This is a genomic window from Streptomyces sp. NPDC091281 (assembly GCF_044757425.1).
Taxonomy (GTDB): Bacteria; Actinomycetota; Actinomycetes; order Streptomycetales; family Streptomycetaceae; genus Streptomyces.
Genome location: NZ_JBIVUY010000004.1, coordinates 399,859 through 510,241 on the forward strand (window position 1 = coordinate 399,859; position 110,383 = coordinate 510,241).

The 110,383-nt window shown below is 73.1% G+C and carries 102 protein-coding genes and 1 pseudogene (1 of these 103 cut by a window edge); 44 read left to right on the forward strand and 59 right to left on the reverse strand.

What is annotated here, in order from left to right; all coding sequences use genetic code 11:
* On the reverse strand, positions 1 to 86 hold the beginning of the coding sequence (locus tag ACIQPQ_RS13330) for a hypothetical protein (protein WP_401303182.1). Its footprint begins 1,630 nt before the window's first position; the window shows 86 of its 1,716 coding nt (coding positions 1-86); the start codon lies at positions 84 to 86; its stop codon lies beyond the left edge, outside the window.
* Between the two features lie 201 nt (positions 87 to 287).
* A complete protein-coding gene (locus ACIQPQ_RS13335; RefSeq protein ID WP_401303184.1) occupies positions 288 to 1,673 on the reverse strand; it encodes a transcriptional regulator in 1,386 nt (461 codons plus the stop codon).
* A gap of 531 nt (positions 1,674 to 2,204) precedes the next feature.
* Between ACIQPQ_RS13335 and ACIQPQ_RS13340 the strand changes: the two genes are divergently transcribed.
* The 3 genes from ACIQPQ_RS13340 (at position 2,205) to ACIQPQ_RS13350 (ending at position 5,473) form a co-directional block, all read left to right on the forward strand.
* Entirely contained in the window at positions 2,205 to 2,867 is a 663-nt protein-coding gene (locus ACIQPQ_RS13340; RefSeq protein ID WP_401303186.1) for a bifunctional DNA primase/polymerase, read from the forward strand.
* Between the two features lie 135 nt (positions 2,868 to 3,002).
* Positions 3,003 to 3,794, forward strand: a complete 792-nt coding sequence (locus tag ACIQPQ_RS13345; protein ID WP_401303188.1) for an ABC transporter ATP-binding protein — start codon at positions 3,003 to 3,005, stop codon at positions 3,792 to 3,794.
* A complete protein-coding gene (locus tag ACIQPQ_RS13350; RefSeq protein WP_401303190.1) occupies positions 3,791 to 5,473 on the forward strand; it encodes a transporter in 1,683 nt (560 codons plus the stop codon). The genes ACIQPQ_RS13345 and ACIQPQ_RS13350 overlap by 4 nt, the downstream gene beginning before the upstream one ends.
* A gap of 133 nt (positions 5,474 to 5,606) precedes the next feature.
* On the opposite strand, the gene ACIQPQ_RS13355 is transcribed toward ACIQPQ_RS13350, so the two are convergent.
* Positions 5,607 to 6,650: an alpha/beta fold hydrolase gene (locus tag ACIQPQ_RS13355; RefSeq protein ID WP_401303191.1), complete on the reverse strand. Its 1,044-nt coding sequence runs from the start codon at positions 6,648 to 6,650 to the stop codon at positions 5,607 to 5,609.
* A gap of 636 nt (positions 6,651 to 7,286) precedes the next feature.
* Positions 7,287 to 7,979 (reverse strand): metal-dependent transcriptional regulator, encoded by a 693-nt coding sequence (locus tag ACIQPQ_RS13360; protein WP_401303193.1) that lies wholly within the window; start codon positions 7,977 to 7,979, stop codon positions 7,287 to 7,289.
* Positions 7,980 to 8,268: 289 nt separating this feature from the next.
* Between ACIQPQ_RS13360 and ACIQPQ_RS13365 the strand changes: the two genes are divergently transcribed.
* On the forward strand, positions 8,269 to 9,024 hold the full coding sequence (locus ACIQPQ_RS13365) for an SIS domain-containing protein (RefSeq protein WP_401303195.1): 756 nt from the start codon (positions 8,269 to 8,271) through the stop codon (positions 9,022 to 9,024).
* Between the two features lie 348 nt (positions 9,025 to 9,372).
* On the opposite strand, the gene ACIQPQ_RS13370 is transcribed toward ACIQPQ_RS13365, so the two are convergent.
* The 3 genes from ACIQPQ_RS13370 to ACIQPQ_RS13380 form a co-directional block, all read right to left on the reverse strand.
* Positions 9,373 to 10,833 carry a PAS domain-containing protein gene (locus tag ACIQPQ_RS13370; protein WP_383769355.1) on the reverse strand — a complete coding sequence of 487 codons (1,461 nt, stop codon included), beginning with the start codon at positions 10,831 to 10,833 and terminating at the stop codon, positions 9,373 to 9,375.
* A gap of 102 nt (positions 10,834 to 10,935) precedes the next feature.
* Positions 10,936 to 11,361, reverse strand: coding sequence for a GNAT family N-acetyltransferase (locus ACIQPQ_RS13375; protein WP_401303589.1), 426 nt, complete (start codon positions 11,359 to 11,361; stop codon positions 10,936 to 10,938).
* Positions 11,362 to 11,547: 186 nt separating this feature from the next.
* Complete coding sequence (locus ACIQPQ_RS13380) at positions 11,548 to 11,940, reverse strand: RidA family protein (protein WP_401303198.1); 393 nt, start codon at positions 11,938 to 11,940, stop codon at positions 11,548 to 11,550.
* 669 nt (positions 11,941 to 12,609) lie between these two features.
* On the opposite strand from ACIQPQ_RS13380, the gene ACIQPQ_RS13385 reads away from it, so the two are divergent.
* A complete protein-coding gene (locus ACIQPQ_RS13385) occupies positions 12,610 to 13,725 on the forward strand; it encodes an isopenicillin N synthase family dioxygenase (RefSeq protein WP_401303200.1) in 1,116 nt (371 codons plus the stop codon).
* A 51-nt stretch (positions 13,726 to 13,776) separates the two neighbouring features.
* Here ACIQPQ_RS13385 and ACIQPQ_RS13390 read toward each other — a convergent pair whose 3' ends face one another.
* On the reverse strand, positions 13,777 to 14,877 hold the full coding sequence (locus tag ACIQPQ_RS13390) for a citrate synthase 2 (protein ID WP_401303202.1): 1,101 nt from the start codon (positions 14,875 to 14,877) through the stop codon (positions 13,777 to 13,779).
* A 418-nt stretch (positions 14,878 to 15,295) separates the two neighbouring features.
* Between ACIQPQ_RS13390 and pdxH the strand changes: the two genes are divergently transcribed.
* Positions 15,296 to 15,925 carry a pyridoxamine 5'-phosphate oxidase gene (gene pdxH / locus ACIQPQ_RS13395; RefSeq protein ID WP_401303591.1) on the forward strand — a complete coding sequence of 210 codons (630 nt, stop codon included), beginning with the start codon at positions 15,296 to 15,298 and terminating at the stop codon, positions 15,923 to 15,925.
* 73 nt (positions 15,926 to 15,998) lie between these two features.
* On the opposite strand, the gene ACIQPQ_RS13400 is transcribed toward pdxH, so the two are convergent.
* The 8 genes from ACIQPQ_RS13400 to ACIQPQ_RS13435 are packed head-to-tail and all read right to left on the reverse strand — an operon-like array spanning position 15,999 to position 26,184.
* Positions 15,999 to 16,646: a TetR/AcrR family transcriptional regulator gene (locus ACIQPQ_RS13400; RefSeq protein WP_401303204.1), complete on the reverse strand. Its 648-nt coding sequence runs from the start codon at positions 16,644 to 16,646 to the stop codon at positions 15,999 to 16,001.
* Positions 16,634 to 17,410, reverse strand: a complete 777-nt coding sequence (locus ACIQPQ_RS13405; protein ID WP_401303206.1) for an enoyl-CoA hydratase family protein — start codon at positions 17,408 to 17,410, stop codon at positions 16,634 to 16,636. The genes ACIQPQ_RS13400 and ACIQPQ_RS13405 overlap by 13 nt, the downstream gene beginning before the upstream one ends.
* On the reverse strand, positions 17,407 to 18,975 hold the full coding sequence (locus ACIQPQ_RS13410; RefSeq protein ID WP_401303208.1) for a 4-coumarate--CoA ligase family protein: 1,569 nt from the start codon (positions 18,973 to 18,975) through the stop codon (positions 17,407 to 17,409). Before ACIQPQ_RS13410 ends, ACIQPQ_RS13405 begins: the two co-directional genes overlap by 4 nt.
* 37 nt (positions 18,976 to 19,012) lie before the next feature.
* Entirely contained in the window at positions 19,013 to 20,176 is a 1,164-nt protein-coding gene (locus ACIQPQ_RS13415; RefSeq protein WP_401303209.1) for an acyl-CoA dehydrogenase family protein, read from the reverse strand.
* Complete coding sequence (locus ACIQPQ_RS13420) at positions 20,173 to 22,098, reverse strand: biotin carboxylase N-terminal domain-containing protein (protein WP_401303211.1); 1,926 nt, start codon at positions 22,096 to 22,098, stop codon at positions 20,173 to 20,175. The genes ACIQPQ_RS13415 and ACIQPQ_RS13420 overlap by 4 nt, the downstream gene beginning before the upstream one ends.
* Before the next feature lie 11 nt (positions 22,099 to 22,109).
* Positions 22,110 to 23,708, reverse strand: coding sequence for an acyl-CoA carboxylase subunit beta (locus ACIQPQ_RS13425; RefSeq protein WP_401303213.1), 1,599 nt, complete (start codon positions 23,706 to 23,708; stop codon positions 22,110 to 22,112).
* Entirely contained in the window at positions 23,705 to 25,393 is a 1,689-nt protein-coding gene (locus ACIQPQ_RS13430; RefSeq protein ID WP_401303215.1) for an acyclic terpene utilization AtuA family protein, read from the reverse strand. Before ACIQPQ_RS13430 ends, ACIQPQ_RS13425 begins: the two co-directional genes overlap by 4 nt.
* Positions 25,390 to 26,184 carry a TIGR03084 family metal-binding protein gene (locus tag ACIQPQ_RS13435; protein WP_401303217.1) on the reverse strand — a complete coding sequence of 265 codons (795 nt, stop codon included), beginning with the start codon at positions 26,182 to 26,184 and terminating at the stop codon, positions 25,390 to 25,392. Before ACIQPQ_RS13435 ends, ACIQPQ_RS13430 begins: the two co-directional genes overlap by 4 nt.
* A 371-nt stretch (positions 26,185 to 26,555) precedes the next feature.
* Between ACIQPQ_RS13435 and ACIQPQ_RS13440 the strand changes: the two genes are divergently transcribed.
* Entirely contained in the window at positions 26,556 to 26,786 is a 231-nt protein-coding gene (locus ACIQPQ_RS13440; protein ID WP_401303219.1) for a DUF397 domain-containing protein, read from the forward strand.
* Here the strand turns inward: ACIQPQ_RS13440 and ACIQPQ_RS13445 are convergent.
* The 3 genes from ACIQPQ_RS13445 to ACIQPQ_RS13455 form a co-directional block, all read right to left on the reverse strand.
* Entirely contained in the window at positions 26,776 to 27,696 is a 921-nt protein-coding gene (locus ACIQPQ_RS13445) for an EamA family transporter (protein WP_401303593.1), read from the reverse strand. The genes ACIQPQ_RS13440 and ACIQPQ_RS13445 overlap by 11 nt on opposite strands.
* A 393-nt stretch (positions 27,697 to 28,089) precedes the next feature.
* A complete protein-coding gene (locus tag ACIQPQ_RS13450) occupies positions 28,090 to 28,431 on the reverse strand; it encodes a hypothetical protein (protein WP_401303220.1) in 342 nt (113 codons plus the stop codon).
* A 170-nt stretch (positions 28,432 to 28,601) separates the two neighbouring features.
* On the reverse strand, positions 28,602 to 29,078 hold the full coding sequence (locus ACIQPQ_RS13455) for a hypothetical protein (RefSeq protein ID WP_401303222.1): 477 nt from the start codon (positions 29,076 to 29,078) through the stop codon (positions 28,602 to 28,604).
* 288 nt (positions 29,079 to 29,366) lie between these two features.
* Between ACIQPQ_RS13455 and ACIQPQ_RS13460 the strand changes: the two genes are divergently transcribed.
* Together ACIQPQ_RS13460 and ACIQPQ_RS13465 are read left to right on the forward strand one after the other, a co-directional pair.
* Positions 29,367 to 30,122 carry an alpha/beta fold hydrolase gene (locus tag ACIQPQ_RS13460; protein ID WP_401303224.1) on the forward strand — a complete coding sequence of 252 codons (756 nt, stop codon included), beginning with the start codon at positions 29,367 to 29,369 and terminating at the stop codon, positions 30,120 to 30,122.
* A gap of 216 nt (positions 30,123 to 30,338) precedes the next feature.
* Positions 30,339 to 31,361, forward strand: coding sequence for a GNAT family N-acetyltransferase (locus ACIQPQ_RS13465; RefSeq protein WP_401303594.1), 1,023 nt, complete (start codon positions 30,339 to 30,341; stop codon positions 31,359 to 31,361).
* 211 nt (positions 31,362 to 31,572) lie between these two features.
* Here the strand turns inward: ACIQPQ_RS13465 and ACIQPQ_RS13470 are convergent, their stop codons facing one another.
* Both ACIQPQ_RS13470 and ACIQPQ_RS13475 read right to left on the reverse strand, forming a co-directional pair.
* Entirely contained in the window at positions 31,573 to 32,172 is a 600-nt protein-coding gene (locus tag ACIQPQ_RS13470; protein WP_401303226.1) for a hypothetical protein, read from the reverse strand.
* A gap of 172 nt (positions 32,173 to 32,344) precedes the next feature.
* Entirely contained in the window at positions 32,345 to 35,329 is a 2,985-nt protein-coding gene (locus ACIQPQ_RS13475) for an FAD-binding and (Fe-S)-binding domain-containing protein (RefSeq protein WP_401303228.1), read from the reverse strand.
* Positions 35,330 to 35,696: 367 nt separating this feature from the next.
* On the opposite strand from ACIQPQ_RS13475, the gene ACIQPQ_RS13480 reads away from it, so the two are divergent.
* From ACIQPQ_RS13480 to serC, 4 genes are all read left to right on the forward strand, one after another.
* Entirely contained in the window at positions 35,697 to 37,451 is a 1,755-nt protein-coding gene (locus ACIQPQ_RS13480; protein ID WP_401303596.1) for a SulP family inorganic anion transporter, read from the forward strand.
* A complete protein-coding gene (locus tag ACIQPQ_RS13485) occupies positions 37,448 to 37,924 on the forward strand; it encodes an ATP-binding protein (protein WP_401303230.1) in 477 nt (158 codons plus the stop codon). The genes ACIQPQ_RS13480 and ACIQPQ_RS13485 overlap by 4 nt, the downstream gene beginning before the upstream one ends.
* 264 nt (positions 37,925 to 38,188) lie before the next feature.
* Positions 38,189 to 38,551: an ArsR/SmtB family transcription factor gene (locus ACIQPQ_RS13490; RefSeq protein ID WP_401303232.1), complete on the forward strand. Its 363-nt coding sequence runs from the start codon at positions 38,189 to 38,191 to the stop codon at positions 38,549 to 38,551.
* Positions 38,552 to 38,657: 106 nt separating this feature from the next.
* Positions 38,658 to 39,776 carry a phosphoserine transaminase gene (gene serC, locus ACIQPQ_RS13495; RefSeq protein ID WP_383769303.1) on the forward strand — a complete coding sequence of 373 codons (1,119 nt, stop codon included), beginning with the start codon at positions 38,658 to 38,660 and terminating at the stop codon, positions 39,774 to 39,776.
* A 75-nt stretch (positions 39,777 to 39,851) separates the two neighbouring features.
* Here serC and ACIQPQ_RS13500 read toward each other — a convergent pair whose 3' ends face one another.
* Positions 39,852 to 40,733, reverse strand: coding sequence for an ABC transporter permease (locus tag ACIQPQ_RS13500; RefSeq protein ID WP_401303234.1), 882 nt, complete (start codon positions 40,731 to 40,733; stop codon positions 39,852 to 39,854).
* Positions 40,730 to 41,827, reverse strand: coding sequence for an ATP-binding cassette domain-containing protein (locus ACIQPQ_RS13505; RefSeq protein WP_401303236.1), 1,098 nt, complete (start codon positions 41,825 to 41,827; stop codon positions 40,730 to 40,732). The genes ACIQPQ_RS13500 and ACIQPQ_RS13505 overlap by 4 nt, the downstream gene beginning before the upstream one ends.
* A gap of 120 nt (positions 41,828 to 41,947) precedes the next feature.
* Between ACIQPQ_RS13505 and ACIQPQ_RS13510 the strand changes: the two genes are divergently transcribed.
* Positions 41,948 to 42,724: a TetR/AcrR family transcriptional regulator gene (locus tag ACIQPQ_RS13510; RefSeq protein WP_401303238.1), complete on the forward strand. Its 777-nt coding sequence runs from the start codon at positions 41,948 to 41,950 to the stop codon at positions 42,722 to 42,724.
* 90 nt (positions 42,725 to 42,814) lie between these two features.
* Here ACIQPQ_RS13510 and ACIQPQ_RS13515 read toward each other — a convergent pair whose 3' ends face one another.
* The 4 genes from ACIQPQ_RS13515 to ACIQPQ_RS13530 all read right to left on the reverse strand — a co-directional run bounded on the left by ACIQPQ_RS13515 (position 42,815) and on the right by ACIQPQ_RS13530 (position 46,680).
* Positions 42,815 to 44,101: a cation:proton antiporter gene (locus ACIQPQ_RS13515; protein WP_401303240.1), complete on the reverse strand. Its 1,287-nt coding sequence runs from the start codon at positions 44,099 to 44,101 to the stop codon at positions 42,815 to 42,817.
* Positions 44,098 to 45,648, reverse strand: a complete 1,551-nt coding sequence (locus ACIQPQ_RS13520; protein WP_401303242.1) for a tryptophan 7-halogenase — start codon at positions 45,646 to 45,648, stop codon at positions 44,098 to 44,100. Before ACIQPQ_RS13520 ends, ACIQPQ_RS13515 begins: the two co-directional genes overlap by 4 nt.
* Positions 45,649 to 45,764: 116 nt before the next feature.
* Complete coding sequence (locus ACIQPQ_RS13525) at positions 45,765 to 46,055, reverse strand: phosphopantetheine-binding protein (RefSeq protein ID WP_401303244.1); 291 nt, start codon at positions 46,053 to 46,055, stop codon at positions 45,765 to 45,767.
* A 130-nt stretch (positions 46,056 to 46,185) separates the two neighbouring features.
* Entirely contained in the window at positions 46,186 to 46,680 is a 495-nt protein-coding gene (locus ACIQPQ_RS13530; RefSeq protein ID WP_401303246.1) for a GNAT family N-acetyltransferase, read from the reverse strand.
* Positions 46,681 to 46,777: 97 nt separating this feature from the next.
* Here ACIQPQ_RS13530 and ACIQPQ_RS13535 point away from each other — a divergent pair, with 97 nt between their 5' ends.
* A complete protein-coding gene (locus tag ACIQPQ_RS13535; protein ID WP_401303247.1) occupies positions 46,778 to 47,302 on the forward strand; it encodes a GNAT family N-acetyltransferase in 525 nt (174 codons plus the stop codon).
* Positions 47,303 to 47,341: 39 nt separating this feature from the next.
* On the opposite strand, the gene ACIQPQ_RS13540 is transcribed toward ACIQPQ_RS13535, so the two are convergent.
* The 3 genes from ACIQPQ_RS13540 to ACIQPQ_RS13550 form a co-directional block, all read right to left on the reverse strand.
* A complete protein-coding gene (locus tag ACIQPQ_RS13540) occupies positions 47,342 to 47,779 on the reverse strand; it encodes an NADAR family protein (protein WP_401303249.1) in 438 nt (145 codons plus the stop codon).
* Between the two features lie 124 nt (positions 47,780 to 47,903).
* Positions 47,904 to 48,755 carry a GNAT family N-acetyltransferase gene (locus ACIQPQ_RS13545; protein WP_401303251.1) on the reverse strand — a complete coding sequence of 284 codons (852 nt, stop codon included), beginning with the start codon at positions 48,753 to 48,755 and terminating at the stop codon, positions 47,904 to 47,906.
* A gap of 55 nt (positions 48,756 to 48,810) precedes the next feature.
* Positions 48,811 to 50,652, reverse strand: coding sequence for a cytochrome c biogenesis protein CcdA (locus ACIQPQ_RS13550; protein ID WP_401303253.1), 1,842 nt, complete (start codon positions 50,650 to 50,652; stop codon positions 48,811 to 48,813).
* A gap of 266 nt (positions 50,653 to 50,918) precedes the next feature.
* Between ACIQPQ_RS13550 and ACIQPQ_RS13555 the strand changes: the two genes are divergently transcribed.
* On the forward strand, positions 50,919 to 51,788 hold the full coding sequence (locus ACIQPQ_RS13555; protein ID WP_401303254.1) for a DUF4394 domain-containing protein: 870 nt from the start codon (positions 50,919 to 50,921) through the stop codon (positions 51,786 to 51,788).
* Positions 51,789 to 51,798: 10 nt separating this feature from the next.
* Here the strand turns inward: ACIQPQ_RS13555 and ACIQPQ_RS13560 are convergent, their stop codons facing one another.
* Entirely contained in the window at positions 51,799 to 52,239 is a 441-nt protein-coding gene (locus tag ACIQPQ_RS13560) for a hypothetical protein (RefSeq protein ID WP_401303256.1), read from the reverse strand.
* Between the two features lie 214 nt (positions 52,240 to 52,453).
* Here ACIQPQ_RS13560 and ACIQPQ_RS13565 point away from each other — a divergent pair, with 214 nt between their 5' ends.
* Positions 52,454 to 53,101, forward strand: coding sequence for a DUF6417 family protein (locus ACIQPQ_RS13565; RefSeq protein ID WP_401303258.1), 648 nt, complete (start codon positions 52,454 to 52,456; stop codon positions 53,099 to 53,101).
* Positions 53,102 to 53,172: 71 nt separating this feature from the next.
* Here the strand turns inward: ACIQPQ_RS13565 and ACIQPQ_RS13570 are convergent, their stop codons facing one another.
* From ACIQPQ_RS13570 to ACIQPQ_RS13580, 3 genes are read right to left on the reverse strand one after another with little or no spacing between them, the layout of a single operon-like run.
* Complete coding sequence (locus ACIQPQ_RS13570; protein ID WP_401303260.1) at positions 53,173 to 53,352, reverse strand: DUF397 domain-containing protein; 180 nt, start codon at positions 53,350 to 53,352, stop codon at positions 53,173 to 53,175.
* A 39-nt stretch (positions 53,353 to 53,391) separates the two neighbouring features.
* Entirely contained in the window at positions 53,392 to 53,571 is a 180-nt protein-coding gene (locus ACIQPQ_RS13575; protein ID WP_401303262.1) for a DUF397 domain-containing protein, read from the reverse strand.
* Complete coding sequence (locus ACIQPQ_RS13580) at positions 53,571 to 54,437, reverse strand: helix-turn-helix domain-containing protein (protein WP_401303263.1); 867 nt, start codon at positions 54,435 to 54,437, stop codon at positions 53,571 to 53,573. Before ACIQPQ_RS13580 ends, ACIQPQ_RS13575 begins: the two co-directional genes overlap by 1 nt.
* Positions 54,438 to 54,629: 192 nt before the next feature.
* Between ACIQPQ_RS13580 and ACIQPQ_RS13585 the strand changes: the two genes are divergently transcribed.
* Together ACIQPQ_RS13585 and ACIQPQ_RS13590 are read left to right on the forward strand one after the other, a co-directional pair.
* The gene (locus ACIQPQ_RS13585; protein WP_401303265.1) at positions 54,630 to 55,052 is read left to right on the forward strand and encodes an ATP-binding protein; all 423 of its coding nucleotides are present in this window, start codon (positions 54,630 to 54,632) and stop codon (positions 55,050 to 55,052) included.
* Complete coding sequence (locus ACIQPQ_RS13590; protein ID WP_383769256.1) at positions 55,033 to 55,308, forward strand: hypothetical protein; 276 nt, start codon at positions 55,033 to 55,035, stop codon at positions 55,306 to 55,308. The genes ACIQPQ_RS13585 and ACIQPQ_RS13590 overlap by 20 nt, the downstream gene beginning before the upstream one ends.
* Here the strand turns inward: ACIQPQ_RS13590 and ACIQPQ_RS13595 are convergent.
* On the reverse strand, positions 55,298 to 56,146 hold the full coding sequence (locus tag ACIQPQ_RS13595) for a helix-turn-helix domain-containing protein (RefSeq protein WP_401303267.1): 849 nt from the start codon (positions 56,144 to 56,146) through the stop codon (positions 55,298 to 55,300). The two genes, ACIQPQ_RS13590 and ACIQPQ_RS13595, sit on opposite strands and share 11 nt — an antisense overlap.
* 18 nt (positions 56,147 to 56,164) lie before the next feature.
* Positions 56,165 to 56,917: a DUF6879 family protein gene (locus ACIQPQ_RS13600; RefSeq protein WP_401303269.1), complete on the reverse strand. Its 753-nt coding sequence runs from the start codon at positions 56,915 to 56,917 to the stop codon at positions 56,165 to 56,167.
* 182 nt (positions 56,918 to 57,099) lie between these two features.
* Here ACIQPQ_RS13600 and ACIQPQ_RS13605 point away from each other — a divergent pair, with 182 nt between their 5' ends.
* Together ACIQPQ_RS13605 and ACIQPQ_RS13610 are read left to right on the forward strand one after the other, a co-directional pair.
* A complete protein-coding gene (locus ACIQPQ_RS13605) occupies positions 57,100 to 57,324 on the forward strand; it encodes a DUF397 domain-containing protein (RefSeq protein WP_401303270.1) in 225 nt (74 codons plus the stop codon).
* Positions 57,325 to 57,342: 18 nt separating this feature from the next.
* On the forward strand, positions 57,343 to 57,822 hold the full coding sequence (locus ACIQPQ_RS13610; RefSeq protein ID WP_401303272.1) for a hypothetical protein: 480 nt from the start codon (positions 57,343 to 57,345) through the stop codon (positions 57,820 to 57,822).
* Positions 57,823 to 57,890: 68 nt separating this feature from the next.
* On the opposite strand, the gene ACIQPQ_RS13615 is transcribed toward ACIQPQ_RS13610, so the two are convergent.
* The 3 genes and pseudogenes from ACIQPQ_RS13615 to ACIQPQ_RS13625 all read right to left on the reverse strand — a co-directional run bounded on the left by ACIQPQ_RS13615 (position 57,891) and on the right by ACIQPQ_RS13625 (position 60,422).
* Positions 57,891 to 58,442, reverse strand: coding sequence for an EF-hand domain-containing protein (locus ACIQPQ_RS13615; RefSeq protein ID WP_401303274.1), 552 nt, complete (start codon positions 58,440 to 58,442; stop codon positions 57,891 to 57,893).
* Positions 58,443 to 58,624: 182 nt separating this feature from the next.
* Positions 58,625 to 59,164, reverse strand: a pseudogene (locus ACIQPQ_RS13620) (DUF6879 family protein); the annotation flags it as partial.
* 187 nt (positions 59,165 to 59,351) lie between these two features.
* A complete protein-coding gene (locus tag ACIQPQ_RS13625; protein ID WP_401303276.1) occupies positions 59,352 to 60,422 on the reverse strand; it encodes a WD40 repeat domain-containing protein in 1,071 nt (356 codons plus the stop codon).
* A gap of 143 nt (positions 60,423 to 60,565) precedes the next feature.
* Here ACIQPQ_RS13625 and ACIQPQ_RS13630 point away from each other — a divergent pair, with 143 nt between their 5' ends.
* The 3 genes from ACIQPQ_RS13630 (at position 60,566) to ACIQPQ_RS13640 (ending at position 64,193) form a co-directional block, all read left to right on the forward strand.
* Positions 60,566 to 61,240 (forward strand): GDSL-type esterase/lipase family protein, encoded by a 675-nt coding sequence (locus ACIQPQ_RS13630; protein WP_401303277.1) that lies wholly within the window; start codon positions 60,566 to 60,568, stop codon positions 61,238 to 61,240.
* 195 nt (positions 61,241 to 61,435) lie between these two features.
* The gene (locus ACIQPQ_RS13635; RefSeq protein WP_401303279.1) at positions 61,436 to 63,082 is read left to right on the forward strand and encodes a recombinase family protein; all 1,647 of its coding nucleotides are present in this window, start codon (positions 61,436 to 61,438) and stop codon (positions 63,080 to 63,082) included.
* Between the two features lie 118 nt (positions 63,083 to 63,200).
* The gene (locus ACIQPQ_RS13640; protein WP_401303598.1) at positions 63,201 to 64,193 is read left to right on the forward strand and encodes an aldo/keto reductase; all 993 of its coding nucleotides are present in this window, start codon (positions 63,201 to 63,203) and stop codon (positions 64,191 to 64,193) included.
* Between the two features lie 191 nt (positions 64,194 to 64,384).
* Here ACIQPQ_RS13640 and thpR read toward each other — a convergent pair whose 3' ends face one another.
* From thpR to ACIQPQ_RS13655, 3 genes are read right to left on the reverse strand one after another with little or no spacing between them, the layout of a single operon-like run.
* Positions 64,385 to 64,960 (reverse strand): RNA 2',3'-cyclic phosphodiesterase, encoded by a 576-nt coding sequence (gene thpR / locus ACIQPQ_RS13645; RefSeq protein ID WP_401303280.1) that lies wholly within the window; start codon positions 64,958 to 64,960, stop codon positions 64,385 to 64,387.
* A gap of 50 nt (positions 64,961 to 65,010) precedes the next feature.
* A complete protein-coding gene (locus ACIQPQ_RS13650; RefSeq protein WP_401303282.1) occupies positions 65,011 to 66,435 on the reverse strand; it encodes an MFS transporter in 1,425 nt (474 codons plus the stop codon).
* Positions 66,436 to 66,459: 24 nt separating this feature from the next.
* Positions 66,460 to 66,837 (reverse strand): MarR family winged helix-turn-helix transcriptional regulator, encoded by a 378-nt coding sequence (locus ACIQPQ_RS13655; RefSeq protein ID WP_401303600.1) that lies wholly within the window; start codon positions 66,835 to 66,837, stop codon positions 66,460 to 66,462.
* A 307-nt stretch (positions 66,838 to 67,144) separates the two neighbouring features.
* Here ACIQPQ_RS13655 and ACIQPQ_RS13660 point away from each other — a divergent pair, with 307 nt between their 5' ends.
* Positions 67,145 to 67,327, forward strand: a complete 183-nt coding sequence (locus ACIQPQ_RS13660; protein ID WP_383769228.1) for a ribbon-helix-helix protein, CopG family — start codon at positions 67,145 to 67,147, stop codon at positions 67,325 to 67,327.
* 94 nt (positions 67,328 to 67,421) lie between these two features.
* On the opposite strand, the gene ACIQPQ_RS13665 is transcribed toward ACIQPQ_RS13660, so the two are convergent.
* Positions 67,422 to 68,873 (reverse strand): NCS2 family permease, encoded by a 1,452-nt coding sequence (locus tag ACIQPQ_RS13665; protein WP_401303284.1) that lies wholly within the window; start codon positions 68,871 to 68,873, stop codon positions 67,422 to 67,424.
* A 213-nt stretch (positions 68,874 to 69,086) separates the two neighbouring features.
* Here ACIQPQ_RS13665 and ACIQPQ_RS13670 point away from each other — a divergent pair, with 213 nt between their 5' ends.
* The 3 genes from ACIQPQ_RS13670 to ACIQPQ_RS13680 all read left to right on the forward strand — a co-directional run bounded on the left by ACIQPQ_RS13670 (position 69,087) and on the right by ACIQPQ_RS13680 (position 72,392).
* A complete protein-coding gene (locus ACIQPQ_RS13670; RefSeq protein ID WP_383769223.1) occupies positions 69,087 to 69,377 on the forward strand; it encodes a DUF2530 domain-containing protein in 291 nt (96 codons plus the stop codon).
* A gap of 90 nt (positions 69,378 to 69,467) precedes the next feature.
* The gene (locus ACIQPQ_RS13675; RefSeq protein WP_401303286.1) at positions 69,468 to 69,875 is read left to right on the forward strand and encodes a VOC family protein; all 408 of its coding nucleotides are present in this window, start codon (positions 69,468 to 69,470) and stop codon (positions 69,873 to 69,875) included.
* Between the two features lie 126 nt (positions 69,876 to 70,001).
* Complete coding sequence (locus ACIQPQ_RS13680; RefSeq protein ID WP_401303287.1) at positions 70,002 to 72,392, forward strand: HAD-IC family P-type ATPase; 2,391 nt, start codon at positions 70,002 to 70,004, stop codon at positions 72,390 to 72,392.
* Between the two features lie 28 nt (positions 72,393 to 72,420).
* Here the strand turns inward: ACIQPQ_RS13680 and ACIQPQ_RS13685 are convergent, their stop codons facing one another.
* The 5 genes from ACIQPQ_RS13685 to ACIQPQ_RS13705 form a co-directional block, all read right to left on the reverse strand.
* Entirely contained in the window at positions 72,421 to 73,224 is an 804-nt protein-coding gene (locus ACIQPQ_RS13685) for a hypothetical protein (protein WP_401303288.1), read from the reverse strand.
* A 244-nt stretch (positions 73,225 to 73,468) separates the two neighbouring features.
* A complete protein-coding gene (locus ACIQPQ_RS13690; RefSeq protein WP_401303290.1) occupies positions 73,469 to 74,284 on the reverse strand; it encodes a hypothetical protein in 816 nt (271 codons plus the stop codon).
* 56 nt (positions 74,285 to 74,340) lie between these two features.
* On the reverse strand, positions 74,341 to 75,261 hold the full coding sequence (locus tag ACIQPQ_RS13695) for a hypothetical protein (RefSeq protein WP_401303292.1): 921 nt from the start codon (positions 75,259 to 75,261) through the stop codon (positions 74,341 to 74,343).
* 366 nt (positions 75,262 to 75,627) lie between these two features.
* Positions 75,628 to 78,798 (reverse strand): sacsin N-terminal ATP-binding-like domain-containing protein, encoded by a 3,171-nt coding sequence (locus ACIQPQ_RS13700; RefSeq protein ID WP_401303293.1) that lies wholly within the window; start codon positions 78,796 to 78,798, stop codon positions 75,628 to 75,630.
* A gap of 491 nt (positions 78,799 to 79,289) precedes the next feature.
* The gene (locus ACIQPQ_RS13705; protein ID WP_401303295.1) at positions 79,290 to 80,216 is read right to left on the reverse strand and encodes a DUF3027 domain-containing protein; all 927 of its coding nucleotides are present in this window, start codon (positions 80,214 to 80,216) and stop codon (positions 79,290 to 79,292) included.
* Positions 80,217 to 80,627: 411 nt separating this feature from the next.
* Between ACIQPQ_RS13705 and ACIQPQ_RS13710 the strand changes: the two genes are divergently transcribed.
* From ACIQPQ_RS13710 to ACIQPQ_RS13725, 4 genes are all read left to right on the forward strand, one after another.
* Positions 80,628 to 82,088, forward strand: coding sequence for an MFS transporter (locus tag ACIQPQ_RS13710; protein ID WP_401303296.1), 1,461 nt, complete (start codon positions 80,628 to 80,630; stop codon positions 82,086 to 82,088).
* 119 nt (positions 82,089 to 82,207) lie between these two features.
* Entirely contained in the window at positions 82,208 to 82,720 is a 513-nt protein-coding gene (locus ACIQPQ_RS13715; RefSeq protein WP_401303297.1) for a DUF2771 domain-containing protein, read from the forward strand.
* Complete coding sequence (locus tag ACIQPQ_RS13720) at positions 82,690 to 83,484, forward strand: futalosine hydrolase (protein WP_401303299.1); 795 nt, start codon at positions 82,690 to 82,692, stop codon at positions 83,482 to 83,484. Before ACIQPQ_RS13715 ends, ACIQPQ_RS13720 begins: the two co-directional genes overlap by 31 nt.
* The gene (locus tag ACIQPQ_RS13725; RefSeq protein ID WP_401303301.1) at positions 83,474 to 84,337 is read left to right on the forward strand and encodes a 1,4-dihydroxy-6-naphthoate synthase; all 864 of its coding nucleotides are present in this window, start codon (positions 83,474 to 83,476) and stop codon (positions 84,335 to 84,337) included. Before ACIQPQ_RS13720 ends, ACIQPQ_RS13725 begins: the two co-directional genes overlap by 11 nt.
* A 67-nt stretch (positions 84,338 to 84,404) precedes the next feature.
* On the opposite strand, the gene ACIQPQ_RS13730 is transcribed toward ACIQPQ_RS13725, so the two are convergent.
* Positions 84,405 to 84,788 carry a cold-shock protein gene (locus tag ACIQPQ_RS13730; RefSeq protein WP_383769189.1) on the reverse strand — a complete coding sequence of 128 codons (384 nt, stop codon included), beginning with the start codon at positions 84,786 to 84,788 and terminating at the stop codon, positions 84,405 to 84,407.
* A 164-nt stretch (positions 84,789 to 84,952) separates the two neighbouring features.
* On the opposite strand from ACIQPQ_RS13730, the gene ACIQPQ_RS13735 reads away from it, so the two are divergent.
* Complete coding sequence (locus ACIQPQ_RS13735; RefSeq protein ID WP_401303303.1) at positions 84,953 to 85,201, forward strand: hypothetical protein; 249 nt, start codon at positions 84,953 to 84,955, stop codon at positions 85,199 to 85,201.
* Here ACIQPQ_RS13735 and ACIQPQ_RS13740 read toward each other — a convergent pair.
* Together ACIQPQ_RS13740 and ACIQPQ_RS13745 are read right to left on the reverse strand one after the other, a co-directional pair.
* The gene (locus ACIQPQ_RS13740) at positions 85,180 to 85,836 is read right to left on the reverse strand and encodes an HAD family hydrolase (protein ID WP_401303304.1); all 657 of its coding nucleotides are present in this window, start codon (positions 85,834 to 85,836) and stop codon (positions 85,180 to 85,182) included. The two genes, ACIQPQ_RS13735 and ACIQPQ_RS13740, sit on opposite strands and share 22 nt — an antisense overlap.
* A 138-nt stretch (positions 85,837 to 85,974) precedes the next feature.
* Entirely contained in the window at positions 85,975 to 87,081 is a 1,107-nt protein-coding gene (locus ACIQPQ_RS13745) for a hypothetical protein (protein ID WP_401303306.1), read from the reverse strand.
* A 188-nt stretch (positions 87,082 to 87,269) separates the two neighbouring features.
* On the opposite strand from ACIQPQ_RS13745, the gene ACIQPQ_RS13750 reads away from it, so the two are divergent.
* A complete protein-coding gene (locus ACIQPQ_RS13750) occupies positions 87,270 to 89,918 on the forward strand; it encodes a helicase-associated domain-containing protein (protein ID WP_401303308.1) in 2,649 nt (882 codons plus the stop codon).
* 54 nt (positions 89,919 to 89,972) lie between these two features.
* On the opposite strand, the gene ACIQPQ_RS13755 is transcribed toward ACIQPQ_RS13750, so the two are convergent.
* Together ACIQPQ_RS13755 and ACIQPQ_RS13760 are read right to left on the reverse strand one after the other, a co-directional pair.
* The gene (locus ACIQPQ_RS13755; RefSeq protein WP_401303309.1) at positions 89,973 to 90,338 is read right to left on the reverse strand and encodes a hypothetical protein; all 366 of its coding nucleotides are present in this window, start codon (positions 90,336 to 90,338) and stop codon (positions 89,973 to 89,975) included.
* 2 nt (positions 90,339 to 90,340) lie between these two features.
* Positions 90,341 to 91,606 carry a helix-turn-helix transcriptional regulator gene (locus ACIQPQ_RS13760; protein ID WP_401303311.1) on the reverse strand — a complete coding sequence of 422 codons (1,266 nt, stop codon included), beginning with the start codon at positions 91,604 to 91,606 and terminating at the stop codon, positions 90,341 to 90,343.
* Positions 91,607 to 91,840: 234 nt separating this feature from the next.
* On the opposite strand from ACIQPQ_RS13760, the gene ACIQPQ_RS13765 reads away from it, so the two are divergent.
* From ACIQPQ_RS13765 to ACIQPQ_RS13775, 3 genes are all read left to right on the forward strand, one after another.
* Positions 91,841 to 92,014, forward strand: a complete 174-nt coding sequence (locus ACIQPQ_RS13765) for a hypothetical protein (RefSeq protein WP_401303313.1) — start codon at positions 91,841 to 91,843, stop codon at positions 92,012 to 92,014.
* Positions 92,014 to 92,322, forward strand: a complete 309-nt coding sequence (locus ACIQPQ_RS13770; RefSeq protein WP_401303314.1) for a hypothetical protein — start codon at positions 92,014 to 92,016, stop codon at positions 92,320 to 92,322. The genes ACIQPQ_RS13765 and ACIQPQ_RS13770 overlap by 1 nt, the downstream gene beginning before the upstream one ends.
* Before the next feature lie 185 nt (positions 92,323 to 92,507).
* A complete protein-coding gene (locus ACIQPQ_RS13775; protein WP_401303316.1) occupies positions 92,508 to 94,208 on the forward strand; it encodes a DNA repair helicase XPB in 1,701 nt (566 codons plus the stop codon).
* Between the two features lie 22 nt (positions 94,209 to 94,230).
* Here the strand turns inward: ACIQPQ_RS13775 and ACIQPQ_RS13780 are convergent, their stop codons facing one another.
* The 3 genes from ACIQPQ_RS13780 to ACIQPQ_RS13790 form a co-directional block, all read right to left on the reverse strand.
* Complete coding sequence (locus ACIQPQ_RS13780; protein ID WP_383769165.1) at positions 94,231 to 94,428, reverse strand: hypothetical protein; 198 nt, start codon at positions 94,426 to 94,428, stop codon at positions 94,231 to 94,233.
* 171 nt (positions 94,429 to 94,599) lie between these two features.
* Positions 94,600 to 95,616 carry a LacI family DNA-binding transcriptional regulator gene (locus ACIQPQ_RS13785; RefSeq protein WP_401303318.1) on the reverse strand — a complete coding sequence of 339 codons (1,017 nt, stop codon included), beginning with the start codon at positions 95,614 to 95,616 and terminating at the stop codon, positions 94,600 to 94,602.
* 116 nt (positions 95,617 to 95,732) lie between these two features.
* Positions 95,733 to 97,781, reverse strand: a complete 2,049-nt coding sequence (locus tag ACIQPQ_RS13790; RefSeq protein WP_401303319.1) for a TIM-barrel domain-containing protein — start codon at positions 97,779 to 97,781, stop codon at positions 95,733 to 95,735.
* Positions 97,782 to 98,095: 314 nt separating this feature from the next.
* On the opposite strand from ACIQPQ_RS13790, the gene ACIQPQ_RS13795 reads away from it, so the two are divergent.
* The 5 genes from ACIQPQ_RS13795 (at position 98,096) to ACIQPQ_RS13815 (ending at position 106,674) form a co-directional block, all read left to right on the forward strand.
* Complete coding sequence (locus ACIQPQ_RS13795; RefSeq protein ID WP_401303321.1) at positions 98,096 to 99,340, forward strand: extracellular solute-binding protein; 1,245 nt, start codon at positions 98,096 to 98,098, stop codon at positions 99,338 to 99,340.
* Positions 99,341 to 99,579: 239 nt separating this feature from the next.
* Positions 99,580 to 100,557 (forward strand): carbohydrate ABC transporter permease, encoded by a 978-nt coding sequence (locus ACIQPQ_RS13800; RefSeq protein WP_401303323.1) that lies wholly within the window; start codon positions 99,580 to 99,582, stop codon positions 100,555 to 100,557.
* Positions 100,554 to 101,456, forward strand: a complete 903-nt coding sequence (locus tag ACIQPQ_RS13805; protein ID WP_401303325.1) for a carbohydrate ABC transporter permease — start codon at positions 100,554 to 100,556, stop codon at positions 101,454 to 101,456. The genes ACIQPQ_RS13800 and ACIQPQ_RS13805 overlap by 4 nt, the downstream gene beginning before the upstream one ends.
* Positions 101,457 to 101,557: 101 nt before the next feature.
* Entirely contained in the window at positions 101,558 to 104,224 is a 2,667-nt protein-coding gene (locus ACIQPQ_RS13810) for a hypothetical protein (RefSeq protein WP_401303327.1), read from the forward strand.
* Between the two features lie 296 nt (positions 104,225 to 104,520).
* Positions 104,521 to 106,674: a HelD family protein gene (locus ACIQPQ_RS13815; protein WP_401303328.1), complete on the forward strand. Its 2,154-nt coding sequence runs from the start codon at positions 104,521 to 104,523 to the stop codon at positions 106,672 to 106,674.
* Between the two features lie 61 nt (positions 106,675 to 106,735).
* On the opposite strand, the gene ACIQPQ_RS13820 is transcribed toward ACIQPQ_RS13815, so the two are convergent.
* Positions 106,736 to 107,431: a copper homeostasis protein CutC gene (locus ACIQPQ_RS13820; RefSeq protein ID WP_401303330.1), complete on the reverse strand. Its 696-nt coding sequence runs from the start codon at positions 107,429 to 107,431 to the stop codon at positions 106,736 to 106,738.
* Positions 107,432 to 107,705: 274 nt separating this feature from the next.
* Between ACIQPQ_RS13820 and ACIQPQ_RS13825 the strand changes: the two genes are divergently transcribed.
* A complete protein-coding gene (locus ACIQPQ_RS13825) occupies positions 107,706 to 108,461 on the forward strand; it encodes a hypothetical protein (protein WP_401303331.1) in 756 nt (251 codons plus the stop codon).
* A gap of 27 nt (positions 108,462 to 108,488) precedes the next feature.
* Entirely contained in the window at positions 108,489 to 109,589 is a 1,101-nt protein-coding gene (locus tag ACIQPQ_RS13830) for a GNAT family N-acetyltransferase (protein ID WP_401303333.1), read from the forward strand.
* A 30-nt stretch (positions 109,590 to 109,619) separates the two neighbouring features.
* Here ACIQPQ_RS13830 and ACIQPQ_RS13835 read toward each other — a convergent pair whose 3' ends face one another.
* Both ACIQPQ_RS13835 and ACIQPQ_RS13840 read right to left on the reverse strand, forming a co-directional pair.
* Positions 109,620 to 109,886 carry a DUF4031 domain-containing protein gene (locus ACIQPQ_RS13835; RefSeq protein WP_401303335.1) on the reverse strand — a complete coding sequence of 89 codons (267 nt, stop codon included), beginning with the start codon at positions 109,884 to 109,886 and terminating at the stop codon, positions 109,620 to 109,622.
* A gap of 7 nt (positions 109,887 to 109,893) precedes the next feature.
* Positions 109,894 to 110,298, reverse strand: coding sequence for a hypothetical protein (locus tag ACIQPQ_RS13840; protein ID WP_401303601.1), 405 nt, complete (start codon positions 110,296 to 110,298; stop codon positions 109,894 to 109,896).
* Positions 110,299 to 110,383: the final 85 nt, after the last annotated feature.

Here is a 110,383-nt window from a genome sequence, read left to right on the forward strand (position 1 = left end):
AGGGGTTCACCGCCGTCGGAGGGCAGCACGATGCCTTCGCGCGCGGGCCGCGCCGAGGGCTCCTCGCCCTGTCCACTCTGCGTCACCGGGACTCCTACGACTGGGGGACCTTCGGAATCGTCGGTTCACGCTACCGGGTCCCCGGAACCCCGTGCCACGCAGCTCAGTGGCGATCTCCCGCCCGGCGGCGGGGGTGTGACGAAACCGGGGCGCCGTGCGCTGTACCCGCCGCCGCCCTTCCTACGCGGGACGGCCGCCGTCGGTTCACGCCCGCGCGCCCCGGCGTCTCACGCGGCGGCCTGGAGATCGAGCCGCGCCCCGAACTCCCTGACCACCGGCTCCTCCCGGAACGGCTCCAGCCGCTGCTGGAGATCCTCCAGATACTCCGCGCCCCGGTTGGAGCGGAGCGTCTCCAGCAACTCCACCGCTTTCAGGCCGGTGTTGCACGCCTCCTCGATCTCGCGTTGCTGCACCTGGGCCGTGGCCAACAGCACATAGCCGATGGCCCGCCGCCGCGCGCGGCCCGGCGGATGCCCGGCCAGCGACCGCTGCGCGTACCGCGCCGCCGCCTCCGCCTGGCCGAGGTCACGGTGACAGTGTGCCAACTCGTCGGCGAGATAGGCCTCGTCGAAGTGCTCGATCCACGGCGGGTCGTCCCCGGACTCCGGGTCGGCCGCCTCCAGCGAGGCCACCGCCCGCCCGGCGGCCGTCTGCGCCGCCCGTACGTCGCCGAGTAACGCGTGCCCCCTGGCCTCCGCCGCGTGGAACATCGACTCGGCCCGCGCGGTCACCCGGCCGCGCGCGCCCTCCTGCGCGGCCCGCGCCAACTGGGCGATCTCGCGCGGGTTCCCGAGCTGCGCGGCGAGGTGGCTCATGGAGGCGGCCAGCACGTACCCGCCGTAGCCGCGGTCGCCCGCCGCCTGCGCGAGGCGCAGTGCCTGGATGTAGTACCGCTGGGCCAGGCCGGGTTGACCGGTGTCGACGGCCATGTACCCCGCCAGCTCGGTCAACCGGGCCACGGCCGCGAAGAGTTCCCGCCCGACGGCCTCGCGGTAGGACCCGGCGAGCAGACCGGAGACCACGCTGTTGAGGTAGTGCACGACGACCGGGCGGACGTGCCCGCTGCCGTACTGGTGGTCCAGGGTCACGAGGGCGCGGGTCATCGCCTTCACTGCTGCCACGTCGGAGAGTCCCACGCGGGGCCCCGCCGAGCGGGCGACCTGGGCGTCCGCCGCGGAGATCAGCCAGTCACGGCTGGGTTCCACCAGCGCCGACGCGGCCACCGACGACCCGGTGAGGAAGTCCCGGCGGCCCACGTCGCTGCGCCACAGCTCGCAGACCTGCTCGATCGCCCCGAGGACGGTCGGCGAGAACTGGAGCCCGACGCCCGACGCGAGGTTCTTGCCGTTGGCCATGCCGATCTCGTCGATGGTGACGGTCCGGCCCAGCTTGCGGCCGAGCGCCTCGGCGATGACCGCGGGCGCACGCCCCCGGGGCTGCTGGCCGCGCAGCCAACGGGCCACCGACGTCTTGTCGTAGCGCAGGTCGAGGCCGTGTTCGGCGCCGCACATGTTGACGCGGCGGGCCAGACCGGCGTTCGAGCAGCCCGCTTCCTGGATGAGCGCCTGCAACCGTTCGTTCGGCTGCCGCGCGACGAGAGGCCTTGCGGCCATGGGCACTACCCCCTGTGGCTGCGGTGACTGTTCCTCGCACCGAGTGACCGAGTCATTGAGTTACGGAGTTGCTGGGTTACTGCGTTACTGCGTTACTGCTGTGCCGCGTACCGAGTTGACGTGTTCTCGCGTTCTCGCGTTCTCGTGTTTCTGACGTTCCGGCGTTCCGGCGTTCTCGCGTCCTTCGACCGGAAAGTCCCGGCCGGGAAGATCAATGCCCAGCGAACACCGTGAGAATGCGAGACTTGGGTGGATTGCCGGAATCGCGCGAACGCGTCACCGAAAATCCCACCGGGGTCCCGACGGAAACCCACGGGAGTCCCGCCGGAATCCGGCCGGGCCCCACGCCCGGACCCCGCCGGTTTTGCGGTGCTCCGACCGGTCCGGCCGACCCGCCCCGGCCTCACTACCCCGATCCGCGCCCGTTCCCGCCGCGCGCCCCCGCGCGTGCATCGATGCGCCCCGGACCCGGGTGCGATGCCCCTCCCCCGCGCACAGCGGTGGGCGTAACTCCTGGTGACGACCGGAGTTGTGTTCACCGTGGAAGACACCATCGCGGGCGCCGACGCCACCCAGATCCCGAAGCAGCGCGGGGAATCGCTGCTGGAGACAGCCGTGCGGTACACCGAGGAACGTCACTGGGACGTCTTTCCCGGCACCTGGCTGGAACCCGTCGACGGGTTGGAGCGCTGCTCCTGCGAGGACGCGGAGTGCCCGGCTCCGGGGGCGCACCCGGCGCGCCGGGACTGGGCGACGCAGGCCACCGGCAGCGCGACGGCCGCGCGCCGCATGTGGCAGAAGCAGCCGACCGCGTCGATCCTGCTGCCCACCGGGCGCACCTTCGACGCGCTGTCCGTGCCGGAGACGGCCGGGTTCCTCGCGCTGGCCCGCATGGAGCGGATGGAACTGACGCTGGGGCCGGTCACGCTGACGCCGGACCGGCGCATGCAGTTCTTCGTCCTGCCGGGCGCGTCGGCGAAGGTGCCCGACCTGGTACGGAAGCTGGGCTGGTCGATCGCCTCCCTGGACCTCGTCACGCTCGGCGAGGGCGGCTACGTGGCCGCGCCCCCGACCCGCTTCGGCTCCCGCGGCGCCGTCCAGTGGGCCTGCCGCCCCACCCCCGCCAACCGCTGGCTCCCCGACGCGGAGGAACTGATGTCCCCGCTGGCGTACGCGTGCGGGCGGGATCGGTAAGGAGGCGCCCGCTGAGGGTGCGGGATTCGTGGGCGGGCCGGAGTTCAGGGGCGCGCGGTGGTTGAGGGTGCCGTGCGCGGTTCCCCGTGCCCCTGAGGGGGGTGTCAGGGGGGCTGGGGGTCTTAGGGTGCGGGTATGACGTCCGAGGGTGGTAGTGGTGGGGTCGCTGTGCGGGTGCGGGGGCTCTGGAAGCGGTTCGGGGAGCAGGTGGCCGTGGGCGGGATCGATCTCGATCTGCCCGCGGGGAAGTTCATCGGACTGGTCGGGCCCAACGGCGCGGGGAAGACCACCACGCTCTCGATGGTGACCGGGCTGCTCCGCCCCGACCAGGGCACCGTGGAGGTGGCCGGGCACGACGTGTGGCGCGACCCCGCCGAGGTGAAGGCCCGGATCGGGGTGCTGCCCGAGGGGCTGCGGCTCTTCGAGCGGCTGTCGGGGCGCGAACTCCTCGCCTACAGCGGCCAGTTGCGCGGACTGCCCGGCGCCGAGGTCGACAAGCGCGCCACCCAGCTCCTCGACGTCCTCGACCTGGCGGGCGCCCAGCACAAGCTGGTGGTCGACTACTCGACCGGCATGCGCAAGAAGATCGGCCTCGCCGCCGCACTGCTGCACAACCCCGAAGTCCTCTTCCTGGACGAGCCGTTCGAGGGCGTCGACCCGGTCTCCGCGCAGACCATCCGCGGGGTCCTGGAGCGGTACACCGCCTCCGGCGCCACCGTCGTCTTCTCCTCCCACGTGATGGAGCTGGTCGAGTCGCTGTGCGACTGGGTGGCCGTCCTCGCGGCGGGCCGCATCCGCGCCCACGGCACCCTCGCCGAAGTGCGCGGCGACGCACCCTCCCTCCAGCAGGCGTTCCTCCACCTCGTCGGCGCGCAGGGCCGCGACACCGGCTCCGACCTCGACTGGCTCGGCGGCGGCGCCCGATGACCGGCCCGACGGACACGACCGGCGCGACGGGCACCACCGGCCGGGCGGCCACCACCGGGGCGGCCGGTGCGCCGCGTACGGCGGGGGCGACCGGCCTGACCGGCACCGTCGTACGGCTGAAGCTGGCGCTGCTGCGCAACGGGCTGCGGCAGTCCGGCGGTCGGCGGGCCGCGTACGTCGCGTCCGCCGTCGTGACGCTCCTGATCGCCGCGCTCCAGCTGCTCGGCCTGATCGCGCTGCGCGGGCACGAGCACGCGGCGTCCCTCGTGGTGCTGCTGGTGGCCGTCCTGGGGCTCGGCTGGGCGGTGATGCCGCTGTTCTTCCCCAGCGGCGACGAGACCCTCGACCCGACCCGCCTGGTGATGCTGCCGCTGCGGCCCCGCCCCCTGGTGCGCGCGCTGCTCGCGGCGTCCCTGGTGGGCATCGGCCCGCTGTTCACGGTGCTGATGCTGACCGGCTCGGCGGTCGCCGTCGCGCACGGCGCCGTCGCGTACGCCGTCGCGGTGCCCGCGGTCGTCCTCGGGCTGCTGCTGTGCGTGGCGTTCGCGCGGACCGTCGCCACCGCCAACCTCCGGCTGCTCACCAGCCGCCGGGGACGTGACCTCGCGGTGCTGAGCGGGCTGCTCGTCGCGATCGGCGCGCAGGTCGTCAACTTCGGCGCGCAGCGCCTCGGTTCGGCCGGGCTCGGGCAGCTCGACCCGCTCGGCGACGTCCTCGCCTGGGTGCCGCCCGCCTCCGTCTTCGGCGCGGTGGACGCGGCGAGCGACGGGTCGTACGGCGTCGCCCTGGCCCGGTTCGCGGTGAGCGGGGCGGCGCTGGCGCTGCTGCTGGCGGCCTGGACGCGGAGCCTGACCCGGCTGATGACCGCGCCCGACGGCTCCACCCTCCAGGCCGCCGGACCCTCCGCGCGCGAGCGGGCCGCCACGGCGGGCGGCGGCCGACGGCTGCTGCCGGACGGCCGTACGGGCACGGTCATGGAGCGCAGCCTGCGGTACATCTGGCGCGACCCGAAGACCAAGGCGGCGTGGGCGACCTCGCTGGCCATCGGGCTGATCGTGCCGGTGTTCAACGCCCTCCAGGGCACCGGCTCGGTCTACTTCGCGTGCTTCGCGGCGGGGATGCTCGGCGTTCAGATGTACAACCAGTTCGGCCAGGACACCTCCGCGTTCTGGATGGTCGCCCTCACCATCTCCTCGCCCCGCGACGCGTACGCCGAACTCCGGGCGCGGGCCCTGGCCCTGCTGGTGATCACCCTGCCTTACACGGTGCTGGTGACGGCCCTCACGACGGCCATGCTGGGCGCCTGGTCGCGGCTGCCGGAGGCCCTGGGGCTGTCGCTGGCACTGCTCGGCGCGATGCTGGCGACCGGCGCGTGGGCCTCCGCCCGCTTCCCGTACTCCATCCCCCAGGAGGGCCACAAGAACGTGGCTCCGGGGCAGGCGGGGCTGGCCTGGATCTCGATCCTCGGCGGGATGGTCGCCGCCGCCCTGCTGTGCGCCCCGGTGATCGGTCTGACCGTCTGGCTGCACGTCTCCTCGGGCGGCACGGACCTGACGTGGCTCCTGCTGCCCGTGGGAGCCGTCTACGGCGCCGCGATCGCCGTCCTCGGGCTGCGGCTCGCGGCCCCGCGCACGGCGGCCCGCCTCCCGGAGATCCTGGCGGCGGTGAGCAAGGGCTGACGGCAAGCGGCGACCCTAGAGGACTACGGGACCTACGGGGGACCTGCGGGGCTGCGGAGTTGCGGAACTGCGGGACTGCGGGGTGATGCGACCCCAGGACTACGGGGGCTACGGGGCTACGGGGGCTGTCGGCCTACGGGGCCGTCGGGTCCGGGCCGCCCGGGGTGAGGACGGTGTCGAGGAACGGTTCGATCGCGTTCCGCCACGCCTCGGGCTGGTCGTAGTGGACGAGGTGTCCGGCGTCCGCGACCTCCGCGTACTCCCCGCGCGGCAGCACCCGCACCATCTCCTGCGCCTCCGCGCGCCCCAGCTCGCCGTCGAGGCCGCGCACGACCAGGGTGGGGCAGCGGACCTGGGCGAGGTCGTCCCAGTGGGCGTCGTAGACCCAGGTCTCGCGGGACTTCAGCATCTGGTCGGGTTCGAAGACGGGGCGCCAGCCGTCGGGCGACTCCTGCATCACCTCGGCGTAGAACTCGCCGCGCGCCGGGTTGGGCCGCTCCACCCAGGGGTCGTCCTCCCCGAACCACTTGCGGACGTCGGCGAGGGTGGCGAAGGGCATGGGCCAGGCCCGGAACCAGTCGGCCCACTCCCGCTGCGAGGCCGCGCCCAGGGCGGAGGCCCGCATGTCGCAGATGATCACCCCGGAGATCAGGTCGGGGCGGCGGGCGGCGAGCTGCCAGGCGGTCAGCGCGCCCATGGCGTGGCCGATGAGCACGGCGGGGCCGAGGCCGAGCTGTTCGAGAGCCGCCTCGGCGTCCTCGACGTACGCGTCGCGGGTGAAGGCCGCCCGCGGGGGCTTCTCGCTCTGGCCGTGCCCGCGCTGGTCGAGGGCGATCGCGCGATGCCGCCCGGAGAGCCAGCGGGCGGTGGACGCCCAGTGCGAGGCGCGGCCCATCAGACCGTGCAGTAACAGGACCCCGGTGCCGCCGGCTCCGCCGGTGCCGTTCGCTCCGCCGGTGCCGTTGGCTCCGCCGGTGCCAGCAGTGCCGCCGCCGAGGCTGTCGGCGTCAGTGGGCGTGGAGACCGGGTGGCCGGGTGGTCGGCCCTGGGGCCCCGCCTGACCCGGAATCAGGGCGTCCGACCCGCTTACCGTCGGGTCGCCCTTCGGCGGGTCTCCGAACTCCCAGGCGGCCAGGCGTACGCCACCCGCGCCGGTCACGTCGATCCGTCGCGCCATCGGTCCTGGCACCCCCTAGCTCCGCCCGGACCTCCCGCTCCCGCCAGAGCGGGCCCGTCCGGTCACGCGTCGTGTCTTCGGTCGTACCGCTGTGCTGTCCGCCGCGCCTCGGCGCCGCTTCATCCGCAGGCTATCGAATGCCTATTCGAAAATGCTCGCTTCCGCGGCCAACACCGCTCGTTCGAGTGACCGCGCTCAAGGAATGATCGCCGCTGCCGAGGGGAGATCTTCAGCGGGAGGCGGACCGCTCGGGGAAAACGGTCCGAGGGAAGCGACCCTGAGAGCTCGGGGCTCCGGGTCGCTGCGGGGGAGGGCAGGCCCCGGCGCCGTGCGGCGCCGGGGCCGTTCGCTCGTCCAGGGCACATCGTCCCCGCCCCCTCAGGTCATATGCCTCACGCAACAGCCTGGCACGCGCGGCGCCGGAGCGCTGCGATTCGACACAGGGAACCACCGATCCGGTGAGACCGACAGATCGCCTCGCCGCTCCTCAACGCCCCCTGGATTCTGAGGAGTTGAACAATACTCAGCCTCGGGCGGGATGCACGCCGTACGACGGTCCCGAAACGGTTCCCGGCTGTGCACGAACGGGCACGGCCGGGTGCGACCGGGTCAGGCCGCGAGCGCCGCCCGCCGTGCTCAGCGCTTGGCGACGAACACGTGGGAGGCGACCTCGGCGTCCAGCTCGGCCGCCTCGCCGCCGCTGCCGACGAGGACCCCGCCCGCCGACTCGGTCACGCTGACCACGGAGCCGGGCTGCACGCCCGCCCGCCGCAGCGTGTACATGAGCTGGGCGTCGGTCTGGATCGGCTCGCCGATCCGGCGCACCACGACGGTCTTGCCCTCCAGCCCCGGATCGAGGTCGGCCAGCGAGACCATGCCCTCGTCGAGGAACGGGTCGGCGCCGTCCTTCTCCCCCAGCTCCTCCAGGCCCGGGATGGGGTTGCCGTACGGCGACTCGGTCGGGTGCCGCAGCAGCTCCAGGACGCGGCGCTCCACGGCCTCGCTCATGACGTGCTCCCAGCGGCAGGCCTCGGCGTGGACCTGCTCCCACTCCAGGCCGATGACGTCGACCAGGAGACACTCGGCGAGGCGGTGCTTGCGCATCACGCGCGTCGCCAGCCGACGGCCCTCGTCCGTCAGCTCCAGGTGACGGTCGCTCGCCACGGAGACCAGGCCGTCCCGCTCCATGCGCGCCACCGTCTGGCTCACGGTCGGCCCGCTCTGGTCGAGCCGCTCGGCGATCCGGGCGCGCATGGGGATCACACCTTCCTCCTCCAGCTCGAGGATGGTGCGGAGATACATCTCCGTGGTGTCGATCAGTCCGGACATACGTGCCCCTAAATGAGATTGCCGAAGGCTCGACGGCTCTCCGGCGCGTGCGCTGGCCCTGGCCTCAATTCTGCCGGATACCACTGACAAGCGTGCCGCGCCGGGAAAACGCGGTGGTCGAGCGGGTACGGACGGACGCCGCGAGCGCTCGGGCGGGTGCGCCGGGGTGCTCCCCCGTCCCGGGTGCCGCCCCGCGCCCCGCCCGCCCCGGCCGTATTGACAGGGAGATGGTCCAGACCGCACGGTGATCCGCGACATGGACACCGGACACGGCAAAGGGGCCCCTCGGATGAGCGACCGCACGCCCGCCGCGCAGTTCTTCGACGCCGCGATCGGACTGCTCCAGCGGGTCCGCGACGAGGAGGCGGAGGCCGTCGAGGCCGCCGGCACCCTGCTCGCCGACACCGTGGCCGCCGGGGGCCGGCTCTTCGCCTTCGGCGCCGGGCACTCCTCGCTCGCCGCGCAGGACGTCGTCTACCGGGCGGGCGGGCTGGCCCTGATGAACCTGCTCGCGGTGCCGGGGGTCGTCGGGGTCGACGTCACCCCGGCCACGCTGGGCTCCGCGCTGGAGCGGGTCGACGGGCTGGCGAACGCCGTGCTCGACACCTCGCCGCTGCGGGCGGGGGACCTCCTGGTGATCATCTCGCTGTCCGGGCGGAACGCGCTGCCCGTCGAGATGGCGCTCGGCGCCCGCGCGCGCGGGGTCTCGGTCATCGGCGTGACGTCCGTGGCGTACGCCGCCGAGACCACGTCACGGCATGTCTCCGGGACGTTCCTCAAGGACCACTGCGATCTGGTGCTGGACTCGAAGATCGCGGTCGGGGACGCGGAGTTGAGCCTGGACACCGTGCCCGCGCCGTTCGCGCCCGCGTCGACCGTCGTCACGTCGGCGCTGATGCAGGCCGCCGTGGCGACGGCCGCGTCGACCCTGGCCGCCCGTGGCATCGAACCGCCCCTCCTGCGCTCCGGCAACGTCGACGGCGGCCACGAGTGGAACCGGCGGATCATGGAGGAGTACGGGGACCGCATCTTCTACCGCCACTAGTCCCTGCGGGGCGGGGCGGGTACGGGGGGGGTGGGGGCCTGGGGTGGGACTTACGGGTGCGGGCCCGCTGTGGCTGGTCGCGCAGTTCCCCGCGCCCCTGAGGACCACCGGCCCGTCGACGGGCGCGGGTCCGCCGTGGCCGCTCGCGCAGTTCCCCGCGCCCCCAAGCGGACAGCTCCACTCGACGCCGGATGACACACACCCACCCTCAGGGGCGCGGGGAACTGCGCACCACAGCGCCCGGAACGGACGGCTCCACTCCATCCCGGCTCACACACACCCACCCAGGGGCGCGGGGAACTGCGCGACCAGCCCCCACCCAGCCGCGCCCGCACGACGACCCCCGCCTCACTCGTCCCGCGTGACAAGCCCCGCCAGGTCCAGCGCAGCGGCCACGCGGACGGCGACGTCCTCCGCGTACACGGCGTCGCCCCGCTCGAACGCCGTACGCCCGCTCCCGCGCAGGAAGGTGACGACGCCCAGCGTCCGCCCCCGGCTGCGCAGCACCGCGCACAGCGCGTGCACCGTCCCCTCGGGCCACTGCCGGGCCCGCGCCCACTCGCGGGCCTGTTCCACGCCCACCGCGCCCGCGGACGCCCGTACCGACCCCGCGCGCGCCACGCACTGCCGCGCGGGGTGACTGTCCGCGTACCGCACAGGCAGCCCGGCGTGTCCGGTGAGCGCGCTGGGTCCGGGCCCCCCGGAGGGCGTCGCCGCGATCCGTACGAGCCGTGGCACGGCGCCCGCGTCCCCGTCGGCGGGCGGGGTTCCGGCGATGCGGTCGATGACGGCGTGGTCCGCGAACCCGGCGAGGGCGAAGTCGAGGTGGACGGTGACGGCCTCGGCGGGGTCCTCGCACTCGGCGGCGGCCCGCGCCGCCCGGTGCAGCTGGTTCACCCGGAACCGCAGCAGCGCGGCCTCCTGCTCCCCCTGCTTGGCCTCGGTGATGTCCTGGAAGAGCCAGCCCACCCCCAGCGGGACCGGTTCCTCCGCGAGCGGCGAGGCCAGCCGGAGGAATCCGCTCCGCCAGCAGCGCCGTTTCTCGCCGTCGGGGGTGCGCACCCCGACCCACAGTTCGGCGGGCGCGGGCGGCGCGCCCTCGGCGAGGACGTGGGTGAGCGCGTTCTCCAGCTCCTCCACGCCACGGGTGAGCAGGTCGCCCAGCGGGCGGCCCAGGACGGCGGTGCGGCCCGTGCCGAGCGCGCGGGCGGCGTGCGCGTTGACGACGGCGGGGCGCAGGTCGGCGTCGATGAGGACGACGCCCCAGGAGGCGTCCTCGAACAGGGCCTCGCTGAGGGCGATGGACCGCTCCAGGTCGATCTGGGTGTGCACCTCGCTGAACGCGCAGTACAGCCCGGCAGGCTCGCCGTCGGGTCCGCGGACGGCCGCGGACTGGGTGCGCACCAGCACCCGCCCGCCGTCCTTGGTGAGGAGCGCGAACTCGTGCACCTGGCGGCCGGGCGCGCGCATGGCCGCCATGAGCCGCGCCTGGATGTCCGCGGCGTCCGCCTCGCGCACCGCCCACCCGGCGAAGCCGTGCCGTCCGACGGCCTCGGCCGCGCTCCAGCCGAGGATGCGTTCGGCCTCGCGGTTCCAGTGCGTGACGACGCCCTGCGCGTCGAACGCGCACAGGGCCGCGTCCATGCCGTCGAGGAGGGCGGCGAGCAGGTCGGCGCCGTCCGGTCCGACGGGCACGGCGGCCGTCGGCGGGCCGCCGCCGTCACCGGCCGCCGGGCCGTCGCCGTCCGGCCGGTCGGGCTCGTCCGGACCCAGCTCGTCGGTGGTCCCACTACGCCGGGAAGCACTCACCTGAACCCCCTGCAGGTTCGCTCACTTGCCCTTATTCAACTTCAACGTGACGCAGCCCACATATGGTTCCCGGAAGATTGCGGGGGAATCATTGAACCTCTGTCAACGCGCTGTCAGCCTCAGGTCCACCCACTCGTCCCGCTCGCCGTCCAGGAGGTAGCGGTCCGTCTCGGTGAACCCGCGCGCGTGGGCGAAGCGCAGGCCGTCGGTGTTGGCGGCGAGCACGCACGTCTCGACCTCCCGGGCGCCCAGGGCGCGCGCGTGCGCGAGGGCACGGTCGTAGAGGGCGGTGCCCAGGCCCTGGTGACGGTACGGGGGCAGTACGCGCGCGATGACCGTCGCCACCGCCGCGTCGTCGGGGCCGCCGTCGGGGCGCGCGGGCGGGCGGACGGTGGTGCAGCCGACGAGGACGCCGTCGGCGTACGCGTTCTCCAGGCGGTAGCGGGCGGCCCGCGCGCGTACCTCGTCCAGGGTGAGGGCGGCCGGGGGCACGATCACGTTGTGGACGTGCCGCCACTGTTCCAGCAGCGCCTCGTCGTCGCCGGTGACGGCACGGAAGACGGGCGGCGGCAGGGCGGCACCGGGGGCGGGTGGGGGCGCGGGATCGGTCACGGCGGCAGACAACCCGGTGCCGCGTACGCGCGTCAACGGCTTTGCGCGCGCGTGGAACGCTCCGGACGGCGAGCGCCCTGCGTGCGGGTGGCGTCGCGGACGTCAGCGGCTCGGCGGGCGGCGGGCGTCCACCTCGATCTCGATCCGCATCCGCGGGTCGACCAGCCCGCACACCATCATCGTCGCGGCGGGCCGCACCGTGCCGAAGCAGCGGCGCAGCACCGGCCAGCAGGGCTCGAAGTCGGCGCGGTCGGGCAGCAGGTAGCGGACGCGGACGACGTCCTCGAAGCCGCAGCCCGCCTCGGCGAGGGCCGCGCCGATGTTCCGCAGGCACTGTTCGGCCTGCTCCACGACGTCGTCGGGGAGGGTCATCGTCGCGTAGTCGAAGTCGGTCGTGCCGGACACGTGGACCCGGTCGCCGTCGACGACGGCGCGCGCGTAGCCGATCCGCTCCTCGAAGACCGAGCCGCTGAGGATGGCGCGTCGTTCGATCATGGCCGGAATCCTAGGCGTGTCCGGCAGGAAAGAGATCCCCCGAAAAACACTTGAACGAGCGCGAGAGACGTTCCTACAGTGGGCTCACTTCGGAAAGGAGGTGGTTCGGCAGATGTATGCATACCGGACGGAAGAGGTGGCTGCGGGCTAGGGCCCGTCGCCAGACTCGGTTCGGCGCCGGACCCTTGTGCGCGTCTCGCGCGCAGCCGGCCCATTCCCAGCAGTCACCCGACCCGCGAGCCGCCGGTACGTCCGGCCGGCCCCTCTCATCGAGGGCCAGGCTCGCGGGTCGCCTGCGTTCCGGGCCCCCGCCCCACCGTCCGGCGCCACCGCGCCCCGGCCGTGGATTCTTCGGCGGGTGACCCGCGCCACGTACAGATCCTTCGGCACGCAGTACGATTACCGCATGCTTCTGCTCGTTCGGCGCCGCCACGTGGACTACGTCCGCGTCACGAGCATGGGCTGTCGACGCTCCCTCTGAGCCGTCCGGCCCACCTTCTCCCCGACCTCTCGGGACATCGGGGCCCCTCGCTTCACTCTCCCCGGACGCCCGGATTCCGTATCCCCCGGCTCCTCCGGCGTTCCGACCCCTCTCTGCCCATCCGGCACCCGTGCGTCCGCCCACCCATGGCGCCCGCGCGGGCCCCGTACACCCTGCGGACGCACACCATGACCGACATCACCCGCGTGATCCCCGAGGCCCGCACGACCCCCGCGGCCTCCCCGACACACCCGTCGTCCCCGTCGCACCCGTCGTCCTCGTCGCCCCCGCCGTCCGTGTCGTACCGGCAGCTGCCGATCATCGATCTCTCCGCCGCCGACCGCGGCCCGCAGGCGCGTGCCCTGCTGCACGCCCAGCTGCACAGCGCCGCGCACGACGTCGGGTTCTTCCAGCTGGTCGGGCACGGCGTCACCCGGGAGGAGACCGACGGGCTGCTGACCGCCATGCGGCGCTTCTTCGCGCTGCCCGAGGCCGACCGGCTCGCCCTCGACAACGTGCGCTCGCCCCACTTCCGCGGCTACACCCGCACCGGCGACGAGCGCACCGGCGGACGGCAGGACTGGCGCGACCAGCTCGACATCGGCGCCGAACGGCCCACGCGCGTGCCGGACGCGGGCGAACCGGCGTACTGGTGGCTCCAGGGCCCCAACCAGTGGCCGGACGCCCTGCCCGAGCTGCGGACGGCCGCGCTGCGCTGGGTGGAGCGGCTGAGCGCGGTCGCCGAGCGGCTGCTGCGCGAACTGCTCGCCTCGATCGGCGCGCCCGCCGACTTCTACGCCCCGGTCTTCGGCGCGCACGCGCACCCGCACCTCAAGCTCGTGCGCTACCCGGGCAGCGCCGGGAACGGCGCCGACCAGGGCGTCGGCGCGCACAAGGACTACGGCTTCCTGACCCTGCTGCTCCAGGACCAGGTGGGCGGCCTCCAGGTGCAGCGGGAGGACGGGCTCTTCCACGACGTGCCGCCGCTGCCGGGCGCGTTCGTCGTCAACCTCGGCGAGCTGCTGGAGGTGGCGACCAACGGCTACCTGCTCGCCACCAACCACCGGGTCGTCTCGCCGCCGAGCCAGGTGGAACGCTTCTCCGTGCCCTTCTTCTACAACCCTCGCCTCGACGCGCGCGTGGAACCGCTGCCGTTCCCGCACGCATCCGCCGCGCCCGGCGTGACCGACGACCCGGCCAACCCGCTGTTCGCCGAGTACGGCTACAACGAGCTGAAGGGCAAGCTGCGCGCCCACCCGCTGGTCGCGGAACGGCACCACGCGGGACTGCTCAGCCCCGCGTGACGCCTCCGGCACGCGCCCCGCGGCGGCGGCCGGTCGGTGCGCGGGGGCCGGTCAGTGCGCGGTGTCGCCGTAGCCGGGGATGTCCTGGGGGCTGCGGCTGCCGGGGCCGGTGTAGCGGGCGGAGGGGCGGACCAGGCGGCCGGTGCGCTTCTGCTCCAGGATGTGCGCGGACCAGCCCGCCGTGCGCGCGCAGGTGAACATCGACGTGAACATGTGCGCCGGGACCTCCGCGAAGTCCAGGACGATCGCCGCCCAGAACTCGACGTTGGTGGCGAGGACCCGGTCGGGGCGGCGGGCGTGCAGCTCCGCCAGGGCGGCCTTCTCCAGCGCCTCGGCGACCTCGAAGCGGGGGGCGCCCAGCTCGCGCGCGGTGCGGCGCAGCACGCGCGCGCGGGGGTCCTCGGCGCGGTAGACGCGGTGGCCGAAGCCCATCAGGCGCTCGCCCTTGTCGAGCGCCTGCTTCACGTACGCCTCGGCGTCGCCGGTCCGCTCGATCTCCTCGATCATGCCGAGCACGCGCGAGGGCGCGCCGCCGTGCAGCGGGCCGGACATGGCGCCGACGGCGCCGGAGAGCGCGGCGGCCACGTCGGCGCCGGTGGAGGCGATGACGCGGGCCGTGAAGGTGGAGGCGTTCATGCCGTGCTCGGCCGCCGAGGTCCAGTACGCGTCGACCGCCGCCACGTGCTTGGGGTCGGGCTCACCCCGCCAGCGGATCATGAACCGCTCGACGACCGAGTGCGCCTTGTCGATCTCGCTCTGCGGCACCATCGGGCGGCCCTGGCCGCGCGCGGACTGCGCGACGTACGACAGGGCCATGACGGCGGCGCGCGCGAGGTCCTCGCGGGCCTGCTCGGCGTCGATGTCGAGGAGGGGTTCGAGGCCCCAGACGGGGGCGAGCATGGCGAGCGCGGACTGCACGTCGACGCGGATGTCGCCGGAGTGGACCGGGATGGGGAAGGGCTCGGCGGGCGGCAGGCCGGGGTTGAAGGCGCCGTCGACGAGCAGGCCCCAGACGTTCCCGAAGGAGACGTGACCGACGAGGTCCTCGATGTCGACGCCCCGGTAGCGGAGCGCGCCGCCCTCCTTGTCCGGTTCGGCGATCTCCGTCTCGAACGCGACGACTCCTTCGAGTCCGGGTACGAAGTCGGACATGAGGCGGCTCCTCGGATGTGTACGGCGGGTGGGACGGGTCGGACCTGGTGGGTCCTGTGGGTCCTGTAGGTGCGGGTGCGGGGTGTGCGGCTTGTGTGGCTCGGGGGTGCGGCTGCGGACGCCGGGGGTACGCGGTCCTGCGGGGACTCGCGGTCCTGGGCGGTCATCCCGGTGATGCCCCGCGCGGCGGCCGGTCACCCACCGGAACAGCACCTGACGCGCCGGGACGGTCATCAGGACGGCACAAGAACTGTAGCGCCGAGTGCCACTTTTGGGGAGAGTTCGCGGCACTGAGTGCCACCTTCGGGGTGCGGGGTGGGGCTCCGGTCCGTACCGGGTGGACTGACGGGGAGGGCGTCGCGTGCGGCAGGATGGCGGCGTGGACCACGCCGAGACCGTCTCCCCCGATCCCTCCTCGATGCGCGCGCAGTACCGGGCCGAGGGGCTCACCGAGGCTGATCTGGCCGCGACGCCCGTGGAGCAGTTCGCGCGCTGGTTCCAGCAGGCGGCGACGGAGGCCCGGTTGTTCGAGCCGAACGCCATGATCGTGTCCACGGCGGACGCGGAGGGCCGGCCGAGCAGCCGTACGGTCCTGCTGAAGCAGTTCGACGAGCGCGGCTTCGTCTTCTACACGAACTACGACTCCCGCAAGGCCCGTGAGCTGGGCGAGAACCCGTATGTGGCGCTGCTGTTCCCCTGGCATCCGATGGAGCGGCAGGTGCTGGTGCGCGGGGTGGCGCGGCGGACCGGGCGGGACGAGACGGCCGCCTATTTCCGTACCCGGCCGCACGGCTCCCAGCTCGGGGCGTGGGCGAGCGCCCAGTCCGCGGTGGTCGGGGACCGGTCCGAGCTGGACGCCTCCTACGCGGAGCTGGCGGCCCGCTATCCGGAGGGCGAGCAGGTGCCGGTGCCGCCGCACTGGGGCGGGTTCCGGGTGGCGCCGGAGTCGGTGGAGTTCTGGCAGGGGCGGGAGAACAGGTTGCACGACCGGTTGCGGTACGTGGCGGAGGCGGACGGCGCCTGGCGGGTGGAGCGGCTGAGCCCGTGACGGCGCTCGGGCCGTGAGGGGCGCTCTCGGCGAGGGGGCTCGGGCCGTCAGAGGGCTGGGGCTATGAGGGGGCTCAGGCCTCGGTGGGTGCGGGTTGGGTGGGTTCGGGTTGGGTGGGGAGGTTCTGGTCGAGGAGGGCCGCCCACTGGTGGACGACTCGGTGGCGGCGGGCGGTGTCGTCGGTGAGGAGGTTGGCGAGGCCGAGTCCGCGGGCCATGTCGAGCAGGCCCTGTACGGTCTCGCGGACGCCGGGGGCGGACTCGTCGGCGCCGAGCAGGTCGACGGCTATCCGGTGGGTCTCGCGGCCCACGCGCGCCTCCAGTTCGGTGACCCGCGCGCGGAGTTGTTCTTCGTTGGAGGCGGCGACCCAGAGGTGCAGGGCGGCGCGGAAGAGGGGGCCGGTGTAGAGGTCGACGAGGGCGGCGACGACGGCGCGGGTGTCCCCGGCCGCGCCCTGCGGGAAGAGGTCGCGCAGGGCGAGGGAGCGTTCCTCGGCGACGTACTCGACGGCTGCGGTGAAAAGGTCCTCGCGGGTCGGGAAGTGGTGCTGGGCGGCGCCGCGCGAGACGCCCGCTCGTTCGGCGACGACGGAGACAGTGGAGCCGGCCCAGCCGTGTTCGGCGAGGCAGGCGACGGCGGCCTCCAGGAGGCGCTGCCGGGTGGCCCGGCTGCGGTCCTGCTTGGGGGCGCGGTCGCGGTCGACCGGGGTCACAACACCCATGCGGGGTCCCGTCGTTCGAGGAAGGCCGTCATTCCCTCGCGGGCCTGCGGGGAGGAGAACAGTCGGGCGGAGAGCGCGGTGAGGTGGTCCGCGTCGCGCTCGAACGCCTCCAGCACCCTAGCGGTGAGCAGCCGTTTCGTCTCGGCCAGGCCCTCGGGGGCGGATCTGCGCAGGCCGTCCAGGACGGGGGCGAGGGCGGTGTCGACGTCGTCGGCGGCGGTGGTGAGCAGGCCGATACGGGCGGCCTCGGCGGCGTCGAAGCGTTCCCCGGTGAGGTAGTAGCGGGAGAGGGCACGCGGGTCGGTGCGGGGCAGCAGGGGCAGGGAGATCACGGCGGGGGCGACGCCGATACGGACCTCGGTGAAGGCGAAGGAGGCGGTCGCGGTGGCGGCGGCGGTGATGTCGCAGGCGGCGAGGAGGCCGAGGCCGCCGGCCCGGACGTGCCCGGTGACGCGGGCGACGACCGGTCGGGGCAGTTCGACGATCTGCCGCAGCAGCGCGACGAAGGCGTCCGGCGGGGGCGGGTCCTTCAGGTCGGCGCCCGCGCTGAAGGTGCTGCCGCTGTGGGTGAGGACGACGGCGCGCACGTCGGGGTCTTCGGCGCAGTCGGTGAGGGCGGTGGAGAGGGCGGCGACGAGGCGGGCGGAAAGGGCGTTGCGGGTGGCGTCGGCGTCGAGGCTGAGCGTCTCGACGCCCCTGTCACGGCTGCGGCCGAGAAGGGCCGGGGTCTCGGGGGCGGCGCCGTCGCGGGTGGGGGCGGTCATGGGTTCTTCCTCAGTTCCCGTCGGAGGATCTTGCCGGACGCGGCGCGCGGTACGGCGTCGACGAACGTGACCTTGCGGACCCGTTTGTAGGGGGCGACGCGTTCTCCGACGAAGAGGGCGATCTCGCCTTCGCCGAGGTCGGGGGCGGTGGGCTGGCGGACGACGAAGGCGTGCGGCACCTCGGTGCCCTGGTCGTCGAGGTCGCCGATGACGGCGGCGTCCGCGATGCCGGGGTGGGTGAGGAGCAGCGCCTCCAGTTCGGCGGGGGCGACCTGGAAGCCCTTGTACTTGATGAGTTCCTTGACGCGGTCGACGACGAACAGCCAGCCTTCGGCGTCGACATGGCCGACATCGCCGGTGTGCAGCCAGCCGTCGGGGTCGATCATGGCGGCGGTGGCGTCGGGGCGCCCGAGGTAGCCCTTCATGACCTGGGGGCCGCGGATGAGGATCTCGCCGGGCTCCCCGGCGGGGAGGTCCTGGCCGGGGTCGTCGAGGGAGACGATCCGCATCTCGGTGCCCGCGATGAGCTTGCCGACGGTGCCGGGGGGCGCCTCGCGCATGGCGGTGAGGGGGACGACGTGGGTGCCGGGCGAGAGTTCCGTCATGCCGTACGCCTGGCCGACGGGCGGCAGGTCGAGGCGGGCGGCGCAGGCGGCGGCGAGGCTCGCGTCGAGCGGGGCGGCGGCGCTGATGACGTAGCGCAGGGACGACAGGTCGTAGCGGGCGACCGCCGGGTGTTTGGCGAGGGCGAGGACGATGGGCGGGGCGACGTAGAGGCCGGTGATGCGGTGGTTCTGGATCGCGGCGAGGAAGGTCTCCAGGTCGAAGCGGGGCAGCACGACGACGGTGGCGCCCTGGCGCAGCGGGGCGTTCATCAGGGCGGTGAGGCCGTAGATGTGGAAGAAGGGCAGGACGGCGAGGATGCGGTCGCCGGGGCCCGCGGTGACGGCGGGGGCGAGCTGGTCGAGGTTGGTGGCGATCTGGCGGTGGGTGAGCATCACGCCTTTGGGCAGGCCGGTGGTGCCGGAGGAGTACGGCAGGGCGGCGACGTCCTCGGCCGGGTCGATGGTGACGTCCGGTTCGGGGGCGGTGGTGGCGAGCATGTCGATCAGGGAGCGGTGTCCGCTCGCGCTGTCGTAGACGAAGATCTCCTTGACGCCGCCCGCGAGTTCGGCTGCCCGGCGGGCCGCGCCGAGCAGGGGTGAGACGGTGATGATCCAGCGGGCGCCGGAGTCGCCGAGCTGTTTGGCGAACTCCTCCGCGGTGGCGAGCGGGTGGACGGTGGTGACGGTGGCGCCCGCGCGGGTGGCGGCGTAGAACGCGGTGGGGAAGGCGATCGTGTTGGGGCTGTGCAGGGCGAGGACGTCGCCCTTGCGGACCCCGGCGTCGGCGAGGGCGGCGGCGACCCGGCGGTGGAAGCGGTCGATCTGCGCGTAGCTCAGGGTGGTGCCGTCGGTGCCGTCGACCAGGGCGGGCAGGTCGCCGAACTCGGCGGCGCGGCCGAGGACGGCCTCGTGGATGGGGAGGTCGACGGGTGGGACGTCTGCGTACTCGCTGCGGAACATGGTTCCTCCTCGCGCGACTGGCACGGCACGGTGCTGATCAGTACGACTTGGGCAGGCCCAGGGTCTGGTGGGAGACGTAGTTCAGAATCATCTCCCGGCTCACCGGGGCTATACGAGCCACGCGCGAGGCCGTGATGAGGCGGGCGAGGCCGAACTCGGTGGTGAGGCCGTTGCCGCCGAGGGTGTGCACGGCCTGGTCGACGGCCTTCACGCAGGCCTCTCCCGCCGCGTACTTCGCCATGTTGGCGGCCTCGCCCGCGCCGACGTCGTCGCCCGCGTCGTACAGGTGGGCGGCCTTCTGCATCATCAGGCGGGCCAGTTCGAGGTCGATGTGGGCCTGGGCGAGGGGGTGGGCGATGGCCTGGTGGGCGCCGATGGGGGTGTTCCACACGGATCGTTCGCGGGCGTACTCCACGGCGCGGCCGAGGGCGTGGCGGCCCATGCCGATGGCGAAGGCGGCCGTCATGATGCGTTCGGGGTTGAGTCCGGCGAAGAGCTGGAGCAGGCCGGCGTCCTCGTCGCCGACGAGCGCGTCGGCGGGGAGCCGGACGTCGTCCAGGACGAGTTCGAACTGCCACTCCTGGCTCTTGAGTTCCATCTCTATGCGGCGGCGGGAGAAGCCGGGGGCGTCGCGGGGGACGATGAACAGGGAGGGCTTGAGGCGGCCGGTGCGGGCGTCCTCGGTGCGGCCGACGATGAGGGTGGCGTCGGCGAGGTCGACGCCGGAGACGAACACCTTGCGGCCGGTGAGCAGCCAGTCCGTGCCGTCGCGGCGGGCGGTGGTGGTGATGCGGTGGCTGTTGGAGCCCGCGTCGGGTTCGGTGATGCCGAACGCCATCAGGCGGCTGCCGTCGGCGAGGGCGGGCAGCCACTCCTGTTTCTGGGCGTCGGTGCCGAAGCGGGAGATGACGGTGCCGCAGATCGCCGGGGAGACGATCATCATCAGCAGGGGGTTGCCCGCGGCGCCCAGTTCTTCGAGGACGAGGGAGAGTTCGGTGATGCCGCCGCCTCCGCCGCCGTACGCCTCGGGCAGGTTGACGCCGATGTAGCCGAGCTTGGCGGCCTCCTGCCAGAGGGTGCGGTTGTCGGGTTCCGTGCCGTCGGCGCCGGCCTTGCTGTGGCTCTTCGCGAAGGCGGACACGGCGGCGCGGAGGGCTTTGTGCTCGTCGGACTCGATGAGGGTGCTCGCGGTGGCGGTCACTGTGTCTCCCTGGCTCCTTCGGACGGGTGCGGTGCGGGGGTTTCCTCGACTACGGCCAGGAGGGCTCCGAGGCCCACCTGCCGGCCCTCCGTGACCGGGAGTTCGGTCAGGGTTCCGGTGACGGGGGCCGTGATGACGTGTTGCATCTTCATCGCTTCGAGCCACACGATCGGTTCACCGGATCGGACACTCGATCCGGTGATGAGACCGTCCGCGACCTTGACGACCGTGCCGGGCATCGGCGCCAGCAGGGAGCCGGGGGCGCGCTGGGCGGAGGGGTCGGGGAAGCGGGGCAGGGCGGTGAGGGCGGCGGCGCCGACGTGGACGCGGTCGCCGTAGCGGGCCACGTCGTAGCGGCGCCGGACGCCCTCCGCCTCCAGCACCACGAGGTGGGCGTCGGCGTGCACCACCTGCACCGGGGCGGCCGACGTGGTCCCGGCGCCGTCGGGGGCGGTGGGCTCGGCGGCGAGGCCGGTGCGGGTGTGGCGGTAGCGGACCTCGATCTCCTCGCCGCCGACCGCGTACCGGCGGGTCTGCGGCTGGGAGGGCAGGTTGCGCCAGCCGCCGAAGCGGGAGCGCGGTCGGGCGCAGGCGTCGGCGAGGGCCGCCGCGAGCGGCGCGTACGGGTCGGGGGCGGGCGCGGTGAGGGCGGCGAGGTGGCGGTCGTAGAAGCCGGTGTCCATGCGGGCGGAGGTGAACTCCTCGTGCCGCAGGGACGCCACCAGCAGGGCGCGGTTGGTGACGGGGCCGTGGACGGCGGCCCGTTCCAGGGCTCCGGCGAGGCGGCGGACGGCCTCCGCGCGCGTGGGCGCGTGGGCGACGACCTTGGCGAGCATCGGATCGTAGTGGACGCCGACGGGGTCGCCGTCGGTGTACCCGGTGTCCAGGCGGACGCCGTCGGGGACGGCGAGGCGGTGCAGGGTGCCGGTCTGCGGGGTCCAGTCGGCGGCCGGGTCCTCGGCGTAGAGGCGGGCCTCCACGGCGTGTCCGCGCGCGGGGGGCGGCTCGGCGGGCAGGGCGTGGCCCTCGGCGACCCGGAGCTGCTCGGCGACCAGGTCGAGGCCGAAGACGGCCTCGGTGACGGGGTGTTCGACCTGGAGGCGGGTGTTCATCTCCAGGAAGTGCGCGCGGCCGTCGGCGACGAGGAACTCGACGGTGCCCGCACCGACGTAGTCGACCGCGCGCGCGGCACGCACGGCCAGGGCGTGCAGTTCGGCGGTGAGTTCCCCGGTGAGGCCGGGGGCGGGCGCCTCCTCGATGACCTTCTGGTGGCGGCGCTGGAGGGAGCAGTCGCGCGTGCCGAGCGCCCACACCGTGCCGTGCGTGTCGGCGAGGATCTGCACCTCGACGTGGCGGCCGTCCTCGACGTACGGCTCGACGAAGACCTCGCCGTCGCCGAACGCGCTGAGCGCCTCCGCGCGCGCGGTGGCCAGCGCCTCGTCCAGGTCGGCGAGACGGCGTACGACGCGCATGCCGCGTCCGCCGCCGCCCGCCGCCGCCTTGACGAGGACCGGCAGGTCGGCCTCGGTGACCCGGTCGAGCGGGGCGAGCCCCATGAGGGCCTTCGCGCGCGTCTTGGACGCCATGGCCTCGATGGCCTCGGGCGGCGGCCCGATCCAGACGAGGCCCGCGTCGAGGACGGCGCGCGCGAAGTCGGCGTTCTCGGAGAGGAAGCCGTAGCCGGGGTGCACGGCGTCGGCGCCCGCGCTGACGGCGGCCTTCACGACCAGGTCGGCCCGCAGGTAGGTGTCGGCGGGCGCGGCGCCCGGCAGCCGTACGGCAACGTCGGCGTCGCGTACGTGCAGCGCGTCGGCGTCGGCGTCGGAGTGGACGGCGACGGTCCGCACGCCCAGGTCGCGGCAGGTGCGGAAGACACGGCAGGCGATCTCGCCCCGGTTGGCGACGAGCACTGAAGTGATCACGGGTAGGTCCCTCACATCCGGAAAACGCCGAAGCCACCGCGCGCGCCCGCGTAGGGCGCGGTGTGGACGGCCGACAGGCACAGGCCGAGGACGGTGCGGGTGTCGCGCGGGTCGATGACGCCGTCGTCGTACAGCCGACCGGACAGGAACAGGGGCAGCGACTCCGCCTCGATCTGCTGCTCGACCATGGCGCGCAGCGCCGCGTCGCCCTCCTCGTCGTAGGGCAGGCCGCGCGCGGCGGCGGACTGCCGGGCGACGATCGACAGGACGCCCGCGAGCTGCTGGGGGCCCATGACGGCCGACTTGGCGCTCGGCCAGGCGAACAGGAAGCGCGGGTCGTACGCGCGTCCGCACATGCCGTAGTGGCCGGCGCCGTAGGAGGCGCCCAGGAGGACCGACAGGTGTGGGACCTTCGAGTTGGAGACCGCGTTGATCATCATCGAGCCGTGCTTGATGATGCCGCCCTGTTCGTACTCCTTGCCGACCATGTAGCCGGTGGTGTTGTGCAGGAAGACCAGCGGGATGTCGCGCTGGTTGGCGAGCTGGATGAACTGGGCGGCCTTCTGGGACTCCTCGCTGAACAGCACGCCCTGCGCGTTGGCGAGGACGCCGACCGGGTAGCCGTGCAGGCTGGCCCAGCCGGTGGCGAGGCTGGTGCCGTACAGCGGCTTGAACTCGTCGAAGTCGGAGGCGTCGACGATGCGGGCGATCACCTCGCGCGGGTCGAACGGCGTTCTCAGGTCGCCGGGGACGATGCCGAGGAGTTCCTCCGGGTCGTACTTGGGCGGCTCGGCGGGGGCCGGGTCGGCGTACGCCTTGCGGTGGTTGAGGCGGGCCAGCACGCGGCGCGCCTGGCGCAGGGCGTCGCGTTCGTCGACGGCGAAGTAGTCGGCGAGGCCGGACACGCGCGCGTGCATCTCCGCGCCGCCCAGGGACTCGTCGTCGCTCTCCTCGCCGGTGGCCATCTTCACCAGGGGCGGCCCGCCGAGGAACACCTTGGCGCGCTCCTTGACCATGATCACGTGGTCGGACATGCCGGGGATGTACGCGCCCCCGGCGGTGGAGTTGCCGAAGACGACGGCGACGGTCGGGATGCCGGCCGCGGACAGCCGGGTGAGGTCGCGGAAGATCGCCCCGCCCGGGATGAAGATCTCCTTCTGCGAGGGCAGGTCGGCGCCGCCGGACTCCACGAGGCTGATGACGGGCAGCCGGTTGGCGAGCGCGATGTCGTTGGCGCGCAGGGCCTTCTTCAGCGACCAGGGGTTGCTGGCGCCGCCGCGCACGGTGGGGTCGTTGGCGGTGATGAGGCATTCCACGCCCTCGACCACGCCGATGCCGGTGACGAGGGAGGCGCCGACGGTGTACTCGCTGCCCCAGGCGGCGAGCGGCGACAGTTCCAGGAACGGCGTGTCGGGGTCGAGGAGCAGTTCGACGCGCTCGCGCGCGAGGAGTTTGCCGCGCGCGCGATGCCGGTCGACGTACTTCGGGCCGCCGCCCGCGAGGGCCTTGGCGTGCTCGGTGTCGAGGTCGGCGAGTCTGGTGAGCATGGTGTCGCGGTGGGCGCGGAAGTCCGGTCCGCTGGGGTCCAGCGCGGACGACAGGACGGTCACAGCAGGTCCTCCGGGATGTCCAGGTGACGGGAGCGCAGCCATTCGCCGAGGGCCTTGGCCTGCGGGTCGAAACGGTGCCGGGAGGCGACGCCCGCGCCGAGGACGCCCTCCACGACGAAGTTGAGCGCGCGCAGGCGGGGCAGCACGTGCCGGGTGACGGGCAGGTCCCGGCACTCGGGGAGCAGGTCGCGGAACCGCTCGACGGTCAGGGTGTGCGCGAGCCACGCCCAGGCGGCGTCGTCGCGCGCCCACACCCCGACGTTGGCGTCCCCGCCCTTGTCCCCGCTGCGCGCCCCGGCGACCCGCCCGAGCGGCGCCCGCCGTACGGGTGTCCCGGCGGGCACCGGTTCAGGAAGCGGTGGTTCCGGTACGGCGTCGAGCGCGCGCGTGTCCCGTACGGCGACGGGGTCGACGGTGACGCGGCGGCCGTCGGGCAGTACGGCGACGTGCGGCACGTCTCCTTGCGGCACGTACGAGGCCTCGAACACGCCGTAGGGCGCGCCTTTGTCGGGTGGGGCGAGGACGTGGAAGCCGGGGTAGCTGGCCAGGGCGAGTTCGACGGCGGCGGCGGTCAGGGCGCGCCCCACGACGGCCTGGTCGGGGTCGCGCACGACGAGGCGGAGCAGCGCGCTGGCGGTCTCTTCGCTGGCGGCGTCGTCCCGGTCGGTGCGCACCAGCTCCCAGGAGACGTCCTGCGGGCGGGACTTGGCGAACGCGTCCGCCATCTGCTCCCGCACGAGCGCGGCCTTGTCGTCGACGTCGAGTCCGGTGAGGACGAAGGCGACCTCGTTGCGGAACCCGCCGAGGCGGGTGCGGCCGACCTTGAGGTCCGGCGGCGGCGCCTCTCCGCGGACGCCGTCGATGCGGACCCGGTCGGGTCCGTCCTGGGTGAGCCGTACGGTGTCGAGGCGGGCGGTGACGTCGGGTCCGGCGTAGCGCGCGCCGCCCGTCTCGTACAGCAGTTGGGCGGTGACGGTGCCGACGTCGACGAACCCGCCGGTGCCCGGGTGCTTGGTGATGACGCTGCTGCCGTCCTCGTGGAGTTCGGCGAGCGGGAAGCCGGGGCGGCGGACGTCTCCGTCGCGGAAGAAGGCGTAGTTGCCGCCGGTGGCCTGCGTGCCGCACTCCAGGACGTGTCCGGCGACGACGGCGCCCGCGAGCCGGTCGTGGTCGGTGCGTGCCCAGCCGAAGTGGGCGGCGGCGGGCCCGGTGACGAGGGCCGCGTCGGTGACCCGGCCGGTGACGACGACGTCGGCGCCCGCGCGCAGGCAGGCGGCGATGCCGGCGCCGCCGAGGTAGGCGTGCGCGGTGAGGGCGCCGGGGAAGCGGGCCCCCAGGTCGTCGCCCTCGACGTGGGCGACCCGCACGGGGACCCCGAGCCGTACGGCCAGCGCGCGCACGGCGTCCGCGAGCCCGGCCGGGTTCAGGCCGCCCGCGTTGGTGACGATCCGCACCCCGCGCTCGTGGGCGAGGCCGAGGGTGTCCTCCAGCTGGCGCAGGAAGGTGCGCGCGTACCCGGCGGCGGGGTCCTTGAGGCGGTCGCGGCCGAGGATGAGCATGGTGAGTTCGGCGAGGTAGTCGCCGGTCAGGACGTCGAGTTCGCCGCCGGTGAGCATCTCGCGGAGGGCGTCGGCGCGGTCGCCGTAGAAGCCGGAGAAGTTGCCGATGCGCAGCGGCCGGGTCACCGGGCGGCTCCCTTCGGGGCGCGGCCGGGTCCGGGCGGGCCCGCGAAGGCCTGGGCGATGTCCAGCCAGCGGTCGGCGTCCTCGCCGACGGCGGTCAGCGCGAGGTCGGCGCGGTGGGCGCGCTGGGTGACGAGCAGGCAGAAGTCGAGCGCGGGCCCGGTGACGCACTGCGCGGCGTCGGGCGGGCCGTAGGCCCAGGTCTGGCCGCCGGGCGAGGTGAGTTCGATCCGGAACTCCTCCATCGGCGGGGTGAGGTCGTGCACGGTGTGCGCGAAGTCGCGGGTGCGGACGCCGAGGCGGGCGATGTGCCGGAGGCGGTCGGTGGGCTCCGGGGTGACCCCCAGGGCGTCGGCCACGTCGATGCTGTGCGCCCAGGTCTCCATCAGGCGGGCGGTGGCCATGGACGCGCGGGACATCGGCGGCCCGTACCAGGGGAACCGGCCGCCGTCGGGCGCGGCCCGCAGGGCACGGTCGAGGGCGGCCCGCCCCTCCCGCCAGCCCCGCAGCAGCTCGTCGGGCGCCTGCCGGGCCCCCTCCTCGGCACCCTCGTCCACGAACGAGCCCGGCGCGGCGAGGGCCTTCTCCACCAGGGTGTGGAAGGCGGCCACGTCGGTGACGGCGAGCAGCGCGGAGTGGTCGGTCCAGGCGAGATGCGCGATCTGGTGGGCGACAGTCCAGCCGGGGGCGGGGGTCGGGCGGGCCCAGTCGTCCGGGCTCAGCCCCGCCACGAGGGCGTCGAGGGCGTCGCTCTCGGCGGACAGGTCGTCGATGACGGGCGTGGGGTCGGCCATGGGGCGAGCTTGGCAGCGCGCCCAGAAACAATCAAGCGCGCTTGCATTAATTAGTTATCCACAGGCACCGCCGGAACGCGAGGGGGTCGCTACGCTCGGTCACGAGATGGGGGTTTGGTCGCGTCACGGACTTCCCCTCTCGCCCCGGACGGCTCAGCCAGGCGTCCGGCGCCACGGACCGGACCTCACACCACTACGGAGATGACATGTACGGGGACCACTTGCACGGGGGCCGTTCACATGGGGGCCCATTGCACGAGGGCCGTTCACATGGGGACCCATTGCGCGGGGACCATCCGCGCGGAGACCACCTGCGCGGAGAGCACCCGCGCGGGGAGCATGCACAGGGAGAGCGCCTGGACGGAGATCACGTGCGCCGCGATCGCAGGGCGACGGCGCCGCCCGCGACCAGCGGTGCGGCGGCTCTCGGCGGAGCCGTCGGCTGGCGCAGGTCGACGTACAGCGGCGCCGCCGGGGAGTGCGTGGAGGTCGCCGACCTCGCGGCCCGCACGGCCGTCCGGGACAGCAAGAGACCCGACGGCCCCGCCCTGTCCTTCAGGGCCGGGGCCTGGGCGGACTTCTTGGACTCCGTCAGGAGCTGAGCGGCGGCGCGGGCAGAGGCGGAGGCGGTGCCTTGCGGCTCACCTGGGTGCGGACCGCGCCCATGCTGGCGGCGATGACCAGGGCGATCGCCGCGGCCTGGGTGGTGGTCAGGGCCTGGTCAAGGATGAAGAAGCCGGCCGTGGCCGCGATGGCGGGCTCCAGGCTCATCATGACCGCGAAGGTGGACGCGGGCAGCCTGCGCAGGGCCAGGAGTTCGAGGGTGTAGGGCAGCACCGAGGAGAGCACGGCGACGGCCGCGCCGAGCCCCAGTGTCACCGGGTCCAGCAGCGCGGTACCGGACTCCACGATGCCGAGCGGGAGGAAGAGCAGCGCGCCGACCGCCATGGCGAGGGCCAGCCCGTCGGCCTGCGGGAAGCGGCGGCCCGTACGGGCACTGAAGACGATGTACGCCGCCCACATCCCGCCCGCCGACACCGCGAAGGCCACACCCAGCGGATCGAGGTCGCCGAACCCGCCGCCACCGAGCAGGAACACCCCGGCGAGGGCCAGCCCGGCCCACACCAGGTTCACCAGACGACGGGAGACGACGACGGAGAGAGCGAGCGGGCCCAGCACTTCCAGGGTGACCGCCGGGCCGAGCGGGATGCGGGCGACGGACTGGTAGAAGAGGCCGTTCATCGCGGCCATGGTGACGCCGAAGACGACGACCGTCGTCCAGTCGGCGCGGGAGTAGCCGCGCACGCGGGGGCGGCAGACCACGAGGAGGATCACCGCGGCCACCAGCAGCCGCAGCGCGACGACCCCGAGCGCGCCCGCCCTCGGCATCAGCGTCACGGCGAGCGCACCGCCGAACTGCACGGACACCCCGCCCGCGAGCACCAGCCCGACCGGACCGAGGGCACCCCAGCGTCCGGAGGTGCTGGTCGGGGTGGACACCCCGGCGGACACGGCGGAAACGGCGGACTCGGAGGAGGTGGCGGACCCGGGGGACCCGGCGGACCCGGACGCCTGGGGGGTGCCGACGGCGCCGGACGTCCCGGGCACGCTGGGTACACCCGGCGAGCCCGGTGTGCCCGGCGGGTTCGAGGGGGACGACCTGGCGATGTCGGGCGTGCTCACGGGCGGTCCAGGGGCTCTCGACGGGGAGTGTTCATCACGATGTACTGCGAAGTCCACGGTAGTGGACTCCGTCAGGTGTGTGAAGTCGATTAGCCACTGTCGGCGGGGCTGTCTCAGATGGCGGGATGGGGGGCGAGGGGGAGTGGGGAGGGGGGAGGGGGGGAGGGCCCCCAAGGGGAGGGGCATGGGGGGCGGATGCGGCAGCGCGGGAGCGGAGGGGGATCAGGGCAGCCGTCGGCCCCTCTTCGCCGACTGCCGGTTGTGCCCCTTGGTGTCCCACCACTCGTCCAGGTGGGCATGGACGAGGTGTACGAGCTGGCGGAGTCGGTCGGGAGGGGGTGCGGGTGAGGTGAGGACGTCCGCCCAGGACTTGTCGTCCCAGGGCAGGGTGAGCAGCCACCGTTCGTCCGGGCGGCTTTGACCGCTCACGGTGAGCCAGTACGTGAGTGTCGCGCTGCGGTCAGGGTGGTGCTCGATCGCCAGCTTGGTGACGTCGAACCGGAGTCCGTCGCCGGTGACGTACGAGCGGCTCAGCGCCTGCTGGGCCGGTGTCTGCTCCTCCACGGAGCCCCACCACCCTTCTCGCCCTCGGACCACGCCGGAACGTGGCCCTATCCCTTCAGACCACGCCGGAACGTGGCCCTATCCCTTCAGACCACGCCGGAACGTGCCCTTCCCTTCGGACCACGCCGGAGCGTGGCCCTATCCTCTCGGACCATGCCAGAACGCGACGTCTAGCAGGCGACAGCGCCCGCGACGGCCGCCCGGTCGACCTTGTAGGCGGTCAGGAGGTCGTTGGAACCGGCCGGGGTTCCGATGATGGTGCGGAACTTCTCGACGCGCGGGCACTGGTTCAGGTAGGTGGAGTATCCGCCGCGGCCGTTGGGGTCTCCGGACCAGATGGCGGTGCTGATCTTGCGGTCCATCGTGCTGTTCCAGCCGTGCCGCGCCTTGATGTGCTTCCAGCCCCACGTGCTCGTGCCGCAGCGCAGCGTGATGGCCTGGGGACCTCGGTAGTACTTCTTGAGCACGTAGGTGCGGCTGTGGCTCCGGCACTTGGCGTCGTAACTGGCGGCTGCCGCCGTGACGGTCTGCGTCTGTCCGGAGCCGGAGGGCGTCGTGGCGGACGCGGAACCGGCCGCCGGTATCAGCAGGGCCGACATGGCGACGGCAGCCGACAGCGCTGTCCTGACGGTCGTGGTGTGAAGCATGTGTTCCCCCTGTTCTCCCCATGGTCAGTGGGGAGTTGGTGTGAAACGTCTCGTTGGTGACGCCTTTTCACCGTTTCACCGCGGCCCGCGCACGGTCAAACAAATAGACGCTCCAGGCGCGTCGGGCGCGTCAGGCAGCCCTCACGACACCGGGCGGGCCCGGCCCCTCACCCTCGCCCCCCTCCCCCCTCCCCCGCTCCCCCCGCTCCCCCACTCCCCGCCACCTCCCAGCGACCTGCGCGCAGTGGCCCAAATTGGCATGATTGATAAGTAATGGGGTGGTACGTCATGGGAAATTACGTCCTGGTTCATGGCGCCATGCACGGTGGATGGTGTTGGCGTTTCGTGCGTGATCTGCTCGCGCGGGGCGGGCACCGGGTGTTCACGCCGAGCCTGACCGGGCAGGGCGAGCACCGTCATCTCCTCGGCCCGGACGTCGGCGTCGGCACGCACGTGCGGGATGTGGCCGGTCTGCTGCACTACGAGGATCTCGACGAGGTGCATCTGGTCCTGCACAGTTACGCGGGCGTCCTGGCGGGCCCGGTGGCCGAGCGGGTGGGGGACCGGATCGCCTCGGTCACCTTCCTGGGGGCGTTCGTCGTGGAGCCCGGCGAGTGTCTTCTGGACGTCGAACCGCCCGAGACGGCGGACCGGTACCGCGCGCTCGCCTCCGCCGGCGGGGACGGCTGGTGCCTGCCCGCCGACGCGTCCTTCCTCGCTCAGTGGGGTGTCACCGACGAGGCGCTGAAGGCCTGGGTGGCGCCGCGCCTCACCGACTTCCCGCTGCGCTGCCAGACGGACGCCGTCGACTTCGCCCCCGGACCGCTCGCGGGCCTTCCCTCGGCCTACGTGGAGCACACCAGGCCGCCCCTGCCCAGCCTCGGCCTGTCGTTGAGCAGAGCGCGCGCCTACGGCTGGGACATCCACTCCGTCCCGACCGGGCACGACATGATGCTCGAAGCCCCCGAGACCACCACGCGTCTGCTGACCCGGATCCTCGTGCGCGGCGCGCCTGGCCCGTCGGCATCAGGGCAGGGCATCTGACCTGTCACGGCAGGGGAGTTGGGAAGCTGTGCGGTTGCTGGTCAACTGCGACGCTCTGTGGCGGGCGGCTGTGGTTGCAGGTGCCTGTTGGCGAACGGCGGGTCCTGGGCTGAGTCGCTGGGTACGCTCCTGTGGTCCTTGGTCGAGAGGAGTCGCTGAGTGGCCCGGTCGAGCGGACCCGTTCTGTCCACCCAACTGTCGACCCAGAGGCTCGTGATGGAGCCGATCTGCCGAGGGGACAGCGAGGATCTCTTCGAGGCTGTGGTCAGCCAGGACAGCGTCATGCGGTGGCTGGCGACCGGCCGGGCGGACAGCCGGTCTGCGGCCGAGGCGATGTGTGACGATCACGTCGCCCACTGGGCCAGACACGGGTACGGCGACTTTGCGGTCAGGGATGCCGCAACGCGCGAGTTTCTCGGCCGGGTGGGACTGCGGAATCGTCCCCGGTACGGAGTCGACCTCGGTTTTGCCCTGCACCCACGGGCCCAAGGACGCGGGATCGCGGGCGAAGCGGGCCGTGCGTGCCTGAACCTGGCCTTTCGCCACCTCTCGCTCCCCGCCGTTTTCGCGTTCGTCCTACCCGACAATGCGGCCTCGATCGCGGTACTGCGCCGCCTGGGCGCCCAGGCGGACGGAACTGTCCAGTCCAGTGGTCTGCGGTGCCTGCGCTACCGGTTCGACCCCGCCGCCCCGGCCACCGCGGAGCCAGTGGTCGGCGACGGTCGTACGGACCTCCGGCTGATCCATGCGCCGGGCCCCGGTTCCCCGGAAGACGGGGCCGTACTCCGCGATGGCCTGCTCGACCCCTTCGGGGGGAACGGGCTCAGCCTGGTGCGGGCCGACGGACAGCACACTTTGACGGCTGTCTCCGAGGGCGGGCCGGTTGCTTCCGCGGGATGGCTGCTGCGAGACATGGCCTTCGACGGATCGCCGCGTCGCACCGCGGGGCTGGGCGGCGTGCTGGTGCACCCCGCCCATCGACACCGGGGCATCGCCCGGACGGTGATCAGCGTGGCGGTCGAACACGCGCGAGCAGCCAGCACCGAGACGATGGTTGTGCACTGTGTGCCGGACCTGGTCCCGTTCTACACGGAGCTGGGATGGAACCGGCTCACCGTGCCCGTCATCGCCCAACAGCCCGGCGGCGAAGTGACTTTGCCGCTGACCACCATGATCTACGACCTGGCGGGCCTGCCTCATCCCACCGTCAGTGTGCAACTGCGGGGCCTGCCCTTCTGAGCAGGTGAGGCGGCGGACCATGAGGGGGGTGGAAGTCCGCCGGGGCAGTGTGCTGCCCCGGCGTGTCCGCTGACGCGGGAGACCGGGCAGGTGGTGTCACTCGACGCCCCGCGGGGCGGTCCGGCTGACGTGTCGCCGTCCAGCCGAACCGCGCTCCGGCGCTGTTCCAGGGGTACGCGAGGACTACGGGAGCCCTGTGGTCGGGGCTACGTCAGCAGTGCGTCCGCTGAACCAGACGGCCGAGGGACTTGCCGTCGATGCTCTCGCCGCACCGGAGTACGCCCTCGACCTCTGCGCCGAAGGTCTGGGCGGTGCCATGGGCGTCCACGACCCATCGGCTGCCGCGGTCGCAGGAGGAGCCCTGCCAGGTGCCGGTGGCCTTCACCGTGCCGCGGTAGAAGTAGTACCGGCCGCTCTGACTGACCGTGATCTTGATGGAGGCGTTCTTGGTCGTGGTCTTCGACTTGGTGTGTGTGTAGGCGCCGTCGACCTGGGCGTCGAGGCTCGTGAGCACCTTGCGGGTGCTGTAGCCGTCGCCGTTGCCCTGAGTGACGTTGTGTCCGGCCTTGATCGTCCTGACGTGGTCCAAGGTCCGGGAGACGGTGTCACGGCCGCCCTTGTAGCTCTCCACCGAGTGGGTGAGGACCTGGGTCCGGCTGGTGCTGATCCACTTCACCGATCGTGTGCCCGGTTCGCAGATCAGGGGAGCCGCGTCGGCGGCTCCCGCCGACGGCAGGACGATGAGGAGTGAGCCCGCGAGCCCGGCGACGGCTGTGAGCGCGGGCAGTCTTGTCCTGGTGTTCTTCTTCATGGTTTCCCCGTGTTTGTAGGCGTGTGCAGTCACGGTAGGTGTTCTGCTCGGGGAAACGGACACCGGGCATCCAGGCAGTCCGGAACTGACCTGCCGGGCCATCGAATTCGGTCAACACGACCTGCTCCCCCCATCCCTTCCTCCTACACCTCCCCCTCCCCCACCTCCTCCCTCAATCCCCCAATCCCTCAGCCAGCACCTCCGCCAGATGGCGCCCCCGTACACCCGCCAGTTGGGTCAGTTGGGTTCGGCAGGAGTAGCCGTCGGCGAGGACTGTGGCTTCGGGGGGTGCCTGGCGGACGGCGGGGAGGAGTTGTTCTTCGGCGCAGGTGCGGGAGATGGCGAAGTGGCCTTTTTCGAAGCCGAAGTTGCCTGCGAGGCCGCAGCAGCCGCCGGTCAACTCGCCTGTGAGGCCTGCGGCTTCGCGGAGGCGGCGGTCGGGGGTGTCGCCGAGGACGGCGTGCTGGTGGCAGTGGGTCTGGCCGGTGACCGGGCGGTCCAGGCGTGGGGGGCGCCAGTCGGGGGCGTGGCGTTCGAGGGTCTCGGCGAAGGTGAGGACGCGGGTGGCGAGGCGGGCGGCGCGGGGGTCGTCGGCGAGGAGTTCGGGGAGGTCGGTGCGGAGGGCGGCGGCGCAGCTGGGTTCGAGGACGACGACGGGGGCGTCGGTGTCCAGTACCGGTTCCATCAGGTCGAGGGTGCGCCGCAGGACGGTGCGGGCCCGGTCGAGCTGGCCGGTGGAGACGTAGGTGAGGCCGCAGCAGACGCGTCGGCGTGCGGTCGTGAGGCGGAGGAGGGCGGTGGGGTTGCGGGTGTGGCCGTCGCCGACCGGGCGGGGGACGTGAGGGGGCAGGGTCGGGGGGAGGGCGACGCGGAGTCCGGCGGCCTCCAGGACGCGTACGGCCGCGCGGCCCACGGAGGGCGAGAGGTGTTCGGTGAAGGTGTCCGGCCAGAGGATGACCAACTCACCGTCATTTGGACGTGGTTCGGGTCGTCCGCGCCACCAGGTGCTGAACGTGCGCCGGGCCAGGCGGGGGATGGCGCGTTCCGGTGCGATGCCGCCGAGGTGTTTGGCCAGTGCCGCCAACGGGCGTACGCGGGCGAGGGTGTTGAGGAGTCCGGCGGTGCGGGTGCGGCTCGTCCAGGTGAGCCACAGGGGGAGGCGGCCCATGCTGTGGTGGGCGGCGGGGCGGCGGCGTCCGGCGTAGTGGTGGTGGAGGAACTCGGCCTTGTAGGTGGCCATGTCGACCTCGACGGGGCAGTCGGAGCGGCAGCCCTTGCAGGAGAGGCAGAGGTCGAGGGCTTCGCGTACCTCCTCCGACTGCCAGCCGTCGGTGACGAGTTCACCGGCGAGCATCTCGTGGAGCAGGCGGGCGCGGCCACGCGTGGAGTGGCGTTCGTCGCCGGTCGCGCGGAACGACGGGCACATCACGGCGGGCCCGTTCGCCGTCGTCGTACGGCATTTGGCGACGCCGACGCAGCGGCGGACGGCGGCGGAGAAGTCGCCGCCGTCGCCGGGGTAGCCGAAGGCGACGTCGACGGGTTCGCGGGGGAGGACGGCGAAGCGGAGGTCGGCGTCGAGGGGGGCGGGGTCGACGAGGACGCCGGGGTTGAGGAGGCCGTCGGGGTCCCAGACGGCCTTGGCGCGGGCGAAGAGGGTGACCAGGTCGGGGCCGTACATGCGGGGGAGGAGTTCGGCGCGGGCCATGCCGTCGCCGTGTTCGCCGGAGAGTGAGCCGCCGTGGGCGACGACGAGGTCGGCGAGGTCCTCCGAGAAGCGGCGGAAGCGGGCCACGCCCGGGGCGGTGAGGAGGTCGAAGTCGATGCGAACGTGGATGCAGCCGTCGCCGAAGTGGCCGTAGGGGGCGCCGCGCAGGCCGTGCGTGGTGAGCAGGGCGCGGAAGGCGCGCAGGTAGGGGCCGAGGCGGGCGGGCGGGACCGCGCAGTCCTCCCAGCCGGGCCAGGCCTCGGTGCCGTCGGGCATGCGGGTGGCGGTCCCGGCGGCGTCCTCGCGGATGCGCCACAGGGCGCGCTGTCCGGCGGGGTCGGTGACGACCGCGGTGTCGACGGCGTCGGCGGCGCGCGCGATGTCCGCGGCCCGCGCGCGGGCCTCCGTCCCGGTGGCGCCGCCGGTCTCCACGAACAGCCAGGCCCCGCCGCGTGGCAGTCCGGTCGCCGAGGGCACGAGGTCGGCGGCCATGCCCTCGACGGTGAGCGGCCGGTGGGGCAGGAGTCCGGCGGCGGCTTCGGCGGCGGCGGCCTCGTCGGCGTAGCCGAGGACGGCGAGCGCGCGGGCCTTCGGTGCCTCGACGAGGTCGACGACGGCTTCGGTGAGGATGCCGAGGGTGCCTTCGGAGCCGCAGAAGGAGCGGGCGACGTCGGCGCCGTGTTCGGGCAGCAGGGCGTCGAGGGCGTAGCCGGAGATACGGCGGGGCAGTGCGGGGAAGCCGGTGCGCAGGCGGGCCAACTCGCCTTCGGCGAGGGCGCGCAGGCCGTCGGGGGCGCCCGCCCAGTCGCGTCCGGGGTGCAGCCGTTCGCCGCGGGCGGTGAGGACGGTGAGTGCGCGGACGTTGTCGGCGGTGGTGCCCCAGGCGACGGAGTGGGAGCCGCAGGAGTTGTTGGCGATCATGCCGCCGAGGGTGCAGCGGCTGTGGGTGGAGGGGTCGGGGCCGAAGCGCAGGCCGTGGGGGGCGGCGGCTTCCTGGAGCCGGTCGAGGACGAGTCCGGGCTGGACGACGGCGGTGCGGGCGGCCGGGTCGAGGGTGACGAGCCGGTTCAGGTGGCGGGTGAAGTCGAGGACGACGCCGGTGCCGGTGGCCTGTCCGGCGATGGAGGTGCCGCCGCCGCGGGGCACGACGGGTACGCCGTGGGTGCGGCACACCTCCAGGGCGGCGGCCACGTCGTCGGCGTCGCGGGGGGCGACCACGCCGAGCGGGACGCGCCGGTAGTTGGAGGCGTCCATGGTGACCAGGGCGCGGGACGTGACGTCGAAGCCGACCTCGCCCCGGACGGCCCGGCGCAGCTCGGCGGCGAGCCGGGCGGGGTCCACCGGGGTCCCGCCGTCCGACCGGCCGCCACCGTCCGTCCGGCGGCCACCGTTCGACCGGCCGCCGCCGTCCGCCGGGGTCCCGCCGTCCGCCGCGTGCTCAAGATCCCTCATCCCCCCAGCAAATCAGCCCTCGGCGCCCGCCAGGGGATATCAGGTCATCCGGGCCGCCGCGCATCCCACGACGGCGCCCATCCACCTGCACAATCAATGAATTGCCAAATTATGCAATTCGATACATGCTGTGCACGGCATGTATCGGGCCGCGGCCGCGCTCAGGTGGTGAAGAGGTACCCAGGTGGTGAAGAGCCAGGTGTACGACGACGAGTACGACGATGACGGCACCGTGCACGCCGGGCGCGCCGGGCGTGCGGGGCGGCGACCGGCAGGGGGCCCGGTGGCGGCGGGCCTGGCCGGCGCCCTCGTACGCGGTGCGGCCCGTGTCCGCGCCCTGCTGCCCACCCGCGCCGACCTGACCGCCATGGGCCGGGCTCCGCGCCGCGACCTGCTGGCGGGGCTGACCGTGGCGATCGTCGCGCTGCCGCTCGCGCTGGGTTTCGGGGTCTCCTCCGGGCTCGGCGCGGAGGCGGGGCTGGCGACCGCCGTGGTCGCGGGCGCGGTCGCCGCCGTGTTCGGCGGGTCCGGGCTCCAGGTGTCCGGGCCGACCGGGGCGATGACGGTGGTGCTGGTGCCGATCGTCGCCGAGTACGGCACGGGCGGGGTGCTGATGGTCGGGCTGATCGCGGGGGTGATGCTGATCGGGCTGGCGCTCGCGCGGGCCGGGCGGGCCATGGCGTACGTCCCCGCGTCGGTCGTGGAGGGCTTCACCCTCGGGATCGCGTGTGTGATCGGTCTCCAGCAGGTGCCGCACGCGCTGGGGGTCGCCGCGCCGGACAGCGACAAGGTGCTCCCGGCGACGTGGGAGGCCGTCGAGGCGTTCGTGTCGTCGCCGAACTGGACGGCCGTCGGTCTCGCGGCCGGGGTCGCGGCGGTGATGCTGGTGGGGGCCCGGGTGCGGCCGGGCGTGCCGTTCTCGATCGTCGGCGTGGTCGTCGCGACCGTCGTCGCCCAGGTGTTCCACCTGAATTCCGCCGCCCCGATCGGCGCCCTCCCGGCGGGGCTCCCCGCGCCGTCCCTCGGCTTCGTCGACCTGTCGGCGCTGGGCACGCTGCTGGCCCCGGCGGTGGCCGTCGCCGCGCTCGCGGCACTGGAGTCGCTGCTGTCGGCGCAGGTAGCGGACGGGATGACGGTCGGCCGGCGGCACGACCCGGACCGGGAGCTGTTCGGGCAGGGGCTGGCGAACATCGCGGCGCCGCTGTTCGGCGGGGTCCCCGCGACCGGCGCGATCGCGCGTACGGCGGTGAACGTGCGGACCGGCGCCTCCTCGCGGCTCGCCGCGCTGGTGCACGCGGCCGTCCTCGCGGTGATCGTGTGCGCCGCGGCGCCGCTGGTCTCCCGCATCCCGCTGGCGGCGCTGGCGGGCGTGCTGATCGCGACGGCGGTGCGGATGGTCGAGGTCGGCTCGCTGCGGGCGATGGCGCGGGCGACGCGCGCCGACGCCGTCGTCCTGGTGCTGACCGCGGTGACGACGCTGGTCCTGGACCTGGTGTACGCGGTGGTGGTGGGCCTGGTCGCGGCCGGGGCGCTGGCGCTGCGGGCGGTGGCCCGGCAGGCCCGGATGGACCAGGTCGACCTCCGCGCCGACCTGCCGGGCGAGCACGGTGACGAGGAGCACGCGCTGCTGGCGGAGCACATCGTGGCGTACCGGATCGACGGGCCGCTGTTCTTCGTGGGCGCCCACCGGTTCCTCCTGGAACTCTCCGAGGTCGCCGACGTCCGGGTGGTGATCCTGCGCATGTCGCGGGTCACGGCCCTGGACGCCACCGGCGCCCTCGTCCTCAAGGACGCCGTACGGCGGCTCGACCGGCGCGGCATCACCGTCCTGCTCTCCGGCGTCCGCCCCGGCCAGCGGCAGGCCCTGGAGTCCGTGGGCGTCCTGGACCTGCTGCGGCGGCGGGACGCGGCCGACCCGAGCGACCCGGCCGACCCCGACAGCACTGGCAGCACTGGCAGCACTGGCAGCACCAACAGCCCGGGTACGGGTGACACCGACCCGGCGGGGCGGGTGTACGCCACCACGCCGGAGGCGATCGCCGCGGCGCGGGCCCGCGTGCAGCGCGCCGGACTGCTCCCCCTCCCGACACGCCCCCTCCCCACATCCCCGGAGGTCTCGTGATCCGCCGTCCCGAGGCGCTGCCGTACCGGCATGTGCTGACCATGCCCACGACGGGCGCGGCGGTGCGGGTCGCGCGCGAGACGACCGAGCAGGTGCTGACGGAGTGGGGGGTCGACCGCCGTCATCCCTGCGTCGATCCGGTGCTGCTGATCCTCGCCGAGCTGGTCACCAACAGCGTCCGGCACGCGGCCGCGGTGTCGCCGCAGGTCACGGTGGTCTACGCGGGCGGCCCGGACACGTTCGCGTTCGCCGTCCACGACCGTCACCCGTTCCAGCCCGCGCTGCTCGCCGCGTTCACCGACGGCGGGCGGGGCGGCGAGGGCGGCGGCGGACGCGGTGACGGCGCGGGGGCGGCGTCGGGCGGCGGGCTGCCCACGGTCGTCCAGCTCACCCTCCAGCTCGGCGGCACCGCCGTCGTCCGCGCCGACCCGGACGGCCGGGGCAAGAGTGTCTGGATCACCCTGCCTCTGTAGCGGCGACGCCCCACGCGACCGGGGCAGCCACAGGCCTGGCCGCCAGGGCAGCCACACGCCTGGTCGCAGGGGCAGCCGCAGCGCCGGCCGCCGGGGGTGCCGCCGCCCCCGCCCGCGTGACGGCGGCCCCCTGGTCATCACCCCGGCGGGAACAAGCGAGGATGGCTCCATGGCGAAGAAGTGCGGGTGGACACGGGGCACCGGACGGGAGCGGGGGCGGCGACCGGCCCGTTCCGCCGTCGGGTGCGGGAGGGGGCCCGGCCGGTGAGTACGCCGCTGTACCAACTGAAGGCGGAGTTCTTCAAGACGCTCGGTCACCCGGTGCGCATCCGGGTGCTGGAACTGCTGAGCGAGCGCGAACACGCCGTCTCGGAGATGCTGCCGCAGGTCGGCGTGGAGGCCGCGCACCTGTCGCAGCAACTGGCGGTGCTGCGCCGCGCCAATCTCGTCGTCACCCGCAGGGAGGGTTCCGCCGTGTACTACGCGCTGGCCAATCCGCGGGTCGCGGAGCTGCTCCGGGTGGCGCGGACGATCCTGTCGGGGGTGCTGGCGGGGCAGGCGGAGCTGCTGGCGGACCTGCGCGCCGCCGATCCGGGCACCGCGTCGCGGGGCGCGGACCCCGCCTGAGGCGTGGCCGGACCACGCACCCGGAGCGTCTCACCCGAGCACCTGGGGCGTCTCATCCGACGGACGACGTTTCACCCGCGTTTCCCGCACCCGATAACCTCCCCTCGTGGCTGAGATCCAGATTCCTGCTGACATCAAGCCCGCCGACGGTCGTTTCGGCGCGGGCCCCTCCAAGGTGCGGGTCGAGGCGCTGGACGCCCTGGCCGCCACCGGAACCTCCCTGCTGGGCACGTCCCACCGCCAGGCCCCGGTCAAGAACCTGGTCGGCCAGGTCCGGGCGGGCGTCTCCGAGCTGTTCCAGCTCCCCGAGGGCTACGAGGTGATCCTGGGCAACGGCGGCTCCACCGCCTTCTGGGACGTCGCGACCCACGGGCTGATCGAGAACAGGTCGCAGCACCTGACGTTCGGCGAGTTCAGCTCCAAGTTCGCCAAGGCCGCGAAACTCGCGCCCTGGCTCGGCGAGCCCTCCGTGATCTCCTCCGAGCCGGGTACGCACCCGGAGGCGCGCGCCGAGGCGGGCGTGGACGTGTACGCGTTCACGCACAACGAGACCTCGACCGGTGTCGCGGCCCCGCTGCGCCGGGTGGCCGGTGCCGACGAGGGCGCGCTGGTGCTGGTGGACGCGACGTCCGGCGCGGGCGGCCTGCCGGTCGACATCGCCGAGACGGACGTCTACTACTTCGCCCCGCAGAAGTCGTTCGCGTCCGACGGCGGGCTGTGGATCGGCGTGTTCTCCCCGGCCGCGATCGAGCGCGCCGAGCGCGTCCACGCGTCCGGCCGGCACGTCCCGGAGTTCTTCTCGCTGCCGACGGCGATCGACAACTCCCGCAAGAACCAGACGTACAACACCCCGGCGCTGGCCACCCTGTTCCTGCTCAACCAGCAGCTGGAGTGGATCAACGGCCAGGGCGGTCTGGCCTGGTCGACGGCGCGTACGAAGGACTCCTCGACCCGCCTCTACACGTGGGCGGAGGAGTCGAAGTACGCGACGCCGTTCGTGACGGACCCGGCGCAGCGCTCGCAGGTCATCGGCACGATCGACTTCTCGGACGAGATCGACGCCGCCGCGGTGGCGAAGGTGCTGCGCGCCAACGGCGTCGTCGACACCGAGCCGTACCGCAAGCTGGGCCGCAACCAGCTGCGCGTGGCGATGTTCCCGGCGATCGACCCGGCGGACGTCGAGGCGCTCACGAAGTGCGTCGACTACGTGATCGAGAAGCTGTAACGGCCTGTCAGGCAGCAGGGAGAGGGCGCCCGGTACGGCTACCGGGCGCCCTCTCCTGTCCCCGGACCCGGTCCGCTAGCGGCTCAGTGCCCGGAACTTGCGGACCGCCAGCGGCAGGAAGACGGCGGTCAGCAGGACCGGCCACACCCCGGACATCAGCAGGGCGTGCTGTTCCACCCAGGAGTCGCCGCCCCCGGCCGGGCCTCCGAAGAGTTCACGGGTCGCGGCGGCCGTCGAGGAGACGGGGTTCCAGGCGGCGAGGAAGCCCAGCCAGTCGGGCATGAGCTGGGGCGCGACGAAGATGCTGGAGATCATCGTGAACGGGAAGGCGACCGCGAACAGGCCGCCCGCCGCCTCCGGGTTGGGCACGAGCAGCCCCACCCACACCCCGACCCAGATCAGGGCGAACCGCAGCCACAGCAGCAGGCCGAAGGCGGCGAGGAAGCCCCATCCGCCGTCCGGGCGCCAGCCCATGGCGAACGCGGTGAGCATCATGATCGCCAACTCGGCGCAGGCGCCGATGAGATCGGTGACCCCGCGGCCGGTGACCACGGCGGACGGGGACATCGGCATGGAGCGGAACCGGTCGATGACGCCCTTGGTGGAGTCGTGGACGACGTTGGTCGCCGTGTTGATGAAGCCGAAGGCGATCGTCATCGCGAACATGCCCGGCATGAGGAAGTCCCGGTAGTCGCCGCCGCCCGGCACCCGCATGGCACTGCCGAAGACGTAGCCGTAGAGCAGGACGGAGACGATCGGGAACCCCAACTGCCAGGCGATGTTGACGGGTTGGCGCTGGTAGTGGGTGAGGCCGCGGCGGACGACGTTCCAGGAGTCGGCGGTCGCCCAGTACACGCGGCCACGCACGGGACCGGAGCCGGGACCGGAATCAGGGCTGCGGCCGGGGCCGGTCAGGTCCGCCGTGACGCGGCCCGCCGGGTCGAGGGCGCTGCTCATGCCGCGGCCTCCTTCGCGGGCACGGAGGGCACCGAGGACGCAGGCCGGGACGCCTCCGGGGGCGTCCCCACGTCCAGGTCCGAGTCCGGGTCCGAGTCCGCGTCCGGGTCCGGGTCCGGGTCCGGGTCCGGAGTGTCCGTGGGGTGGCCGGTGAGGCGGAGGAACACGTCGTCGAGGCTCGGTCTGCGCAGCCCGATGTCCTCCACTCGGACGCCCTCGTCGGCGAGCGCGCGGACCACCTCGGTGAGCGCGGACACCCGGTCGGCGACGGCGGCGTACACCCTCGACGCGGCCTCGTCGCACCGGGGTTCGCCGTCCGCGACGCGGGCGAGGACCCGCGCGGCGTGCGGCAGGTCGGAGGGGTCGGCGACCGTGACCTCGACGCGGTCGCCGCCGACGCGGTCCTTCAGCCCGTCCGGGGTGTCGTCGGCGAGGGCGCGCCCCCGGTCGATGACGGTGACGCGGGAGGCGAGCCGGTCGGCCTCCTCCAGGTACTGGGTGGTGAGCAGCACGGTCGTACCGCCGGCGACCAGCGCCCGTACGGCGTCCCAGACCTCGCCGCGGCCGCGCGGGTCGAGGCCGGTCGTCGGCTCGTCGAGGAAGAGGACGGCCGGGGCCAGGATCATGGAGGCGGCAAGGTCGAGCCGGCGCCGCATGCCGCCGCTGTAGGTGCCGACGCCCCGGTCGGCGGCGTCGGCGAGACCGAACCCCTCCAGCAGCTCGGCCGCGCGCAGCCGGGCGCGCCTCCCGCCCAGGTGGAAGAGGCGGCCGAACATCTCCAGGTTCTGCCGTCCGGTGAGCACCTCGTCGACGGCCGCGTACTGCCCGGTCAGCCCGATGCGGGCGCGGACCTCGCGCGGGCTGCGGGCCACGTCGAGCCCGGCGACGCGGGCCCGGCCGCCGTCCAGCCGGACCAGCGTGGACAGGATGCGGACGGCGGTGGTCTTGCCCGCGCCGTTCGGGCCGAGCAGCCCGTGCACGGTGCCCGCGCGGACGGCGAGGTCGAAGCCGTCCAGGGCGTCCTTGGTGCCGTACCGCTTGCGCAGCCCCTCGGCGAGCACGGCGTACCCGTCGGGCACAGGTTCCTCGGACATGGGTCCCCCTTCCCGGGCGCGCGATCCACGCGCCCTGAACTGAGTACACCGTACCCGATTACGCGTACACCGTACTCAGTTTCAGGGCGGGGCTCTGCGGCCCGGTTCTAAACTGCCCCCATGACGAGCAGCGCGGAGACCAGTGGCAGCGGCGACCTCGTCCGCACGCTCGAACTGCTGTGGGACACCGGGAAGCGGCCCAGCCGGGGGCCGAAGCCGGGGCTGACGCTGGAGCGGATCGTCGAGACGGCGGTGGCGGTCGCGGACCGCGAGGGCCTCGACGCGGTGTCCATGCGCCGCGTCGCCACGGAACTCGGCACCGGCGCGATGTCCCTCTACCGCTACGTCCCCGGCAAGGCGGAGCTGCTGGACCTGATGCTGGACCGGGTGCAGCGGCCCGGCCCCGACGACCTCGGCGAGGGCGGCTGGCGCACGGCGCTGGAGACGCTGGCCCGCGCCACGCTCGCCCTGCACCGCCGCCATCCGTGGCTGCTCCGGGTCAACCAGTCCCGCCCGGTCCTCGGCCCGGCCACGCTGGACGGCATGGAGAAGGTCCTCGCCCGCATCCGGCCGATGGGCCTGTCCGACCCCGAGCTGATCTCGGTGATCATCATGATCGACGGCTACGTCGTGGGGGCGGCCCGCACCCAGCTGCACCAGGAGGAGGCGGAACGCGCCTCGGGCCTGACGGACACTCAGTTCTGGTCCGCGCAGGAGCCGTTCCTGGTGGAGGCGATGGCCTCCGGCCGCTACCCGGTGACGGCCGCGCTCTCCGAGGACGCTTTCGGCCGGGACTTCGACCACTTCACGTTCGGCCTCGAACGGGTCCTGGACGGGCTGGAGTTGCTGGTGGAGCGGCGGCGGGGCCCCGACGGGGAGACCGCGCGGAGGCCGTGAGCGGACGGCCGCCCCGACCGGCCCCCCGCCCCACGGGCCGTCCCTCACGGCTCCCTCACGGCTCCCGGACGCCGCGCGGTCCCCGGCCGGTCACCCCGACCGTGCCGCCGTGGACCCGGTGTCCGCCCCCACCGCCTCGGCCCCCTCCCTCTCCCCTGTCTCCTCCGGCTCTTCCCGCCGCAGCCAGGTCAGCAGGGGGCCGGTCATGGCGGTGGTGAGGACGGCGACGACGACGAGGAGGGCGTACCAGCGGGCGTCGAGGAGTCCGGCCTGGCGGCCGACGTTGAGGGCGATGAGTTCGGTGAGGCCGCGGGTGTTCATCAGCGCGCCGATGATCCCGCTCTCCTTGCGGGTCCGGCCGCTGAGACGGGCGGCGAGGGCGCAGCCGCCGAGTTTCGCGCCGACGGCGACGGCGAGGAGGGCGGCGAGGAGCAGCAGGTCGGTCGCGCCGAGGCCGCCGATGTCGACGGAGAGGCCGGTGGTGATGAAGAAGACCGGCAGGAGCAGTCCGCCCGTCCGGTCGGCCCAGCCGACGAGCGCCGCGTCCGGGGTGCCGTCCGTGCGCCGGGGGGTGAGGAGTCCGGCGAGGAACGCCCCGAACACGGCGTGCAGGCCGAGGGCGTTGGTGGCCCAGCCGGACAGCAGGGCGACGGCGACGAGCGGTCCGTCGCGCCGTACACCGGGCAGGGCGGCGATCCGCCGCAGGACGGGCCGGACCAGGAGGAGCATCGCCACGAGGTAGCAGGCGAGGAGGGCGAGCAGTTCGGGCAGGGGGCGTCCGCCGGACCCGGCGAGGACGACGACGCCCGCGAGGATCAGCCAGCCGAGGACGTCGGTGAACGCGGCGGCGGCGGTGGCGACGGTGCCCGGCACGGTGCCGGTGAGGCCGCGGTCGCGGATGATGCTGGCGAGGACGGGCATCGCGGTGATGGACAGGGCGACGGCGAGGTAGAGCGGGAAGGCCCAGCCGTCGGGGACGCCGCGGGGCCGCAGGCCGGTGTCGAGGACGAGCCGGCCGAGGGCCGCGCCCGCCGCCATGGGGACGACGAGCGCGGCGGCGGACACGGCGGTGACGGCCCGCCCCTGGCGGCGCAGGAGCGAGGTGTCGAGTTCGCAGCCCACGGAGAACATGAACAGCACGAGCGCGATCTGCCCGACCACGCCGAGGAAGGGCAGGATCTCGTCGGGGACGAGGGTCTCGCTCGGGTCGCCGGGGAGCCGCCCGAGGAGGCTGGGGCCGAGCATGATCCCGGCGAGGACCTGCCCGATGACGGGCGGCTGCCCGACGCGGCGGGCCAGCGCGGACAGCAGGGCCGCCAGCGCCACGACCACTCCGGCGGCGGCCAGGACACCCGTCGTGATCTGCTCGGCGCTCACCGGACGGTGGCGGGGACGGCCCAGCCGAGACCGTCGGGCGAGGGGACCAACCCCTCGGGGAACAGGGGCTGTTCCAGGCTGGTGGCGCCGCCGAGGGTGGCGCGGGCCTGGATCTCGTTCATGCCCTGCATGACGTCGGTGACGACCTGGGTGCCGAACAGTTCGCCCATCCGCTCGCCGCTCTCGCTCTGCGCCGGTCCGGTGCGGGTGACGGCGTCGGCGAGGTCCTTGGAGGAGCCGCCGAAGCGTTCCTTGAGCTGGTCGAGGTCCATGAGCGCGGACTCGCCGGAGGAGACGCCGCCGACGAGTTCGACGAAGGCCCGCAGGTCGGTGGCCTCGGCGCGGGAGACCTTGCGGGCCTGCCAGAAGTACGACTCCTCGTTGTGCTGCATGTCGTAGAAGGCGAGGAGGAATTCGTAGAAGACGCCGTACTCGCGGCGGTAGCGGCGCTCGAACTCGTCGAAGGCGCGGGCCTCTTCGAGGGTGCCGGCGAGCGCGCTGTTGATCGAGCGGGCGGCGAGGAGGCCGCCGTAGGTGGCGAGGTGGACGCCGGTGGAGAACACGGGGTCGACGAAGCAGGCGGCGTCGCCGACGAGGACGAGGCCGGGCTGCCAGAAGCGTTCCATGGCGTACGAGTAGTCCTTGCGGACGCGGAGTTCGCCGTACGGGCCGTCGGTGACGCGGGTGGCGTCCTTGAGGTAGTCCTTGATCATGGGGGCGCGGTCGATGAACGCGGCCATGGCGGCTTCGGGGTCGCGGGAGAGGGTGCTGACCTGGGAGCGGTTGACGACGGCGCCGACGCTGGTGAGGGTGTCGGTGAGCGGGATGTACCAGAACCAGCCGTCGTCCCAGGCGCAGCAGAGGATGTTGCCCGCGTCGGGGCCGGGGAGCCGCTTGCCGCCCTCGTAATAGCCGTAGAGGGCCACGTTGCGGAAGAAGTCGGAGTAGTTGCGCTTGCCGACGGCGCGGGCCAGGCGGCTGTTGCTGCCGGAGGCGTCGACGACGTACGTGGCGGACGTCTCGTGGGTGGTGCCGTCCTCGTCGGTCCAGCGCAGCCCGGTGACGCGCTCACCCTCGCTCAGCGTGGCGACGGCGGTGCACTGTTCGCGGACGTCGACGCCGACGCGGCGCGCGTTGTCGAGGAGGATCTTGTCGAACTTCATCCGCTCGACCTGGTAGGCGGTGGACGTGGGGCCGGACATGAGCGGCGAGTACGCGAAGAGGAAGTTCCACGGCTCGGGGTTGGAGCCCCAGCGGAAAGTGCCGCCGCGCTTGTGCATGAACCCGGCCTTCTCGATCTCCTCGCTCACCCCGAGGAACCGGCAGATGCCGTGGATCGTGGCGGGGAGCAGGGACTCGCCGATCTGGTGCCGGGGGAAGGACTCCTTCTCCAGCAGCAGCACGCGGTGCCCGGCCATCGCGACCAGCGCGGCGGTGGTGGACCCGCCGGGCCCGCCCCCCACGACGACGACGTCGTAGGCGGGGGCGGGGGTGCCGGTGCCGGTTCTCGGGGTGGCGTCGGGGGCGGGGGTCTCGTTCGGGGACATGCGGTCTCCCTGGGCTGTGGCGGGCGGGTTCTCGGGCATGGCGGAGCGCGCGGACGGGGTGAAGTCCCGTACGGCGGGGTGGAGTGGGGAGTGAGAGGGGTGAGGGTCGGCCGGGGTCAGGTGTCCGCGCGTGAGGGCGCGGGGCCGGTCACGGCGTCCGGGTCCGCCGGGGCCAGGAGGGTGGCCCAGGCGGCGAGGGTGGGCCGTTCGGCGAGTTCGGAGAAGCCGACGGCGGCACCGTCGGTGCGCCACCCCTCCACGAGGGCCATCATCCGTACGGAGTCGAGCCCTTGGTCGAAGACGTTCTCGTCGACCTCGACCTCACCGGCCTCGACGTAGAGCGCCTCGGCGACGTCCTGGCGCAGGCGCGCGAGGGTGAGGGCATGCGGTTGTTTCGCGTCACCCATGGTCCGTCCTTCCTGTGCACGGGTGACGCCAAGCTAGTTAGGTAAGGCTTGCCTAATAAACCAAGTGATGGTCAAGCCGGGTTCCCGCCGCCGGGCGTGGACGCTGAGGTGGGTCGGCGTGCCCGATCGGTTACACCGGCCGCCGCATGCACAGGAGTTGAGGGCGGTCGTCCCAGGGGTCGGTGACGGTGAAGCCGAGCCGCCGGTAGAGGGCGACGGCGTCGGCCCGCCACTCCCACACGGAGAGCCGTACGGTGCGCGCCCCGGCTTCCCGGGCCCGCGCGACCCCGGCGCGCAGCAGCGCGGAGGCGACGCCCCGGCCCCGGAAGGCGGGGTCGGTCCACAGCCGCTTGACCTCCGCGTCCCCGTCGGCCGGGCGGGTCACGACCAGGCAGCCCGCGGCGGTGTCCCCGACGCGGGCCACGAGCACGGTGTGTCCCGCGAACGCGGCGGCGGGGTCGAGGACTTCGGCCCGGTACCGGTCGGGCAGTCCGTCCACACCGCCGACGGGCGCCCCTTTCTCGGCCTCGGTCCGCAGGTGGTAGTCGGCGAGCAGGGCGGACAGGCGGTCGCCGCCGCCGGGGGCGGGCCAGTCGACGACCCGGACCTCGGACCGGTCAGTCATGGAGGACAGCCTAGAGAGGCGCCCGCACTGGACCGCGCCGGCCCGCACCGGTCGGACGGCCCGCCGCCCGACGGCCCGCCGCGCCTACACTCACGCCATGACCCCGGACGCCGCCCCCGTAGTCCGTGCCGCGACGGCGGCCGACCTGGACCGGGTGGCGGAGATCTACGCCTTCTACGTCCTGCACACGGTGGCGACGTTCGAGGAGACCCCGCCGGGGGCGGCCGGGTGGCGGTCGCGCCTGGACGACCTGGCCGCGCGGGGCCTGCCGTTCCTGGTGGCGGAGGTGGCGGGCGAGGTGGTCGGCTACGCGTACGCCGGGCCGTGGCGGCCGAAGCCCGCGTACCGGCACACGGCGGAGACCTCGGTCTACCTGGCGCGCGACCGGACGGGCCACGGCCTGGGCGGCACCCTCCTGGCCGCCCTGCTGACGGCGTGCGCCGGGACGCCGGTCCGCCGTCTGATCGCCGTCGTCGCGGCCGACGACACGACCGGGGCGGCCTCGATCGCCCTGCACGGCCGCCACGGCTTCACCCGGGCGGGCCGCTTGACCGCCGTCGGCTTCAAGCACGGCCGGTGGATCGACACGGTGCTGATGGAACGGGCGGTCGGGGACGCGTGAGGCCCGCCGGGTCGCGCAGCCCGCGCCGGGATCGGGGTGTCAGGTCCGCAGCTGCTGCCGGGTGCGCACCAGAATCCGGCCGAGCATGTTCTTGCCGTTCCCGTTGCGGCCGCGGCCCCAGTAGTGGTCGGTGGTGGTGTCCTCGACGATCTCCTGGTCGCCGGTGGACAGCAGGATCTCCCGGATGCCGTCGTGCGCCTGGAACTTGGCGGCGACGGCCCGGCGCATCACGTCGTCCTTGACCCGCTCCCAGTCGCGGCGCAGCGGCCGGGACGGGTCGCGGCCGAACTCGGCGGCCCGCAGCGGCGTACGGGCCCGCCGGACGAGGTCCGCGTGCCGGGTGCCCCTGAACTTCTGCGCCTGGAAGTAGTGTTCGGAGGTCGGCCACCACGTTCCGTCGAGGTCGAAGCCGTGGGCGGAGAAGTTCGAGAAGCACCCGTACGGCACGTCGTCGGCGCCGTAGAAGTAGATCGTCACGGGAGCCTTTCGAAGGGGCGCCGAGGGCGCGGCGGGCGCAGGGGCCCGGAGGCCGGGGACCTCGCACGCTGCCAGGCGGGCCGCGGCCCCCGCAACCGGGTTTCCTGCCGCTCCGCTCCGCGGGTCAGTGGAAGTCGTAGCCGGACCAGTCCGCGAGGGGGACGTAGCCGAGGCGGCGGTAGAGGCCGGTGCTGGTGGGGTTGTCCGGGTCGGCGTAGAGGACGACGTCGGTGGCCCCGGCGTCGAGGGCGGCCCGGCTGACGGCGACGGTGACGGCGCCCGCGTAGCCGCGTCCGCGGAGGGGGGCCGGGGTGTGGACGGGGTCGACCCGGACCATGCCCGCGAGCGCGGAGGTCACGGCGGCGAACGAGACGGGGGTGCCGTCCGGGGTCTCCCAGAAGGTGAAGTGCCGGTCGGCGAAGCGGGAGGTGTCCCAGGTGGCGGCGTCGACGCGCGGCACCTCGCCGACGGCTTCGGTGAACTCGCGGCACCAGGCGACGACTTGGTCCCGGTCCGCTGCCCCGGCCTGCCGTGCCCGCCCGGCGGGAACCGGCTGCGGCGGGGTGAGGGTGCCGAGCCGGTGCAGCCGGGCGTACCAGCCCCGTTCGGCCTGGGCGCCGGTCAACCGCGTCCAGCGGGTGGCCAGTTCGGCAACGGTGTCGTGCTCCCCGAGCACACCGGGCACGGTCTGCCGCTCCCCGACGAGGAGGGCGGCGAGGGAGCCGGCCTGGCCCGCCGCGAGCGAGGTGACGGTGAGCCGCCGCGCGGGGGTGAACTGGTAGACGGCGGCCCGGACTTCACCCGCGTCCTCCAGCCAACCGAACACCGGCTCCCGCAGCTCGGCCTCACCCCGCCGCGCCTTCTCCAGCGCGGTGAGCTGGGTGGTGTGCGCGGCGGGCCGCGACCGGAGGAACCGCCCGGCGCGGGCGAGGAAGGCATCGAGGTCGGAGGTCAGGTGCCAGCCGTCTGTACGCATCACGGCATGGTCCCCGACGGAGGGGCCCGAGGGCACCCCCCGCCCGGCGGGCGGCCTACCCGAAGGTGAAGGCGTAGGCCTGGATGCCCGGAGTGAAGCGGAGTTCGAGGCGGGCGGTGCGGGCCGTGTCGTCGTCGATGAGCCGGTGCATGGTCGGCGTGCCCTGGACGGACACGGTCCTGACGGGCTTGCCGTCGGCGAGGACGGTGACGGTTCCGGTGCCGGAGAGGACGAGGTTGACGTTCCTGGCCCGGTAGGTGAGGGCGAGCCGGGCGTCGTCCCCGGCGGTGAAGGACTCGTATCCGGCGGTCCATGTGCCGCCCAGCGCCAGCCGGTTGAGCGGGACGGTGGCGGGGAGCCGGTAGGTCTTGGGCTTGTCGTCGAGGAGGGCGTCCCCGACGTAGCCCCGGATGCGGAGGTTGCTGAGGTAGGTCTCGGGCGTCCGGTTCTTCGTCAGTGAGGCGTCCTCGCGGCCGGTCTTCGGGGGCAGGACGACGGAGGGGTCGGCCTCCCGCAGCAGGGTGCGGATGAGGTCCTCGGTCTGGTCGTAGCGGCCTTCGCCGAAGGTGAAGTGGCGGACCGTTCCGCGTGAGTCGATCAGGTACTTGGCGGGCCAGAAGCGGTTGCGGTAGTTGTTCCAGGTGGTCAGCTCGTTGTCGAGGGCGACGGGGTAGGTGACGCCGAGCTTGCGGGCCTGGTCGGCGACGTTGGAAGCCTTCTTCTCGAAGGCGAACTCCGGCGAGTGGACCCCGATGACCTCCAGTCCGGCGGCGCGGTAGGCGCGGTCCCACGCCTTCACGTGCGGGAGGCTGCGCTGGCAGTTGACACAGGAATAGGTCCAGAAGTCGATGAGCACGACCTTGCCGCGTGCCCGCTCCCGCTTCAGGTCGACCGGTGCCCCGCCGGGGGTGTTGAGCCAGCGGTCGATGCCCTCGATCGGCGGCGCCTGCCCGCAGGAGCGCAGTTCGTCGACGCCGTCCTCGCAGCGGGAGAGTTCCTTGTTGGAGTCGTCGTAGAGGCCGGACAGCTTCTGCCGCGCGACCTTGTTGTCCTCGATCTGGCGCTGGGCGGCCGAGGTGTAGTCGGGCAGGGTCCGCTGGAGCGCGGTGGTCAGGTCGAAGGCGAGCGCGAAGGCCAGGGCGATCATGACCGCGCCCCCGGCGATACGGAGCTTGCGCGCCCGCTTGCGGAAGGCGCCCACGCGCTGGGCGACGCGTCGGCCCGCGAGCGCGAAGACGAGCAGCGGCAGGGCCGTGCCGACGGCGAAGGACACGGTCAACGCGACGATGTCCAGGCTGAGTTCGCCGCGTGCTCCGGCGACGGTGATGGCCGCGAGCACCGGCCCCGCGCACGGCACGTACAGCAGGCCGAGGCCGAGGCCGAGGAGGAACGCGCTGCCCTCCTTGTTGACCTGGCGTTGCGGGATGCGGGCGAACGGGCGCTCCAGCAGCCGTTCCACGGGCGGGAAGACGAGGCCGAGCCCGATGAGGACGAGGAGGGCCAGGCCGACGTAGCGCAGGATGTCCTCGGGCAGGCCGAGGGCGGAGATGATCGTCACGCCGAGCAGGGTGAAGAAGCTGAAGCTGAGCACCAGCCCGGCGACCACGGCGTACGGGCGCCGGTTGCGGGCCGGACGCTCGGGCGCCCGCGCGGACACCAGTACGTCACCGGCGGCGGGGGCCACGCCCCCGTCCGCCTCGCCGGAGGCGGCGCCACCACCGCCCGGCCCCCTGCGGGACTCGGCGCTCTCCGCGCTCTCTGCGCTCTCCGGAGGTCGTGCGCCGGGCGGACCGCCGGGTCCTCCCGCCAAAAACACCACCGGCAGCACGGGCAGGATGCACGGCGACACCGCCGTGATCAGACCGCCCAGCAGGCCGATCAGGATCAGAGTGATCATGGGATTCGCCCTCCGGAACGAGTACGGCCGACCTGGCCGGTCTCACCCCTGATCCGGAACCCCGTGCCCGACCGGATTGGTCCGCCCTCGCAAAAACCAGTCGATCCGGCACCCAAGGCCAGCATCTGCCACCCACGCAGGGCCATTCGGTGCGTGCCGATCCGCCGCCTGGGTGGTCCTCGTGACCCGCACTCATCCGCGTGGCCCGCGGCTACGGATTCCCCGCACAGTCCCGGACCCCCGTCCGGGCCCATGAAGGGAAGACGATGCGCAACAGCACCGCCGCCACCACCGCCGCCCTGGTCCTCGCCGCCCTGTGCGCCGCCCCGGCGCTCGCCGCCCCCGACAGCGCCCTCGGCAGCGCCCCCGCCGCGGCGTCGCACCGCGGTCTGGACGCCGTCGGCCTCACCGCCGACCAGCACCTGGTGACCTTCGAGGTGGACCGTCCCGGCGCCGCCCGCGCCCTCGGCAAGGTCGCCGGTCTCGCCGGGGACAAGCGGCTCGTCGGCATCGACTTCCGCGTGCAGAACGGCAAGCTGTACGGCGTCGGCGACAAGGGCGGCGTCTACACGCTGAGCACGAAGGCCAGGGCGACGAAGGTCTCCCAGCTCACGGTCGCCCTGTCCGGCTCCGCCTTCGGCGTCGACTTCAACCCGGCCGCCAACCGCCTGCGGGTCATCTCCAACACCGGGCAGAACCTGCGCCACAACATCGACGACCAGGCCGCGCCGCGCACCACGACCGTCGACGGCACCCTCACCAACCCGACCACCCCGCCGTCCACCGCGATGGGCGTCACCGGCGCCGCCTACACCAACAACGACCTCGACGCGGCGACCGCGACGACGCTGTTCGACCTCGACACGATGGCCGACCGGGTCTCGCTCCAGTCCCCGGCCAACGCGGGCACCCTCGCCCCCACGGGCAACCTCGGCGTGGACGCCGCGCTGGACGCGGGCTTCGACATCTACTACCGCGCGTCCACCGACACCAACCACGGCTTCGCCGCGCTCCGTACGGCGGGCGCGTACCGCCTCTACGCCGTGAACGTCCTCACCGGCACGGCCACGGACAAGGGCAGCTTCCCGAAGAAGTTCCAGGTCACGGACCTGGCACTGCCGCTCGACCAGGGCTAGCCGGACCGCGTCAGAGCTTGCAGAAGCCTGACGCCTTGAGCGCCGCGTTGAGCTTGGCGCCCTGTCCTTCGGTCGTGGTGACGTCGTGGTAGGAGAAACGCTGCGAGGCCAGCCAGTCGAGCTTGTCCGCGCCGCCGTTGATGGCGCCGCACTGGTTGCGGGCGGCGTCGACGGCCTTCTCCTCGTAGCGGACGACGTCCGGCGCGGCCGAGGACAGGGTTTCGAGCAGGGCGAGGCGATCGTCGCCGGTCGGCTCGGGGGGTATCCCGGCCGCCTTCATCGCGTCGTCCTGGCCCGGATCGGGCGTCGCGGGCGCGGGCGGGGACGTCTCGCTCGTGGGCACCGCGTGAGCGTCGGGTTCGGGCGTGCTGGTCAGGGCGTCGCACGCGGTGAGCGTGCACGCGAGTAAGGCGACGGCGGTGACTGCGGTAACTGCGGTACGGGAACGCATGATGCTCCTCGGAAAGTGGTGGAGCGATCATCTTTGCGCGGGGCGCGGTGACAGGGGCTGTTCGTCGATGTTCTGTGACGTAGGCCCTCCCGTCGGCCGGGGTCGGCCGAAAAACGCGGCGCTGACGCCTCGTCATTCACCGTTCCCCGGTGCGCCGGCCCTCGGGCGCTCTACGGTCGTACCCGTATCAGCGACCGGAGTTGCGGGGGTGGTGATGAGCGAGAGGACCGAGCGGGTCGACACGTTGAGCGCGCTGCGGGAGCGGGAGTCCGCCGCCGAGCACGGGTGGGTGCTCGGCGAGGAGTGCGCGCCGCCCTTCCGGCTGGCGGTGGAGGCCGCCGCCGCGAAGGGCCTGGTCGAGCTGGCGGACCAGGCCGTGCGCGAGGAGTTGTCGGCCCGCGGACCCGGACCGGTGCGGTGGGCGGCGCGCCTCAGCCCGCAGGGGCACGACGTACTGACGTACGCGGCGACGGTGCCCTCACCGGCACCTCCGCCGGTGGTGCTGGAGCCCGGCGAGCTGCTGGTCGAGCTGTGGCCCGCGCAGATGGAGTCCGTACGGGTCTATCTGGCGATGCGGGAGCGGCAGGGCGTCGTCCCGGCGCCCGGCTTCGAGGAGCGGGTGCGCGCGGCCCACTTCGACCGCGCCGCCAACCGCTGGCTGGTACCGCTGAACGCGGCTCAGGTGGACTCGGTGGCGTACGCGCTGTTCCTGCGGTCCGGCACGGGCATGGTCGGGGAGGCCAACCGGTTCGCCCGCGAGTACGGGGTGATCTACACGGCCGACAAGAGCACGGGCCGCGTGCACGCGAGTCGCTTCCCGGAGTCCAGAGCGGTCCGCAGGTCGCGAACCGGTGGGGACTGAGCCGCAGTTCTCACGGCGCGGCTCATCGTGAGGGGCGCGGCCGGGGTACGCACCCGGCCACGCCCCGCTCGCTACTTGAGCGCGCCCAGGAAGTGGGCCCAGGCGGGCGCGGAGAGGGTGAGGAGGGGGCCGTCCTGCACCTTGCTGTCACGGACGGCGCGGGCGTTGGTGGACGTCTGAGCGACCTCCACACAATCTCCGTTCTGCCCGGAGTACGACGACTTCTGGAAGGGACCGACGACCTTGCTCACGGCAATCCTCCTCGACTCGGCAAGTCGAGCATCCGACCTCTACGCGAACTGACTCAAGAACGCCATCCAGCCGTTCCGCGAGACGGCGAGGAGGGGACCGTCGGGCTGCTTGCTGTCACGGACAGCACGGCCGTCGGCGGACGTGACAGCAACCTCTACGCAGTTACTCTCTGCCTGCGAGTAGGACGATTTACGGAAGGGAGTTACGACCTCGGCCACTATGCGTCTTCCTTCAGACTCCGCAGGATGCCCCGGATCAGCCTGGAGCTGGCATCCGGTGCCAGTGCAGACGATCGTAGTTGGTCGTACATATTGGCGTAAGCCGTGAGGTCTTCAGATCCCTCCAGGACTGACGTGCCCCGCAGGTTCTCCAAGGTCACAGCCTCGACTGCCGGCTCGCCCTCAAAGCTGAACGTGGAGAATGCGGAGCTGACAGCTCCGAGCACTCCAGCAGTGAACGGAAGCACCTGGATGGTGACGTTCTTCCGCTTACCCACTTCCAGGATGGCCGCAAGCTGCTCCCGGTGGACGTCGACGCTCACCAATGGCTGCGTGACAACGGGCTCCCAGAGAATGGCGGTGTAAGACGTACCGCCTTCCTCAATCTTCGACTGCCGAGCCTCACGCACCTTGACCAGCTGTGCGATCCGGTCCTGCTCGATGTAGCCGGGGCTCCCCTTGGTGATCGCCTCCGCATAAGCGGGCGTCTGCAACAGCCCCGGAACCAGGACCGGCTGCCACTCCCGGATGTACGTCGCGTCGTCCTCCAACGCGATGTGATCCACGTAGTCCTGGCGGAGATGCGCCGCGTGCTCCAGCCACCAGCCCCGCTTCTTGGAGTGCTTCGCCAAGTCCTCCAGCTTCGCGCGCACTTCCGCGTCGTGGATGCCGTACGCGTCGAGCAGCAACCGCACTTCGATGACGCGCGGGGTCGCGTGACCCGTCTCGATGCGGCTGATCCTCGCCTGGCTCGACGCGATCACCTCGGCGGACTGGGCCTGTTCGAACTTCACGGCCTGCCGGTACTGCTTGAGCGCCGTCCCGAGGCGCCTGCTGCGCACTGTCGGGCGTCCACCTGTAGGCATCGTCGGTCCCTCCCTCTCGTCTCTCGAACGATGCCACAGCGCACGTCAACTTTGGGCCCCCATCACACGATCGAGTGACACTGGTGCATGTATTCAGTGATTTTCATTGCATGGAGATGGATGCAGCCCTAGCTTCGGCAGGGCGCTGAAGTGACGCGCTCCCTGACGGCTCGCCAGAAGGCAGGTCCAGCCATGCCCTCAACCGAAACCTTCCGCATCCCCAAGGACAGGCGGCACGTGTCCCGTGCGCGGCAGCAGGTGCGCAAGGCGCTCGCGGACTGGGGGATCGCCGGGGCACCGGCCGACTCGATCACCCTGTCGGCCAACGAACTCGTCACGAACGCCGTGACGCACTGCAAGGTCTCGGAGGCGCTGGTGCGCGTGACGTTGACCTACGACGGGGCCGAACTCCTCCTGGAGGTCGCGGACCCCGACCGCGACCGGGTCCCCCTCCCCCACGACTCCGCCCCGGACGAGGAGGGCGGCCGGGGCCTCACCCTGGTGGCCGCGCTGGCGGACGCGTGGGGGCACCGGCAGGAGCCCTACACGAAGTGCGTGTGGGCGAGGTTCACGCCGACGAGGGCGGAGGAGGCGCATGTTCCGCGCGCTTTATGACGCGGTGAGGCGGGCCGGACGCCGGGCCCCGGAGGCCGACCCGGCCCGCGAGGCACGGACGCCCGACCCGTACGTGTGGCGGCTGCCGAGCCCGTACGACGCCCGCTGGCGCCGCTGGTGGAAACGGTCCCGCGCGGCCGGGCACTACCTGCCGTTCCCGGCGGACGAGCCCTGCTGGCAGCAGCCCCCGCGGACCCCGGCACCGTCGTGGCGGACCAACGACGACGTGGTCCGGCCGTACGTCCTCAGACGCTGAGACCGCGGCGGACCCGCGCGATGACCTGCTGCGCCTCGGCGCCGTAGACGGCGGACTCCGCGAGGGTGTCCCAGACGCGGCGGTAGAGAGCGATCGTTTCGGCATCGTCGAGCCACAGCTCGGCGTGCCAGTTCTCGACGGCGACGAGCCGTTCGTCCAGAATCCAGAAGCTGTTCGCGGGCGGCAGCCTCAGCGGCGCCGAGGAGGGCACGATCCCGAGGTGGACCGTGTCGACTCCCACGACACCGGAGAGGCGGTCGAGTTGGGCCGCCAGGACCTCGGGCGGGCAGACGTGAGCGGTGAGCGTCGCCTCCCACATCAGCAGGTTGAGCCGCTTGCCGGGCTCGTAGAGCCACTCCTGCCGCTTCATGCGGGCGCGCACGGCGTCGTCCGCGTCGCGCGGGGTGCGCCGGAACTCGGCGAGACGCTGGAAGACGTTCCGGGCGTAGTCCGGGGTCTGGAGCATGCCGTTGACGAGGAAGTTTTCCCACACGTGCAGGGTCCGGGTCTCCCCGATGATCCGATTCCACGTCTCCTGCACGGGACCGTGCCCTGCGGCCAACTGGCGGCGCCAGGAACGGATATGGCTCTCGAATCCCTTGAGGCGGGCGCACAGTTCACCAGCGGCGTCCGGCTGCCCCACGGCCTCGGCCCACGCCCTCAGATCCTCGGCCGAGGGCGTCTGCTTGCCGTTCTCCAACTTGCTGATCTTCGACTGCTGCCAGCCGAGCCGTCGGGCCAGGTCTGTACCGGTGAGCCGTCCATGGGGGCCGTCGACACGAAGCTCGCGCAGCCTGCGACCAAGCTCCTCACGCGCTCGCTGAAAGTCCGTGCTCACCGGTACCCGTTCACGTCCCTACCCGTCGCTGCGCATCTCCGCCGTGAACTGCTGCCACGGCACGGCGTGATGCCAGGCAGCATCTCGCACCATCGAGCAGCGCACCACCTCGGCGGGTTCCGTGATCAGGTCCACATGAGTGAGCTGATCGCCGTCGTCGAAGCGGAGGAGGGCGATGAGGCGGCTGTCGAAGAGCCAGAAGTCCTCGGCTGGGAGGCGGAGGCGTTCGGCGTCGCCGCGCCAGAGGTTCCGGATGTCCTCACCGATGGCGCTGTTCCGCTTGGCGTTGTCGAGGAGATACAGCTGACCCGTGGTCGGTGCCTCGTCCACGATGCGCACGCGCTCGACCCGCTTGCCGAGGTCGGTCTGCTGGCGGATCATGCGGCAGTAGGGGTTGTCGAGGGTCCAGTCGGCCTCGCCCATTTCGACGAACTGCCGGTATGTGTCGGTCGCTTCGTCGCTGGCGTACCGGCGTCGCGTCTCCAACCGCCAGGCGGTGTGCTCGAACTTCTCGAAGAGACGGCCGAAGGCGTCGAGATCGATCGACTGGACCTTGCGCAGGCTCTCCTTCGGGGTCCAGTCGACCAGCAGTTCCCGCGGCACGACGACCGCCACCTCCCCCTCGGACAGGTGCTGGAGCTGCCCCACGTCCTCGGGGTCGGTGAGCGGGGGTCCGTGCACGATCACCTCGCCGCTGTCCAAGTCCTCGTGAACGGAGGGGCATCCACTGTCGCCACTGCCAGTGCCGTTGAACCGTAACCGCCTTGCCACTCTCAACCACCTCGTATCTCTGGGGGACTTACGAGAGAAGCGTGCCGACTCCGCTGAGTGCATGTCCAGCGATTCTGGGTGACATCTTTAGAATAATGGAGAATATCCTCTACATGCTCACCGCCAGGGTGCCTACCTTGCTCACAGGAAGCGACCAGACCACCACTGCACGGAGGCACGTCATGACCGACCGACCCGACCCCTACACCCTCGACATCACCTCCGCCTCCTTCGTGAAGGCCTGCGGAGGCCCCTGCACCGACGGCTGCGTCACCCTCGCCCGCATCGGGGACGACGTCTGGGCACTCGGGGACAGCAAGCGTCCCGACGCCTCGCCGCTCCGCTTCACCACCGAGGAACTGAGCGTCGCCGGGATCGACCCGGCGCGGTTCGGACTCGGCGCCTGAGCCACCCCGCGCCTCCCCGTGCACCACCACGGCTACCTCTGGGTCGGCCCCAAGTCCCGTTTCGACGACGAGGCGCTGCGCCGGCCCCCGCACCCCGATCCCCCGCCCGCCCCCGGCGGCCCGCAGGACGTGGCCGCCGAACGTCTCCTCCACCGGTACCGGGAGGTCGCCGCCGGGTTCCCCACGAGCGACCTCCCGCCGCTGGAGACGGCGTACTGGCTGCTCAAGCCCCGCGCGCTGGTGCGGGGCACCTGGGCGGAGCCCGGCGGGGCGATCACCTGGCTCGGTGGCCAACTCCGGGCGCACGCACCTCGGTTCAGCACCCCCTACGCGTCCGACGACCTCACCGCTCGCCTCGCCTGCGCCGCCGCCCGCCTCTCCTGGGGCGGCGACGTCTCCCTCGGCCTCTACCTCGAACGCCCCGCGTTCCTCTCCCTCGCCCTCGTCACCTGCTCCCCGCACCGCGGACGCCCGGAACTGCCCTGCCCGTCGGGGTAGCGCAGCCGGACAAGACCGCGGCCACCCGTACCGGTACACGCACCGGTACGGGTGGCCGCGGAGTGGGCTCAGATGTGCCCGAAGAACAAGCTGCCCGGTGCGTCCGGGTCGTTGGACAGGAAGTGCTCGCGGACCGCGCGGATGAACTCGTGGCGGGAGATGGCGCCGTCCCCGTCGGTGTCCAGCCTCGTGAACGAGTCCATGGCGTCCGGCGCGTCGATCTTCCACACGTCGCGCAGGGAGCGGGCGAACTCGTCCTTGCTGATCTCGTTGTCGCCGTCGACGTCGATGACGTCGAAGATGGCGTGCCCGCCGCCCTCCGTGATGTTGAGGCGGCTGGTGTCGATGACCGCGAGACGGTTGGCGGTGACGAACTGCTCCTTCGTGAGCCGGTCGCTGTCGACGCCCGCGTGGCGCAGCAACTCCAGCCAGTAGATCTGGGTGAAGGTCTGGAGGGCGCGGGCCCGGCGGTCGTTCTTGTCCAGCTGGTACGCCTGGATGTAGCGGTCGGCGAGCTTCTGGTAGTCCGACCAGTCGAGTTGACCGTCGTGGTTGGCGTCCATCGTATCGAAGTTGCGTTCGAGCTTGGTGGTGATGACGTCCTGAGCCGTCGTGGTCATGGGGGTGCCTTTCGGGAGCGTCTCCTGCGGGGGTCTCTCCAGCATGGAGGCACCGGCAGCGGAAACGGACGAATCAGCCCGTACGGCACCCGATCTAGTGATCATGCCCCGAAGAGGCAGCCCTCCGCCCCCACTTGCCCCCGGCCCACTCCCCTCCGGCCCGCCAGGGCGACCCAGGTCACTCAGTTCGCGCGACGCAGTCCGGCCAGGAAGTCGTCGCGGCGTACGGCGTGGTGCCACGCGGCGTCCCGGACCCCGGCGCACCGCACCACCTCGGACGGTTCCGTGATGAGGTCGACGTGGGTGAGCTGATCGTCGTCGTCGAAGCGGAGGAGGGCGATCAGGCGGCTGTCGAAGAGCCAGAAGTCCTCGGCGGGCAGCTTGAGCCGGTCGGCGTCGGAGCGCCACATGTTCCGGATGTCCTCGCCGGACGCGATGTTGTGCTGGGCGCTTTCGAGCAGGTACCGCTGGCCGGTGGTCGGCGGGTCGTCCACGAGGCGGACCCGACCGACCGTCTTGCCCTGCGCGGTCTGCTGACGGATCGCCGCGCGGAAGCCGAGGGTGCCCGGTGCGCTCTCCGGGTCGTCGAGGCTCCCGGTCTCGATGAACTGCCGCCAGCGGTCCCCGACTTCGTCACTCGCGTACCGGCGGCGGGTCTCCAGCCGCCACGCCGTGTGGGCGAACTCGGTGAACAGGCGGCCGAACTCGTCCAGCCCGATCGTCTCGAACCCTGCCCCCAGCGCCATGCGCGACCACCCCAGATCTCAGCCGAACCGACCTTGCCAGGACAGCCTGACGGCTCCGCTGCGTGAATGTCCATGCGTCCAGGGTGACGTCACGAGAATGATCGCGCATATCCGCCACGGGGTCGGGCACCGGCGCCCTCGATCCCGCGGCTCATCCTCCGATTCAACGCCTCCGCCGCACCCTGCTCACCCCGAACAGTGCCGCGCACGCCACCGCCAGTGCGACCGCGCCCACCTTCACCGTCCCCCCGGACGTGCCGTCGCCGTCCTTCCCGGCGCCCGTCGAACTTCCCCCGTCGGACGAGGAGTTGCTCCCCTTGCCGGCGGCGCCCCGCGCGTCCCTCGCCTGGACGTCGCTGCTCTCGCCCTCGCTGCCGTACATCAGCTTCGTGCCGTCGGCCGAGTACGTCACCGACTCGCCCTGGCGCTGGAGGGGGACGTTCAGGCGGGCCACCCGCTTGGGGACGCCGTTGTTCCAGTCGTAGTCGATGCCGCCGAAGTAGCCCCGTACGGCGAGGCGTTGACCGTCGGGAGAGAGGGCCGCGTCGGTGGCCCAGAGGTCGATCGGGGCGACCGGCTTGAAGACGTTGCGGCCGGACACCGACAGCTTCTCCGGGCCCGCGTACAGGTGGCCGCCGTCCTCCTTCTTGTCGATGATGTACACCCGGCCCGTCTTCGGATGCACCAGCAGCGACTCCGCGTCCCGCGCGCCGTCGGCGTACGTCACCTCGTACTGCGTCGCCTTGACCGTCGCGTCCTTCAACTCCCGCGGCTCCGGCAGCTCGTAGATCCACACGTACGGCCAGGTCCCGTCGAGGTTGTCGCCGATGTCGCCGACGACGATGCGGTTGCCGGGGCCGATCGAGATCGCCTCGACGTCACGCGGGGTGCCGATGCCGGTGAGGGTGAGGCGCGCCACCGTGTCGCCCGTCCTGCTGTCCACGGCGTAGAGGTAGGGGCCGTCGTCGCTGTCGTTGTGCGTCCAGTAGATCCCCGGATGCTGACGGGAGGCCGCCAGGCCGCTGGACTCCGTGATCCGGGGGTCCTTGATCGTGAAGTTCTCGTCGCCCGCGGCGGCGGAAGCGGCGTACGCGGTGGCAGGTGCGGCGTACGCGGCGGGCGCGGCGGCCGGTGCGGCGAGGGCCGCCAGCAGCAGCGTTCCGGCGAGGACGGCGGAAGCCCGGTGGGCGAGGGCCCGGAGGGCGGAGGCCCGGGGGGCGGACGGTCGGCGCATGCCCCAAGCCTGCCATCCCGCCCACCCGTTCGAGGCTCCACCGGGCGGCGCCCCGCGCCACCCGCCCCCACGGACCGACATCGCCCGCACCCCGTGGCCCGTCTCACACACCACGCGCCCCTCCCATCCCCCATGATGAGCGGATGCTTAGGATCATGCCCGTCGGTGACTCGATGACGATCGGCAGCGCCGGTGACCACACCTGGCGTCACCGCATGTGGCGGCACCTGTGCGCGACGTACGGCGGTCCCGTCACCCTCGTCGGCCCCCGCGAGACGCTCTACGACAAGGCGGCCGACGCCCCCACCTCCCTCGCCTACGCCGACCCCGACTTCCCGCGCCGCCACCTGGCCGGCTGGGGCGAGGGCTGGCTGCACATGGCGCCGCTCGTCGGGGACGCGGTCCGGCGCAGCAAGGCGGACGTCCTGCTCGTCTCGCTCGGCCTCATCGACCTCGGCTTCTACACCGACGCCGAGCAGACCGCCGCCAACGTCCGCGCCTTCGTCGCACAGGCCCGCACCGGCAACGCCCGCGTCGGCATGGTGCTGCTGCCGGTGATCCCCAACATCCGCGCCGCGACCGACGAGGCGTTCGCCGCGCAGGTCGCCCGCTTCAACGAACTCCTCGCCAAGGCCGCCGCCGACCTCGACGAGCCCCACTCCCCGCTGCTGCTGGCGTCGGTGCCGGAGACGTACGACCTCCGCACCGACACCTACGACGGCACCCACCTGAGCCCCGGCGGCGAGCACAAACTGGCCGCCGCCTTCGCGGAGGCGATGCACCAGGGCTGGGACCTCGGCGGCCCGTACGCCCCCTGAGCGCCGCCGTCCCCCGCGGAGGGCGATTTTGTCGTGCTGCTCTCCCCCTCCCCGCGAACCCGGTACCGATGATCTCCTCGGTGCCGCCCTTGCTCTGCCCCATCCATACACGTTTGCGGGATGAAAAAAGTCATTTTGACATAAATCGCACGCCTGCCTAGCTTCGTCTTCTGAACTGGGAAGAAGGGCAGAGAAGTGGCGAGGGTTCTGGGGGTAGTTCGCCTGTCGAGGGACAGCGACGAGAGCACGTCAGCCGTCCGCCAGAAGACATCCATCCAACGCTGGGCGGACAGGAACGGGCACGTCATCGTCGGTTGGGCCGAGGACGTCGACGTGTCCGGCGGCATCGAACCCTGGAGGCGCCCGGAGTTCGGCAAGTGGCTGCCGTCCACGATCGGCAAGGACGTGAGCGACATCGAGCACCGCCTGGCGTGGGAGGAGTCCCGCGCCAGGGAGTTCGACGTCATCTGCGCTTGGAGGTTTGACCGGCTGTCGCGTCGGGTGATCCACGTCAATGTACTCGCGGAGTGGTGCGACCGAACCGGCAAGCAGCTTGCCACGGCAGAAGGGGACATCGACCTGTCGTCCCCCATGGGGCGCATTCTGTTCCAGCTCATCGCCTCCTTCGCGGAGGGGGAGCTCGAAGCGATCAAAGCCCGGGCGAAGTCGTCGTATGCACATCTGATGCAGGAAGGGCGCTGGCGCGGGGGCAAGGTGCCGTACGGTTACCGACCGGAGAAGGCGGAGACCGGCGACGGCTGGAAGCTCGTACCTGACGAGTACGGGCTGAACACGGCTGGAACGCTGCGAGAGATCGTGCGCAGGATCATCGGAGGCGAGTCCGCGAACAGCGTCTGTCGCTGGCTCAACGAGGACCCCACCAAGACCCCTGCTTCCGTCGATGCCCAGCGCATCCGGACCGGCAAGGCGCCCAAGGGGTCGCGATGGACGTCCAGCAATCTGGCGAAGCTGCTCCGCTCGCCGACTCTTTTGGGTCAGTTCGAGATGACCGAAGAGGTCACTCTCCCCGATGGGCTGACCGAGCGGCGGGCTCGTCTCGTCCGTGGTGCTGACGGTTTACCGCTTCAGCGCGCGGAACCGCTGATCTCCGAAGAGGAATGGGAACTCGCGAGGAAGAGGTTGGAGGAGAACACCAACAAGCGATCCGGCAAGCGCACGGGAGGCTCTCCACTGCTGCGGGTGGCGTTCTGTGCTTGTGGTGAGCCGGTGTACCGCGCTCCCGGTCACGACTGGCCCCACTACCGCTGCGCCAGCAGAGTCACGCACAAACCGTGTGGCACGGGAAACAAGAGCATCAGCGCGGCTCTGCTCGAGAGCACGGTCGAGAGTGAGTTTCTGCGGGTGGCGGGAGACATCCAAATCGTCCGCCAGATCTTCCGCCGGGGCGTCGACCACACCAAGGACGTTGAGGAAGTGACCCGCGCCCTGGCGGAACTGCGGGAGGATCGGGAGGCCGGGCTCTACTCCTCGGAGACCGGCAGGCAGGAGTACCGGAAGTCCTACGCGCGTTTGGACGCGAAGCGGGAACAGCTCATGGCGCTGCCCACTCGGCCGGACTCCTGGGAGGAGATCCCCACCGGAGAGACGTACCGGCAGCGGTGGGCGCAGCTCTCGACCGACAAAGAAAAAGGCGAGGAACTTCGTGCCGCGGGGTTGAGGGTGACCGTACATATCGCGGACGCCCCAGCTGCTCACAGTGCCGGTGAGCCTCTTGTAACTTTCGGTGAGAGAAGGATGCGGCAGCGGATCGGCCGCATCGAGGTCGAGTTCCCCCCTGGCTTCAGCGATCGCGTACGCCAGTTCACGGCGACGCACGGCTAGGGCCGTGGTTGAACTGGGCCACTGGGTGTGGCCAGGCGGCTGTGCGCATTGTCGCCCAGAGCTGTCCCACACGGTGTTGCTTGCCTTGAGCGGACTCGAAGGCGTTGGCTTGAGGACCATGGAGTACACGCAGCTCGGACGCACTGGACTCAAGGTCAGCCGACTCGTCCTCGGCACCATGAACTTCGGACCTCAGACCGACGAACCCACCAGTCACGCGATCCTGGACCTGGCGCTGGATGCCGGGCTGAATTTCGTCGACACCGCAAACGTGTACGGCTGGGGCGAGAACAAGGGCCGTACCGAGGAGATCATCGGGACCTGGTTCGCGCAGGGCGGCGGGCGGCGCGACAAGGTCGTCCTCGCCACCAAGGTGTACGGCAACATGGGCGCCGACGGCGAGGCGTGGCCCAACCACGACAAGCTGTCCGCGCTCAACATCCGGCGGGCGGTCGACGCGTCGCTCAAGCGCCTCCAGACCGACCACATCGACCTGTACCAGTTCCACCACATCGACCGGGACACCTCGTTCGACGAGATCTGGCAGGCCATCGACGTCCTGGTCCAGCAGGGCAAGATCCTCTACGCCGGGTCCTCCAACTTCCCCGGCTACAAGATCGCCCAGGCCAACGAGACCGCCGCCCGCCGCGGCGGCACCATCGGCCTCGTCAGCGAGCAGTGCCTCTACAACCTCTACGAGCGGCGCGCCGAGATGGAGGTCATCCCGGCCGCGCAGGACTACGGCCTCGGCGTCATCCCCTGGTCGCCGCTGCACGGCGGCCTGCTCGGCGGAGTGATCAAGAAGGAGACGGAGGGCGGCCGACGCGCCTCGGGCCGCGCCGCCGACACCCTCGCCGACCCGGCCGCCCGCGCCAAGCTCCAGGCGTACGAGGACCTGCTCGACAAGCACGGCCTGGAGCCCGGCGAGGCGGCCCTGGCCTGGCTGCTCACCCGGCCCGGCGTGACCGGCCCGATCGTCGGCCCGCGCACCGCCGAGCAGCTCGCCTCCGCCGTCCGCGCGGTCGAGCTGGAGCTGGGCGAGGACGTGCTGACCGGCCTGGACGAGATCTTCCCCGGCCCGGGGCCCTCGCCGGAGGCCTTCGCCTGGTAGGCGGACGGAGGCGACAGCGCCAGCGGTGAGTGCAGGGGGCGGCGCCCGGGTCACGGGCGGCGCCCCCACGCCGTACGCCCGGCGGGGCCCGGCTAGTTTCCGAGCGCCGCCGCCACCGCCACCAGAACGAACATCAGCACGAGCGCACCGGCCATGATCCGGTTCCTGGTCTTCGGGTCCACCCGTGGAGCCTAACCGGCCCCGCCGAGCGCCCAGCGGCCGACCGCCTCGTAGCGGGGCCGCTCCCCCGGCACCCCGGACACCGGCAGGCTGCTGCGCACCAGCGCCAGCTCGCCCACCGTCCACTCCCGGCCCGCGAACCCGGCGAGCCCGTCGGCGTACGCGCCGAGGTCGGTGTCGGTACGGCTGCGGGCCAGCGTCAGGTGCGGGCGGTAGCGGCGGTGCTCCCCGGTGTCGAGGCCCGCCTTCCGTGCCGCCGCCTCGGCCCGGTCCGCCAGCAGCCGCAGCGCCGCCAGATCCCCGGCCGCCCCGGCCCACAGCACCCGCCCGGCCCCGAACTGCCCCCCGCCGCGCAGCGCCAGCGGGAACGGCGCACTCCGCCGCGCGGCCTTCGCCAGCCGCGCCGACAGCTCCGGTACGACGCCGTCGTCCACCTCCCCGTAGAACGCCAGCGTGAAGTGCCACCCCTCCCACCCGGTCCACCGCACCCCACCCACGTCCCCGACCCCCGCCCGCAACTCCCCCACCCGCCCGACGAGTTCGGCGACCACATCCTTGGGGGGCAGCACGGCGGCGAAGAGTCTCATGGGGTCAGTGTGCCGGGATCGGACCTCCTGCGGGCGGGCCGCGCGCTCCCTCAGACCGCCTTCGTCAGCTCACGTTCCGGGGTTTCCGGCCTGTCCGGGGTTTCCGGGGGCGGGGTGAGACCGGTGCTCGTGGGGTGGGGGTCGCGGGGGACGAAGCGGAGGGTGGGGCGGGTGCCGTGCCAGGCGACGGAGAGGCGGAGGCCGCCCATGCGGGCCAGGACGAGGCCGATGGTGGCGGCGGCGAGGGCGGAGACGGCGCCGCCCGCCGCGAGGCCCGCGCGGACGCCGTACGCGTCGGTGATCCAGCCCGCGATGGGGGCGCCGATCGGGGAGCCGCCGAGGAAGACCATCATGTAGAGGGCCATGACCCGGCCGCGCATGGCGGGGTCGGTGGCCATCTGGATGGTGGTGTTCGCGGTGACGTTGACCGTCATGCCGAACATGCCGATCGGCGCCATCAGCAGCGCGAACAGCCACAGCGAGGGCGCCACCGCGGCGACCAGCTCCACCAGGCCGAAGGCGACCGCGCCCGCGATCAGCACCCGCATCCGCGAGGTGCCGCGCCGGGCCGCCAGCAGGGCGCCCGCCAGGGAGCCGACCGCCATCAGCGTGTTGAAGAGGCTGTACGCGCCCGCGCCCGCGTGGAAGACGTCGTCGGCGAACGCGGAGAGGTAGACGGGGAAGTTGAAGCCGAACGTGCCGATGAAGCCGACCAGCACGATCGGCCAGATCAGCTCGGGCCGTCCGGCGACGTAGCGCAGGCCCTCACGGAGCTGGCCCTTGCCGCGCGGGGCGCGCGACACGGCGTGCAGGTCGCGGGAGCGCATCAGGAGCAGGCCGGTGAGGGGTGCGACGAAGGACAGGCCGTTGGCGAGGAACGCCCAGCCGGTGCCGACGCCGGTGATCATCAGTCCGGCGACGGCCGGGCCGACCAGCCGGGCGGACTGGAAGTTCGCGGAGTTCAGGCTGACCGCGTTCTGGAGCTGGTCGGGGCCGACCATCTCGGAGACGAAGGACTGGCGGGCCGGGTTGTCGATCACGGTGGCCAGACCGACCGCGAAGGCGGCGACGTAGACGTGCCAGACCTGGACGTGTCCGGAGAGAGTGAGCAGCGCGAGCGCGACGCCGGTCAGGCCCATCGCGGACTGCGTGAAGAGCAGCGCGCGGCGCTTGGGGAGCCGGTCGACGAGGACCCCGCCGTAGAGGCCGAACAGGAGCATCGGCAGGAACTGCAGGGCCGTGGTGACGCCGACGGCGGTCGCGGAGCCGGTCAGGCTCAGGACCAGCCAGTCCTGGGCGATGCGCTGCATCCAGGTGCCGATGTTGGAGACGACCTGGCCGACGAAGAACAGGCGGTAGTTCCTGACCTTCAGGGAGCTGAACATCGAGGACCCGCGGGCTGCGCCGGGAGGACCGGCGGTCGCGTCGCGGGTGGTCGGTGCGGGGGCGGAGTCTGCTCCGGGTCCCGTACTCAAAAGTGGTCGCCTCCTCGTGGCTGCCTACAGGTGTGCGAGCTTCTCCAGGACGGGGGCGGCGGCGCGCAGGGTCGCCCACTCGTCCTCGTCGAGTCCGTCGACCAGGACGGTCAGGAAGGCGTTCCGCTTGGCGCGGCTCTCCGCGAGCATGGCCTCGGCCTGCTCGGTCCTGCTGACCACCTTCTGGCGCCGGTCCTCGGGGTGCGGCTCCAGACGGACCAGGCCCTTGGCCTCCAGCAGCGCGACGATGCGGGTCATCGACGGGGGCTGGACGTGCTCCTTGCGGGCCAGCTCACCGGGGGTGGCGCTGCCGCAGAGGGAGAGGGTGCCGAGCACCGACATCTCGGTGGGGCTGAGCGACTCGTCGACCCGCTGGTGCTTGAGCCGGCGGGACAGCCGCATCACGGCCGAGCGCAGGGCGTTCACGGCGGCGAGGTCGTCGTCGCCGCGGGCGTCGTGCCGCGCTGGGTCCGGGTCACCGTCGCGGGCGTCGCCCTGCGGGGCGCCCTCGGTGTCGCCATGGGTGCCATGGGTAAGGTCCGACATGTATTTAGCTTAACTCATTACTCTGGCTAAGGACTACCAGGGGGAGCGCAGATGCCCGTGATACGCGCCACTGACGCGCCACCATGCCCGTAAATCACTCATACGGGTGATACGTGCGGGGAAGGGCTCCCCGGACCCCGAACCGTGCCGCGACCCTCGTCCCATGGGGACCAGCGTGCTCAGCCTGCGAATAGACCACGACCTGCTCGAACGGCTGCGGGTTCACGCCGCCAAACGAGGGATGAGCGTCCAGGACTACGTGATCCAGACGCTCATCCGCGACGACTTCGACGAGCGGTTCCAGACCGCCGTGGAGGAGACGGAGAAGTTCTACGGGCTCGCCTGAGCCCGTAGGACACGGGACACGGGACACGGGACACGGACACCCTCCGGCCGCCGGTGGTGACCGGGAGACGCCCTCGGCCCCCGGACCTCAGGCCTCAGGTGAGGCCCAGCGCCGGCATCAGGTAGTAGAACGTGAAGACCGCCGCGACCACGTACATCGGGACCGGCACCTCCCGGCCGCGCCCGGCGGCCAGCCGCAGCACCGCGAACGCGATGAAGCCCATGCCGATGCCGTTGGTGATCGAGTAGGTGAACGGCATCATCACCATCGTCACGAAGGCGGGGATCGCGATCGTGTGGTCCGCCCAGTCGATCTCCCTGACCGAACCGGCCAGGATCAGGAAGCCCACCGCGAGCAGCGCGGGCGTGGCCGCCTGCGACGGGACCATGGTGGCGACCGGGGTGAGGAACAGCGCGACGGCGAAGAGGCCGCCGGTGACCAGGTTGGCGACACCGGTCCTGGCCCCCTCGCCGACCCCGGCCGTGGACTCCACGAAGGCGGTGGTGGCGGAGGACGAGGAGGCGCCGCCCGCCGCGACGGCGAGGCCGTCCACGAACAGCACCTTGTTGATGCCGGGCATCTGCCCCTGGGCGTCGGTCAGCTTCGCCTCGTCGCTGACGCCCATGATCGTGCCCATCGCGTCGAAGAAGCACGACAGCAGCACGGTGAACACGAACAGCACACCGGTCAGCACGCCGACCTCGCCGAACCCGCCGAACAGGCTGACCTCGCCGATCAGCCCGAAGTCGGGGGTGGCGACCGGGTTGCCGGGCCACTCCGGGGTGGTCAGGCCCCAGGACGGCACGGTGGCGACCGCGTTGATCAGCAGCGCCAGCGCGGTCATGGCGACGATCGAGATGAGGATCGCGCCGGGCACCTTGCGGACGATCAGCGCCAGCGTCAGCAGCGCGCCGAGGACGAAGACCAGCACCGGCCAGCCGGTGAGGTGGCCGTCGCCGCCGAGCTGGAGCGGGACGGTGGTGTGCGCGGCGTCCGGGATACGGCTGACGAAGCCCGAGTCGACCAGCCCGATCAGCATGATGAACAGGCCGATACCGATGCTGATCGCCTTGCGCAGCCCGAACGGCACCGCGTTCATGACCCGCTCGCGCAGTCCGGTCGCCACCAGCAGCATCACCACGAGACCGGCGAGGACGACCATGCCCATCGCGTCCGGCCAGGACATGCGGGGCGCGAGCTGGAGCGCGACGACGGAGTTCACGCCGAGACCGGCGGCGAGCGCGATGGGCACGTTGCCGATCACGCCCATCAGCAGCGTGGTGAACGCGGCCGTCACACAGGTGGCGGTGACGAGCTGCCCGTTGTCGAGCTGATGCCCGTACATGTCCTTGGCGCTGCCGAGGATGATCGGGTTCAGCACGATGATGTACGCCATCGCGAAGAAGGTGGCGAAGCCGCCGCGCACCTCGCGGGAGAGCGTGCTGCCCCGCTCGGAGATGCGGAAGTGGCGGTCGAGGGCGCCGTACGCGGGCGTGCCGCCCGGTCCTTCGGGCGCGGGAACCCTGGCGGGGGCCAACGGGGACATGCGGAACCTCATCACCAGCGGACGTCGCGGACACGGCCGTACGGGACCGGTTGGTGCTTCCTACGAAGAAAAACGGTCAGAGAGAAACCGTTTCAGTATGAACGTATGAGCGCGCGCAAAGCCATCTCCGCGCGTAGACCGCGTGGGGCGGGGACGGGGGCGGGGCGCGGGGCGGCTCCCGGGGGTGCGCGGGTGGCTCGTAAGCTGTGCCGTATGGCCCCCCAGTTCTCGGGATTCACGCGACCCCCCCAGCACGAGGCGCCGGAGCCCCTGGAGGGCCCGGTGGTCGCCACCGTCACCGGCGGCACGATCCTGTGGTTCGCCCTCTTCCTCGTCCAGCTGCCGTTCTACGGCTGGTTCGACGACCACGGCCACCTGTGGTGGCTGTGGACCTGCCTCGCGGGCGGCGGCCTCGGCCTGATCGGCATCTGGTACGTCCGGGGCCGCGACGCGGCCCTCAAGCGGGCGGCGGCGGAGCGCGCCGACGGCGCACCCGAGAGCTGACGGCCCTTCCCCGCCCCGGACCGACCGCCGTCACGACCGCCGTCCTGCCCGCCCCCGCAGACCCCGTCCGAGTCCCCGGAGGACCGCACCATGGCCGCTGTGTCCCACAAGATCACGCCGTTCCTGATGTTCGAGGGCCGGGCGGAGGAGGCGATGACCTTCTACACGTCCCTGTTCGACGACGCGCGGGTGCTGGACGTCTCCCGCTACGGCGACGAGGGGCCCGGCGCGCCCGGCTCGGTCGTGCGCGCCACGTTCGAGCTGGCCGGTCAGCGCGTCATGTGCATCGACAGCCACGTCGAGCACGCCTTCGGGTTCACCCCGGCCGTCTCCCTCTTCGTCGAGTGCGCCTCCGACGCCGAGCTGGAACGCCTCCACGGGGCGCTCTCGGAGGGCGGCGAGGAGCTGATGCCGCTGGGCTCCTACGGGTTCAGCGCCCGCTTCGGCTGGGTCAACGACCGCTTCGGCGTCTCCTGGCAGCTGAACCTGGCCGCCTGACGTCCGACCCCGGCGGGTGGCGACGCCCGCGGCTGTAGTACCTGGGCACGAGCGGGGTCCTCCGCAGGTCGGAACTTGGGGGCTTCCGGCGGGTGCGGGCAGCGGTCCGCACGTACCGTCGAGGGCATGACCCACACCGACGCCGCCGCCCCCGCCGTCCCGGCGACCGGACTCAGCTCCGCCGAGGTCGAGCAACGGGTGGCGCGCGGTCAGGTCAACGACGTGCCCGTGCGCAGCAGCCGGTCGGTCGGGGAGATCGTCCGGGCGAACGTCTTCACCCGGTTCAACGCGATCATCGGCGTCCTCTGGGTGATCATGCTGGGGGTCGCGCCGATCCAGGACAGCCTGTTCGGGTTCGTCATCCTCGCCAACACCGGCATCGGCATCGTCCAGGAGTGGCGGGCGAAGAAGACCCTGGACTCGCTCGCAGTGATCGGCGAGGCGCGGCCCACGGTCCGCCGTGACGGGCGGGCCGTCGAGGTCGGCACCTCCGCGCTCGTCCTGGACGACGTGATCGAGATCGGGCCCGGCGACAAGATCGTGGTCGACGGGGTGTGCGTCGAGGCGGACGGTCTGGAGATCGACGAGTCGCTGCTGACCGGCGAGGCCGACCCGGTGGTGAAGCATCCCGGCGACGAAGTGATGTCGGGCAGCTTCGTGGTGGCCGGCGGCGGCGCCTTCCGCGCCACGAAGGTGGGCCGCGAGGCCTACGCCGCCCAGCTCGCCGAGGAGGCCTCCCGCTTCACCCTCGTCCAGTCCGAGCTGCGCACCGGCATCTCCACGATCCTCAAGTACGTGACGTGGATGATGGTCCCGGCCGCGATCGGGCTGGTCATCACCCAGCTGGTGGTGAAGGAGAACGACTTCAAGGACTCCGTGGCGCGCACCGTCGGCGGCATCGTGCCGATGGTCCCGGAGGGGCTCGTCCTGCTGACCTCGGTCGCCTTCGCGATCGGCGTGGTGCGGCTGGGCCGCCAGCAGTGCCTGGTGCAGGAGCTGCCCGCCATCGAGGGCCTGGCCCGCGTCGACACCGTCTGCCTGGACAAGACGGGCACGCTCACCGAGGGCGGCATGGACGTCACCGAGGTCCGCGTCCTGGACGGCGGCGACCCGGCGTACGTGCACCGGGTGCTCGGCGCGCTCGGGGCGTCCGACCCGCGGCCCAACGCCTCCCTCCAGGCGATCGCCGCCGCCTACCCGGACGCCGGGGCGTGGCGGCGCACGGCGGCGCTGCCGTTCTCGTCGGCCCGCAAGTTCAGCGGGGCCGCGTTCGAGGAGGCCGGGGAGAACGGGAAGGCCGGCGGGGGCGAGGCGCGTACGTGGCTGCTGGGCGCCCCCGATGTGCTGCTGGGCGCCGACGATCCGGCGCTCGCGGAGACGGAGCGGCTGAACGAGCAGGGGCTGCGGGTGCTGCTGCTGGCGCGGGCCGGGCGTCCGCTGGACGACGCCGATCCGGCGCGGGGGGCGCGGGCCGCGGCGCTGGTGGTGCTGGAGCAGCGGCTGCGGCCGGACGCCGCGGACACGCTGCGGTACTTCGCCGAGCAGAACGTCCACGCGAAGGTCATCTCCGGCGACAACGCGGTGTCGGTGGGCGCGGTCGCCGCGAAGCTGGGGCTGGACGGCCGGGCGGTCGACGCGCGGCGGCTGCCGGGCGCGCCGGAGGAGATGGCGGCGGCGCTGGACGAGGGCACGGTGTTCGGGCGGGTCACGCCGCAGCAGAAGCGGGACATGGTGGGGGCGCTCCAGTCGCGGGGGCACACGGTCGCGATGACCGGCGACGGTGTCAACGACGTGCTGGCGCTGAAGGACGCCGACATCGGGGTCGCGATGGGCTCGGGGTCGGAGGCGACGCGGGCGGTGGCGCAGATCGTGCTGCTGAACAACAGCTTCGCGACGCTGCCGTCGGTGGTGGCGGAGGGCCGCCGGGTCATCGGGAACATCACGCGGGTGGCGACGCTGTTCCTCGTGAAGACGGTGTACTCGGTGCTGCTGGCGCTGCTGGTGGTGTGCTGGCAGGTGGAGTACCCGTTCCTGCCGCGCCATCTGACGCTGCTGTCGACGCTCACCATCGGGGTGCCCGCGTTCTTCCTGGCCCTGGCCCCGAACAAGGAGCGGGCGCAACCGCACTTCGTGCGGCGGGTGATGCGGTACTCGATCCCCGGCGGTGTGCTGGCGGGGGCGGCGACGTTCGTGACGTATCTGGTCGCGCGGCACCACTACACCGGGGACGGGGCGCTGGAGGCGGAGACGAGCGCGGCGACGCTGACGCTGTTCCTGATCTCGATGTGGGTGCTGGCCATCATCGCCCGCCCGTACACGTGGTGGCGGGTGCTGCTGGTGGCGGCGATGGGCGGGGCGTTCGTGCTGGTGCTGGTGGTGCCGTGGCTCCAGGACTTCTTCGCGCTGAAGCTGGTCGGGATGACGATGCCGTGGATCGCGGTGGGTATCGCCGTGGTGGCGGCGGCCGTCCTGGAGCTCCTGTGGAGGCTGGTCGACCGCCGCGCACCGGCCGCCTGAGGCGGCGGGCCCGGTCTCCCGGTGCGGACTACTTCACGTCGACGAAGTCGGCGGCGGCGCTGACCGGGGCGGTGGTGCCGGTGCCCGCGAAGGAGTAGCGGTAGTAGCCGTCCGCGGACGCCTTGACCGTGGTCTTGAGGGTGCCGGTGGAGCTGGTCTTGACCGTCTTGACGGTGGTGTAGGTGCTGCTGCCCTTCTTACGGAACTGGAGCTTCACCGACTGCCCCGCGTATCCGGCGTACGCGTTGCTGTCCCAGTTGGCGCGGGAGAGCTTGCCCGTGACGGTGAGGGTCTTGCCCTTCTTCACCGGCTCCGGCGTCGCGTTCACCGTGAGCTTGCCCTGCCGCAGGACCTTGGCGGTGCCGAGGTTGCCCTTCCAGGTGGGGCCGCCGTCGTCGGTGGCCGCGACGGCGCCGAGCTTCCAGGTGCCCGCGCGGTCGTTGGAGAGGTCGATGTACTCCTCGGCGTGCTTCGGGTAGAAGGGGATCTTCCCGGTGCACTTGAGGACCGTCGACGAGGCGGTGGTGCACTTGGCGACGTCGTCGACACCCAGCATGTCGTCCGCGCCCTCGCCGACGTTGGTGCCCCGGTAGAGGAACGGCACGACCGCGAGGGTGCGCGGGTCCAGGGAGGCCGGCTTCTTCAGGGTGAACGTGGCGGTCGCGGTGACCTTGCCCGTCGTGCCGACGACGACGCTCTTGCCGCCGTTCAGCTTGAAGTCGGAGAAGGTGACGGCGGGCCCGGACGGAGCGGCCTGCGCGGCCGGGACGGCGAGAGCGGAGACGGCGAGAGCGCCGGAGGCGGCGGCGATCACGAGAGCGCGGATGCGCATGTGTGTTTCCCCCATACAAAACGATGTGGTCATGGTGCGGTCTTGGTGCGTTCTTGGGAGTCCGTTGACTCATCAACAGAGATGCGTGAGGGGCGCCCGCAGTTGCAGAGGATCACGAAAAAATACGAGAAGTGCGGATGTGGGAAGGCCCCCTCCGTCTGGGGAGGGGGCCTTCCCGGCGCCCGGCGCGTGGTGCCCGGCGCGTGGCGCGCATGTGGTGCGGGGGTGGTGCGTGGGGCGCGGCTTACTTCACGTCGACGAAGTCGGCGGCGGCGCTGACCGGGGCGGTCGTCGAGGTGCCCGCGAAGGAGTAGCGGTAGTAGCCGTCCGCGGACGCCTTGACCGTGGTCTTCAGGTTGCCCGTCGACCCCGTCTTGACCGTCTTGACGGTCGTGTAGGTGCTGCTGCCCTTCTTACGGAACTGCAGCTTCACCGACTGGCCCGCGTACCCGGCGTACGCGTTGCTGTCCCAGTTCGCGCGCGACAGCTTGCCCGTGACGGTGAGGGTCTTGCCCTTCTTCACCGGCTCCGGCGTCGCGTCGGTGGTCAGCTTGCCCTGCCGCAGGACCTTCGCGGTGCCGAGGTTGCCGGCCCACTTGATGTCGTCCGCGCTGGAAGCGTCGGTGGCGATGGCGAGCGCGCCGACCTTCCAGGCACCGGCCTGGCCGTTGTCGAGGTCGTCGAAGTCACCGGCCGACTTGGGGCGGAACTGGAGCTTCGCGCTGCACTTGAGCACGGTCGAGGAGGACGCGGTGCAGGTGCCCGCCTCGTCGCCGAAGATCGACGGCGAGGTCTCGCTGAGCGTGGCGCCGCGGTAGAGGACCGGGCCGTGCGCGACCTTGTTGATGTTGAGGCTCGCGGGCTTCTTGATCGTGTAGGTGACCTTGACGGTCACCTTGGTGGTCGGGCCGACCACGACGGCCTTGCCGCCGTTGACCGAGACGCCGGAGAAGGTGACGGCGGGCGCGGCGGTCGGCGCGGCCTGCGCGGCCGGGACGGCGAGGGCGGAGACGGCGACCGCGCCGGAGGCGGCGGCGATCACGAGGGCGCGTATGCGCATGGGTGTGTTCCTGTGGGTGGAGGGGGTGGGTGTGCGGGAGGGGTGGCCCGGTCGGGTCACCTCACGTCGACGAAGTCACCGGCGGCGCTGACGGCCGGGGTGGTCGACGTGCCCGTGAAGGCGTAGCGGTAGTAGCCGTCCTGGGAGGCCTTGACCGTGGTCCTGAGGGTGCCCGTGGAGCTGGTCTTCACCGTCTTGACGGTGGTGTAGGTGCTGCTGCCCTTCTTACGGAACTGCAGCTTCACCGACTGGCCCGCGTATCCGGCGTAGACGTTCTTCTCCCAGTTGGCGCGGGAGAGCTTGCCCGTGACGGTGAGGGTCTTGCCCTTCCTGACCGGCTCGGGGCTCGCGTTGACCGTCAGCTTGGACAGGCGCTGGAGCCTGGTGGTGGTGAGGCGGTCCTGCTGGACGTAGCCGACCTTGCTCCAGTCGATGTCCTCGATGGGGCCCTCGACGTCCTGGCCGTTGAAGTCGTAGGCGTAGCCGAGCGCCTTGAAGGTGGTGGCGTCGGAGTTGAGCAGCTCGCCGTCGCCGGGGTAGATGTCGATCGCGGCCTTGCAGGAGGCGACCGTGGCGGAGACGGTGGAGCAGACCGGCCACTCGTCGCCGAGGAGGACGTTCTCCGGGCGGTCCACGGAGCCGCGGTAGATCACCAGGTCGAACAGGGCGTCCGCGGCCTTCGGGTTGTAGTCCGCCGGGTGGTTCAGGCGGAAGGTGACCGGGACGGACTTCTTGGCGGTGGTGCCGACCACGATCGGCTTGCCGCTGTTGATCTTCACGGAGCTGAACGACACGTTCAGCGGGTACGGCGCGTCGGTGGAACCGGTGAACGGCGTCTTGCCGGAGCCGAAGGCGGGACCGGCCTGGAGCAGGTCCGTCTTGCTCGGCGGGCCGTCGGCGGCGGTCGCCGCCGGTACGGCCAGTGCGGACAGGGCCAGGGCGCCGGTGACGGCGGCCACGGTGGCTCGTATGCGCATGTGTGTCCCCAGTGAGGAGGGGGCCGCGCCGGGCGGAGTACGCCGACGGCGGGCCCACGTCGTGATGAGCCTGAGGGCTCGCGTGATCAGATGCGCCATGGCCGGAAAAGGTTGTACGGCCCGACGCCTCTCACCTGCCGCGACGTCCCGCAGGAGGGCGAAACGACCATGACGGCCGGTTCGCTGAGGGAGACTCGCGAAGATCGCCGATGGTTGCACGCCACGGGGAGGAAATACGGGGGATGTGTGAAGGCGCGGCGGCGGGCCTCACCGGAGGGGCGGGGCGGGGCGGTGGGAGCGTGAGAGCGCCCGCCGTCCCGTGGGCGGGGAGGGCGGGCGCTGTCGTCGGAGAGGTGGGGCGGAGGGTCAGTCGAACCAGCGGTCGCGGGCCAGTTCCGGGGTGCGGGACGGGTCCTCCAGGAGGGCGGCGACCTCGAAGCGGCGCGGCCACTGGCGGGCCGCCCAGGCGAGGCCCGCGGCGACCCCCTCCAGGGTCGCCGCGTGCAGCACGCCGTCGTCGGTGAGACGCCAGTCGATGTCGACGCCGTCCACGACCAGCTCCTCGTGCTCGACGTAGGAGTCGGGAGTACGCGGGCCGAGGAGGACACGGACGGCGTCCGGGACCTCGTGCGAGGTGCCCTCGGAGTCGACCCGGCCCGTGACGGACTCGCTCAGCCGCCGCACCTGGAACAGCTCCGCCAGCTCGGCCGCGCGCGCCGGGCGGACCGGGAGCAGGGGCACGCCCCCGGTGAAGGCCAGCAGGTCGGGCGAGTCCACGACGACCGCGTCGGCGGCGTCCACCACCTCGACCCGGCCGTCGACGACCGCGCGCAGCTCGTCCGGCAGGGTCACCTGCTCCGGGTCCAGGTCGGCCAGGGCGCCGTAGAGGCCGTGGAGCTGGGCCGCGGTGACCGGGCGGTCCGGGTCGGCGAGACGGTCGAGGAGTTCGGCCGCGCCGCCCGGCTCGTCGAGGAGCGCCGCCACCGACGTGCGGACGCCGAGGGCGCGCAGGACCTGCTCGTCGTCGAAGCCGGTCGCGTCGGCCTCGTCGTAGAGGCCGTGCAGCAGCGGGTCTCCCCCGGCGGCCAGCAGACCGGCCGGGCGGCGGCCGTCGAGGACCGGGTTCCCGCGCAGCCACCACGCCGTGTACGGGCGGACCACCTCATGGGTGCCGTCGGGCAGCAGGACGCGCAGCGGCTGTGTGAGGGCGTCGCGCAGCGGCGGCCGGGCGAGCAGGGCCAGCGCCTGCGGCCAGCGGTCCTCGTCGACGAGGTCGAGGTCGCGGACGGCGAGGAGTTCCGTGGCGACCGGCGGGACCGGGCTGTCGGGGAACCGGTCCAGGACGTCCTCGCACCACACGTCCACCGCGTCCAGCAGGCCCGCGTCGTCCGGTTCCGCGAAGTCGCCCTCGCGGGGCTCCAGTTCGTTCGGGTCGAGGACGACGTCGGTGGCGCGGACCAGGGTGAAACCGGCGAGCACCCCACAAGCGGCCAGGGGCTGTTCGCCCCACCTGTCGGCCAGCTCCCGGTCCACGGAGGCGAGTTCGTCCTCGCGGACCACCTCCGCGAACGCGCTGCCGGGCAGCAGGAGTTCACCGGCGGGCGCCAGTTCGCCGTCCTCGTCGGGCAGCGCCAGCGCGCCCAGCCACGGCTCGTCACCCGGCTCCAGGCCCGCGTCCCGCACCAACGCCAGCACGGCGTCGGCGAGTTCCTCGGCGTCCAGGGTGTCCGGCTCGTCCCAGGCGCCGCCGTCGTCGTCCAGCGAGGCGGCCACCGCCGCACGGACCTGCGGGGTGGTGAGCACCGCGCGCGGCGTCGCGGGCAGCGCCCCCAGCTTCTCCAGCAGGGGATGCGCCGCGTCCGGGTGGGCGACCTTCAGACCCAGGCGGGCCAGGACCTCGGGGTCGACACCCGCGACCCCGCTCGCGGTGCCGTCCGTGGACGGGGCGGGCAGCAGGATCTGGCGGGGGCCGACCGTCGTGCGGCCGTCGGCCAGCGGCACCGGCAGCCCCGAGAGGCGGTCCGGGTCGACCCCGGCGAGGCTGTCGTACAGCCGGTACCACCACTCCGGGTCCTTCTCCAGGCCCGCCAGCCGGTCGACCGCGTCCGCCAGCGGGACACGGGCCACCCCGAGGGTGCGCAGCTCCGCCCGGCGCTCCAGCCCGGCGGGCAGCAGCGTCGGCAGCACCTCCGCGAGAACCCGTACGGTGTCCGCGCCCGCGCCCTCGACGACCTCCGCGTCCCGCGGGCGCAGCGCCTCCGGCAGCGCGTCCCGGTCACCGGGGACCGGCGGCAGGGCGGGCGGCAGGAACGCGGTGCGCGGCAGCCGGTCCAGGATCGCCTGCCGCAGCGCGCCGTCCAGCTCGCCCCGGCCCAGCGCGCCCGGCACCAGACCGATGACGCCGACCGTCACCGGCCGCCAGGCGGCGAGGAGTTCGGCGTACGCGTCCGCCGCGCACCGCACGAGATGGTCGGTGAGCGGGCCGGGTGCCGCGTGCCGGCGGGTGGGGTCCAGCGGGAACGACGCGATGAGCAGCGCGGGCACCCCGAGCGGCTCGTCGCTCGGGGTCGGCGCGTGCACGACCGGGCTGGTACGGGGGCGGGCGGGCGCGCCGTCCGCGTCCACCGGGACCGCCCAGGTCACCGACCAGTGGGGGCGCAGCCGCTCCTCCACCGGGCGGTCCGCGAGCAGCTCCGCGGTGAGGGGGCCGTGCGCGGCGGCGATCCGCCAGCGGGTGTCGCCGTCACGGCTGTCCGACACGACCGTGAGGTCACCGTCCGCCGTACGGCGCAGCGTGCGCGGGGCCGCGTCACCGACCTCGATCACCACCTCCGCCAGGCCCGGCAGGGCCAGCAGGAGCGCGTCGTCGACGGCGGTGAGGAGACGCTCGGCGAGGTCGGCCGCGGCGGCGTCGCGCAACGGCAGGATGACGGCCGTGTCGTAGCCGTCGGGGGCGGTGCCCTCGGCGGCGAACGGCAGCCGCAGCAGCGGGACATGGCCCTCGCGGCGGCGGATCTCGTCCCCCAGGCCCGGACTGTGGCGGGCGGTCTCCGCGGCCAGCACGCGGGCCTCTCCGAGGGCCCAGCGGACGCCCCCGTGGCGGCCCACCACGGCCGGGTCGTCGGTGACGGAGAGGACGGCGGCGAAACCGACACCGAAACGGCCCACGGCCGCCTGGGGCGTCGTCGCGTCCTCCGAGGCCCCTCGCTTCGCCGAGGCGCGGAGAGTGGAGAGGGACTCGACGCCCGCCGCGTCCAGCGGGGCGCCGGTGTTCGCCGCCACCAGGACACCCTCGCGGAGCGTCAGCCGCAGCCGGCCCGGGACACCCGCGCGGGCGGCGGCGTCCGCCGCGTTCTGGGCCAGCTCCACGACGAGGCGGTCGCGGTAGCCGCCGAGGACGAGGTCCTCCTCCGCGTTGGCGTCCTCGCGGAAGCGGGCGGGGCTGGTGGCCCAGGCGTCCAGTACGCCGCGGCGGAGGCGGGCCGTCCCGAAGGGGTCGGCGCCCTCGGGGGCGGGTCGTACGAACTTGGTGCTCACGTCGGTTCACTCTCCTCATCACCGAGGGCACGAAGGTACCGCGCTGGGGGGTGAGGGGGGTTTGGGCGGGGAGGGGGGTGGTGTGGTGCGGGTGGGTGGTGCGGTGCGGGTGGGTGGGGGCTGGTCGCGCAGTTCCCCGCGCCCCTGTCGACCACGGCGAGTGGTCCCGTGCGGGCCGTGGGGGCTGGGCGCGCAGTTCCCCGCGCCCCTGGGGACCACCGGTGGGTGATGCGGTGCGGGCCGTGGACGGCCGGTCGCGCAGTTCCCCGCGCCCCTGGGGAGGCCAGCGTGGGTGGTCGTGTGCGGGTTGTGGGGGGCTGGGCGCGCCGTTCCCCGCGCCCCCGGGGGGGCGGCCGTGGGGGGTCATGTGCGGGCTGGGGGGTGGGGCTGGGCTGTTTGGGGGCGCGGGGAACTGCGCGGGTGACCACGGGCGGGCGGGAGCCGACGACGTACCGGAAGCCCCCGGAGGGCGGCGCGCCCGCCCGGAGGGCTTACGCGTGGCCCAGTTCCGCGGATTCCTCGTCGGGGGTCGACGGGACCGAGCCCGAGTCGGGGGACGGGCGGAGGGGGAACGGGTCCACCTCGTTCTCGTCGACGACGGGCGCCGGCGGGCGCGGCGGCTTCGGCATGACCGCCGCCTCCGAGTGCCCGCCGCAGCCGTACGCCAGGGAGACCACGCGGCCGTCGGCCGGGGAGAACTCGTTGGCGCAGACACCGAAGGCCTGGCCGAGGGAGCCGCCGATCGGGTTGAGGAAACCGCAGCTGACACAGGTCGCCGGGGCGGCCTGCGCCATCGGGGTCTTCGCACCGAACGCCTCCTCCCAGCGGTCGGCGGAGGCGTACAGCCCGTACCGGGACAGCACGCGGGCCCGCCGCATGCCGAGTTCCTCGGCGATCGAGGCGATCGACCCGACGGCGGGCGCCACCGGCAACTCGGCGGGCGGACCCGCCGTCACCTCGGCGTCCTCCGCCTCCACCAGCTCGGCCATCTCCTCCGAGACGGCGGAGTTCGGCGGCGGGGCGTCCTCGCCCGTGTAGCCGGGCTCCAGACGGAGATCCTCCGCGTCGGTGGGCAGCAGGTCGCCGGGGCCGAGGTCGCCGGGGCGCAGCCGCTCGCTCCACGGCACCCACTCGGGGGCGAGGACCGCGTCGGGGCCGGGCAGCAGGACGACCTCGTCCAGCGTGACGACCTTGGCGCGCGAGGCCCGCGCGACCGTGGCGGCCCAGCGCCAGCCCCGGTAGCCCAGCTCCTGGCAGGCGAAGAAGTGGGTCACGACTCGGTCGCCCTCGGCGAGGACGCCCACGTGCTCACCGACCACGCCGGGCGCGGCGGCCTCCTCTGCCGCCGCACGGGCGAGGTCGACGGCCTCGGCGCACAGGCGGTCGGGGGTGCGGCTTCGCGTGGTCGCTGCGCTCACAGGTATCGCTTCTCTCCTACGCCGTCACTCGGGTGCGGTCGCCACCGGCGGCGGAGCGGACGGAGCGGACCTGCGGGCCGCGTCGACGTCCGCGTCCGATCGCTCACGGACGCACCTGTGCCATCCATTGTGGGGGATGGCTGAGATACGCACGCTACCTGTTCGCGGGCGCTGCGCCCACACCGACGGTCCTTCTGCGGCCTTCCGCGCCGACTTTCCCACCGCCCGGCCCGCCCTCCCCGGCCCGCGCGGCCGGGGCCGCACGGCGCGTCCACGGCCCCGTACGGGCCACCCCGTGGGGGGAATCCGTGCCGCGCCCGGCCGGGACACGCCCGGCCGCCGACCGGAATGTGCGCGGTCGTACGCGCGGTAACCGCGCTACACCCGGCCGTCTCGGGGCACTATGACGGGGTGGCAGCCGCGAGAACACCCCAGGACGCCACCGGGACCGGTGGGTCCCAGGGGCTCCGGGAGCACCGGGAGCACAGCGCGAGGGAGGGGGACAGGGTGAGTGGTCCGGGCCGGGTACGCAACGGGCCCGTCCGCGCGGTCGGCCGCGCCCTGCGCCTGCCCTTCACCGGCACCGCGCGCGGTATCCGCAAGGCCACCCACGCGCACGGCGCGGGCGAGTCCGGCCTCGGCAAGCTGATCGAACTGCACGCGGTGAACGGCGCGGGCGACGTCATGATCACCGTGGCGCTCGCGTCGACCGTGTTCTTCTCCGTCCCCACCGACGAGGCGCGCGGCCGGGTCGCCCTCTACCTCGCCATCACGATGGCCCCCTTCACCCTGCTCGCCCCGGTGATCGGCCCCCTCCTGGACCGGCTGCCGCACGGCCGCCGCGCCGCGATGTCCGGGGCGATGCTGGCGCGGGCCCTGCTGGCGCTGGTGCTGTCCGGCGCGGTCGTCACCGGCAGCCTCCAGCTCTACCCGGCGGCCCTCGGCGTCCTCGTCGCGTCGAAGGCGTACGGCGTGGTGAGAAGCGCCGTCGTGCCACGGCTGCTGCCGCCGGGGTTCTCGCTGGTGAAGGCGAACTCGCGGGTCACCCTCGGCGGCCTCCTCGCGACGGGCGTCGCCGCCCCCATCGGCGCGGGCCTCCAGGCCCTCGGCCCCCGCTACCCCCTCTACGGCGCCTTCGTGATCTTCGTGGCGGGTACGTTCCTGTCGTTCTCCCTGCCCCGCAAGGTCGACTCCGCCAAGGGGGAGGACCGGGCGCTGCTCGCGGCGGACGAGGACCACCTGCACGGCCCGCACCGGCAGCCCGTGAAACGGCCGGGCCTCAGGACCGTCGGCATCGCCGTGACCCACGCGCTGGGCGCCAACGCGGCGCTGCGCTGGCTGTCGGGGTTCCTCACGTTCTTCCTGGCGTTCCTGCTGCGGGAGCATCCGCTGACCGGGCAGAGCGCGGCGGTGTCGCTGGGCATGGTCGCCGTCGCGGCGGGCCTCGGCAACGCGCTCGGCACCTCGGTCGGGGCCGCGCTGCGCTCGCGGGCCCCGGAACTGATCATCGTGACGGTGGTGGCGGTGGTGCTGGGCGCCGCGATCACGGCGGCGGTCTTCTTCGGCGCGTTCCTCGTGGCCTGCCTGGCCGCGGTCGCGGGCTTCTCCCAGGCCCTGTCCAAGCTGTCCCTGGACGCACTGATCCAGCGGGACGTCCCCGAACTGGTCCGCACCTCGGCGTTCGCCCGCTCGGAGACGCTGCTCCAGGTGTCCTGGGTCTTCGGCGGCGCGGTCGGCATCGCCATGCCGCTGAACGGCGCCCTCGGCCTCTCGATCGCCGCCGCGGTCGTCGCCGTCGGCTGGACCACCACCGCCCGCGGCCTCGTCGGCTCGGCCCGCCACGGCGGCAAGCCACGCCCGCGGGTGGCGTGAGCGGCGCCCGTACCGCGGCCCCCGCCCCCCCCCGTGCCGCGTCACCCCGTGGCCGTAACCCGGGGCCACGCCGCCCCCCACGTAGAGGGACGGCCCGGCGTGCCCGATAGCCTTCGGGCATGACCTCGATGCCTCGCGGCGCAGCCGCAGATGCGCTCCGCGTCGTGCGACGCCGCCGTGCCGTCGCCGTCGCCGGTGCCGTTTCCGCCGGACTGCTCGTCCTGTCGGCCTGTGACAAGCCGACCCCCATGTCCACGATCACGGTCGGCGACACCTCGGTCAGCTCGGAGGCCACCTGCGGCGGCGAGGGCGACACCCTCCAGGCCGCGGCCATCGCGAAGTGCCTGAAGGACAAGGACATCAAGACGATCACCGTCGACCCGGACGAGACGGTCCGCTTCGGCGTCGACCCCGACGTCGCCGACGACCGCTGGACGATCTGGATGAACGGTCAGCCGCTCACCGAGGACAGCGGCAAGACGTACCGCACGATCCCCGGCAGCGTCTTCTTCAACGCCCAGTACGGTGCCCAGGGCGACTCGACCCTCGTCACCATCAAGGCGGGCGACGGGAAGACGAACAGCCAGGCGGTGACCGGCCTGTGGTCGTTCGAGCTCAAGAAGGACGCCTGACCACGTCCGGCGCACCGGCCGCCCCCGGCTCCCGCGTCCTGATCGCCACCGCCGTCGCCGCCGAGCGGGACGCGGTGGCGCGGGCGTTCCCCGCCCTGCCCGCCCGCGTCGCGCACCGGCCGGGCGTCACCCTGCACCGGCTGGGCGACCGGCTGGACCTGCTGGCCGCCGGGGTCGGCCCGGCGGCGGCCGCCGCGGCCGTCTCCGCCGCGCTGACCGCCGCCGCCCTCGACGGAGACGGTGAGGGTGCCGGTGCCGGGGGCCGGTACGGGCTGGTGGTGTCGGCCGGGATCGGCGGCGGCTTCGCCCCCGGCGCGCCCGTCGGCTCCCTCGTCGTCGCCGACGTGATCACCGCCGCCGACCTGGGCGCCGACAGCCCCGACGGGTTCCTGCCGGTCACCGAGCTGGGCTTCGGCCGGGTCAGCCACCACCCGCCCCGCTCCCTGGTCCGCCGCACCGCCGACGCGACCGGCGCCGCGACCGGGACCGTACTGACCGTGTCGACGGTCACCGGCACCGCCGCCCGCGCGGACGCGCTCCGCGCCCGCCACCCGCACGCCCTGGCCGAGGCCATGGAGGGCTTCGGCGTCGCCGAGGCGGCCGACGCGCACGGCGCGGCCGTCCTGGAGATCCGCGCGGTCTCCAACCCCGTGGGCCCCCGCGACCGCGCCGCCTGGCGCATCGGGGACGCCCTGGCGGCCCTCACCGCGGCCTTCGGGAAGCTCGCACCCGTCCTGGAGAGTTGGAACCGGCATGACCAGTGACCCGCAGTCCCTGCGCATCGCGTACTCGCCCTGCCCCAACGACACCTTCGTCTTCGACGCCCTCGCCCACGGCCGCGTCCCCGGCGCGCCCGCCCTCGACGTGACCTTCGCCGACATCGACGTCACCAACGGCCTCGCCGAACGCGGCGGCGACGACCCGCACGACGTGCTGAAGGTGTCGTACGCCGTCCTGCCGTACGTCCTCGGCACGTACACGCTGCTGCCCTGCGGGGGCGCGCTCGGGCGGGGGTGCGGGCCGCTGGTGCTGACCCGGGAGCCGGGCACCGACCTGACCGGGCGGACCGTCGCCGTGCCCAGCGAGCGGTCGACGGCGTACCTGCTGTTCCGGCTCTGGGCGGCGGACGTGCTGCCGGACGGGGTCGGCGAGATCGTCGTCCTGCCGTTCCACGAGATCATGCCGGCCGTCCGGGACGGCAAGGTCGACGCGGGCCTCGTCATCCACGAGGCACGGTTCACGTACCAGGAGTACGGCCTGCACAAGCTGGCCGACATGGGCGAGCACTGGGAGGCCACGACCGGGCTGCCGATCCCGCTCGGCGCGATCATCGCGAAGCGGTCCCTGGGCACCGAGACCCTGACCGGCCTCGCGGACGCCGTCCGCGCCTCGGTACGCGCCGCGTGGGAGACACCCGAGGTGTCCCGGCCGTACGTCATGGAACACGCGCAGGAGATGGACCCGGCCGTCGCGGACCAGCACATCGGGCTGTACGTCAACGAGTTCACGGCGGATCTCGGCGAGGACGGCTACGCGGCCGTACGCGGACTGCTCACCCGCGCGGCGGCCGAGGGACTGGTACCGCCCCTCGGCCCGGACGCGCTCACGTTCCCCTGAATTACCGCGAGCCGGGCGCCTTTTCGGACGCCCGGCCGGAACACACCTGCCGCAAGTCGGCGGACGGTCAGACGTCCAACTGGTCGGCCACGGCGCGCAGCAGACCCGCGATCTTCTTGCCGGAGGTCTTCTCCGGGTAACGCCCCTTCTCCAGCATCGGAGTGATGTTCTCCAGAAGAGTCGTCAAATCCTGGACGATGGAGGCGAGTTCATCGGGCTTCTTGCGCTGGGCGGCGGCGACCGAGGGCGTCGGATCAAGCATCACGACGGACAGCGCCTGGTCACCACGCTGCCCGGCCACGACACCGAACTCCACGCGCTGGCCCGGCTTCAGTGTCTCCACACCGGCGGGGAGGACCGAGGAATGGACGAAGACGTCACCGCCGTCGTCCCGGGAGAGAAAGCCGAAGCCCTTCTCACTGTTGAACCACTTGACTTTGCCGGTAGGCACGTCTGTCCTCGTCCTCGTACTTGTCGGAAAACTGCTTCTGAAACGGCTCGTGACAACACCGAGGCGGGTCGACCCTGACCCGCCGGTACTCAGGCTAATGGTCTTCCGCCGGGTGACAAGACGTCCCCGGCTTGTTCCTTCGGGCTGGGAACTACCCTGGTCGGGTGCGTGACAAAACCCAAACGAATTCCGCCGCGGCCGGTGACCGACTGATCCGGGCCGGAGCCGTCGTCTTCTTCGTCGGCGCGGTGGCCACGCTCGTCACGGTGGCCCCGCTCCTCTTCGACGCGAAGCCCTTTCCGACGTTCATGTTCGGCCTGAGCATGCTGATGGGCGTCGGATTCCTCATCGCCGGGGCGGGGGTGCTGCGCTCGGCCGCCGCGGGACGCCGTCAGGCGCGGGCCGCGCGGTAGGCCGCGAGCCATTCCGGGAAGGCGGTGAGGTCGGCGAGGACGACGTCGGCGCCCGCCGCCCGCAGCTCGTCCGCGTCGCACGGGCCGGTGGGCACGGCCACCGACAGCGCCCCGGCCGTGCGGGCGCCGCGTACGTCGCCGACGTGGTCGCCGACGTACACCGTCGCGCCGTGCTCGCGCAGCGCCACCGCCTTCTGCTCGGCCCACAGGTCGCCGACGACCGCGTCGGGCTCGATGCCGAGGTGCGCCAGGTGCAGCTTCGCGTTGGGCTCGTGCTTCGCGGTGACCACGACCGCCCGGCCGCCCGCCGCCCGCACCGCCGCGACCGCCTCCCGCGCGCCGGGCAGCGCGGGCGTCGGCGCGATGGCGATCGACGGGTACATCGACCGGTACAGGTCGGCCACCGCCGGTACCTCCTCCGCCGGGAACCAGCGCACCAGCTCGTCCGCGAGCGGGGGCCCCAGCCGGGTCACGGCCTGGTCGGCGTCGACGAACACCCCGGTCCGCTCGGCCAGCGCCACGTAGCAGGCGTGGATACCGGGGCGGGAGTCGATGAGCGTCATGTCGAGGTCGAAGCCGACCGTGGGGGCGGTGGAGGCGGGCGCGGTGGTGGTGGGGGTGGGTTCGGTGGCCATATGGGTCATTGTGCCCAGCGGGGGTGAGGCGGGGGGAGTGGGCCTCCCTCCGCCCCACTGGTGACGGTCCGGGGCGCCTGCGGTGCTGGTCCCGTCCCGTCGGCGCCCAGGCCCGTGCGTACGCCGTGCCGCGGCCGCCTACGCCTTGCCGCCGCGCTGGGAGCGCCAGACGAGGAACAGGGCCGTGGTGATCGCCGCGCCGCGCAGGACCCAGGGCCAGGTCTCGGCGACCGCGTCGTTCATCCGGCCGTCGGCGATCGGGTCGCCCCAGCGGCCCTCGGTACGGCCCCACAGCCAGAGCAGCCCGGCCGCGACCGACAGGCCGGGGAGGCCGAACAGCGCGAGCTTCGTCTCGGTGTCGGTCAGGCGGCGGGACGCCCAGGCGATGAGCCAGCCGACGGCCAGGGCGAGCCAGTTGCCGAGGACCGCGCCCGCGACCAGGCAGAGCGCGGCCAGCAGGAGCAGCGGGTTGGTCCAGCGGGGGCCGGTGGCGGCGGCAGCGGCGGCCGGGCGGGGGGACGACGGGCGGAGGAGGCGGCGCAGGCCGGACCCGGCCGCCTTCTTCTGCTCGACGACCGCCGCCCCTTCCGCGGCCTTCTCCGCCTCGGCCCGTTCCTTCTCGCGTTGCCGCAGGGTCGCCAGTTCCCGCGCTTCCTCCTCCTCGCGGCGCAGGGTGGCCGGGGACTTCAGCATGTCCGCGATCTCGATGCCGCCGACGAAGCCGGTGATGCCGTCGCCGAGGTCGAGGACGCCGCTGTCGTCGCCGCTGCCGGGACCGTCGTCCTTGCGCCACCAGTCGGGCCCGCCCGGACGCGGCCCGGCGGGGACGGAGTCGGCGGGGACGGACGGCGCCGGGGCGTCCTGGGGCGGGTCGGAGCGGGGCCGCGGCAGGGGCACGACCCGGCGCAGTCCCTTGCGCGGCGGGTCGGTCTTCTCCGCCTCCCGCTCGTCGCGCCGGTCGCCCTGGGCGCGCTGGGTGGGGACGGCCGCGGTGGGGGCCTCGGGGACCGGTGCGCGGGTGCCGTCGGCGGCGGCGACCACGTCGTCGGGGCTGCCCAGCCGGTCCAGGATGCGGCGGACCGCGGCCGGGCTGTCGACGGGTGTCCTGGCGCGGCGCCGGTCGATCTCGTTGCGCAGCTCGGACACCAGCCGCATGCGCGTGGCCGACGACAGCTGCTGCTGGTGCGCCACGTCACCGACCCGGCTCAGATACTCGTAGACGACCTGGTCGCTCTCGATACCCACGAAGTCCCCTCCGGGGCGGCTGCCTTGGATGAGCCCCGTGACACGACGTTAGCGCAGGAGGCGGCCTGTGCGGCGGGGTGCGGGGGCACACCGCCGCACCCCGGCACTCCGGTCTCCCCCTCCGCCGGAGGCGTCGGCATTCTGCGGCGCACCGGGTGCGGCGCGCCGCACCCGCTACCGTTGACAGGATGAGCAGCGACGAGAAGACCGCGGCCCCGCGTTCGCTCGCGGAGGCGCTTCGCGTCCGGGACGACGCGTCCCTGGCCGCGCTCCTGCGCGCCCGCCCCGACCTCATCACCCCCGTCCCGACGGACCTGACGCAGCTCGCCACCCGTGCGGGCACCCGTGCCTCCGTGGTGCGCGCGCTGGAGCGGCTGGACCGGTTCACCCTCCAGAGCGCGGAGGCGCTGGCCGTCGCCGGGGAGCCCGCGTCGTACGACGAGCTGCTCGGGCTGATGGGCGGGGACGAGCGGGACCCGGCGGTGGCCGCCGCGCTGCCGGGGGCGGTCGCGGTGCTGCGCGAGCAGGCCCTCGTGTGGGGCGACGACGCCCGGCTGCGGCTGGTGCGCACCGCGCGCGAGCTGCTCGCGCCGTCGCCGCAGCACCCCTCCCCCACCGGCCTCGGCCCGTCCGTGCCGGAGGCCACGGCGGGGATGTCGCCGGGCCGTGTCCAGGAGATCGTGGCGGCGGCCGGGCTGCCGTCGACGCACGACGCGGTGTCGGCGGCGACCGCGCTGTCCGCGCTGTTCTCGCAGCGCCGGAAGATGAAGGCGCTGCTCGCGAAGGCCCCGGCGGACTCCCTGGACGTGCTGGAGCGGCTGGTGTGGGGGCCGCCGTACGGGCAGGTCACCGCCGATCCGGCGCCCCGGCTGCGGTGGCTGCTGGACCGCGGGCTGCTGCTGCCGACCGCGCCCGGCACGGTCGTACTGCCCCGCGAGGTCGCCCTGCACCTGCGGGGCGGGCGGGCGCACCGCGCGCCCGAGCCGGTGCCGCCGGTCGTGGCGGCGGCGGCCACGCACGCGCCGAAGGTGGTGGACGCGACGGCGGCCGGGCAGGCGTACACGGCGCTGGCCACCGTCGAGGAGCTGCTGAAGGACTGGGACGAGGGCGGGCCCGCCGTGCTGCGCGCGGGCGGGCTGAGCGTGCGCGACCTCAAGCGGACGGCGGTCGCGCTGGACGCGTCGGAGCCGGTGGCCGCGTTCTGGGTGGAGCTGGCGTACGCGGCCGGGCTGATCGCCTCCGACGGCGAGGCCGACGAGCGGTACGCGGCGACCCCGGCGCACGACGAGTGGCGGGAGCTGCCCGCGGCCGAGCGGTGGGCGGTGCTGGCGCGGGCCTGGCTGACGGCGACCCGTACGGCGGGCGTGGTCGGCGGCCGGGACGCGAAGGACCGCGCACTGTCGGCACTGGGCCCCGGCCTGGACCGGTCGGCGGCGCCCGAGGTACGGCACCGGGTGCTGGCGCTGCTGGCCGCGCTGCCCGAGGGCGGCGCGCCGGACGCGGAGTCGGTGCTGGCCCGGCTGGGCTGGGAGCGCCCGCTGCGCGGCCCCCAGCGCGAGGACGACCTGCGTTCCCGGCTGGCCCGCTGGACCCTGACCGAGGCGGAGCTGCTCGGGGTGACCGGGCGGGGGGCGCTGTCGGCACACGGGCGGGCGCTGCTCGGGGCGGGACGGACCCCCGGAGGTCCTGCGCCGACGGGGACGACGAGGGCGACGGCGGCACAGTCCCCCGCCTCCCCTGCCTCCACCCCCGCCCCCGCCCCCGGCTCCGACTCCGACTCCGGTCCCGGGGACAAGCTCCCCGCCCCGCACCACCGCACGACCGCCGCCCCACCCCCGGTCCCCTCCGCCCTCTCCCCCGCCGAGCAGGCGACCGCCGCCGCGACCGCCGCGAAGCTGCTCGCGCCGCTGCTCCCGGAGCCGCTGGACCACGTCCTGCTCCAGGCAGACCTGACGGCCGTGGCGCCCGGCCCGCTGCACCGGCCGCTCGCGGACGCGCTGGGCGTCCTCGCCGACGTGGAGTCGAAGGGCGGCGCGACCGTCTACCGGTTCACGCCCGCCTCCGTACGGCGTGCCCTGGACGCGGGCCGCAGCGCGTCCGACCTGCACGCGTTCCTCGCGGCGCACGCGCGGACGCCGGTGCCGCAGCCGCTGGCGTACCTGATCGACGACGTGGCCCGCAGACACGGTCATCTGCGGGTGGGCGCGGCGTCGGCGTACGTCCGCTGCGACGACGACGCGCTGCTCAACGAGATCCTCGCCGACAAGCGGTCCGCGGCGCTGCGGCTGCGGCGGCTCGCGCCGACCGTGCTGGCCGCGCAGGCGGACCCGGCGGCCCTGCTGGAGGGGCTGCGGGCGATGGGGTACGCGCCCGCCGCGGAGTCCGCCGAGGGCGACGTCCTCATCACCCGCGCCGACGCCCACCGCACCCCGCCGCGCACCGCGCCCGTACCGGTGCCGGACGGCCCGCCCGCCCCGGACGGGACGCTCCTGACGGCCGCGATCCGGGCGATCCGCGCGGGCGACCTGGCCTCGACGGCGCCGCGCAAGGCGGGCCCGACGGCGGACGCGACCGGCGCGGCCTCCCTCGCCCCCGGCGCCCTCCCCCGCACCTCGGCGGCCGAGACCCTGGCCACCATGCAGGCCGCCGTCCTCACCGGCGCCGCCCTGTGGATCGGCTACGTCAACGCCGAGGGCGGCGCCAGCCAGCGCGTCATCGCGCCCGTCCGGGTCGAGGGCGGCTTCGTGACGGCGTACGACCACACGGCGGACGAGGTCCGCACGTACCCGCTGCACCGGATCACGGGGGTGGCGGAACTGGCGGACGGGGAGATGTAGCGCCACCGGGGCGGGGGCCCGCACCCCGAGTTCCTCCCCGAGCGCGGTCCGCGATCAGCCCGGTGTCTTCTCGATGGCCTCGAAGATGTCGGCGTCGGTCTCCTGCTGCCAGGCCGGGAGGTCGGGCCAGTCGGCCACGTAACCCGGCTTGGGGTCCTCGAAGTGCTTGAACATCTGGGCCGTCCAGCACGTCGCGACGAAGCGGCTCTTCTGTTCGCGCGACAGCCGGGCCGCGGTGCCGCCGCTGATCTCGACGAAGTGGCGGACCTGCTCGTACACGGAGCCCGCCGCCTCGCGCTCCCACTGCGGGGTGTCGTCCCAGGGGGTCACGTATCCGGCCTTCGGCTCTCCGGGGAAGTGCCGCCGGACTCCCGCGATCCAGGCTTCCCGGAACAACCGCGCACCCTCGGTCTGCGACATGCCTAGCCCTCTCGTGACGGCGTGCTCAGGACGGCGATCTCCGCCCCCAGTTCCGCCACGCGGTGGTCGCGGCTCACGGGACCGAACTCGTCGCACAGGGCTCGGAGTCTACGGGCGACATAGCCGGACCCGGAGGCGCGGGCCATGTCGACGGCTTCCCGGCCGTACGCCACGGCCTGTTCGACATCACGCCGTCTGGCACCGATCGCCGCCAGGTCGGTGAGGACCGCTCCCCGTCGACGGTACGACTGTCCGGGCGCCAGAGCCGGCTGTCGCAGAGCCTCCGTCAGGACATGCTCCGCCCGGTCGAGGCGGCCCAGTTGGACGTAGCGCGAGCCCCGTTCCTCTGTCAGACGCGCTCCGTCGAAGCGGAGCCATCCACCGCCCGCGCTCTGCGCGGTGAGGTCGCGAACCGTCTCTGCCCGGTCCATGGCGCGTTCGCACGCGTCCACGTCGCCCAGACCGGCGCTCGCCTCGGCCTGGACGGACGCGACCCAGTGCCGGGTAGCGAGGCCGCTGTCCCCTCGGCGGGCCAGTCGTTCGGCCGCGCCGAGCACCTGCGCGGCCTGCCGGTACCGCCGCTCGGACAGGTCGACGTAGGCGTGACGGACGAGCGCGCAGGCCCACAGGTCGTACGCGTCGGCGTCCTTGCTGACCGATGCGGCGAGCGCGTACGAAGCAGCCGCCTCGGAGTATCGATTGCCGTCGAACGCCACCTCCCCGGCCAGCTGAAAGAGGTCGGCAGCCGCATGCAACAGGACTCGCGCACTGCCGCGGTTGTTCGCGAGCGCTTCGTTCAGAGTCGTCAACTGGTCCCGGACGACGGGATGGACAGCGCCTTTGGAACGAGCCATCTGATACACCTGCCAGAGGTGTTGGTTCATTCGCGCGAAGTCGGCCGGAATTCCGCGGCGGACGCCCTCGGTCAGGGCTTCGGCCTCCTCGACCGGCAGGACGGTCAGGGCCCCGCTGACCGTCAGTATGCGAAGGAACTCACGGCGGATCATCTCGTCGGTGCCTCCCGCACTCGGGGTGTCACTGAACTGGCGCCCGACAGCTTCCTGGCCTGCGGCTTTGGGAGACTTCAGCAGGACGTCCACCTCTCGGAGGCTGACTTCGAGGGCGGCGGCCAAGCCTCGTCGCTGGGGTGGCTGCGGGGCGACTCTGCCGCTTTCCCAGCGTCCGACCGTCGTACGGTCCACGCCGAGTAAGTGGGCCAGACGTTCCTGACTGTAACCCAGAGCCCTGCGTCGTTCCGCCAGGTGCATGGGGCCCCTTTCGCGCGGTCGCGATCTCTCCGGTGCCATGCACCGACCTGCCTCAAGACTGCCGCATTACTGCCGTGGAGACCTCCGATTCCTTTGGCTTTCCTGGATGTTGCCCGGACAGGAAAGCGGGATTCACGGAGGAGTGTGGCCATGACCATGAGCAGCAAGGTTCCCTCACGCGAGCCGGACAGGAATGCGCGTCGGCAGGACACGAGTGCTGGGCAACGTGTCCTGATGACACTCAGAGTCTCGCGTGACTCCGGCCGGACCTGGGGCCCGGTGACGGAGGTGCGGGAGGTCGAGAATCCGGTGATCCTCCCCGACTCCACCGGCTACCCCGCCTGCACGTGCCCGCGCTGCACGCTCCGCTCCCCGCTCCCCGCGGCCTCCCACGGTACGGAGTCGTGATGCGGTGCCCGGAGTGGCAGCGGGTGCTCCCGGACCTGGTCCGGGAAGCACGGGGCACGTCGGCGGCGGAGTGCGTCGACGGGGCCGTGCAGTGCCAGATGTCGGCGCACGTCGACGGAGAGCACTACGGGCTCCTCGACGACGACGGCGAACCCGGGACCGCCCGGTGGCTCCGATGGCTCGACGCGGCCGACGGTGAACCGGTCGTCCTGCCGGACTGCCCGGTGGTGTCCCCGGGGCCCGACGGTGAGGGCTGCTGCCTTTTCGTCGGCCACGCCGAGCGGCACACCTGGGAAGACCCGCCGTAGAAGGTCTCGTGTGCCGGGCCGGACAGCCGACCTGGACCACGGATCACGAGGGACGCCGTGATCCGCTTCGGCGGCCCCGCCGGTCTGCGACGGAGCCCGCCTCCGCGGGCGCCCTCTCCCGCCCGGCGAGTAGGGCACACTGGACGTTTGGCTGCTTCGTCCGGCCGTATCGAAAGGGTCCGCGTGTGAATGGTCCACTCATCGTCCAGTCGGACAAGACCCTGCTCCTGGAGGTCGACCACGAGCAGGCCGACGACTGCCGTCGCGCCATCGCGCCGTTCGCGGAGCTGGAGCGGGCGCCCGAGCACATCCACACCTACCGGGTGACGCCGCTCGGCCTGTGGAACGCGCGCGCCGCCGGGCACGACGCCGAGCAGGTGGTGGACGCGCTCGTGCAGTACAGCCGGTATCCGGTGCCGCACGCGCTGCTGGTCGACATCGCCGAGACGATGGACCGGTACGGGCGGCTCACCCTCAGCAAGCATCCGGCGCACGGGCTGGTGCTGACCACTACCGACCGGCCGGTGCTGGAGGAGATCCTGCGGTCGAAGCGGATCGCGCCGCTGGTCGGCGCCCGTATCGACCCGGACACCGTCGCCGTGCACCCCTCCGAGCGCGGCCAGATCAAGCAGACGCTGCTGAAGCTGGGCTGGCCCGCGGAGGACCTCGCCGGGTACGTGGACGGCGAGGCGCACGCCATCGAGCTGGACGAGAACGGCTGGGCGCTGCGGCCGTACCAGAAGCAGGCCGTGGAGAACTTCTGGCACGGCGGGAGCGGGGTCGTGGTGCTGCCCTGCGGCGCCGGGAAGACGCTGGTCGGCGCGGGGGCGATGGCCGAGGCGAAGTCGACCACGCTGATCCTCGTCACCAACACCGTCTCCGCCCGGCAGTGGAAGCACGAGCTGGTGAAGCGGACCTCGCTGACCGAGGACGAGATCGGCGAGTACAGCGGCACCAGGAAGGAGATCCGGCCGGTCACCATCGCCACCTACCAGGTGCTGACCACCCGCCGGAAGGGCGTCTACCCGCACCTGGAGCTGTTCGACTCCCGCGACTGGGGCCTCATCCTCTACGACGAGGTGCACCTGCTGCCCGCGCCCGTCTTCAAGTTCACCGCCGACCTCCAGGCCCGCCGCCGCCTCGGTCTGACCGCGACGCTGGTGCGCGAGGACGGCCGCGAGTCCGACGTGTTCTCGCTGATCGGGCCGAAGCGCTTCGACGCGCCGTGGAAGGAGATCGAGGCGCAGGGCTACATCGCGCCCGCCGACTGCGTCGAGGTCCGGGTCAACCTCACCGACTCCGAACGGCTCGCGTACGCGACGGCCGAGGCGGAGGAGAAGTACCGCTTCTGCGCGACGACGGCCACCAAGCGCAAGGTCACCGAGGCCATCGTGCGGCGCTTCGCGGGGCAGCAGATCCTCGTCATCGGGCAGTACATCGACCAGCTGGACGAGCTGGGCGAGCACCTCGGCGCGCCGGTGATCAAGGGCGAGACGTCCAACGCACAGCGCGAGAAGCTCTTCGACGCGTTCCGCGAGGGCGAGATCAGCGTGCTGGTGGTGTCGAAGGTGGCGAACTTCTCCATCGACCTGCCGGAGGCCACCGTCGCCGTCCAGGTCTCGGGCACCTTCGGCTCCCGCCAGGAGGAGGCCCAGCGGCTCGGCCGGGTGCTGCGGCCGAAGGCGGACGGGCACCAGGCCCACTTCTACTCGGTGGTCGCCCGCGACACCATCGACCAGGACTTCGCCGCCCACCGGCAGCGGTTCCTGGCGGAGCAGGGCTACGCCTACCGCATCGTCGACGCGGACGAACTGCTGGCGACGGAGGGCACGGACGGGACCGAAGGCGCGGACGGCAGGGACGGGACCGAGGGCGCGGAGGAGTAGGTCCCGGGGGGGTCTCCGGTGTCTACGGTGGCGGGGCGGGCCTGCGGCGGCGTACGACGCCTGCCTCCTCGCCGTACTGGCCGAGCAGGACGACGTCGACGGCGGCTCCGGCGAACACGCGTACCGCGCGCAGGGCGTCGCCGAAGAGGTGACGGTGGGACCCGGTGAGCGGGGTGGCGCCGACCGGGACTCGGGCTGGGTCGAGAAGCGCTGCACTCATGTCTCCATGATGCGATCCCGGACATAAGGGGGGCATCGGTCCACGGGGTCGAGTGCGGGGGCCGATGTGTCCACCCGGGGAGGGAGCGGTGTCCGGCTCGTCCACCCGGGGAGGGGGACGGGTCCCCTAGGGGGTGTAGTGCCCCAGGGGGCGTGTCTCAGTGGGTGCGTCTCAGGGGCGGCGGCGGGGTGGGCCCGTGCTGCCGCGGCGCTTGAGCTGGGGGGCCAGCAGCGTCGACACCGGCTGGGCCTCGCCCCCGATGAGCCCCGCCAGCCGCTCGAAGGCGAGACCGCCCAGCTCACGGGCGGGCAGGGCGACGTCGGAGACCGCGGGCACCAGGTGCTCCGCCTGGTCGTCGGGGCAGATCGCCAGGACGGACAGGTCGCCGGGGACCCGCATGCCGAGCTGGGCCAGCCGCTCCAGGACGAACGGCAGCGCCTGCTCGTTGTAGACGACCAGGGCGGACAGGTCGGGGTCCTGGCCGAAGAGGTTCTCGATCGCCTCGGCCACCCCGGCGGGGCTCGGCACGGCCGGGGTCCACACCTCGCGCAGCCCGTTCTCCCGCAGCGTCGCCATCGCCCCGTCCCGCGCCCGCAGCGCATATCCGGCGCGGCGGGCGAAGGTGTCGGCGGGCTGACCGAGCAGGCCGACGTGCCGGTGGCCGAGGTCCAGCAGATGCCGTACGCACATCGCACCGGCCGCCGCGAAGTCGAAGTCGACGTGGACCAGGCCCTCACGGTCGTCCGGGGTGCCGATGAGGACGACGGGCCGCTCCAGCGAACCGAGCGCGGGCAGCCGGGGGTCGTCGATCTGGATCTCCATCACGATGACCCCGTCGACCATGGCGCTGGAGACGAGGTTGTCGATCTCGGAGACGCCGTCCTCGGCGGTCAGCAGCAGCAGGTTGAAGTTGCGGGAGCGGGCCGCGCGCAGCGCCGACAGCACGAACTGCATCTGCACGCCGCCCTGTCCGTCGGCGAACATCGGCAGCACCATCGCCACCACGTTGGTCGACTGGCGGCGGATCGAGCGGGCGCCCGCGTGCGGCCGGAAACCCAGCTCGGCGATGCTCTCCTCGACCCGGCGGCGGGTCTCCGCGGAGATGGGGCGGTTGCCGCTGAGCACGTAGGACACGGTGCTCGGGGAGACACCGGCACGGCGCGCCACATCGACGATCCTGACCGCCACCGCACCTCCCGCTCGCACGCACACCCCGCCCCCGCGGCGGGTCACTGGCATCGGGCCGGCGGGGCGCGGCGCGGTCGTGCGCTCCGCGGGACGCGTCCGGCGCCGGTCATCCGACTTTACCCGAGGGCCTCCGGGGCGATCGGCAGCTTCGCGCCGTCCCGCAGATAGAGCGGGACCCGCTCCAGCGGCGCCGCCACCCGGTGCAGGGCGCCGCCCGTCAGCTCCTCGCCGGTCCACGCGTCGTGCCAGCGCGCCCCCTCCGGCAGATAGACCTCCCGGTGCCGGGCCCCGGCCTCGGTGACCGGCGCGACGAGCAGGTCGGGGCCGAGGAGGTAGGCGTCGTCGACGGTCCAGGTCAGGGGGTCGCCGGGGAACTCCACGAACAGGGCGCGCATCGGGGGCAGGCCCTGCTCGGCGGCCTCCCGCATCACCGCGCCCAGGTAGGGGCGCAGCCGCTCGCGGAGGTGGAGGTGGACGGCGAGGACGCGGTAGGCCTCCTCGCCGTACGACCACACCTCGTTGGGGCCGCCGGTGATGGTGCGGCCGAGCGGGGTGCGGGGCTCGCGGTCGCCGTGCAGGCGGAACAGGGGGCTGAACGCGCCGAACTGGAACCAGCGGATCAGCACCTCCCGGTAGGCGGGGTCGTCGGGGTCGCCGCCGTGGAAGCCGCCGATGTCCGAGCACCACCAGGGGATGCCGGACAGGCCCGCGTTGAGTCCGGCCGCTATCTGGCGGCGCAGGGTGGGGAAGTCGACGCCGATGTCGCCGGACCACAGGGCGGCGCCGTAGCGCTGGCTGCCCGCCCACGCCGACCGGGACAGGGAGACGCAGGCCTCGCCCCGCGCGGTCATGCCCTCCCAGACGGCGCGCGCGTGCTCGCGGGGGTAGAGGTTGGCGACCTCCGTGCCGCGGCCCGCGTGGAAGCGGAGCGCGTCGTGGTCGACGGGGGCGATCTCGGGTTCGTCGGCGTCCAGCCAGAACGCGTCGACGCCGTGCGCCCGGTACCCCTCGTCGAGGGCCCGCCACAGATGGGCGCGGGCCTCCGGGTGGGTGGGGTCGTAGAAGGAGACGCCGACCGGCTCGTCGGAGGGCTTGTCGACCCAGCGGGTGTGGGTGCCGTCGGGGCGGTCGGTGCCCACCAGCAGTCCCTTGCGGTCGAGTTCGGCCCACTGCGGGGAGACCGGGTTGACCGAGGGCCACACCGACACCATGAGGCGTACGCCCGCCTCGTGCAGCTCGGCGGCCATGGCCTTCGGGTCGGGCCACTCCTCGGGGTCGAAGCCCCAGGTGCCGAGGCTGGTCCAGTGGTAGAAGTCGGCGACGATCACCGACAGCGGCAGGCCGCGCCGCCGGTACTCGCGGGCCACGTCGAGGAGTTCGTCCTGGGTGCGGTAGCGCAGCTTGGACTGCCAGAAGCCGGTGGCCCAGTCGGGCAGGACCGGCGGGTGGCCGGTGGCGTCGGCGTAGCGGGAGAGGATCTCGGCGGGGGTGCCCGCGGTGAACCAGTAGTCGATCGCGCGGGTGCGGCGGGCGGTCCAGCGGGTGCGGGTGACGCCGAGTTCGACGGTGCCGAGGGCCGGGTTGTTCCAGAGCAGGCCGTAGCCGCGGCTGGAGATCAGCAGGGGGACGCTGACCTCGCCGTTGCGCTGTTCCAGGTCGAGGACGGCGCCCTTCTGGTCGAGCAGGCCGTGCTGGTGCTGGCCGAGGCCGTAGAGGCGTTCGCCCTCGTAGGCGCGGAAGTGCTGCTCGGCGCGGTGGCGGCCGTCGCCGAGGGGGGTGAGGTGGCGCGGGCCCGGCCACCAGAAGTGGGCCGGTTCCTCCGCGAGCAGTTCGGCGCCGGACGCGTCCAGGAAGCGCAGCACCCCGTCTGGGGTGATCTCGACGGTGAGCGCGCCGTGCCGCAGGCGGGCGACCGGGCCGCGCAGGCCGCCGTTGACGCCGAGTCCGGCGAGGAAGGTGCGCTCGATGAGCGCCTCGGACGGCGCGGACACCTCGGGCGCCGGTCCGGGCGGGGGTGTGTCGTCCAGGGCGCCCGGCTGGTCGTCGGGGAGGGCGCCGGTCCCGGCCCGGACGCGGACCGCGTCCGGGCCCCACGCCTCGACGCGCAGGATCTGCCCGCCTTCCCGCCATTCGATCCCCGCACTGATTTCGCGAAACGGACTCACGCCGGCTTCTCCCGTGTCTCAAGCTCCCGCCCGGTCCCTTCCGGGCAGGTGGCCGCAGCGTAATCGAAATGATTCGACGCGCCTAGGGCCCCCGCGCCCCCGCTCCGGCCGGACGCCTCCGCACTGCGCTGACTTTCCGTATACGCACGAGCACCTCCTGGGCATTCCTTCGCACGCCTTGTCACCGCTGACGGCTTTCCCTGGGAGAAGCGTTGACAAGGAGCGGAGTGCGCGGTTCGATGCGTCGAAACGTTTCCGGCCCTGATCGGGCGGATTTCTCCCTGTGTCGCGGGCACCGAGAAGGGACATCGATCATGAGAAGCACGCAGCGCGCCTCGGCGGCCTGGGGGCGGACCCTGGCACTGACCGCCGCCGGCACGCTCCTGGCCGCCGGATGCGGGTCCTCGGCGGACAGCGGATCGTCCGGGCCGGTCACCGTGAAGGCGATGGACTACTTCACCGCCGAGCCGCAGCGCAGCGCGATCGGCGCGCTGCTCGACTCCTGCGCCGAGACCGTCGGCGTCAAGGTCGAGCACCAGAGCGTGGCCAACCCCCAGCTGATGCCGAAGGTGCTCCAGCAGCTGTCCTCCCGCACGCTGCCGCACCTGCTGATGCTGGACAACCCGGCGCTGCCGCAGATCGCCGAGACGGGCGCGCTGACCGAGCTGACCAGCGCCGGGGTGGACCTCGACGGCTACTACCCGTCGATCCTCTCGGCGGGCACCTACGACAAGAAGGTCTACGGTCTCGCGCCGGGCGTGAACTCGATCGCCCTCTTCTACAACAAGAAGCTGCTCGCCGACGCGGGCGTGCAACCGCCGCGCACCTGGCCCGAGTTGACGGCCGCCGCGAAGAAGCTGACCTCGGGCGACCGGTACGGGTTCGCGATGTCCGCCGACAACGACGGTGAGGGCGCCTGGCAGTTCCTGCCCTTCTTCTGGTCCAAGGGCGGCGACCTGACCGACCTGGACGCGCCGCCGTCGGTCGCCGCGCTCACCCTCGTCACCGACCTCGTCCGGCAGGGCTCCATGTCCAAGTCGGCCGTCACCTGGGCGCAGAGCGACGTCAACGACCAGTTCGCGGCGGGCAAGGCCGCCATGATGATCAACGGTCCGTGGCAGTTCCCCGGTCTCGACGGCACCGCCGGGCTCGACTACGGCGTCGCGCAGATCCCGGTGCCCGCCGCGGGCGACACCCTCAAGGTGCCGCTCGGCGGCGAGGTGTGGACGGTGCCGCGCAGCGACCCGGCGCACGAGAAGGCCGCCGCGAAGGTGCTGGGCTGTCTCAACACCCCTGAGCACCAGCTCGACTTCGCGAAGAAGGTGGGGTACGTGCCGTCGCAGCGGTCCGCCGCCGAGCAGGTCGGGCAGGCCGACCCGGCGATGCGGCCGTTCGTCGACGAGGTCGCCACGGCCGCCTCGCGCACCGCCGACGTGGGCACCCGCTACCCGGCCATCGCGACCGCCGTCGAGTCCGCGTTGCAGAGCGCCCTCTCCGGCGCCGCGTCCCCGCAGGAGGCGCTGAAGGCCGCGCAGGCGAAGGCGGGCGACGCGTCCTGAACGGCGGGAGGGGCAGGCCGGGGTGGGGCGGGTTCGGCGGCCGTCTCAGGTCGGTGCCCTTCCGGCAGCGCCCTGCGGTCGGGCCGCGCGCCTGACGCCCCGTTCGGCCCCTCCCTCCGTACTTCCGTACCTCCGTACCTGCGACTTCCGTACCTCGGTACCTCGGTACCGGGTTCGGTTCTCAGACGATCCCGTCGGCCGCGCGGCAGCGGCCGGGCCGGGAGAAGGAATCCGCTCAGATGACTCAGCTCCACCTCACGGAACGGACCGACGCCCCCGGCGGGCCGCCGGCGCCGCGTCCGGCGCCGGTCCGGCGACGGGACCGGCGGGACCGCGTCGCGCAGTGGCTGTTCGTGGCGCCCGCCGTCCTCTACCTCGTCGCGTTCTTCGGCTACCCGGTCCTCCAGAACCTGGTGACGGCGTTCCAGGACTACGACACCTCCAGCCTCTACACCGGGCACGCGCCCTTCGCGGGGCTGCGCAACTACCAGGAGGTCCTGACCTCCGGCCGGTTCGGCGGACTGCTGTGGAACACGGTCGTGTTCACCGTGGTCTCGATGGCCGCGCAGTTCGCGATCGGGCTCGCGCTGGCGCTGTTCTTCAGCCGCCGCTTCCCGCTCAACGGTGTGGTGCGGGCGCTGCTCCTGCTGCCGTGGCTGGTGCCGATGGTGGCGTCGGCGACGGTGTGGCGCTGGATGCTCGACCAGGACAACGGCGTCGTCAACCGGCTCCTCGAAACGCTGCACCTCGCGCCCGCCGGGGGCGTGCCGTGGCTGTCCGGAGTGGACGTGTCCCTGTACGCGGTGACGCTGGTCAACGTCTGGGTGGGCATCCCCTTCAACCTCGTCGTCCTCTACAGCGGCCTCCAGGAGATCCCCGCCGAGATCCACGAGGCCGCCTCGCTGGACGGGGTCGGGCCGTTCGGCCGGTTCCGGCACATCACCTGGCCGCTGCTGCGCCCCGTGGTGAACGTGGTGGTGGTGCTGGGGTTCATCTACACCGTCAAGGTCATCGACATCATCCTCGTCGTCACCGGCGGCGGCCCGGCCGACGCCAGCAGCACCCTCGCCGTCGAGGCCTACCACCTGTCGTTCAAGACGTTCCTGTTCGGTCAGGGCGCCGCCATGGGCAACGTGCTCATCCTGATCTCCCTGCTGTTCGCCGCGGTCTACCTGCGGCTCAACCGCGGGGCCCACCTTCCGGAGGACACCGCGTGAGCACCGCCGCCCCCCGCCCCCGTACCGGCGCCGCGACGTCCCGTCCGGCGCGCGGCCCGCTCCGTACGCGGCGCGGCACCCGGCGCCGCGGACGCCGTACCCCGCCCTGGGTGTCGACCGTCCTGGCCCTCGCCGTCCTCGCGGTGCTGCTGTTCCCCGTGTACTGGATGGTCAACGTGTCGCTCCAGGGGCACGCCACGTCGTTCAGCACCGACTGGTTCCCCCGGCACCCCGGCTTCGCCGCCTACCGGGAGGCCTTCGCCGACCAAGGCGGTCACCTCCTGGTCAGCCTGACCGTGGCGCTCGGCTCGACGCTGATCAGCTCGCTGGTGGCGGCGCCCGCCGCGTTCGCGCTGGCCAAGTACCGGCTGCCGGGCCGGGGCGTGGTGCTGCTCGCCGCGGTGGTGACGCAGATGGTGCCGGGCATCGTCATCGCCAACGCGCTCTACCGGGCGTACAACGGGCTGGGGTTGCTGGACTCGCTGCCCGGACTGATCCTGGCCGACGCCTCGTTGGGCATCCCCTTCGCGATGCTGCTGATGCGCTCGTTCATGGCGGAGATCCCGGACGCGGTGATCGAGGCGGCGCGGGTCGACGGGGCGGGCCGGGTACGGACGTTCGTGTCGGTGGTGCTGCCGATGAGCCGCAACGGCCTGATCACGGCGGCCCTGTTCAGCTTCCTGTTCGCCTGGAGCGACTTCCTCTTCGCCCTCACCCTCACCTCCACCGACACGGTCACCCCGATCACCATGGGCATCTACCGCTACCTGGGCGCCCAGACCGAGAACTGGAGCCCGGTGATGGCGAGTTCCGTCCTGGCCTGCCTCCCCTCGGCGGTCCTGCTGGTCCTCGCGCAGCGGTACATCGCGGCCGGGGTCGGCGGCGGCGCCGTGAAGTGAACCCGGTCCGTGAGAGCGGTCCCGTTCCGTAAGAGCGGCGCCGTTCCGGCCACCCATTCCACCCCCCTCCCGAGCCGCTGGACACCCAAGGAGGACCACGCATGTCCGTACGCCCCCGGCGTCTGCTCGCGCTCGCCGCGACGGTCGCCGCCCTGACCGCCGGGCTCACCGCCCTGCCCCCCACGCCGGGCGCGGCCGCCGCGCCCGAGGCGGTCGCCGCCGCCGTCCCCAACCCGCTGCACTACCTCTACCTCGGCTGGGAGGGCGACAGCCCGAAGCCGCTGACCTTCCCCGGCGGCGCCCTGTCGCTGGACCACACCAAGGCGATCGACTACGGCGTCACCGTCGGCGGCACCGCCTACCGCGCCGACGAGACGGAGGCCGGGCTGCGCGACCGGATCGCCTGGACGCTCGCCGAGGGCTATCTGCCGAGCCCCGTCTCGACCTGGACCGCCGGGCCGGTCAAGGTGACCGTGCAGCACTTCGCCAACCGGGTGCTCAACGACGGCGCCACCGCCCTCTACACGCGGGTCACCGTCACCAACACCTCGTCGTCGCCGCAGGCCACCACCCTCGACATCGGCGCCCCGTCCACCGTCGAGGTCCCCCTCTCCGGCACGCCGACCAGCAGCGACACCACCTCCCAGCACTACGCGCTCACCGTCGCGCCGGGCGGCTCCGTCAGCAAGGACTTCGTCGCCCGCTCCGCCGGGACGGCGACCGCCGCGCAGCTCGCCGGGGCGGGCGGCTTCGACACCAACTACCAGGCCATGGCGGCCTATTGGAAGGGCCGCCTGGCGCAGACCGCCGACCCGGTCAGCATCCCCGACGCGGGCCTCGCCACCATGTACAAGGCGGAGCAGATCGTCTCCTGGATGACGCTCGCCAAGACCAACGACGGTCAGGGCGGCACCAATTACGAGCTGCGCAGCAGCGGCGGCGCGCCCTCCAACGCCCCCTTCCACGGCTACGACGTCGTCTACAGCCACGACGCCCCCGACATCGCGGCCCAGTACGTCCGCGAGGGCGACTTCGACCTCGCCAAGAAGGCCCTGTCGTCGAAGATCTACCTCGACAAGAGTTCCGTCCCCGACCACCACCCCTACCTCGACGCCCCGCCGAAGTTCCTGTACCCGTACGCGCTGTACCTGCGCTACACCGGCGACCAGAGCCTGTTCACCCCGGCGATCAAGACGAAGATCAAGGACACCGCGCACCTCGTGCACGACCTGCGGGTGGCCGACGCGTCCTCGCCGTACGACGGGCTGATCAAGCCGTCCGCGACCTTCGACAACCAGCCCAGCCACCTCGTGATCGACAACATGGCGGCCATCTACGGCCTGACCGCCTACGCCGACCTCGCGGCCTCCTGGTCCGGCGCCGACGCCTCCTGGGCGGCCGAGCGGACCTGGGCGCTGGAGCAGGTGACCTCGATCAACACGGCCCTCGACCGGGCCCTCACCGCCCGCATGAACGCCACATCCAGCGGCGGCTACAACGCCTGCCTCGACGCCTGTCCGCTGCTCGGCAACGGCAACTACCAGGGCAACTGGCTCGGTACGACGTTCATGATGTCCTCGCTGCCCTGGGACGGCCGTCTCGCCGGGGTCACCGCGGGCGGCGTCTGGAAGGACAAGCTGGACGCCTCCGCGCGCCTGGCCTTCACCCGGCGCGCGGCGACCGCCCCCGCCATCCCGCCGCACAGCTGGGGCGCCTGGACCAACGGCGCCAACGGCTACGGCACCGTCTACAACGGCGGCGCGGGCTCCCAGCTCCTCGCGTCGAACGACCCCGACCTGCGCACCGAGGCCGTCGCCAACCTGCGCTGGCTGCTGGACAACCAGACCGCGCCGCTCCAGTGGGGCGAGAGCTTCGCGTCCGGCGGCGACTCCTGGAACAAGAACCTCGCCGACCTGGAGGCGTGGGGACTCAGCACCAACAAGAAGGCGCTGCTGGAGGCCAACGTCTCCGTCACCAGCGGCGGGCCGGTCGTCATCGGCCGCGGCGTCCCGACCAGCTGGCTCACCTCGGGACGGCCGATCACCTGGCGCAACGTGCCCACGCACGGCGGGCACCGCATCGGCTTCACGATCACCCGGGACGGCAACAAGGTGACCCTGTCCGTCACCGGCGATCCGGGCGCGCCCGTCGCGCTGTCGCTGCCCGCCTTCATCGGCGACATCACCGCCACCACGTCCGGGACGGTCGACAACGCCTCCGGCACGGTCACCCTCCCGGCCGGTCAGCGCACCGTCACGGTCACCGTCGGTGACCTGGCCCGGTCGGAGGTCAAGGTCGCGGACTCGACGGCCGGTCACTACACGTTCGGCCAGACCGCCAACCAGGTCCGCCGCTACCAGACGTTCACCGCCGGGGAGAACAGCAGGCTGGAGTCGGTGAAGGTCAGCCTCCGCAAGATCGGCGGCACCACGCAGACGCCGGTCACCGTCGCCCTGTACGCGACGGCGGGCACCAAGCCGACCGGCGCCCCGCTCGCCACGGCCACCATCCCGGCCTCGGCGGTCGGCACCACCGACACCGTCGTCACCGCCGCCCTGCGCTACGACGGCCTCGTCGACGGCGCCCCCTACGCCGTCGTCCTCGGTCAGCAGACGCCCAGCCCGTCCAACGCGGCCTACGAGTGGGCCACCTCCGGCTCGCGGGGCGTGCAGGCCTTCGGCAAGGGCGCGGGCAGCGGCTGGACGGCCGAGTCGAACCTCGGGGACGCCTGGCTGACGGCCCGGACCGTGGACCCGGACGCCCTGTAGGGGTGAGCACCGGGGCACGGGGCCGGGCCGGGGGCTGAACGCCCCCGGGGTCTCTCACGGGCGGTCGCGTCGTCAGGACGCGGCCGCCCGTTCCGTACGCCCGGACCCGGCCGGGTGAAATGCGTTCGCGTCCGCCGGGGGCACCGGTCTAGACTCTCCGCTCTTGCCCGCCTCCCGCAGGGAGTGCCGCCGTCCGGCCGGTACCGGACGGTTTCCGCAGCGCCCGTTCCGCGGCCCGCGCCCCCGCGGTGTCCCGCACGCGGCGCGCCCCCGCAGGTCCTTCCGGAGGCACCGCCTTGCCCACGCACGTCCCGCCCGAGCGACCCGACACCGACACAACCGCCCCCGACACCCCCGCCGGCTCCGGCTCCGGGACCGGCACCGCCGCATCCGCCCCTCCGGACCCCGTCGACCCCCTCGGCCGGGAGCGCGCGCATCTCGGGGACTCGCGGGCCGCGCTGCGGGCCATGCGGGAGGACGTGGAGTCGCTGGACATCCGCGACGTCACCGCGAACTGGGTCAACGCCGAGGTCCTCGCCCGGCAGATCGAAGACCGCGTCAAGGCGCTCGCCGACCTCAGCGACACCCCGCTCTTCTTCGGCCGCCTCGACTACCAGCACGCGCCGGGCGCCGACCGGGCCGAGGGCGCGGCGGGCGAGCGGTTCTACATCGGGCGGCGGCACGTCCACGACCACGACGGCGACCCGATGGTGATCGACTGGCGCGCGCCGGTCTCCCAGCCGTTCTACCGGGCCTCGAAGAAGGACCCGATGGACGTCGGGCTGCGGCGCCGCTTCGGCTACACCGGCGGCGACCTCACCGCGTACGAGGACGAGCACCTGTCCGACCCGGCGGAGGCGGCGACCACCAGCAAGCTGCTCCAGCGGGAGATCGAACGGCCGCGTGTCGGCCCGATGCGGGACATCGTCGCCACCATCCAGCCCGAGCAGGACGAGATCGTGCGCGGCGGGCTCGGCGGCTCGGTGTGCGTGCAGGGCGGGCCCGGCACCGGGAAGACGGCGGTCGGTCTGCACCGGGTGGCGTACCTGCTGTACGCGCACCGTGAGCGGCTCGCCCGCACCGGCACCCTGGTCATCGGACCGAACCGGTCGTTCCTGCACTACATCGAGCAAGTGCTGCCCGCGCTGGGCGAGTTGAGCGTGCAGCAGGCGACGGTGGACGACCTGGTGGCCCATGTCGAGGTGCGCGGCACGGACGCGGCACCGGCGGCGGTCGTCAAGGGCGACGCCCGGATGGCGGAGGTGCTGCGCCGGGCGCTGTACTCCCACGTGACACCGCCCACCGAGCCGGTCGTCGTGGTGCGCGGCTCACGCCGCTGGCGGGTTCCGGCGTACGAAGTGGAGGCCATCGTGGGCGAGTTGCTGGAGCGGGACATCCGTTACGGCGCCGCCCGCGAGGCCCTGCCGCAGCGGATCGCGCACGCGGTGCTGGTGCAGATGGAGCGGTCCGGGGAGGCGCCCGACGACCGGGTGCAGGACGCCGTCGCCCGCAACAGCGCGGTCAAAGCGGCGGTGAAGGCGGTCTGGCCCGCGGTCGATCCGGCGAAGCTGGTGCTGCGGCTGCTGACGGACGCGGAGTTCCTGGCGGAGCACGCGGCGGGCGTCCTCGACGCGGACGAGCAGAAGACTCTCCTGTGGGGCGCGGGCGGCTCCGGGGGCAGGCCGCCGAGGTCGGTGAAGGCCGCCAAGTGGTCCGCCGCCGACGCGGTGTTGATCGACGAGGCGACCGACCTGGTGGAGCGGACGCACTCGCTGGGGCACGTGGTGCTCGACGAGGCGCAGGACCTCTCCCCCATGCAGTACCGGGCCGTGGGGCGGCGCTGCACCACCGGCAGCGCGACCGTCCTCGGCGACCTGGCGCAGGGCACCACCCCTTGGGCGACCCGGAGTTGGGAGGAGGCCCTCGGCCACCTCGGCAAGTCGGACGCGGTGGTGGAGGAGTTGACGGCCGGTTTCCGCGTGCCGACCGACGTCATCCGGTACGCCTCCCGGCTGCTGCCGCACATCGCGCCCGGTCTGACCCCGGTCGCCTCGGTCCGGGAGAACCCCGGCGCCTTCGCCCTGCGTCCGGGAACCGGGGCGGACGACGTGGTCGCCGCGTGCGCGGAGTCGCTGCGGCAGGAGGGCTCGACGGGGCTGATCGCGGCCGACGCCCGCGTCCCCGCCCTCGCCGCGGCGCTGACGGCGGCGGGTGTCCCCTTCCTCGCGCCGGGCGAGGAGACCACCCGCGAGACCCGCCTCACCCTGGTCCCGGCCTCCCTCGCCAAGGGCCTGGAGTACGACTACGTCGTCCTGGACGAGCCCCGCGCCGTGGTCGACGGCGAACCCGACGAACGCACCGGTCTGCGCCGCCTGTACGTCGCCCTCACCCGCGCGGTCTCCGGCCTGACCGTGATCCACACCAGCCCGCTCCCGGCCGAGCTGGGCTGAACGGTCCCCGGCCCGCCCGCACGGGGCGGGCGTTGCCGGACGGGAGCGGGTCCCGGTCCGGTCAGGCCGCGCCGTCCACCGCCCGCCGCCACTGCGCGACCGCGTCCGCCGACACCGGCTCGCGCCAGCCGCCGGGGCGGGCGGCGCCGCCGATGTGGAAGGCGTCGACACCGGCCGCGCGCAGGACGGGGACGTGGTCGAGGCGGAGGCCGCCGCCGACCAGGACCTGCTGCTCGTAGCCCTGTTCGCCGGTGCGGGCGGTCTCCGCGAGGAGGACGGGCAGGCCCTCGTCGACGCCCGCGGCGGCCCCGGCCGTGAGGTAGGTGTCCAGGCCGGGCAGGCCCTCGACCTCCTTGCGCAGGGCGTCGCGGTCGGCGGTGTGGTCGATGGCGCGGTGGAAGGTCCACGGGCAGCCGTCCAGCGCGGCGACGACCCGCTCCACGGCCGCCAGGTCCACCGCGCCCTCGCCGTCGAGGAAGCCGAGCACGAAGGCGTCGGCGCCCGCCGCCCGCAGGTCGCCCGCGAGGGCGACGAGCCGGTCGGCGTCGCCCACCCCGAACCCGTCGGTCAGGCGCAGCATCACGCGCAGGTCGAGGTCGACGGCGGACCGGATGCCGGCGAAGACCGCCACGGGCGGGGTGAGCCCGTCGGCGTCCATGTCGGTGACGAGTTCGAGGCGGTCCGCGCCTCCGGCCTGGGCGGCGACCGCGTCCTCGGGGTCGAGGGCGATCACCTCCAGGACTGCACGCTTGCTCATGGCACCCCATTCCTGTCGGCGGCTCTGCGAGGCGGGGCTCCAGCCCCGGTTCCGGCGTCGGTCCCGACGTCGGGTCCGGCTCCGGCTCCTGCTCACAGACGAGTGGTCTCGGTCGGCTTCCTGGACCGGACCCGTGGATCAGTACAGGTCTAGTCCAATCCCCTCAGCGTACGCCTGCGGGCCGCCGCCCTCACCCCCGCGTCCCGGTCATGAAACGGATCGTTCACGTCACACGGGCCGCTCCCCGGGGTCCGGCCCGCGCGAGAATGGCCGTATGGCCGACCACCCCGAGCGTCCCGACCACCCCACGGACCCCACGGACCCCGCCGCCGCCCCCGCAGCCGCCCCGGCCGCCGCCCCCGACCCCGACGCCCTCCGCGCCCGCTTCACCCGCGCCCTGGACGCCGTACGCGCCCCCTCCTCCGACCCTGCCCCCGGCGCCGGTCGGGCCGCCCCGCCGGACGCCGCCCCCTACGCCGGGAACCTCCTCGCGCGCTGGAGCGAGCCGCAGCGCCGCTACCACACGCTCACGCACCTCACCGCGGTCCTGGACCACGTCGACCGGCTCGCGGAGCACGCCGACGACCCGGACGTGGTCCGGCTGGCCGCCTGGTTCCACGACGCGGTCTACCTGCCCGACCGCTCCGAGAACGAGGAGCGCTCCGCCGCCCTCGCCGAGCGCGCGCTGGCCGAGGCCGGGGTGGGCGCGGCGCGGACCGCCGAGGTGGCCCGGCTGGTGCGGCTCACCGTCGGCCACGACCCGGCGGACGGCGACCGCGACGGCGAAGTGCTGTGCGACGCCGACCTCGCGGTCCTCGCGGCGCCGCCGTCCGCGTACGCCGCCTACACCGCCGCCGTGCGCGCCGAGTACCACTTCGTGCCCGACGACCTGTTCCGGGAGGGCCGTTCGGCCGTGCTGCGGCACCTGCTGGAGCTGCCCCGCCTGTTCCGCACCCCGTACGGCGCGCGGGAGTGGGAGGCCACCGCCCGCCACAACCTCCGCGCCGAGCTGGAAATGCTGTCGAGCTGACCTCCCGTCCGCCCTACGCTGCCTGTCATGCGGGTATGGGGCGGGGATCAGGTGCGGGCGGCCGTCGCGGAGAGCGTGGCGGTGCTGCGCACGGCGGCGGACCGGGACTGGGACGGGGTGAAGGCGGGCCGCCTGGACTGGACGTGCCGCGAGACCGCCGAGCACATCGCGGGCGATCTCCTCGCCTACGCGGGCCAGTTGGCGGGCCGCGCGCAGCACGCGTGGGTCCCGTTCGAGATCACCTTCGACGAGGGCACCGACCCGGCGGGCGTGCTGGACGTGATCGAGACGACGGGCGTCCTGCTCGCCGCGACGGTGCGCACCACCCCGCCCCGCGTCCGCGCCTTCCACCCGTACCCGTTCCGCTCCGCCGACCGTGAGGGGTTCGCCGCGATGGGCGTGGCGGAGGTGCTGCTGCACACGCACGACATCGCCGAGGGCTTGGGGCTGGCGTACGAGCCGTCGGCCGGGCTGTGCGCGGACGTCCTCGCCCGGATCTTCCCGCACGTGCGGCCCGGCCCCGACCCGTGGCCGACGCTGCTGTGGGCCACCGGCCGCGGCGCGGTGACCGGCCGCCCGCCGGTCACCGGCTGGCGCTGGTCCAACCCCCTGGTGCTGCCCGCGGGCCGCCTCGCCCTGGAGGGCGTCACCCCGGCCGCGGCCCAGGACCTCGCGGCGGGCGGCGACGGCGGCTTCGTGTGGCTCGGGGACCGCCCGTACGACGGGACGCGCGAGGTGGCCCGCGCGCTGCGCGAGGCCTGGTATGCGGGCACCCACCGCCCGGAGTCCGGGATGTTCGCGGTGGTCCGCGAGGACGGCCGGGCCGTCGGCAGCGTCTCCTTCCACGGCGTCCCCGACGAGGAGGGCCGTACCGAGATCGGCTACGACCTCGTCCCCGCCGCCCGCGGCCACGGCCACGCCACCGCGGCGGTCACCGCCCTCACCGACTGGGCGCTGTCCCGCGACGACGTCAGCGCCGTCTGCGCCACCGTCGAGGAGGCCAACACGGCCTCGGCGGCGGTCCTGACCCGGTCGGGCTTCGTCCGCACCCCGGTCGAGGAGACGGGCCCGGCCCCGGAACGCGACGCGGAGGGCCGGCCGCTGCGCCTCTACGTCCGGCGGGCGTAGCCCCGCCCGCCGTGAGCGCGCCGGGCGTTCCTAGATCCGCCGCCCCTTGGGCCGCCGCAGGCCCGACTCCGTGAGGAGGCGGACGACCTCGCGGCTGGTGACCTCGCGGGCGCCCGCGGTGACGGCGTCGGCGTAGCGGTGGGACGGCAGGTCGTAGTGGTCGCGTTCGAAGGCGCGCCGCGGGACGCCCAACGCGTCGGCGAAGGCGTGCAGTTCGGCGAAGGAGGCGTCGCTGACCAGGTGGGACCAGAGGCGGCCGTGGCCGGGCCAGGTCGGCGGGTCGATGTAGATCGTCACGGCCGGTTCACGCGTCCGCCGGTCCACCGGTCGCCCGGCCCAGCGCGCCGACCGGCGCCACCCGCACGCCCGCCTGATGGCACACCCAGTGCGGATCGGGCCCGAGTTCCGGCTCGACCTCCAGCGCGTGCGGGTCGCCCGAGCCGCAGACCGGGCACAGTGGCCAGCGCCCGTACCGCTCCAGCAGCGCGTCCTGCACGTCCTGCGCGACCAGCCCCGACACGAACGCGGCGCCCTCCGGCCACTGTTCGACCCACCAGCGGCGCTGCGCCACCGACTCCTCGACCAGCGACACCACGTCCGCCTCCGCGACCCGCCCGGCGACCAGGTCGGCCAGCACGAGGGCCCGCGCGGCGTGCAGCGCCTGCTCCAGCGGCCCGACAGAGGTGACGGGCCCGGCGGGCCCAGGCACGGAGGGCCCGGCGGGCCCAGGGGGAACGGCGGGGTCGGGGGACGGGCCGGGGGTCCGGTCGGGGTGCGGTTCGGGGTTCGGGCCG

Excerpts from the sequence above, each read along its gene's own strand:
- ACIQPQ_RS13335 (WP_401303184.1), bottom strand. The coding sequence starts at position 1,673 with ATGGCCGCAAGGCCTCTCGTCGCGCGGCAGCCGAACGAACGGTTGCAG.
- ACIQPQ_RS13345 (WP_401303188.1), top strand. The coding sequence starts at position 3,003 with ATGACGTCCGAGGGTGGTAGTGGTGGGGTCGCTGTGCGGGTGCGGGGG.
- ACIQPQ_RS13350 (WP_401303190.1), top strand. The coding sequence starts at position 3,791 with ATGACCGGCCCGACGGACACGACCGGCGCGACGGGCACCACCGGCCGG.
- ACIQPQ_RS13355 (WP_401303191.1), bottom strand. The coding sequence starts at position 6,650 with ATGGCGCGACGGATCGACGTGACCGGCGCGGGTGGCGTACGCCTGGCC.
- ACIQPQ_RS13360 (WP_401303193.1), bottom strand. The coding sequence starts at position 7,979 with ATGTCCGGACTGATCGACACCACGGAGATGTATCTCCGCACCATCCTC.
- ACIQPQ_RS13365 (WP_401303195.1), top strand. The coding sequence starts at position 8,269 with ATGAGCGACCGCACGCCCGCCGCGCAGTTCTTCGACGCCGCGATCGGA.
- ACIQPQ_RS13380 (WP_401303198.1), bottom strand. The coding sequence starts at position 11,940 with ATGATCGAACGACGCGCCATCCTCAGCGGCTCGGTCTTCGAGGAGCGG.
- ACIQPQ_RS13385 (WP_401303200.1), top strand. The coding sequence starts at position 12,610 with ATGACCGACATCACCCGCGTGATCCCCGAGGCCCGCACGACCCCCGCG.
- ACIQPQ_RS13390 (WP_401303202.1), bottom strand. The coding sequence starts at position 14,877 with ATGTCCGACTTCGTACCCGGACTCGAAGGAGTCGTCGCGTTCGAGACG.
- pdxH (WP_401303591.1), top strand. The coding sequence starts at position 15,296 with ATGCGCGCGCAGTACCGGGCCGAGGGGCTCACCGAGGCTGATCTGGCC.
- ACIQPQ_RS13400 (WP_401303204.1), bottom strand. The coding sequence starts at position 16,646 with ATGGGTGTTGTGACCCCGGTCGACCGCGACCGCGCCCCCAAGCAGGAC.
- ACIQPQ_RS13405 (WP_401303206.1), bottom strand. The coding sequence starts at position 17,410 with ATGACCGCCCCCACCCGCGACGGCGCCGCCCCCGAGACCCCGGCCCTT.
- ACIQPQ_RS13410 (WP_401303208.1), bottom strand. The coding sequence starts at position 18,975 with ATGTTCCGCAGCGAGTACGCAGACGTCCCACCCGTCGACCTCCCCATC.
- ACIQPQ_RS13435 (WP_401303217.1), bottom strand. The coding sequence starts at position 26,184 with ATGGCCGACCCCACGCCCGTCATCGACGACCTGTCCGCCGAGAGCGAC.
- ACIQPQ_RS13455 (WP_401303222.1), bottom strand. The coding sequence starts at position 29,078 with ATGCTTCACACCACGACCGTCAGGACAGCGCTGTCGGCTGCCGTCGCC.
- ACIQPQ_RS13460 (WP_401303224.1), top strand. The coding sequence starts at position 29,367 with ATGGGAAATTACGTCCTGGTTCATGGCGCCATGCACGGTGGATGGTGT.
- ACIQPQ_RS13465 (WP_401303594.1), top strand. The coding sequence starts at position 30,339 with ATGGAGCCGATCTGCCGAGGGGACAGCGAGGATCTCTTCGAGGCTGTG.
- ACIQPQ_RS13470 (WP_401303226.1), bottom strand. The coding sequence starts at position 32,172 with ATGAAGAAGAACACCAGGACAAGACTGCCCGCGCTCACAGCCGTCGCC.
- ACIQPQ_RS13475 (WP_401303228.1), bottom strand. The coding sequence starts at position 35,329 with ATGAGGGATCTTGAGCACGCGGCGGACGGCGGGACCCCGGCGGACGGC.
- ACIQPQ_RS13480 (WP_401303596.1), top strand. The coding sequence starts at position 35,697 with ATGGGCCGGGCTCCGCGCCGCGACCTGCTGGCGGGGCTGACCGTGGCG.
- ACIQPQ_RS13500 (WP_401303234.1), bottom strand. The coding sequence starts at position 40,733 with ATGAGCAGCGCCCTCGACCCGGCGGGCCGCGTCACGGCGGACCTGACC.
- ACIQPQ_RS13505 (WP_401303236.1), bottom strand. The coding sequence starts at position 41,827 with ATGTCCGAGGAACCTGTGCCCGACGGGTACGCCGTGCTCGCCGAGGGG.
- ACIQPQ_RS13510 (WP_401303238.1), top strand. The coding sequence starts at position 41,948 with ATGACGAGCAGCGCGGAGACCAGTGGCAGCGGCGACCTCGTCCGCACG.
- ACIQPQ_RS13520 (WP_401303242.1), bottom strand. The coding sequence starts at position 45,648 with ATGTCCCCGAACGAGACCCCCGCCCCCGACGCCACCCCGAGAACCGGC.
- ACIQPQ_RS13525 (WP_401303244.1), bottom strand. The coding sequence starts at position 46,055 with ATGGGTGACGCGAAACAACCGCATGCCCTCACCCTCGCGCGCCTGCGC.
- ACIQPQ_RS13530 (WP_401303246.1), bottom strand. The coding sequence starts at position 46,680 with ATGACTGACCGGTCCGAGGTCCGGGTCGTCGACTGGCCCGCCCCCGGC.
- ACIQPQ_RS13535 (WP_401303247.1), top strand. The coding sequence starts at position 46,778 with ATGACCCCGGACGCCGCCCCCGTAGTCCGTGCCGCGACGGCGGCCGAC.
- ACIQPQ_RS13545 (WP_401303251.1), bottom strand. The coding sequence starts at position 48,755 with ATGCGTACAGACGGCTGGCACCTGACCTCCGACCTCGATGCCTTCCTC.
- ACIQPQ_RS13550 (WP_401303253.1), bottom strand. The coding sequence starts at position 50,652 with ATGATCACTCTGATCCTGATCGGCCTGCTGGGCGGTCTGATCACGGCG.
- ACIQPQ_RS13555 (WP_401303254.1), top strand. The coding sequence starts at position 50,919 with ATGCGCAACAGCACCGCCGCCACCACCGCCGCCCTGGTCCTCGCCGCC.
- ACIQPQ_RS13560 (WP_401303256.1), bottom strand. The coding sequence starts at position 52,239 with ATGCGTTCCCGTACCGCAGTTACCGCAGTCACCGCCGTCGCCTTACTC.
- ACIQPQ_RS13565 (WP_401303258.1), top strand. The coding sequence starts at position 52,454 with ATGAGCGAGAGGACCGAGCGGGTCGACACGTTGAGCGCGCTGCGGGAG.
- ACIQPQ_RS13580 (WP_401303263.1), bottom strand. The coding sequence starts at position 54,437 with ATGCCTACAGGTGGACGCCCGACAGTGCGCAGCAGGCGCCTCGGGACG.
- ACIQPQ_RS13585 (WP_401303265.1), top strand. The coding sequence starts at position 54,630 with ATGCCCTCAACCGAAACCTTCCGCATCCCCAAGGACAGGCGGCACGTG.
- ACIQPQ_RS13590 (WP_383769256.1), top strand. The coding sequence starts at position 55,033 with ATGTTCCGCGCGCTTTATGACGCGGTGAGGCGGGCCGGACGCCGGGCC.
- ACIQPQ_RS13605 (WP_401303270.1), top strand. The coding sequence starts at position 57,100 with ATGACCGACCGACCCGACCCCTACACCCTCGACATCACCTCCGCCTCC.
- ACIQPQ_RS13615 (WP_401303274.1), bottom strand. The coding sequence starts at position 58,442 with ATGACCACGACGGCTCAGGACGTCATCACCACCAAGCTCGAACGCAAC.
- ACIQPQ_RS13625 (WP_401303276.1), bottom strand. The coding sequence starts at position 60,422 with ATGCGCCGACCGTCCGCCCCCCGGGCCTCCGCCCTCCGGGCCCTCGCC.
- ACIQPQ_RS13630 (WP_401303277.1), top strand. The coding sequence starts at position 60,566 with ATGCTTAGGATCATGCCCGTCGGTGACTCGATGACGATCGGCAGCGCC.
- ACIQPQ_RS13640 (WP_401303598.1), top strand. The coding sequence starts at position 63,201 with ATGGAGTACACGCAGCTCGGACGCACTGGACTCAAGGTCAGCCGACTC.
- thpR (WP_401303280.1), bottom strand. The coding sequence starts at position 64,960 with ATGAGACTCTTCGCCGCCGTGCTGCCCCCCAAGGATGTGGTCGCCGAA.
- ACIQPQ_RS13655 (WP_401303600.1), bottom strand. The coding sequence starts at position 66,837 with ATGCGGCTGTCCCGCCGGCTCAAGCACCAGCGGGTCGACGAGTCGCTC.
- ACIQPQ_RS13660 (WP_383769228.1), top strand. The coding sequence starts at position 67,145 with ATGGGGACCAGCGTGCTCAGCCTGCGAATAGACCACGACCTGCTCGAA.
- ACIQPQ_RS13665 (WP_401303284.1), bottom strand. The coding sequence starts at position 68,873 with ATGTCCCCGTTGGCCCCCGCCAGGGTTCCCGCGCCCGAAGGACCGGGC.
- ACIQPQ_RS13670 (WP_383769223.1), top strand. The coding sequence starts at position 69,087 with ATGGCCCCCCAGTTCTCGGGATTCACGCGACCCCCCCAGCACGAGGCG.
- ACIQPQ_RS13675 (WP_401303286.1), top strand. The coding sequence starts at position 69,468 with ATGGCCGCTGTGTCCCACAAGATCACGCCGTTCCTGATGTTCGAGGGC.
- ACIQPQ_RS13680 (WP_401303287.1), top strand. The coding sequence starts at position 70,002 with ATGACCCACACCGACGCCGCCGCCCCCGCCGTCCCGGCGACCGGACTC.
- ACIQPQ_RS13685 (WP_401303288.1), bottom strand. The coding sequence starts at position 73,224 with ATGCGCATCCGCGCTCTCGTGATCGCCGCCGCCTCCGGCGCTCTCGCC.
- ACIQPQ_RS13690 (WP_401303290.1), bottom strand. The coding sequence starts at position 74,284 with ATGCGCATACGCGCCCTCGTGATCGCCGCCGCCTCCGGCGCGGTCGCC.
- ACIQPQ_RS13695 (WP_401303292.1), bottom strand. The coding sequence starts at position 75,261 with ATGCGCATACGAGCCACCGTGGCCGCCGTCACCGGCGCCCTGGCCCTG.
- ACIQPQ_RS13715 (WP_401303297.1), top strand. The coding sequence starts at position 82,208 with ATGACCTCGATGCCTCGCGGCGCAGCCGCAGATGCGCTCCGCGTCGTG.
- ACIQPQ_RS13725 (WP_401303301.1), top strand. The coding sequence starts at position 83,474 with ATGACCAGTGACCCGCAGTCCCTGCGCATCGCGTACTCGCCCTGCCCC.
- ACIQPQ_RS13740 (WP_401303304.1), bottom strand. The coding sequence starts at position 85,836 with ATGGCCACCGAACCCACCCCCACCACCACCGCGCCCGCCTCCACCGCC.
- ACIQPQ_RS13750 (WP_401303308.1), top strand. The coding sequence starts at position 87,270 with ATGAGCAGCGACGAGAAGACCGCGGCCCCGCGTTCGCTCGCGGAGGCG.
- ACIQPQ_RS13755 (WP_401303309.1), bottom strand. The coding sequence starts at position 90,338 with ATGTCGCAGACCGAGGGTGCGCGGTTGTTCCGGGAAGCCTGGATCGCG.
- ACIQPQ_RS13760 (WP_401303311.1), bottom strand. The coding sequence starts at position 91,606 with ATGCACCTGGCGGAACGACGCAGGGCTCTGGGTTACAGTCAGGAACGT.
- ACIQPQ_RS13765 (WP_401303313.1), top strand. The coding sequence starts at position 91,841 with ATGACACTCAGAGTCTCGCGTGACTCCGGCCGGACCTGGGGCCCGGTG.
- ACIQPQ_RS13770 (WP_401303314.1), top strand. The coding sequence starts at position 92,014 with ATGCGGTGCCCGGAGTGGCAGCGGGTGCTCCCGGACCTGGTCCGGGAA.
- ACIQPQ_RS13780 (WP_383769165.1), bottom strand. The coding sequence starts at position 94,428 with ATGAGTGCAGCGCTTCTCGACCCAGCCCGAGTCCCGGTCGGCGCCACC.
- ACIQPQ_RS13795 (WP_401303321.1), top strand. The coding sequence starts at position 98,096 with ATGAGAAGCACGCAGCGCGCCTCGGCGGCCTGGGGGCGGACCCTGGCA.
- ACIQPQ_RS13800 (WP_401303323.1), top strand. The coding sequence starts at position 99,580 with ATGACTCAGCTCCACCTCACGGAACGGACCGACGCCCCCGGCGGGCCG.
- ACIQPQ_RS13810 (WP_401303327.1), top strand. The coding sequence starts at position 101,558 with ATGTCCGTACGCCCCCGGCGTCTGCTCGCGCTCGCCGCGACGGTCGCC.
- ACIQPQ_RS13820 (WP_401303330.1), bottom strand. The coding sequence starts at position 107,431 with ATGAGCAAGCGTGCAGTCCTGGAGGTGATCGCCCTCGACCCCGAGGAC.
- ACIQPQ_RS13825 (WP_401303331.1), top strand. The coding sequence starts at position 107,706 with ATGGCCGACCACCCCGAGCGTCCCGACCACCCCACGGACCCCACGGAC.
- ACIQPQ_RS13830 (WP_401303333.1), top strand. The coding sequence starts at position 108,489 with ATGCGGGTATGGGGCGGGGATCAGGTGCGGGCGGCCGTCGCGGAGAGC.